This window comes from Arthrobacter sp. U41, from assembly GCF_001750145.1.
Classification (GTDB): Bacteria; Actinomycetota; Actinomycetes; order Actinomycetales; family Micrococcaceae; genus Arthrobacter.
On the sequence record NZ_CP015732.1, the window covers coordinates 2,568,767 to 2,683,420 of the forward strand.

At 68.3% G+C, this 114,654-nt stretch carries 98 protein-coding genes, 3 tRNA genes, 2 pseudogenes and 2 riboswitches (2 of these 105 only partly in view); of the genes and pseudogenes, 76 read left to right on the forward strand and 27 right to left on the reverse strand.

Going from position 1 to position 114,654, the window contains the following annotated elements; genetic code table 11:
- The 9 genes and pseudogenes from ASPU41_RS11685 to arsA all read left to right on the forward strand — a co-directional run.
- On the forward strand, nt 1–2,477 hold the 3' portion of the coding sequence (locus ASPU41_RS11685) for a transglutaminase-like domain-containing protein (protein ID WP_083266481.1). Its footprint begins 76 nt before the window's first position; only the last 2,477 of its 2,553 coding nucleotides appear in the window; the start codon falls outside the window, past its left edge; the stop codon is at nt 2,475–2,477.
- Complete coding sequence (locus ASPU41_RS11690) at nt 2,474–3,952, forward strand: RDD family protein (protein ID WP_069951059.1); 1,479 nt, start codon at nt 2,474–2,476, stop codon at nt 3,950–3,952. The genes ASPU41_RS11685 and ASPU41_RS11690 overlap by 4 nt, the downstream gene beginning before the upstream one ends.
- A complete protein-coding gene (locus ASPU41_RS11695; RefSeq protein WP_069951060.1) occupies nt 3,949–4,905 on the forward strand; it encodes a PP2C family protein-serine/threonine phosphatase in 957 nt (318 codons plus the stop codon). Before ASPU41_RS11690 ends, ASPU41_RS11695 begins: the two co-directional genes overlap by 4 nt.
- Nucleotides 4,892–6,670: an FHA domain-containing protein gene (locus ASPU41_RS23045; protein ID WP_069951061.1), complete on the forward strand. Its 1,779-nt coding sequence runs from the start codon at nt 4,892–4,894 to the stop codon at nt 6,668–6,670. The genes ASPU41_RS11695 and ASPU41_RS23045 overlap by 14 nt, the downstream gene beginning before the upstream one ends.
- Nucleotides 6,667–8,301 (forward strand): serine/threonine-protein kinase, encoded by a 1,635-nt coding sequence (locus ASPU41_RS11705; protein ID WP_069951062.1) that lies wholly within the window; start codon nt 6,667–6,669, stop codon nt 8,299–8,301. Before ASPU41_RS23045 ends, ASPU41_RS11705 begins: the two co-directional genes overlap by 4 nt.
- A 32-nt stretch (nt 8,302–8,333) precedes the next feature.
- Nucleotides 8,334–9,014 (forward strand): annotated as a pseudogene (locus ASPU41_RS11710) (hypothetical protein); the annotation flags it as partial.
- A gap of 80 nt (nt 9,015–9,094) precedes the next feature.
- A complete protein-coding gene (locus ASPU41_RS11715) occupies nt 9,095–13,540 on the forward strand; it encodes an FtsK/SpoIIIE domain-containing protein (protein WP_069951063.1) in 4,446 nt (1,481 codons plus the stop codon).
- 110 nt (nt 13,541–13,650) lie between these two features.
- Nucleotides 13,651–14,043, forward strand: coding sequence for an arsenite efflux transporter metallochaperone ArsD (gene arsD, locus ASPU41_RS11720; protein WP_069951064.1), 393 nt, complete (start codon nt 13,651–13,653; stop codon nt 14,041–14,043).
- Between the two features lie 9 nt (nt 14,044–14,052).
- Entirely contained in the window at nt 14,053–16,221 is a 2,169-nt protein-coding gene (gene arsA, locus ASPU41_RS11725; protein ID WP_157356987.1) for an arsenical pump-driving ATPase, read from the forward strand.
- Here arsA and ASPU41_RS22070 read toward each other — a convergent pair.
- Together ASPU41_RS22070 and ASPU41_RS11735 are read right to left on the reverse strand one after the other, a co-directional pair.
- On the reverse strand, nt 16,106–16,456 hold the full coding sequence (locus ASPU41_RS22070; RefSeq protein WP_083266483.1) for an ArsR/SmtB family transcription factor: 351 nt from the start codon (nt 16,454–16,456) through the stop codon (nt 16,106–16,108). The two genes, arsA and ASPU41_RS22070, sit on opposite strands and share 116 nt — an antisense overlap.
- A 62-nt stretch (nt 16,457–16,518) precedes the next feature.
- Nucleotides 16,519–17,259 carry an aquaporin gene (locus tag ASPU41_RS11735; protein WP_069951066.1) on the reverse strand — a complete coding sequence of 247 codons (741 nt, stop codon included), beginning with the start codon at nt 17,257–17,259 and terminating at the stop codon, nt 16,519–16,521.
- Nucleotides 17,260–17,304: 45 nt separating this feature from the next.
- Between ASPU41_RS11735 and ASPU41_RS11740 the strand changes: the two genes are divergently transcribed.
- The 13 genes from ASPU41_RS11740 to ASPU41_RS11800 all read left to right on the forward strand — a co-directional run bounded on the left by ASPU41_RS11740 (nt 17,305) and on the right by ASPU41_RS11800 (nt 28,813).
- On the forward strand, nt 17,305–17,979 hold the full coding sequence (locus tag ASPU41_RS11740; RefSeq protein ID WP_069952657.1) for an arsenate reductase/protein-tyrosine-phosphatase family protein: 675 nt from the start codon (nt 17,305–17,307) through the stop codon (nt 17,977–17,979).
- A 143-nt stretch (nt 17,980–18,122) separates the two neighbouring features.
- Nucleotides 18,123–18,545: an arsenate reductase ArsC gene (locus ASPU41_RS11745; RefSeq protein WP_069951067.1), complete on the forward strand. Its 423-nt coding sequence runs from the start codon at nt 18,123–18,125 to the stop codon at nt 18,543–18,545.
- Nucleotides 18,546–18,555: 10 nt separating this feature from the next.
- The gene (trxB, locus tag ASPU41_RS11750; protein ID WP_069951068.1) at nt 18,556–19,548 is read left to right on the forward strand and encodes a thioredoxin-disulfide reductase; all 993 of its coding nucleotides are present in this window, start codon (nt 18,556–18,558) and stop codon (nt 19,546–19,548) included.
- Between the two features lie 66 nt (nt 19,549–19,614).
- The gene (locus tag ASPU41_RS11755) at nt 19,615–21,000 is read left to right on the forward strand and encodes an FAD-dependent oxidoreductase (protein ID WP_069951069.1); all 1,386 of its coding nucleotides are present in this window, start codon (nt 19,615–19,617) and stop codon (nt 20,998–21,000) included.
- Between the two features lie 46 nt (nt 21,001–21,046).
- Nucleotides 21,047–21,724 (forward strand): arsenate reductase ArsC, encoded by a 678-nt coding sequence (locus tag ASPU41_RS11760; RefSeq protein ID WP_069951070.1) that lies wholly within the window; start codon nt 21,047–21,049, stop codon nt 21,722–21,724.
- The gene (locus tag ASPU41_RS11765; RefSeq protein ID WP_069951071.1) at nt 21,721–22,143 is read left to right on the forward strand and encodes an arsenate-mycothiol transferase ArsC; all 423 of its coding nucleotides are present in this window, start codon (nt 21,721–21,723) and stop codon (nt 22,141–22,143) included. The genes ASPU41_RS11760 and ASPU41_RS11765 overlap by 4 nt, the downstream gene beginning before the upstream one ends.
- Before the next feature lie 8 nt (nt 22,144–22,151).
- Complete coding sequence (locus tag ASPU41_RS11770) at nt 22,152–23,363, forward strand: MFS transporter (protein WP_331712776.1); 1,212 nt, start codon at nt 22,152–22,154, stop codon at nt 23,361–23,363.
- Complete coding sequence (locus ASPU41_RS11775; protein ID WP_231941059.1) at nt 23,360–23,758, forward strand: zinc-binding dehydrogenase; 399 nt, start codon at nt 23,360–23,362, stop codon at nt 23,756–23,758. The genes ASPU41_RS11770 and ASPU41_RS11775 overlap by 4 nt, the downstream gene beginning before the upstream one ends.
- A 76-nt stretch (nt 23,759–23,834) precedes the next feature.
- Nucleotides 23,835–26,135 carry an NAD-dependent DNA ligase LigA gene (ligA, locus tag ASPU41_RS11780; RefSeq protein WP_069951072.1) on the forward strand — a complete coding sequence of 767 codons (2,301 nt, stop codon included), beginning with the start codon at nt 23,835–23,837 and terminating at the stop codon, nt 26,133–26,135.
- Entirely contained in the window at nt 26,132–26,968 is an 837-nt protein-coding gene (locus tag ASPU41_RS11785; RefSeq protein ID WP_197515644.1) for an inositol monophosphatase family protein, read from the forward strand. Before ligA ends, ASPU41_RS11785 begins: the two co-directional genes overlap by 4 nt.
- Nucleotides 26,969–27,073: 105 nt before the next feature.
- Nucleotides 27,074–27,577, forward strand: a complete 504-nt coding sequence (locus ASPU41_RS11790) for a GNAT family N-acetyltransferase (RefSeq protein WP_069951073.1) — start codon at nt 27,074–27,076, stop codon at nt 27,575–27,577.
- 108 nt (nt 27,578–27,685) lie between these two features.
- Nucleotides 27,686–28,207, forward strand: coding sequence for a hypothetical protein (locus ASPU41_RS11795; protein WP_069951074.1), 522 nt, complete (start codon nt 27,686–27,688; stop codon nt 28,205–28,207).
- 210 nt (nt 28,208–28,417) lie between these two features.
- Entirely contained in the window at nt 28,418–28,813 is a 396-nt protein-coding gene (locus ASPU41_RS11800; protein WP_069951075.1) for a RidA family protein, read from the forward strand.
- 80 nt (nt 28,814–28,893) lie between these two features.
- On the opposite strand, the gene ASPU41_RS11805 is transcribed toward ASPU41_RS11800, so the two are convergent.
- On the reverse strand, nt 28,894–29,565 hold the full coding sequence (locus ASPU41_RS11805) for a response regulator (protein ID WP_069951076.1): 672 nt from the start codon (nt 29,563–29,565) through the stop codon (nt 28,894–28,896).
- Nucleotides 29,558–31,274, reverse strand: a pseudogene (locus ASPU41_RS11810) (ATP-binding protein). Before ASPU41_RS11810 ends, ASPU41_RS11805 begins: the two are co-directional and overlap by 8 nt.
- A 202-nt stretch (nt 31,275–31,476) precedes the next feature.
- On the opposite strand from ASPU41_RS11810, the gene ASPU41_RS11815 reads away from it, so the two are divergent.
- The 5 genes from ASPU41_RS11815 to ASPU41_RS11835 all read left to right on the forward strand — a co-directional run bounded on the left by ASPU41_RS11815 (nt 31,477) and on the right by ASPU41_RS11835 (nt 37,306).
- On the forward strand, nt 31,477–32,952 hold the full coding sequence (locus ASPU41_RS11815) for a CitMHS family transporter (protein ID WP_069951077.1): 1,476 nt from the start codon (nt 31,477–31,479) through the stop codon (nt 32,950–32,952).
- 164 nt (nt 32,953–33,116) lie between these two features.
- Nucleotides 33,117–33,413, forward strand: a complete 297-nt coding sequence (gene gatC / locus ASPU41_RS11820) for an Asp-tRNA(Asn)/Glu-tRNA(Gln) amidotransferase subunit GatC (protein WP_056432749.1) — start codon at nt 33,117–33,119, stop codon at nt 33,411–33,413.
- A 4-nt stretch (nt 33,414–33,417) separates the two neighbouring features.
- A complete protein-coding gene (gatA, locus tag ASPU41_RS11825; protein WP_069951078.1) occupies nt 33,418–34,986 on the forward strand; it encodes an Asp-tRNA(Asn)/Glu-tRNA(Gln) amidotransferase subunit GatA in 1,569 nt (522 codons plus the stop codon).
- The gene (gatB, locus tag ASPU41_RS11830) at nt 34,986–36,491 is read left to right on the forward strand and encodes an Asp-tRNA(Asn)/Glu-tRNA(Gln) amidotransferase subunit GatB (protein WP_069951079.1); all 1,506 of its coding nucleotides are present in this window, start codon (nt 34,986–34,988) and stop codon (nt 36,489–36,491) included. Before gatA ends, gatB begins: the two co-directional genes overlap by 1 nt.
- Nucleotides 36,492–36,661: 170 nt before the next feature.
- Complete coding sequence (locus tag ASPU41_RS11835) at nt 36,662–37,306, forward strand: hypothetical protein (RefSeq protein ID WP_069951080.1); 645 nt, start codon at nt 36,662–36,664, stop codon at nt 37,304–37,306.
- On the opposite strand, the gene ASPU41_RS11840 is transcribed toward ASPU41_RS11835, so the two are convergent.
- Nucleotides 37,303–38,217, reverse strand: coding sequence for a LysR family transcriptional regulator (locus ASPU41_RS11840; protein ID WP_069951081.1), 915 nt, complete (start codon nt 38,215–38,217; stop codon nt 37,303–37,305). The two genes, ASPU41_RS11835 and ASPU41_RS11840, sit on opposite strands and share 4 nt — an antisense overlap.
- Nucleotides 38,218–38,376: 159 nt before the next feature.
- On the opposite strand from ASPU41_RS11840, the gene tdh reads away from it, so the two are divergent.
- The 4 genes from tdh (at nt 38,377) to hutI (ending at nt 43,090) form a co-directional block, all read left to right on the forward strand.
- Entirely contained in the window at nt 38,377–39,423 is a 1,047-nt protein-coding gene (gene tdh, locus ASPU41_RS11845; RefSeq protein ID WP_069951082.1) for an L-threonine 3-dehydrogenase, read from the forward strand.
- 49 nt (nt 39,424–39,472) lie between these two features.
- Nucleotides 39,473–40,681 carry a glycine C-acetyltransferase gene (locus ASPU41_RS11850; RefSeq protein ID WP_069951083.1) on the forward strand — a complete coding sequence of 403 codons (1,209 nt, stop codon included), beginning with the start codon at nt 39,473–39,475 and terminating at the stop codon, nt 40,679–40,681.
- 70 nt (nt 40,682–40,751) lie between these two features.
- A complete protein-coding gene (locus ASPU41_RS11855) occupies nt 40,752–41,870 on the forward strand; it encodes an NAD(P)/FAD-dependent oxidoreductase (RefSeq protein WP_069951084.1) in 1,119 nt (372 codons plus the stop codon).
- A gap of 11 nt (nt 41,871–41,881) precedes the next feature.
- Nucleotides 41,882–43,090, forward strand: a complete 1,209-nt coding sequence (gene hutI, locus ASPU41_RS11860) for an imidazolonepropionase (RefSeq protein ID WP_069951085.1) — start codon at nt 41,882–41,884, stop codon at nt 43,088–43,090.
- A gap of 3 nt (nt 43,091–43,093) precedes the next feature.
- On the opposite strand, the gene ASPU41_RS11865 is transcribed toward hutI, so the two are convergent.
- Nucleotides 43,094–43,774, reverse strand: a complete 681-nt coding sequence (locus ASPU41_RS11865; RefSeq protein ID WP_069951086.1) for a histidine phosphatase family protein — start codon at nt 43,772–43,774, stop codon at nt 43,094–43,096.
- Nucleotides 43,775–43,839: 65 nt separating this feature from the next.
- Between ASPU41_RS11865 and ASPU41_RS11870 the strand changes: the two genes are divergently transcribed.
- Nucleotides 43,840–44,613 (forward strand): CPBP family intramembrane glutamic endopeptidase, encoded by a 774-nt coding sequence (locus ASPU41_RS11870; RefSeq protein WP_069951087.1) that lies wholly within the window; start codon nt 43,840–43,842, stop codon nt 44,611–44,613.
- Between the two features lie 160 nt (nt 44,614–44,773).
- Here ASPU41_RS11870 and ASPU41_RS11875 read toward each other — a convergent pair whose 3' ends face one another.
- Nucleotides 44,774–45,412: a VOC family protein gene (locus ASPU41_RS11875; protein WP_069951088.1), complete on the reverse strand. Its 639-nt coding sequence runs from the start codon at nt 45,410–45,412 to the stop codon at nt 44,774–44,776.
- Between the two features lie 214 nt (nt 45,413–45,626).
- Nucleotides 45,627–45,742, forward strand: a riboswitch (SAM riboswitch).
- 63 nt (nt 45,743–45,805) lie between these two features.
- On the opposite strand from ASPU41_RS11875, the gene ASPU41_RS11880 reads away from it, so the two are divergent.
- From ASPU41_RS11880 to ASPU41_RS11890, 3 genes are all read left to right on the forward strand, one after another.
- A complete protein-coding gene (locus ASPU41_RS11880) occupies nt 45,806–47,122 on the forward strand; it encodes a bifunctional o-acetylhomoserine/o-acetylserine sulfhydrylase (protein ID WP_069951089.1) in 1,317 nt (438 codons plus the stop codon).
- Between the two features lie 127 nt (nt 47,123–47,249).
- Nucleotides 47,250–47,365, forward strand: a riboswitch (SAM riboswitch).
- Nucleotides 47,366–47,376: 11 nt separating this feature from the next.
- Complete coding sequence (gene metX, locus ASPU41_RS11885) at nt 47,377–48,555, forward strand: homoserine O-acetyltransferase MetX (protein WP_083266485.1); 1,179 nt, start codon at nt 47,377–47,379, stop codon at nt 48,553–48,555.
- Between the two features lie 180 nt (nt 48,556–48,735).
- Nucleotides 48,736–50,115 carry an MFS transporter gene (locus tag ASPU41_RS11890; protein ID WP_069951090.1) on the forward strand — a complete coding sequence of 460 codons (1,380 nt, stop codon included), beginning with the start codon at nt 48,736–48,738 and terminating at the stop codon, nt 50,113–50,115.
- A gap of 159 nt (nt 50,116–50,274) precedes the next feature.
- Here ASPU41_RS11890 and ASPU41_RS11895 read toward each other — a convergent pair whose 3' ends face one another.
- Nucleotides 50,275–51,207, reverse strand: coding sequence for a LysR family transcriptional regulator (locus tag ASPU41_RS11895; protein WP_231941060.1), 933 nt, complete (start codon nt 51,205–51,207; stop codon nt 50,275–50,277).
- 140 nt (nt 51,208–51,347) lie between these two features.
- Between ASPU41_RS11895 and mmsB the strand changes: the two genes are divergently transcribed.
- On the forward strand, nt 51,348–52,262 hold the full coding sequence (gene mmsB / locus ASPU41_RS11900) for a 3-hydroxyisobutyrate dehydrogenase (protein ID WP_069951091.1): 915 nt from the start codon (nt 51,348–51,350) through the stop codon (nt 52,260–52,262).
- Between the two features lie 66 nt (nt 52,263–52,328).
- Nucleotides 52,329–53,813, forward strand: a complete 1,485-nt coding sequence (locus ASPU41_RS11905; protein WP_069951092.1) for a CoA-acylating methylmalonate-semialdehyde dehydrogenase — start codon at nt 52,329–52,331, stop codon at nt 53,811–53,813.
- A gap of 101 nt (nt 53,814–53,914) precedes the next feature.
- Here ASPU41_RS11905 and ASPU41_RS11910 read toward each other — a convergent pair whose 3' ends face one another.
- Nucleotides 53,915–54,508 (reverse strand): hypothetical protein, encoded by a 594-nt coding sequence (locus ASPU41_RS11910; RefSeq protein ID WP_069951093.1) that lies wholly within the window; start codon nt 54,506–54,508, stop codon nt 53,915–53,917.
- Between the two features lie 107 nt (nt 54,509–54,615).
- Nucleotides 54,616–55,491, reverse strand: coding sequence for an SGNH/GDSL hydrolase family protein (locus ASPU41_RS11915; RefSeq protein WP_069951094.1), 876 nt, complete (start codon nt 55,489–55,491; stop codon nt 54,616–54,618).
- Nucleotides 55,492–55,561: 70 nt separating this feature from the next.
- Between ASPU41_RS11915 and ASPU41_RS11920 the strand changes: the two genes are divergently transcribed.
- On the forward strand, nt 55,562–56,212 hold the full coding sequence (locus ASPU41_RS11920) for an alpha/beta hydrolase (RefSeq protein ID WP_069951095.1): 651 nt from the start codon (nt 55,562–55,564) through the stop codon (nt 56,210–56,212).
- Between the two features lie 45 nt (nt 56,213–56,257).
- Here ASPU41_RS11920 and ASPU41_RS11925 read toward each other — a convergent pair whose 3' ends face one another.
- Complete coding sequence (locus tag ASPU41_RS11925) at nt 56,258–56,494, reverse strand: RNA-binding S4 domain-containing protein (protein WP_024366167.1); 237 nt, start codon at nt 56,492–56,494, stop codon at nt 56,258–56,260.
- Between the two features lie 33 nt (nt 56,495–56,527).
- Between ASPU41_RS11925 and ASPU41_RS11930 the strand changes: the two genes are divergently transcribed.
- The 3 genes from ASPU41_RS11930 to ASPU41_RS11940 all read left to right on the forward strand — a co-directional run bounded on the left by ASPU41_RS11930 (nt 56,528) and on the right by ASPU41_RS11940 (nt 60,135).
- Nucleotides 56,528–57,502: a DMT family transporter gene (locus ASPU41_RS11930; protein ID WP_069951096.1), complete on the forward strand. Its 975-nt coding sequence runs from the start codon at nt 56,528–56,530 to the stop codon at nt 57,500–57,502.
- Nucleotides 57,503–57,742: 240 nt separating this feature from the next.
- Nucleotides 57,743–59,128, forward strand: a complete 1,386-nt coding sequence (locus ASPU41_RS11935) for a glycine--tRNA ligase (RefSeq protein WP_069951097.1) — start codon at nt 57,743–57,745, stop codon at nt 59,126–59,128.
- A 2-nt stretch (nt 59,129–59,130) separates the two neighbouring features.
- Nucleotides 59,131–60,135 carry a GNAT family N-acetyltransferase gene (locus tag ASPU41_RS11940; RefSeq protein WP_069951098.1) on the forward strand — a complete coding sequence of 335 codons (1,005 nt, stop codon included), beginning with the start codon at nt 59,131–59,133 and terminating at the stop codon, nt 60,133–60,135.
- A 73-nt stretch (nt 60,136–60,208) separates the two neighbouring features.
- Here the strand turns inward: ASPU41_RS11940 and ASPU41_RS11945 are convergent, their stop codons facing one another.
- From ASPU41_RS11945 to ASPU41_RS11960, 4 genes are all read right to left on the reverse strand, one after another.
- A complete protein-coding gene (locus ASPU41_RS11945; protein ID WP_231941061.1) occupies nt 60,209–61,657 on the reverse strand; it encodes a short-chain fatty acid transporter in 1,449 nt (482 codons plus the stop codon).
- A 73-nt stretch (nt 61,658–61,730) separates the two neighbouring features.
- Nucleotides 61,731–62,552: a lysophospholipid acyltransferase family protein gene (locus tag ASPU41_RS11950; RefSeq protein WP_069952662.1), complete on the reverse strand. Its 822-nt coding sequence runs from the start codon at nt 62,550–62,552 to the stop codon at nt 61,731–61,733.
- A gap of 1 nt (nt 62,553) precedes the next feature.
- The gene (locus ASPU41_RS11955; RefSeq protein ID WP_069951100.1) at nt 62,554–63,396 is read right to left on the reverse strand and encodes a DUF1295 domain-containing protein; all 843 of its coding nucleotides are present in this window, start codon (nt 63,394–63,396) and stop codon (nt 62,554–62,556) included.
- Complete coding sequence (locus ASPU41_RS11960; protein ID WP_069952663.1) at nt 63,396–64,148, reverse strand: alpha/beta hydrolase; 753 nt, start codon at nt 64,146–64,148, stop codon at nt 63,396–63,398. Before ASPU41_RS11960 ends, ASPU41_RS11955 begins: the two co-directional genes overlap by 1 nt.
- Before the next feature lie 410 nt (nt 64,149–64,558).
- Here ASPU41_RS11960 and ASPU41_RS11965 point away from each other — a divergent pair, with 410 nt between their 5' ends.
- The 7 genes from ASPU41_RS11965 to ASPU41_RS11995 all read left to right on the forward strand — a co-directional run bounded on the left by ASPU41_RS11965 (nt 64,559) and on the right by ASPU41_RS11995 (nt 72,433).
- On the forward strand, nt 64,559–65,932 hold the full coding sequence (locus ASPU41_RS11965) for an FAD-binding oxidoreductase (protein WP_069951101.1): 1,374 nt from the start codon (nt 64,559–64,561) through the stop codon (nt 65,930–65,932).
- Nucleotides 65,933–66,073: 141 nt separating this feature from the next.
- Entirely contained in the window at nt 66,074–67,513 is a 1,440-nt protein-coding gene (locus ASPU41_RS11970; RefSeq protein WP_069951102.1) for a YibE/F family protein, read from the forward strand.
- A 64-nt stretch (nt 67,514–67,577) separates the two neighbouring features.
- Nucleotides 67,578–68,756, forward strand: coding sequence for a tRNA dihydrouridine synthase DusB (dusB, locus tag ASPU41_RS11975; protein ID WP_069951103.1), 1,179 nt, complete (start codon nt 67,578–67,580; stop codon nt 68,754–68,756).
- On the forward strand, nt 68,728–70,038 hold the full coding sequence (locus ASPU41_RS11980; RefSeq protein WP_069951104.1) for a deoxyguanosinetriphosphate triphosphohydrolase: 1,311 nt from the start codon (nt 68,728–68,730) through the stop codon (nt 70,036–70,038). The genes dusB and ASPU41_RS11980 overlap by 29 nt, the downstream gene beginning before the upstream one ends.
- A 73-nt stretch (nt 70,039–70,111) precedes the next feature.
- Nucleotides 70,112–72,073 (forward strand): DNA primase, encoded by a 1,962-nt coding sequence (gene dnaG, locus ASPU41_RS11985; protein ID WP_069951105.1) that lies wholly within the window; start codon nt 70,112–70,114, stop codon nt 72,071–72,073.
- 79 nt (nt 72,074–72,152) lie between these two features.
- Nucleotides 72,153–72,225, forward strand: a tRNA-Asn gene (locus tag ASPU41_RS11990).
- Nucleotides 72,226–72,360: 135 nt separating this feature from the next.
- Nucleotides 72,361–72,433 (forward strand) — tRNA-Asn (locus ASPU41_RS11995).
- A 74-nt stretch (nt 72,434–72,507) separates the two neighbouring features.
- Here the strand turns inward: ASPU41_RS11995 and ASPU41_RS12000 are convergent.
- On the reverse strand, nt 72,508–72,915 hold the full coding sequence (locus tag ASPU41_RS12000) for a hypothetical protein (RefSeq protein ID WP_069951106.1): 408 nt from the start codon (nt 72,913–72,915) through the stop codon (nt 72,508–72,510).
- Between the two features lie 177 nt (nt 72,916–73,092).
- Nucleotides 73,093–74,316, reverse strand: a complete 1,224-nt coding sequence (locus ASPU41_RS12005) for a multidrug effflux MFS transporter (protein WP_069951107.1) — start codon at nt 74,314–74,316, stop codon at nt 73,093–73,095.
- A 183-nt stretch (nt 74,317–74,499) separates the two neighbouring features.
- On the opposite strand from ASPU41_RS12005, the gene ASPU41_RS12010 reads away from it, so the two are divergent.
- The 6 genes from ASPU41_RS12010 to ASPU41_RS12035 all read left to right on the forward strand — a co-directional run bounded on the left by ASPU41_RS12010 (nt 74,500) and on the right by ASPU41_RS12035 (nt 79,889).
- On the forward strand, nt 74,500–75,393 hold the full coding sequence (locus tag ASPU41_RS12010) for a phage holin family protein (RefSeq protein ID WP_069951108.1): 894 nt from the start codon (nt 74,500–74,502) through the stop codon (nt 75,391–75,393).
- A gap of 55 nt (nt 75,394–75,448) precedes the next feature.
- The gene (locus tag ASPU41_RS12015; protein WP_069951109.1) at nt 75,449–76,084 is read left to right on the forward strand and encodes a CDP-alcohol phosphatidyltransferase family protein; all 636 of its coding nucleotides are present in this window, start codon (nt 75,449–75,451) and stop codon (nt 76,082–76,084) included.
- Nucleotides 76,084–76,989 carry a DMT family transporter gene (locus tag ASPU41_RS12020; RefSeq protein ID WP_069951110.1) on the forward strand — a complete coding sequence of 302 codons (906 nt, stop codon included), beginning with the start codon at nt 76,084–76,086 and terminating at the stop codon, nt 76,987–76,989. The genes ASPU41_RS12015 and ASPU41_RS12020 overlap by 1 nt, the downstream gene beginning before the upstream one ends.
- A 94-nt stretch (nt 76,990–77,083) precedes the next feature.
- Nucleotides 77,084–78,280 (forward strand): glycosyltransferase, encoded by a 1,197-nt coding sequence (locus ASPU41_RS12025; protein WP_069951111.1) that lies wholly within the window; start codon nt 77,084–77,086, stop codon nt 78,278–78,280.
- A gap of 80 nt (nt 78,281–78,360) precedes the next feature.
- Nucleotides 78,361–78,434: transfer RNA gene (locus ASPU41_RS12030), tRNA-Ile, on the forward strand.
- A 264-nt stretch (nt 78,435–78,698) separates the two neighbouring features.
- On the forward strand, nt 78,699–79,889 hold the full coding sequence (locus tag ASPU41_RS12035) for an acyl-CoA dehydrogenase family protein (protein WP_069951112.1): 1,191 nt from the start codon (nt 78,699–78,701) through the stop codon (nt 79,887–79,889).
- A gap of 96 nt (nt 79,890–79,985) precedes the next feature.
- Here the strand turns inward: ASPU41_RS12035 and ASPU41_RS12040 are convergent, their stop codons facing one another.
- Nucleotides 79,986–80,537: a M23 family metallopeptidase gene (locus ASPU41_RS12040; RefSeq protein ID WP_069951113.1), complete on the reverse strand. Its 552-nt coding sequence runs from the start codon at nt 80,535–80,537 to the stop codon at nt 79,986–79,988.
- A 550-nt stretch (nt 80,538–81,087) separates the two neighbouring features.
- Here ASPU41_RS12040 and rpsB point away from each other — a divergent pair.
- From rpsB to ASPU41_RS12070, 6 genes are all read left to right on the forward strand, one after another.
- Nucleotides 81,088–81,987 carry a 30S ribosomal protein S2 gene (rpsB, locus tag ASPU41_RS12045; protein ID WP_069951114.1) on the forward strand — a complete coding sequence of 300 codons (900 nt, stop codon included), beginning with the start codon at nt 81,088–81,090 and terminating at the stop codon, nt 81,985–81,987.
- Nucleotides 81,988–82,147: 160 nt separating this feature from the next.
- Complete coding sequence (gene tsf / locus ASPU41_RS12050) at nt 82,148–82,984, forward strand: translation elongation factor Ts (protein ID WP_069951115.1); 837 nt, start codon at nt 82,148–82,150, stop codon at nt 82,982–82,984.
- A gap of 185 nt (nt 82,985–83,169) precedes the next feature.
- Nucleotides 83,170–83,907, forward strand: coding sequence for a UMP kinase (gene pyrH / locus ASPU41_RS12055; RefSeq protein ID WP_069951116.1), 738 nt, complete (start codon nt 83,170–83,172; stop codon nt 83,905–83,907).
- Nucleotides 83,908–84,029: 122 nt separating this feature from the next.
- A complete protein-coding gene (gene frr / locus ASPU41_RS12060; RefSeq protein ID WP_069951117.1) occupies nt 84,030–84,587 on the forward strand; it encodes a ribosome recycling factor in 558 nt (185 codons plus the stop codon).
- On the forward strand, nt 84,587–85,507 hold the full coding sequence (locus ASPU41_RS12065; protein WP_069951118.1) for a phosphatidate cytidylyltransferase: 921 nt from the start codon (nt 84,587–84,589) through the stop codon (nt 85,505–85,507). The genes frr and ASPU41_RS12065 overlap by 1 nt, the downstream gene beginning before the upstream one ends.
- Before the next feature lie 78 nt (nt 85,508–85,585).
- On the forward strand, nt 85,586–86,164 hold the full coding sequence (locus ASPU41_RS12070) for a DivIVA domain-containing protein (RefSeq protein ID WP_069951119.1): 579 nt from the start codon (nt 85,586–85,588) through the stop codon (nt 86,162–86,164).
- Between the two features lie 6 nt (nt 86,165–86,170).
- Here ASPU41_RS12070 and ASPU41_RS12075 read toward each other — a convergent pair whose 3' ends face one another.
- Genes ASPU41_RS12075 through ASPU41_RS12090 form a run of 4 tightly spaced genes read right to left on the reverse strand, consistent with a single transcriptional unit; the run spans nt 86,171 to nt 90,006 of the window.
- Complete coding sequence (locus ASPU41_RS12075; RefSeq protein ID WP_069951120.1) at nt 86,171–87,637, reverse strand: sodium/solute symporter; 1,467 nt, start codon at nt 87,635–87,637, stop codon at nt 86,171–86,173.
- A gap of 7 nt (nt 87,638–87,644) precedes the next feature.
- Complete coding sequence (locus ASPU41_RS12080) at nt 87,645–88,037, reverse strand: hypothetical protein (protein ID WP_069951121.1); 393 nt, start codon at nt 88,035–88,037, stop codon at nt 87,645–87,647.
- Nucleotides 88,034–88,753 (reverse strand): LytR/AlgR family response regulator transcription factor, encoded by a 720-nt coding sequence (locus ASPU41_RS12085; protein WP_069951122.1) that lies wholly within the window; start codon nt 88,751–88,753, stop codon nt 88,034–88,036. Before ASPU41_RS12085 ends, ASPU41_RS12080 begins: the two co-directional genes overlap by 4 nt.
- A 35-nt stretch (nt 88,754–88,788) precedes the next feature.
- Nucleotides 88,789–90,006: a sensor histidine kinase gene (locus ASPU41_RS12090; protein ID WP_069951123.1), complete on the reverse strand. Its 1,218-nt coding sequence runs from the start codon at nt 90,004–90,006 to the stop codon at nt 88,789–88,791.
- 229 nt (nt 90,007–90,235) lie between these two features.
- Between ASPU41_RS12090 and ASPU41_RS12095 the strand changes: the two genes are divergently transcribed.
- Nucleotides 90,236–90,616: a DUF485 domain-containing protein gene (locus ASPU41_RS12095; protein WP_069951124.1), complete on the forward strand. Its 381-nt coding sequence runs from the start codon at nt 90,236–90,238 to the stop codon at nt 90,614–90,616.
- Entirely contained in the window at nt 90,613–92,229 is a 1,617-nt protein-coding gene (locus tag ASPU41_RS12100) for a solute symporter family protein (RefSeq protein WP_197515645.1), read from the forward strand. The genes ASPU41_RS12095 and ASPU41_RS12100 overlap by 4 nt, the downstream gene beginning before the upstream one ends.
- A 93-nt stretch (nt 92,230–92,322) precedes the next feature.
- On the opposite strand, the gene ASPU41_RS12105 is transcribed toward ASPU41_RS12100, so the two are convergent.
- Entirely contained in the window at nt 92,323–92,796 is a 474-nt protein-coding gene (locus ASPU41_RS12105; RefSeq protein WP_069951126.1) for an Lrp/AsnC family transcriptional regulator, read from the reverse strand.
- A gap of 195 nt (nt 92,797–92,991) precedes the next feature.
- On the opposite strand from ASPU41_RS12105, the gene pdhA reads away from it, so the two are divergent.
- Genes pdhA through ASPU41_RS12120 form a run of 3 tightly spaced genes read left to right on the forward strand, consistent with a single transcriptional unit; the run spans nt 92,992 to nt 96,649 of the window.
- The gene (gene pdhA / locus ASPU41_RS12110; protein ID WP_069951127.1) at nt 92,992–94,170 is read left to right on the forward strand and encodes a pyruvate dehydrogenase (acetyl-transferring) E1 component subunit alpha; all 1,179 of its coding nucleotides are present in this window, start codon (nt 92,992–92,994) and stop codon (nt 94,168–94,170) included.
- Nucleotides 94,170–95,180: an alpha-ketoacid dehydrogenase subunit beta gene (locus ASPU41_RS12115; protein WP_069951128.1), complete on the forward strand. Its 1,011-nt coding sequence runs from the start codon at nt 94,170–94,172 to the stop codon at nt 95,178–95,180. The genes pdhA and ASPU41_RS12115 overlap by 1 nt, the downstream gene beginning before the upstream one ends.
- A complete protein-coding gene (locus tag ASPU41_RS12120; RefSeq protein ID WP_069951129.1) occupies nt 95,177–96,649 on the forward strand; it encodes a dihydrolipoamide acetyltransferase family protein in 1,473 nt (490 codons plus the stop codon). The genes ASPU41_RS12115 and ASPU41_RS12120 overlap by 4 nt, the downstream gene beginning before the upstream one ends.
- A 337-nt stretch (nt 96,650–96,986) precedes the next feature.
- On the opposite strand, the gene ASPU41_RS12125 is transcribed toward ASPU41_RS12120, so the two are convergent.
- Nucleotides 96,987–97,628, reverse strand: coding sequence for an SACE_7040 family transcriptional regulator (locus ASPU41_RS12125; protein WP_069952664.1), 642 nt, complete (start codon nt 97,626–97,628; stop codon nt 96,987–96,989).
- A gap of 199 nt (nt 97,629–97,827) precedes the next feature.
- Between ASPU41_RS12125 and ASPU41_RS12130 the strand changes: the two genes are divergently transcribed.
- The 7 genes from ASPU41_RS12130 (at nt 97,828) to ASPU41_RS12160 (ending at nt 105,949) form a co-directional block, all read left to right on the forward strand.
- On the forward strand, nt 97,828–99,435 hold the full coding sequence (locus ASPU41_RS12130; RefSeq protein WP_069951130.1) for a carboxyl transferase domain-containing protein: 1,608 nt from the start codon (nt 97,828–97,830) through the stop codon (nt 99,433–99,435).
- 7 nt (nt 99,436–99,442) lie between these two features.
- Nucleotides 99,443–101,680, forward strand: coding sequence for an acetyl/propionyl/methylcrotonyl-CoA carboxylase subunit alpha (locus tag ASPU41_RS12135; protein ID WP_069951131.1), 2,238 nt, complete (start codon nt 99,443–99,445; stop codon nt 101,678–101,680).
- A gap of 62 nt (nt 101,681–101,742) precedes the next feature.
- Entirely contained in the window at nt 101,743–102,906 is a 1,164-nt protein-coding gene (locus ASPU41_RS12140; protein ID WP_069951132.1) for an acyl-CoA dehydrogenase family protein, read from the forward strand.
- Nucleotides 102,907–102,945: 39 nt separating this feature from the next.
- Nucleotides 102,946–103,779, forward strand: coding sequence for a CoA transferase subunit A (locus ASPU41_RS12145; protein ID WP_069951133.1), 834 nt, complete (start codon nt 102,946–102,948; stop codon nt 103,777–103,779).
- A gap of 3 nt (nt 103,780–103,782) precedes the next feature.
- On the forward strand, nt 103,783–104,544 hold the full coding sequence (locus ASPU41_RS12150) for a CoA transferase subunit B (protein ID WP_069951134.1): 762 nt from the start codon (nt 103,783–103,785) through the stop codon (nt 104,542–104,544).
- Nucleotides 104,541–105,119, forward strand: a complete 579-nt coding sequence (locus tag ASPU41_RS12155) for a MaoC family dehydratase (protein ID WP_231941063.1) — start codon at nt 104,541–104,543, stop codon at nt 105,117–105,119. Before ASPU41_RS12150 ends, ASPU41_RS12155 begins: the two co-directional genes overlap by 4 nt.
- Complete coding sequence (locus ASPU41_RS12160) at nt 105,116–105,949, forward strand: HpcH/HpaI aldolase/citrate lyase family protein (RefSeq protein ID WP_069951135.1); 834 nt, start codon at nt 105,116–105,118, stop codon at nt 105,947–105,949. The genes ASPU41_RS12155 and ASPU41_RS12160 overlap by 4 nt, the downstream gene beginning before the upstream one ends.
- A gap of 469 nt (nt 105,950–106,418) precedes the next feature.
- Here ASPU41_RS12160 and ASPU41_RS12165 read toward each other — a convergent pair whose 3' ends face one another.
- Both ASPU41_RS12165 and ASPU41_RS12170 read right to left on the reverse strand, forming a co-directional pair.
- Complete coding sequence (locus tag ASPU41_RS12165) at nt 106,419–107,141, reverse strand: response regulator (RefSeq protein WP_069951136.1); 723 nt, start codon at nt 107,139–107,141, stop codon at nt 106,419–106,421.
- A complete protein-coding gene (locus ASPU41_RS12170; protein ID WP_069951137.1) occupies nt 107,138–108,718 on the reverse strand; it encodes an ATP-binding protein in 1,581 nt (526 codons plus the stop codon). Before ASPU41_RS12170 ends, ASPU41_RS12165 begins: the two co-directional genes overlap by 4 nt.
- A 173-nt stretch (nt 108,719–108,891) precedes the next feature.
- Between ASPU41_RS12170 and ASPU41_RS12175 the strand changes: the two genes are divergently transcribed.
- Genes ASPU41_RS12175 through ASPU41_RS12185 form a run of 3 tightly spaced genes read left to right on the forward strand, consistent with a single transcriptional unit; the run spans nt 108,892 to nt 111,972 of the window.
- Nucleotides 108,892–109,923: a Bug family tripartite tricarboxylate transporter substrate binding protein gene (locus ASPU41_RS12175; protein WP_069951138.1), complete on the forward strand. Its 1,032-nt coding sequence runs from the start codon at nt 108,892–108,894 to the stop codon at nt 109,921–109,923.
- 2 nt (nt 109,924–109,925) lie between these two features.
- Nucleotides 109,926–110,447, forward strand: a complete 522-nt coding sequence (locus tag ASPU41_RS12180; RefSeq protein ID WP_069951139.1) for a tripartite tricarboxylate transporter TctB family protein — start codon at nt 109,926–109,928, stop codon at nt 110,445–110,447.
- Nucleotides 110,440–111,972, forward strand: a complete 1,533-nt coding sequence (locus ASPU41_RS12185) for a tripartite tricarboxylate transporter permease (protein WP_069951140.1) — start codon at nt 110,440–110,442, stop codon at nt 111,970–111,972. The genes ASPU41_RS12180 and ASPU41_RS12185 overlap by 8 nt, the downstream gene beginning before the upstream one ends.
- 123 nt (nt 111,973–112,095) lie before the next feature.
- Here ASPU41_RS12185 and ASPU41_RS12190 read toward each other — a convergent pair whose 3' ends face one another.
- Nucleotides 112,096–113,589, reverse strand: coding sequence for a lipase maturation factor family protein (locus tag ASPU41_RS12190; protein WP_069952666.1), 1,494 nt, complete (start codon nt 113,587–113,589; stop codon nt 112,096–112,098).
- A gap of 209 nt (nt 113,590–113,798) precedes the next feature.
- Between ASPU41_RS12190 and dxr the strand changes: the two genes are divergently transcribed.
- On the forward strand, nt 113,799–114,654 hold the 5' portion of the coding sequence (gene dxr / locus ASPU41_RS12195; RefSeq protein WP_069951141.1) for a 1-deoxy-D-xylulose-5-phosphate reductoisomerase. The gene runs 329 nt beyond the window's last position; the window shows 856 of its 1,185 coding nt (coding positions 1–856); its start codon is at nt 113,799–113,801; its stop codon lies beyond the right edge, outside the window.

Consider the following 114,654-nt stretch of genomic DNA (forward strand, 5'->3'; position numbering starts at 1 on the left):
CCTGGCATGTCGCGCTCGACGCCGGTGCCCTCACCGTCCTGCTCGGCCTCGGTGTGCTCGGTTTCAGCCTCAGCTTCGGCGGGGACCCGTACTACCTGGTCGCCGGCTTCGGCGGCGTCCTGCTGGGCCTGGCCCTGGCCGCGGCCAACGTGCACTTCCGCCTGGGCCTGCTGATCACCGCCGCCCTGACCCTGGGCGTCTACCTCGTCTTCGGCACCGCCCTCGCGGTCCCGGAGGCCTCCATCGCCGGCGTCCTGCCCACGCTGGACTCGCTGCGCACCCTGCTGCTCGGCGTCGTGTTCGCCTGGAAGGACATGCTCACCGTCGGTGTGCCGGTCGGCACCGCCGGCGGCACCCTGATCGTGCCGTTCCTCAGCTCGCTCCTCACCGCGCTGGCGGCCGGGCTGCTGATCTGGCGGCTGAAAAGCCCGTACTGGCCGCTGCTGCCGGTGCTGGTGCTGTTCGTCACCGGCATCGCCTTCAGCACGAGCTCAGGTTTCCTCACGGTCGAACGCGGCATCTCGCTCACGGTGGTCGCGATCGCCTGGGCCACCTTCCGCCGGGACGCGCTCCGCCGCAGCGACACCCGCAAGGTCTCCGTCAACCGGCCGGAAACGGACGAGGCCGCAGCCCGCGCCGCCGGACTGCGCCGGCTGGGCACCGCCGCTGCGGTGATCGCCGTCGCCGTCGGGATCACCGCCGTCGCATCCCCGCTGGTCACCGCCAGTGACGACCGGCGCGTCCTGCGCAACACGATCGTCCCGCCGTTCGATCCGAAGGACTACGTCACACCGCTGGCGAGCTTCCGCAACTTCGTCAAGGACAAAAAGGACGACAACCTCTTCGTCGTCAAAGGACTGCCCAGGGACGCCCGGGTGCGGCTCGCCGCGCTCGATTCGTTCAACGGCACCAACTACAACATGGACCCGAACGGCTCCGGCAGCTTCAGCAAAGTGGGGGACGCCAAATCCATCAACACCCTCGCGGACTCCACCGGGATCGTGCCGACCACCAACTACGCCCTGGACATCACCATCGAGGACTACCAGGGCTACTTCCTGCCCGGCGGCAGCAAAACCACCGGGATCAGTTTCGCCCGTGACGGCTCCGGGGCCGCGTCCGGCCTGTACTTCAACGCCGGCACGGACACGGCCGTGACCACCCGGGGGCTGGCCAAGGGCGACGCCTACCGGGTCCAGGTCGCCGACCCCGCCACCCTGGAACACGGGCAGCTGACGCAATACGACTTTGCCCGGATGTCCCTGCCGGCCCCCGCCGAGGTGCCGCCCGTCGTCGGCTCCCAGGCCAACGACCTCGCCGCGGACGCCCCCACCGCCATTGACCGGGTGCGCCAGATCGAGGCGCACTTCCAGAAGAAGGGCGCCTTCAGCAACGGCCTGATCGCCGACGGCCAGTTGCCCAGCGTTTCCGGCCACGGCGCCAACCGCATCCGCAGCCTGCTCACCGCCAAGCAGATGCTCGGCGACGACGAACAGTACGCCGTCTCGATGGCACTGATGCTGCGGCACCTTGGCATCCCCTCCCGGGTGGTGATGGGGTTCTACCCGGACCCCAAGAGCCCGGAAAACGGCGCCGGCGAAGTGATAATCACCGGCAAGGACGTCCATGCCTGGGTCGAAGTCGCCTTCGACCGGGTGGGCTGGGTGTCCTTCGACCCCACCCCGCCGAAGGACAATGTGCCGATCCCGCCGGATCCGGAGAACAAGTCCAAACCCAAGCCGCAGGTGCTGCAGCCCCCGCCGCCGCCGCAGGAGCCCGCGGACCTCCCGCCGGACTCCTCACCGGATGCGCTGGACGCCGACGAGAAGAAGAACAACCCCTGGCTGTTCTGGGGCCCCCTCCTCGCGGCGGTCGGCCTCGCGCTCGTCCCGATCGGGATCCTGGCGCTGCCGCTGCTGCTGATCGCACTGCTCAAGTCCCGGCGCCGCAAGGCACGCTTCAACGACGGCCACCCGGCGCAGCGCGTCGGCGGCGGCTGGAACGAAGTCGTCAGCCTCGCGACCGACCTCGGCGCCGGCGTGGACCAGCGCGCCACCCGGCGCGAATCCGCCGTCGTGCTCGCCGACGCCTTCCCGGCCAGCCGGGGAACCACAACACTGCTGGCCCACCGTGCCGACGCCGCGATCTTCGGTGCCGGCCAGCCGAGCGAGGACGAGGTCCGGCAGTACTGGGAGACCGTGGACGGCTCGCTCAAGGAGATGACCGGGACGCTCGGGTACTGGGGACGCCAGCGCGCCCGGTTCTCGCCGCGCTCGCTGCTGGCCGACGGCCGGGCCGCGCTGAAACTGCGGAGCCTCACGCCAGGGCTGTCCGGCAGGAAGCGCGCCGTGCCCGCCGTTACGGGCCAACCCGCAGGTACAGTGGAGTCCGGCCCGGCAGCAGAGGACTTTGTTGCTGCTGCCGATGCCGCAGCCGACACCAGCCAGACCGCCAGGAAGAACCGCAACGAGCCATGACCGACGACGCCGAGCACTGCCCGCGCTGCCAGCAGCCGCTCCGCCCGGGGGCCGCCTTCTGTACCTCCTGCGGCACGCCGCTGAGCAACCGGTCCGCGCGGAACACCCGCAACCTGCGGGAGGATCCGCAGGCCGGCCTGATCCCCGGTAGTATCCCCGTAACGCAGGGCCCGGGTTCGGGCCGCGGACAAGGGGGAGGTCCTGCCATGCCGAACAAGCTTGAACTGGTTCCCGCTGCTGCCGGAAAACGGCTGGGGGCCGCAGTGCTGGACTGGCTGCCGCCGGTGACCATCCTGACGGTCCTGCTGGCGGTCGGGTTCGCCGGCATCACCCGCACCCAGAGCGGGGGCTTCATCGTGTACGGCACCTCGTCCCTGCTGCTCTTCGGCGGCATCGGCGCGGGCCTGACCGTAATCTACGCGGTGGTCCTCGCCTCGCTCGAGGCCCGGTCCGGTGTCACCCTCGGCAACCGCCTGATGGGCCTGCGCAGCACGGATGCCGACGGTTACGCCCCGGGCGGTGGCGCGGTGTTCCTCCGCGGCCTCATCACCGGCGCCGGAGTGCTGCTGGCCGTGGTCGCCGCCGCCGCAGTTGTGGTCTTCCAGTGGTTCGGCGTCGCCCTGCTGGTGCTCGGGCCGCTCCAGTTCCTCGGCGCGGCCTGGGCCGTCCTCGTGGTGCTCTCCAGCACCTGGGACCGCAACGGCCAACTCCGGGGCTGGCACGACACCGCCGCCAAAACCCTCGTCTTCGATGTCAAGGCCGGGCGCAATCCGATCACGACCGGCGGCATCCGGGGCCCCTACAGCTTCGCGCCGATGGACCTCCCCCCGGTCCGGCAGGTCGCCTCACCGCTGGCAGGCGCCCCGGCCGCCGCATCGTCAACTGCCGTGCCCAACCCCAACCAGTGGCAGCCGCCCGGGGTGCTGCGGCCCGCCCCTGCCGCCGTGCAGGAGCCGGCGATGGTGCCCCGGCCCGCCGCGGAGCTGCCGGCAGGGGTGCAGCAGCCAACCGGCCTGCCGCCGGTGGCCAAAACGGCGTCATTCGCGCCGTCGGTGCAGAGCATAACCTTCCCGCCGGAGAACCACCCGGACGACGACCACGACCGCACCCAGGTCCGCGGCGACACACATGCCCCGGTCACCGTGGCCATGCTCCGGATCCGGCTGGACGACGGCCGCGACGTCGAACTGGACCGCTCCGTGCTGATCGGCAGGAACCCCGCCGGGCACCCCGGCGAGGACTCCGTCCAGCTCATCCCGGTTGCCGATCCCGGCCGTTCCATTTCCAAGACCCACCTCCATCTCCTTGCCGGAAACGGGGGAGTCTGGGTGACGGACCGCAACTCCACCAACGGCAGCGCCGTCACCACCCCCGACGCCATCCGCACCGCCCTCGCGGCGGGGGAGCCCACCCACGTCCGCCCAGGCTCCACCGTGCACTTCGGTGACCGCTCCTTCTACCTAGGACAGGCATGAATCCCCAGCCGGCCGCCGTTCCGCCCTCACCCGGTTCCGACACTTCCCCGGGCGGTGCCTCCAGCCTGCGGCTCAACTGCGGCTACGGCACCGACCGCGGCCTGCGCCGCGAAATGAACGAGGATTCCTTCATCGCCTCCGACCCCGTCTTCGCAGTCGCGGACGGCATGGGCGGGCATGAGGCCGGCGAGATCGCCAGCGGCATTTGCGTGCGCACGCTCGCCCGGATCCCGCAGCTGGCGAGCGGGGAGCGTGACGCCACCGCCGGCGTCGTGCAGGAGTACCTGCTGCTGGCCGACGAGAGCATCCGAGAGGCCACCGGCTCCCGTGCCGGGACCACACTTTCCGGCGTTGTGGTGGTGGAGCAGATGGGCGTCCCGTACTGGCTGGTCCTCAATATCGGCGACTCCCGGACCTACCGGCTGAGCCAGGGCAAGCTCAAGCAGGTCAGCGTCGACCACTCCGAGGTCCAGGAACTTGTCGACGCCGGGCAGATCACCCCCGCGGAGGCCGCCGTGCACCCGCGCCGGCACGTCGTCACCCGTGCGCTGGGCACCGGCGACGAGACGGAGGCCGACTACTGGCTGCTGCCCATCGAGGAAGGAGACCGGATCCTGGTCTGCTCCGACGGTCTCAACGGCGAACTCGAAGATAACCAGATCTCCAATATCCTGCGCTCCGAGGCGGACCCTCAGAGGGCCGTGGACGAACTCATCCAGGCGGCCCTGCGCAGCGGCGGCCGGGACAACGTCACCTGCATCGTGCTGGACGCCACCAATGTCGCCAGCGACGACGGCTCCGCCCAGACAACGCCGCGCAGTGCCGCCGCCGCGGAGGACGAGGACACCCTGCCCCGGACGGATGCCCTCGACCTCGCCCCCGACGGCGAACTGGTTTCCGGGGAACCGGCCGCTGCACCGGCCGAGGGCAAGGACCCGAATGATGGCAGGTAACAACGACGCTGCGGCGCGCTACACGCCCGGCAGCTGGCTCGGTGTGGTGCGCTCCGGAACCGTGGTCCTGCTGCGCCCGGACAGCCCGGCCGGCCTTGTTGAATCGGTGTGGGAACTGCTCGGTACCAGTCCGCAGGTGCACGAAGTGCTCGACGCCGTAACCTCGGCCTCGGGCGGTTCGCTGGCCCGGCTGCCGTGGTTCGCGATCGTGGACAGCCGCAGCGCCGTGCAGTTCTTCCTGCGCGGCGGGATCGACCTGACGGTGGACCTGCCCTCCGGCCCGGTGGAACTGAGCGGCCGCGACGTGACCACCTGGACGGAGCGGCGCTTCGCCGCGGCGGCCGGATTCAGCCTGACCGTCCCCGGTGCCGACGCCACCGGCGCGTCGGGCGCCGGGCTGGACCTTCCGCTGACTGACGGTGTGGTCCTGCTCCGGGGCCTGCGGGTCAATTTTGCCGGCGCGGCCGCACCGGAGGTGGTCTCCCCGGCTGTCACGGCGGCAACAGCCGTGCCCGCACCACTTCCCGAAACAGCCTTCCCCGCAACAGCCCTTCCGGCGGAAGTTCCCGCCGACGCGGACGCCGCGGCGGCGGACGAAGTGCTGGCCGCAGCGGAAGCGGACATCGCCGCCGAACTGCGCGAGCACGGCGCCTCCGCGGAGACCGTGCTGGAGTTCCCCGGCGAGGACCTGGAGTTCGACGGAACCCTGCACGAGGAACCGGCACCGGAGCCGGCCGAGCAGGAGCCGACGGGCAGCTACGACCACCTCTGGGAACAGACCGTGATGCGGAACATCGAAGACGCCGCGGTCCGTGAGGACCCCGATGCCGACGCCGAACCCGCCCTCGAATCCGCCGCCCCCGAATCCGCCGCCCTCGAATCCGCCGCCCCCGAATCCGCCGCCCCCGAATCCGCCGCCCCCGAATCCGCCCTCGAATCCGCCGCCCCCGAATCCGCGTCCGCCGCGGAACCGCCGGCGGCACCGCGCACTGCGGTCCCCGCCGGACTGATCGACTCCGTGCCCTGGCTCACCGGCACCGGCACCGGCACCGGCAGCGGCCGCCCGCCGTCGGCCGGGTCTTCCGGGCAGCCGCAGCCGCCCGCGGCACCGCTGCCTCCGGCTGCCCCGCAGGCGCCGGACCGGCAGGTCCCGGCCGCGCAGCCCGACGCGCAGCCCGACGCGCAGCCCGACGCGGATGCCGACCACGACGGCCAGACGGTCATGAAGAGCGATCTGGCGGGGTCCGCCCAGCGGCCCGCCAGCGCCCAGCGCCCGTCCACAGGACCGGGCACGGAACCGGCCACCGGGCCCATGGTGCTGGCCCGGGTCTGCCCGCAGGGACACGCCAACCCGTCCACCTACTCGCACTGCGGCCGCTGCGGAGAGCCGCTGCCCGGCGACGGCGTCCAGGTCCGCCGGCCCCGGCTGGGCCGGATGCGCGTGTCCACCGGCGGGCTGATCGACCTGGACCAGTCGCTCATTGTGGGACGCCAGCCCTCGGTGTCGCGTGTCCAGGGCGCCGTGATGCCCAAGCTGGTCCAGGTGGCCAGCCCCAGCGGGGACATCTCCCGCTCGCACGTGGAGGTCCGGCTCGAGGGCTGGCACGTGATGCTGTGCGACCTCAAGGCAACCAACGGCACCGTGCTGGTCCGCGAAGGCCAGTCCCCGCGCCGCCTGGCCCGGGGCGAGATGGCCATCCTGCTCGACGGCGACATCGCGGAAGTCGGCGACGGCATCTCGCTGCGCTTTGAGGAGATCCCGTGAGCTCAAAACGGCCCGTAGCCCCGCCGCCACTCATTCCGGGCTTCACCTACATCAGCCTGCTCGGCTCCGGCGGCTTCTCCGACGTCTACCTCTACGAGCAGGACCGGCCGCGCCGCAAGGTGGCCGTCAAGGTGCTGCTCTCGGACCTCAAAACCGAGGGCGCCCGCCGCCGCTTCGAGTCCGAAGCGAACCTGATGGCGCAGCTGTCCTCCCACCCCTATATCGTGACGATCTTCGAAGCCGAGGTCACCGACTCCGGGCACTCCTACCTGGCCATGGAGTACTGCTCCCGCCCCAGCCTCGACGTCCGCTACCGGCGGCAGCGCTTCAGCGTGGACGAGGTCCTCGCCGTCGGCATCCAGGTGGCCTCCGCCGTCGAGACCGCCCACCGGGCCGGAATCGCCCACCGTGACATCAAACCCGCCAACATCCTGGTCACGGACTACAACAGGCCGGCCCTGACCGACTTCGGCATCTCCGGAACCCTCGCCGGGGACCAGGACGAGGACGCGGGCATGTCCATCCCGTGGTCCCCGCCCGAACAGTTCACCGGCCACCACATCGACGGCGTCCTGGTCGACGTCTGGGCACTCGGCGCCACGCTCTACACCCTGCTGGCCGGCCGGTCCCCGTTCGTGCTGCCGGGCGCCGACAACTCCCAGCGCGAACTGATCTCACGCATCACCAGCCTCCCGGTGCCGAAACTGGGCCGCGCCGACGTGCCGGAATCCCTCGAACTGGCCCTCTCCACTGCGATGGCCAAGGCCGCCGCCTCCCGCTACTCCTCGGCCCATGCCTTCGGCCTGGCCCTGCAGCGGATCCAGGCCGAACTGAACCTCTCCGTGACGCCGTTCGAGGTCCTGGAAGAGCCGCGCGCGGAGGAAAACCACTCCGACGACGGCTTCGAGGAAACCCGCGTCCGCAGCGTTGCCGCAATCGACCCGGACGCCACCGGCAACGCCCCCACCTTCCCGTCGCGGGTTGCCGGCGCGGACACCGGCGTCACGGCCGACAACGCCACCACCTTCAACAACGCGACCATCCAGCGCCGGCCGGCACTGCCCGGTTTCGACGCGCCCGGCACCTCCAACACTGCCGGCGGCCCCGCAGCCCCCGATGACGACCTGGCCGCCACGGTCAACCGCTCCAGCGCGGCGGATCAGGCAAGCGGCCGGGACGGTGCGGGGGAGTACCCGGCCGGGCACGGCCGCCGGAACCTGCTGCTCTCGGTCGTCGGCGGCACCGTGGTGGTGACCGCCGTCGTCCTCGGCATCGTGGCGGGCACCACCCGGCCCGAGCCGGCGCCCAAAGCCACCGACCAGATCAGCAGGCCTCCCGCGGACGCCCTGGACAACGGCACCGTCCCGGACGTCACCGGGCTGGCCGGGACGGCCGGACCGGCCGGGAAAATCAGCTTCAGCTGGACCAACCCGCAGCCCAAACCGGGGGACAGCTACAAGTGGCGGGTCCACACGCTGCAGGGCGGCGGGCAGTACCAGGCCGCCGCAGAGCCGAGGGCAGAAATGGCGGCGAACCCCGCCGAGCCCAGCTGCATCCAGGTGATGATCGTCCGCAGCGACGGGGCCTCCTCACCGCTGGGTCCGGACTCCATCGCGTGCGTCAGCAAATAGCAGCACCAACGGCTTCCAGGAAGGCACGGATTATGGGGGATCTGGCAATAGATTTCTGCGGCGAGTGGCACGAGCCCTCGGACGGGGATATCTTCAGCATCGGCCGCGAAGGCGACCTCGAGGTGGACGACAACCCGTACCTGCACCGGCAGTTCCTGCAGATCGCGCGCTATGACGGCATCTGGTGGCTCAGCAACGTCGGCAGCATGCTCTCCGCGACCATCGCCGATGCCTCCGGCGGGATGCAGGCCTGGCTCTCGCCGGGGGCCCGCATCCCGCTGGTCTTCAGCCACACCAACGTCATCTTCACCGCCGGGCCCACCACCTACGAGTTCGCCGTGCACCTCCGGACCCCGGCGTTCCGGCAGGAATCCCGCGGTCAGGACAGCGGCGGGGACACCACGATCGGCCCGGTGATCTTCACCGACTCGCAGAAAGCCCTGATCGTGGCCCTCGCCGAACCCATGCTGCGCCGCGACGGGACCGGCTTCAGCGCTATCCCCTCCTCGGCCGACGCCGCCAGGACCCTGGGCTGGGCGCTGACGCGGTTCAACCGGAAGCTGGACAACGTGTGCGACAAACTGGACAAAGTCGGCGTCTCCGGCCTGCGCGGCGGCGGCGGCAAACTCGCCACCAACCGCCGCGCACGGCTCGTGGAACACGCCGTCACCTCGCACCTCGTGACCACCGCTGACCTGCACCTGCTGGACAGGCACGCCGCCGACAAGCACGCCGCCGACAAGCACGCCGCTGTAAAGCACCAAACCGAAAACCTGAACGGAGTCGACGAAGCGTGAGAATCCGACTGACGCTGCGCCGCGACCCGGCCGACGCCAAAGACCTCGCCGTCACGGTGGATGGGCTCGCCACCGTGGCGGACATCGCCACCCAGCTCTGGGCGGCCGACCCGGCACGGCGGGGGACCCCGCCGCCGTCGAACCTGTCCCTCAACATCGAGGAAGCCTTCGCCGCCGGCGGCATGAAGGGCAGCATCCTGGACCGCAAGGACAACCTGCTCGAATCCGGGCTGCGGCCGGGCTCCATCGTCTCCCTGACGCAGCTGAGCGAGCAGTTCGGGACGCCCGGGGCGAACCGGGGACCCGCCGCGGCGACGCTGCGGGTGCTGTCCGGGCCCGACGTCGGCCGCGAATTTTCGCTGCCCTCCGGCACCAGCTACATCGGCCGGGACCGCGACGTCGACATCCGACTCACCGACCCGCTCACCTCCAAACGGCATGCCCGGATCACGGTGGGCGAGACGGTCGAGATCGTTGACACCAACTCGGCCAACGGCCTGCTCATGGACGGGCTGCCGGTCACCCGCGCCACGCTGAGCTCCTCGGACACCGTGGCGCTGGGCGACACGACTGTTTCCGTGGTGTCCCTCGGCGCCGGGCACGGTTCCGCGCCGAGCTCCCCGCTGATCGACTTCAACCGCTCGCCGCGCGTGGTGCCGCGCTTTGAGCAGCAGAAACGGATGCTCCCGGCCGGGCCCAAGCGCCAGGAGCACCACGCCTTCCCCTACATCATGCTGCTCGCGCCGCTGATGATGGGCGGCATCCTGTTCGCCGTCACCCAGAACGTGCTTTCGGTCGTGTTCATGCTGATGATGCCGCTGTTCATCGTGGGCCACTACGTGGACCAGAAGCTGCAGGCCAAGCGTGAGCGCAAGGAACAGCTCAAACAGTTCCGCGAATCCATGGCCGTGTTCCGCACCGACATCACCCGGCTGCAGAACGTGGAACGCTCGGTCCGGCTGCAGGAGGCACCCTCCGTCAGCGACACGGTCGACTCGATCTACAAGCTCGGCCCGCTGCTCTGGACCCACCGGCCCGAGCACTCCGGCTTCCTGGGCCTGCGCTTCGGCCTGGGCACCGCGCCGTCGCGGATCCAGTTCGAGGAGCCCAACAGCAACGACACCGAAGCCGGATACATGGCTGAAATCCAGGAGTGCCTGGCGCAGTTCCGCGACATCGAGGGTGTGCCGATCGTCTCGCAGTTGCGCTCCGCCGGCTCCTTCGGCCTCGCCGGCTCCCGCGGCCTCGTCGACGACGTGGCCCGCGGGATGGTCCTGCAGCTCGTCGGGCTGCACTCACCGGCGGAAGTTGTCCTGACCGCCATCACCTCGGCGCAGTCGAAGGAACGCTGGGAATGGCTGCAGTGGCTTCCGCACGTCGGCTCCGGCCACAGCCCGCTGGGCGGCGACCACCTGGCCGCCGGCCCCGCGGGCGGCTCGGCCCTGCTCTCCCGGCTGGAAGACCTGATTGACCAGCGCGAGGCTGCCTCGCAGGGCCAGCGGCCGGCGCTGCGCCCCGGCGTCGACCCGCTCGCCCCGGATCTCCCGGAACCGCTGCTGCCCACCGTGCTGGTGGTCGTCGAGGATGACGCCCCGGTGGACCGCGGCCGGCTGACCCGCGTCCTCGAGCGGGGCCCGGACTCCGGAGTGCACGTCATGTGGGTGGCCACCTCGGTCCAGCAGCTTCCGGCCGCGTGCCGGGACTTCATGGCCGTCGACGGCGACCACGGCACCACCACCGGGCAGGTCCGGCTGGGCCGTCACACCTTCCCGGTGAGCTGCGAAAGCCTCGACGCCGGACTCGCCGCCCAGCTGGCCCGGATGCTCTCACCGGTCATCGACGTCGGCAAGCCGCTGGAGGACGAATCCGACCTGCCGCGCGCCGTCTCCTACGCGACCCTGATCGGCAAGGACTTCCTGGACAACCCGGCGGCCGTGGCTGAACGCTGGACCGAGAACAACTCGGTCCGGGCCTCCGCCGTGCCCAACCGCAAGGACAACGGCACGCTGCGGGCCCTGGTCGGATCCAAGGGCATCGAACCGCTCTACCTCGACCTGAAGGACGAGGGCCCGCACGCCCTCGTCGGCGGCACCACCGGCGCCGGCAAGTCTGAATTCCTGCAGTCCTGGGTGATGGGCATGGCCGCCGCCTACAGCCCGGACCGGGTGAGCTTCCTGTTTGTGGACTACAAGGGCGGCGCCGCGTTCGCGGACTGCCTGCACCTGCCGCACACCGTGGGCCTGGTCACCGATCTGTCCCCGCACCTCGTCCGCCGGGCGCTGACCTCGCTGCGGGCCGAGCTGCACCACCGGGAACGGCTGCTGAACCGGAAGAAGGCCAAGGACCTGCTGGAGCTCCAGCGCGAAGCCGATCCGGAAGCGCCCCCCTACCTGATCATCATCGTGGACGAGTTCGCGGCCCTCGCCACCGAAGTCCCGGAGTTCGTCGACGGCGTCGTGGACGTCGCCGCCCGCGGACGTTCCCTGGGACTGCACCTGATCCTGGCCACGCAGCGCCCGGCCGGGGTGATCAAGGAAAGCCTGCGCGCCAACACCAACCTGCGGGTGGCACTGCGGATGGCCGATGTGGACGACGCGATCGATATCCTTGGCGTGCCGACAGCGGCCTACTTCGACCCCTCCATCCCCGGGCGCGGCGCCGCCAAGACCGGCCCCGGCAGGATCCAGGGCTTCCAGACCGGCTACGCCGGCGGCTGGACCACGGAGAAGCCCCAGCGCCCGCAGATCGAGATCGTCGAGATGGCCTTCGGCTCCGGCCCGGCCTGGGCTGCCCCGGCCCCGGAGACCCCGGTGAAGGAGGAGGCAGCCGGTCCCAACGACATCGCCAGGATGACGGCCAACATCATCAGGGCCGCCGATGTGCTCTCCATCGAGCCGCCGCGCAAACCCTGGCTCGATGAGCTCGCAACGAGCTACGACTTCTCCCGGCTGCCGAACCCCCGCACCGACGAGCGGCTGCTGCTGGGCGTGGCGGACGACCCGGCGCACCAGGACCAGCCCACCGTGTTCTACGAGCCGGACCGGGACGGCAACATGGCCATCTACGGCACCGGCGGCTCCGGCAAGTCCGCGGCCCTGCGCGGCATCGCCATCGCCGCCGCGGTCACGCCCCGCGGCGGGCCGGTCAACGTCTTTGGCATCGACTGCGGCTCCTCGGGGCTCAAGATGCTCGATGAGCTCCCGCACGTCGGGGAGATCATCAACGGCGACGACGTCGAACGCGTCGGCCGGCTGCTGCGCTGGCTCCGGGACCTTGCCGACGACCGGGCCGCCCGCTATTCCGAGGTCCGCGCGTCGACCATCGTGGAGTACCGCAAACTCTCGAACCAGCCGGAAGAAAAGCGGATCTTCGTGCTGGTGGACGGCATGTCGGCCTTCCGCGAGGCGTACGAATACAGCAAGCTCTCGGCGCTGTGGGACATCTTCCTGCAGCTCGCCACGGACGGCCGCCCGCTGGGCATCCACCTCGTGGTCAGCGGGGACCGGCCCAACTCGGTGCCGGCGTCGCTGCTGGCCTCGATCCAGCGCCGGCTGGTGCTGCGGCTCTCCTCGGAGGACGACTATCTGTCCATGGACGTGCCCAAGGACGTCCTGGGCCAGGCCTCGCCCCCGGGCCGCGGCCTGCTGGGCAACCTCGAGGTTCAGCTTGCGGTGCTCGGCGGCAACTCCAACCTGGCCGTGCAGGCCCGCGAGGTGCACAAGCTCAGCGAGGCCATGCTGCGCCAGGGCGTGGAACACGCCCCGCAGATCGAACGCCTCCCGGACCAGATCGACCTCGATATCCTGCCCGCCGGCAGCCCGGACCTCCCGGTGATCGGCGTCGACGACGAGACACTCCAGCCGGCCGAGATCCTGGCCAAGGGCCCGCTGCTGCTGGCAGGACCTCCGGGCTCCGGCCGCACCGTGGCCCTGGTGACCCTGGCCTACGCGCTGCGCCGCTCCAACCCCGGCGTCGAACTGATTTACATCGGTTCCCGGCGCTCCACGGCGGCGGCCCTGAAACTCTGGGACCGCTCCGTGGTCGGGGCCGAGAACGTCGAGGAGACCATCGATGAGCTGGTGGACTACTCCACGGGCACGCCCGGCAAGCTTGCGATCTTCATCGAGGGTCTGACCGACTTCACCGACACCGCTGCGGAGTCCGGGATCGAACGGCTTGTCACCGCGTCGATCAAGGCCGAACAGTGGGTGGTGGGTGAATCCGAGACGTCCACCTGGTCCTCGGCCTGGTCCCTCGCGCAGCCGTTCAAGTCCGGCCGCCGGGGCCTGCTGCTCAACCCTGGCGACATCGAGGGCGACAGCCTGCTCAGCACGTCGCTGGGCCGGATCAGCACGGACTTCATCCCGGGACGCGGTTACATCGTGGGCCGCGGCAAGGTCCGCAAGATCCAGATCGCGCTACCTCCGGAGAAGCGGAACTAAGCGGGGCGGGAGCTTAGCGGGACGGGTTTCCTGCGTCACTCCCGCCGCCCCTACTGTGCATCGAAGATTGTCGATACACTGGAGGGGAACCGCAACCAAAGGAGAACCACATGCCTGCTATCCGAATCTACGAATCCGCCCTCTGCTGTGACACCGGTGTTTGCGGCCCCGACGTGGACCAGTCCCTGGTCGAGGTGACTGCGGATGTGCGTTACCTCCAGGGCCTCGGGGCCGACATTGCCCGCCACAACCTCGCCAGCGAGCCGACCGCTTTCGCGCAGGACGAGACGGTCCGCGGATTCATGCACCTGGTCGGATCAAAGGGCCTTCCGCTTACCATCGTCGACGGCGTTACGGTCGCCACCGGCACCTACCCGAGCAGGGGGCAGCTGCTGGGGTTCGCCGGACTGGGCCAAGCCACCGTTGAACCACAGTCCCGCCCGGAACTGGGCCTGAGTGAAAAGTCCGGCGGCTGCTGCGGCGGCTCAACGAGCTGCTGCTAGGACCCCGGCGTGAAGTTTCTCCAAAACGCCCCCCGGTTCCTGTTCTTCACCGGCAAGGGCGGGGTGGGCAAGACCTCCGTGGCGTGTGCCACCGCGCTCACCCTGGCGAGGGCCGGGAAGCGGGTCCTGCTGGTCAGCACCGACCCCGCGTCCAATGTCGGCCAGGTCTTCGGCCTGACCATCGGGAACACCGTCACGGCCATCCCGGATGTTCCGGGTCTCCTTGCGCTGGAGATTGACCCGGAGCAGGCGGCCGAGGCCTACCGGGAGCGGATCATCGGACCCGTCCGCGGACTCCTGCCCGAGACTGAACTGGCCGGCATCGCCGAGAGCCTCTCGGGGTCCTGCACCACGGAGATCGCCTCATTCGACGAGTTCACCAACCTGCTCACCGACGACAGCTCCTACGGGGAGTACGACCACGTCGTCTTTGATACCGCCCCGACAGGCCACACGATCCGCCTGCTGCAGCTGCCTGGCTCATGGACCGATTTCCTGGCGGCCGGCAAGGGGGACCCGTCCTGCCTGGGCCCCATGTCAGGACTGGAGAAGCACAAACAGGTGTACGCCCAGGCGGTCCAGGCCCTCACCGACCCGGCAAGGACCCGTCTTGTCCTGGTCAGCCGTGCGCAGACTTCGTCACTGAGCGAGATTGAGCGGACTTACCTCGAACTCAACCAGATCGGCATCGGCGGCGGTTACGTCGTCATCAACGGCGTCCTGCCCGAAGCCGCCGGGGACGAGGAGCTGGCGCAGGCCCTGCGCGCCAGGGAGTCTTCGGCCATCGCCGCCATTCCCGGCGCGGTGGCCGGCCTTCCCCGCGATGTCCTGGATCTGAAGCCGGGAAACATGGTCGGCATTCCGGCGCTTGAGTCCCTGTTCTCGGCCACTTCCGGCGCCGGGATCACTGAGGACGCCGCGATGGTCCCCGAGGTTGAGGACGCCCCGCTGGCTGCGCTGGTGAACGAGGTGGAGCTCGACGGCCACGGCCTCGTGATGTGCATGGGCAAGGGCGGGGTCGGGAAGACCACCGTTGCTGCGGCCATCGCGGTCGCCCTGGCCAAACGCGGGCATGCGGTCCACCTCACCACGACGGATCCGGCAGCGCACCTCACCGAAACACTCGATGCGGCCATCCCCGGCCTGACGGTGTCCCGCATCGATCCGGAAGCAGCCATTGAGGAATACCGGCGCCATGTGATGGAGACCAAGGGCCGGAACCTGGACGATGACGGACGAGCGGCCCTCGCCGAGGACCTCATGTCCCCGTGCACCGACGAGGTGGCTGTGTTCCGGCAGTTCTCCAAGGTGGTGCAGGAATCCCGCCGGCACTTCGTGGTGATCGACACGGCACCGACCGGCCACACCCTGCTGCTCCTGGACGCCACGGGCTCGTACCACCGGGAGATCGCCCGCCAGGTCGGCGACACCCTGGGCTTCGTGACGCCGCTGATGCGGCTGCAGGATCCGGCGCAGACCAAGGTTGTCCTCGTCACGCTGGCCGAAACAACACCGGTGCTCGAAGCCGAAGAGTTGAAGAGCGACCTGGAACGGGCCGGGATTCACCCGTGGGCCTGGGTCATCAACAACTCGATCGCCGCCGCACACCCGCAGACGCCGTTCCTGCGGGCCCGTGCCGCGGGCGAAATCGAACAGATCACCAAGGTGCACACCCTGACGGACCGGGTCGCCCTGGTTCCGCTGCTGGCCGAGGAGCCCGTCGGAGAAGAGCGGTTGTCGGCCCTGACCGCGCTCAGCTCCCTGCCCGCCGTCCGGCTAGCCGTCCAGGCGCCCGGCCAGCAGTGCTTCGATGTCCCTGGCGGTGGCGTCCAGCTTGGCGATCGTGTCCCGTTGGATCGCCCGCAGGTACTCGGCATCCGACTCGCCGTCCTGCACCCAATTCTCATCACCCGGAGAGTCCATCACCTGCCGCGTGTTGGCGGCGGCGGCCTCAACGTTCTCCAGCATGGCACGCAGCCGGTCCTCGGAGGTGGGAGCTTCGGTGTGCATGGTGTGGCTCCTTGGTTGCGGTCCTGTTGTGACGGCGGGGCTTTACTCTGGCTTAGAGGGAGGCCAGGAGGCCGGCTGTCTGCTCGATGGCGCCGGGGACGAGGGAATAGTACGCCCAGGTGCCGCGCTTTTCGCGGTGCAGCAGGCCGGCGTCGACCAGGATCTTGAGGTGGTGGGACACGGTGGGCTGCCCCAGGTCCAGCGGTTCGGTGAGGTCGCAGACGCAGGCCTCCCCGCCGTCGGCGCCCTTGACGATGGAGATCAGCCGCAGCCGGTTGGGATCGGCCAGCGCCTTGAAGACCAAGGCTTTCCGCTTCGCTTCCTCGGCGCCCAGGACAGGCATTCCTGCCGGGGCGCAGCAGGATTCATCCGTGGCCGGCTCGAGTGTGGGCAGCGAGTTCATGTACCCATTATGCCCCGATATTGACCATCATCAATGTTTAAGCCGCGGGGCCCTGGCGGAGGCTACGAGCCGGCTGTTTCGGAACTGTGCGGGAGAACGACGTCGTCCGCGGCGCGGGCGGCGGCGGGGAACAGGACGAGGAGGAGGCCAAGGCCAACTGCCGCGCCGACCAGCTGCGCCAAAACGAAGCCGGGAACGGAGGCCGGTGCGATGCCGGCGAAGGTGTCGCTGAAGATGCGGCCGACCGTCACGGCCGGGTTCGCGAACGACGTCGAGGACGTGAACCAGTACGCGGCCCCGATGTAAGCGCCCACCGCCGGCGCGGCGAGGGCGCCGCGGGAGGTGGCGACCAGGGCGAATATCAGCAGGACGAGCCCTGCGGTTGCGACCACCTCACCGAGCAGATGGCCCGGAGTGGCGCGCTCCTTGGCGGAGATGGAGGTGCCCACCTCGAACATGGCGTTCGCGACCACGCTGCCGCCGACCGCGCCCGCGGTCTGGGCAACCACATAGGTGCCGAGCTCCGGCAGCGTCAGCCCGGTGCCGCTGCGTCGGCCCAGGACCCAGTCGGCCAGGGACACCGCGGGGTTGAAATGCGCGCCGCTGACGGGCCCGAGCACCAGGATCAGCACCGTCAGGCCCAACACCGTGGCGGTGCTGTTCTGCAGAAGCTGCAGGCCGATGTCACCGGGGGAGAGCTGCTGCGCGGCGATCCCGGAGCCGACGACGATGGTCACGAGCAAACTGGTGCCGAGCAGTTCAGCGACGGCGCGGCGCCACAGCGGCGGCTGGTTGGAAGTCATGGAAACAGCTTGACCGAAAGAATTAACTCAGTCAAAATTGAATCAATGAACATTGAGACAGTGGACGGTTTTCGGGCGCGGGTGGCCAAGCACTCGGCCCTCGCCGATCCCGCGCGGCTGCGCATCGTTGATCTGCTGACCCTCGGGGATTTCTCCCCAACGGAGCTGCAGGCCGAGCTGGGGATGCCGTCAAATCTGCTGTCCCACCATCTGCGCACATTGGAAGAGGCCGGGCTGGCAACCCGCCACCGCTCCGAGGCCGACAGGCGCCGGAGCTACATCCGGCTTGCTCCCGGCGCTCTCGACGGCCTGATTCCCGGGGCTGGCCGCGCGGCCCGCCGCGTCCTGTTCGTCTGCACGCGAAACAGCGCACGCTCCCAGCTGGCCGCCGCGCTCTGGCGGCAGGTCAGCGATATCCCGTCCGGGTCGGCGGGAACCCATCCCGCCGACCGCATTGCGCGGGGGGCCATCGAGGTTGCCCGCCGCCACGGTACGGACCTCGCCGACGTTCCTCCCCGCCGGCTGGACCTCGCGGCGGCGGAGGGGGACCTGATGGTGACCGTGTGCGATAACGCCCATGAGGAACTGGCCGGACTGGGCGGCGTGCACTGGTCGGTGCCGGATCCGCTGCGCCTGGGCACCGGGGAAGCCTTCGAGCAGGCCTTCAGTGACATCGCCCGCCGCATCAACGACCTCGCACCGCGGGTGCTCGCTGCCTGACCCGCCGATATCACAATATTGACAACCATCAATCTATTGCCCGATACTCTCTGTATCGATCATCATCAATGTCACCGGGCGTTGCAGAGCGGGCACACGACCTCAACCAGACGCATCACCTAACTGATTCCAGGAGAAACCCCGTGAGCACCGAAACCGCCAAGAAGCCCTCCGTCCTGTTCGTCTGCGTCCACAACGCCGGCCGCTCCCAGATGGCCGCTGCCTTCCTCACCACCCTGTCCAGGGGCGCCATCGAGGTCCGCTCCGCCGGTTCCCAGCCCGCCGCGAAGGTCAACCCGGCCGCCGTAGAGGCCATGGCCGAACTTGGCATCGACATGTCCGCCGAGATCCCCAAGATCCTCACCACCGAGGCCGTGAAGGAATCCGACGTCGTGATCACCATGGGCTGCGGCGACACCTGCCCGATCTTCCCCGGCAAGCGCTACGAGGACTGGGAACTCGAAGACCCGGCCGGCCAGGGCGTCGAGTCCGTCCGTCCGATCCGCGATGACATCAGGGCCCGCATCGAGGACCTGATCGCCTCCCTCGTCCCCGCCGCAAAGTAGGAGCGCAACCATGGGCGCTGACACCGGAAAAACTCAACAGCTGATCATCATCGGGTCCGGCCCCGCCGGCTACACCGCCGCGATCTACGCCGCCCGGGCCGGCCTGAAGCCGCTCGTCATCGCCGGGGCGGTCACCGCGGGTGGCGCCCTGATGAACACCACCGAGGTGGAAAACTTCCCCGGATTCCCCGCAGGCGTCCAGGGCCCGGAGCTGATGGACGGCCTCCAGCAGCAGGCCGAGAAATTCGGCGCGCAGGTGGTGTTCGACGACGTCACCGACGTGACGCTGACCGGCCACCTCAAGCGTGTGGTCACGGCCGCCGGCGAGACGCACGAAGCTCCCGCGGTCATCCTCGCCACCGGCTCCGCCTACAAGGAGCTCGGCCTGCCCGAGGAGAAGAAGTTCAGCGGCCACGGGCTTTCCTGGTGTGCGACCTGCGACGGGTTCTTCTTCCGCGACCAGGACATCATCGTCGTCGGCGGCGGCGATTCGGCCATGGAGGAAGCGACCTTCCTGACCCGCTTCGGGAAAACCGTCACCGTGGTGGTCCGCAAGGGCGAGCTCCGCGCCTCCCGGATCATGGCGCAGCGGGCCAAGGACAACCCCAAGATCAGCTTCGCGTGGAACTCCGCCGTTACCGCCATCCACGGCGACGCCAAGGTCACCGGCGTCACCCTGACCGACACGCGCACCGGCGAAACCCGGGAACACGGCGCCACCGGCATCTTCGTCGCGATCGGCCACGTGCCGCGCACCGAACTGCTGCACGGCCAGGTGAACCTGGACGCCGAGGGCTACATCAAGGTCGACTCGCCCACCACGGTCACCAACCTCTCCGGTGTCTTCGCGTGCGGGGACGCCGTGGACCACCGCTACCGCCAGGCCATCACCGCCGCAGGCACGGGCTGCGCCGCCGCGCTCGACGCCGAACGCTACCTCGCCGCACTCGAGGACGCCGACAGCATCGCCACCGCCCTCGTCGAGGAACCAACCCACTCCTGACCCGTGCGGACAGAGGAGACACGCCCCTTAGAAACCGCCACACCACCGGATGAAACAGAGGACACCATGGCTGTAACCACCACGCTTCCCGTAGCTGTCATCGGAGCGGGCCCCGTCGGCCTCGCCGCCGCAGCGCACCTGCTCGAACGCGGCATCGAGCCGCTGATCCTGGAGGCAGGCCCTGCCGCGGCCGCGGCAATCGAACAGTGGCGCCACATCCGGCTCTTCTCCCCGTGGCAGTACAACACCGACGCCGCCGCGGTCCGCGCGCTCGCCGCCACCGGCTGGGAATCCCCGGAGCCGACGGCGCTGCCCATCGGCGGCGAACTCATCGACCGGTACCTCACACCCCTGGCTGCCCTCCCGGCGATCGCGTCCCGCCTGCACACCGGCGCCCGCGTCATCGCCGTCACCCGGTTGGGCATGGACAAGACCCACAGCCGCCACCGCAACACCACACCCTTCGTGGTCCGGGTCGAACACGCCGACGGCGAAGTCCGCGACCACCAGGCCGCCGGTGTCATCGACGCGTCAGGCACCTGGTCCACCCGCAACCCGCTCGGAACCTCCGGGCTTCCCGCCCTTGGCGAAGCCGCCGCAGCCGACAGGATTTCCTCGCCGCTGCCGGACGTCCTGGGCCGGGACCGCGAGACGTTCGAGGGCCGCACGGCGCTTGTGGTCGGCGCCGGCCACTCGGCTGCCAACACCCTGATCAACCTTTCCGAGCTCGCGGATCAGGTGCCCGGGACGAGGATCGTGTGGGCGATCCGCGGCGCCTCCGCTGCCAAGGTCTACGGCGGCGGCGACGCCGACGGGCTGGCCGCCCGCGGACAGCTGGGCAGCCGGCTCCGCAGCCTCGTCGAGTCCGGCGCCGTGGAACTGCACACCGGCTTCGGGATCGCCGCCCTCGCCGCGGCCGCCGGCGCCGTCACCGTGACCTCCACGGACGGCCGCACCCTCGAAGCCGACGTTGTGGTCCCGGCCACCGGCTTCCGCCCCGACCTGGACATCCTCCGGGAACTCCGGCTCGAACTGGACCCCGGCGTCGAGGCCCCGCGTGAGCTCGGGCCGCTGATCGACCCGGAATTCCACTCCTGCGGCACCGTCGAACCACACGGAGCCGGGATGCTGGCCCACCCGGAGCAGGACTTCTACATCGTCGGCATGAAGTCCTACGGCCGGGCCCCGACCTTCCTGCTCGCCACCGGCTACGAGCAGGTCCGCTCCGTCGCGGCCGCGCTGGCCGGAGACCGTGAAGCCGCCGACACCGTCCAGCTCGAACTCCCCGAAACCGGCGTCTGCTCCTCCGACATCGGCACCAGCTGCGACGTCCCCGCGGCCGCAACCGCAGCGTTTGTGGCCGAAACCTCCGGCGGCTGCTGCGGAGCGCCCGAACCGGTCCTTGTCGGGTTCCCCACCGGCCTGGCCCACGGCCGCTCCGGCGGGAACTGAGCCCGTTCCCTGCTTTTTCTTCGACTGAACACACTGGAGAGCTGACATGACTGACCACCCCGAACACGGCCTGGGACTACAGGACAACACCGAACTACTGCACCGGATCAGCGCCCGCCTGGCAGACCGCTTTGCCGGCGTGTTCGCCGCCGAGACGGTCGAACGCTACGTCTTCGAGTCCTACACCGCCCTGGCCCGGACCGCGAAAATCAGCACGTACCTGCCCTCCACCACCGAGCACTTCGCCAACGACCGACTCGCTGCGCTGGCCAAATCCAAGGGCGCCGTCGCCTCCGAGGTCCCCGAAGTGCTGTTCGTCTGCGTGCAGAACGCAGGCCGGTCCCAGATGGCCGCGGCACTGCTCACCGTCGAGGCCAAGGGCAGGATCCGAGTCCGGTCCGCCGGCTCGCTGCCAGCCGCCGAACTGGACCCCGCCGTCGTCGCGGCGATGTCCGAAATGGGCCTGGACCTGACCAAGGACTATCCCAAGCCGCTCACCGACGACGTCGTACGCGCCGCCGACGTGGTGATCACGATGGGCTGCGGCGACTCCTGCCCGATCTACCCCGGCAAACGCTACGAGGACTGGGAACTTGCAGACCCGGCCGGCCTGCCCGTTGCTGCCGTGCGGATCATCCGCGACGAGCTCCACGACCGGGTCAAGGCACTGGCAGCATCACTACTAAGCACCCCCGGCTCAGACAAGAAAGAATCAAACCCATGACCGAGACCACGAAAAAGCCCAGCGTCCTGTTCGTCTGCAGCAAGAACGGCGGGAAGTCCCAGCTCGCCGCCGGACTCATGAACCAGCTCGCAAACGGGACGGTCACGGTGCACTCCGCCGGGACGAAACCCGGTACATCGCTGAACCCCCAGTCCGTGGACTCGCTGGCGGAACTCGGCATCGACATCACCGGCGAACACCCCAAACCCGTCACCGACGACGTGCTGAACGCAGCCGACGTCGTGGTCGTCCTGGGCAACGAGGCCAAAGTCGAAGCCCCGGAGGGCAAGCGGCTCGAGATCTGGAACACGGACGAGCCCTCCGAACGCGGCATCGAAGGGATGGAACGTATGCGCCTGGTCCGGGATGACATCAAGGCCCGGGTCCGGAAGCTGTACGCGGAGCTCACCGGGAGCTGACCTTGCCCGTGCCCGTCCCCACCCGGATCCTCGCCGCAGAGGGTGCACCGCGCGGCGGCCTCGCCGCGCTGTGCATCACCCAGACGACCGGGTGGGGCGTGCTCTATTACGCGTTGATCACGGCGGTCCGCCCGATCAGCGCCGACACCGGCTGGGACCCGGCCCTCGTGACCGGAGCCTTTTCCGCCGGACTGCTGGTGTCCGCAGCGGCCGGAATCTCCGTCGGCAGGATCCTCGATCGGACCGGGCCGCGCACGCTGATGATCGGCGGATCCCTTGTCGGAGTGCTGGCCCTGGTCATGGTGGCGCTGGCACCGAACCTGCCCCTGTTCTTTGCGGCCTGGCTGCTGGCCGGCACCGCGCAGGCCGCCGTGCTGTACCAGCCCGCCTTCACGGTGATCAGCCGCTGGTACGGAGCCGCCCGCGTCCGGCCCCTGACCGTCCTCACCCTCGTCGCCGGGTTCGCGTCCACCATCTTCGCCCCCGTCACCGCCGCTTTGACCTTCGCGTTCGGCTGGAGAGGCGCCTTCCTCATCCTCGCCGGTGTCATGGGACTCATCACCGTGCCGCTGCACGCCCGCTACCTCAACCGGAGCTGGGCCCCGGCCGTCCCCGGCACCCGGGTGGCTGACGGCCCCGCGATGACGCGTGAGGTCCGGCGGAGCCCGGAATTCCTCGCCCTGCAGGCGCTTATGGTCCTCCTTTGTCTCGGCCTGTACACCGTGACGCTGAACATCATCCCGCTGCTCGTGGAGAAGGGAGCCGACTATGCCACCGCCGCGCTCGGGCTCGGGCTTGTCGGCGCCGGACAGGTCGGCGGCCGGCTGCTGTTCGCCGCCATACCGTCCGGTGCCCGGCTACCGGTCATCACCGCAACGGCAGCCTTGGCCCTCCTTTTGCTGGCAGCCCTGCCCGGCCGGGTCCCGGTCTTGGCCGCGGCGGGAATGCTCGCCGGTGCCGTCCGCGGGTGCCAGACCCTGCTGCAGGCCACGATTGTCGGGGATCGCTGGGGAACCCGGAACCTGGGCACCCTGCAGGGAGTCTTCGCGGCCCCGCTGACAGCCGTCACCGCCATCGCCCCGGCCGCAGGCCCCCTGCTGGCAGCCTGGCTCGGCGGCTACACGGCGATGGCCTACGCCATGGCGGCATCGGCTGCCGCGGCCGCCATTCTCGCCGCCGCCATGGGCCTGCGGGAGAACCGGCCGCCCGCGAAACGGTGAGCACAGCGGCCACTGATGCCGGCCTCACCTCCTACCACGCCATCGTGGCCGTCGGCGGTGCCAAGGCCGGCATGAAGGCCGGCGTGATCGGACTCGGCGGACTCGGATACATCGGCGCCCGCGTGGCCGTACTGGCCGGCGCTGAGGTGTACGGCGCCGAGGTCAATCCCGAGGCGCGGAAGCTCGCCGGCGAGATCGGGCTGAGCGGCGTCGCCGACTCGATCGAGGCGTTCAAGGACAAGGACCTGGACCTCATCGTCGACTACGCCGGCTTCGGCACCACCACCTCCGCTGCCACCGAGACGCTCGCCGAGTTCGGCACCCTCGTGCAGGTCGGCATGGGCCGCCTCGAAGCCACGATCAACACCTGCCCCCGTCCCGGCCGTGTGTGCTGAGACCCTGCCGTTTGGGCGGCAGCGCGCCCGGTAATTCCGACCGGACAATGTCGGTCATCTAGGGCAGGATAGGTCTGTGAGCACAGGGAATACTGCAGCAGAAGCCGAAACAACCCCCTCCGGGGCCGTGCGCGAAGAGTACGAGTTCCTGGTCGAGGAGGTCCGGAAGCACCGCTTCGCGTACTACCAGGAGGACGCGCCGATCATTTCGGACGCCGAGTTCGACGAACTCTACCGGCGGCTGGAAACCATCGAGGCCATGCATCCGGAGCTGGTGGCCAACGATTCCCCGACCCAGGAAGTCGGCGGCGAAGTGTCCGCCGCCTTCGCCGCCGTCGAACATCTGCAGCGCATGTACAGTCTCGAGGACGTCTTTTCCCTCGAGGAGCTGGAGGCCTGGATCGCCAAGGCCGAAGCCAACATCGCCAAACTCGGCAACGGGACACCGGCCTGGCTCACCGAACTCAAGATCGACGGCCTCGCCGTCAACCTGCTCTACCGCGACGGCGTGCTGATCCGGGCCGCCACCCGCGGCGACGGCACCACGGGGGAGGACATCACCCACAACGTCCTCACCATCAAGGAGATCCCGCAGCAGCTCAGCGGGGCCGGCTTCCCGGCGGAGATGGAAGTCCGCGGCGAGGTCTTCATCCCGTCCAAGGCCTTCGCCGAATTCAACGCGGCGCTGATCGAGGCCGGCAAGGCGCCGCTGGCCAACCCCCGCAACGCCGCCGCCGGCTCGCTGCGCCAGAAGGACCCCGCGGAAACCGCCAAGCGCCCGCTGCGGATGTATGTGCACGGCATCGGCGCCCGCGAAGGACTCGACACGCTCAGCCAGTCGGACACCTACCGGCAGCTCGCCGCGTGGGGGCTGCCCACCAGCCCGTACTTCGAGGTCCTGCCCGGGCTCAAGAACGTGCTGGAATTCATCACCCGCTACGGCGACAAACGCCACAGCCTCAGCCACGAAATCGACGGCATCGTCGTCAAGATCGACGACTTCGCCACCCAGCGCGCGCTCGGCTACACCAGCCGGGTTCCGCGCTGGGCCGTCGCCTACAAATACCCGCCCGAGGAAGTCCACACCAAACTGCTGGACATCGCGGTCAACGTCGGCCGCACCGGCCGCGTCACCCCGTACGGCGTGATGGAGCCCGTCAAGGTCGCGGGATCCACCGTGGAGATGGCCACCCTGCACAACCAGGAGGTCGTGAAGGCCAAAGGCGTCAAGATCGGCGACATCGTGGTGCTGCGCAAGGCCGGGGACGTCATCCCGGAAATTGTGGGGCCGGTCCTGGCCCTCCGCGAGCAGCAGGACCCTCCGGTCCGGGACTTTGTGATGCCCACCGAATGCCCGGCCTGCGGCACCCCGCTGGCGCCGGCCAAGGAGGGGGACGTGGATATCCGCTGCCCCAACTCCCGCTCCTGCCCGGCGCAGCTGCGCGAACGGGTGTTCCACCTCGCCGGCCGCGGGGCCTTCGACATCGAGGCTCTCGGCTGGGAAGCCGCGATCGCACTGACCCAGCCGGCCGAGCCGGAAACGCCGCCGCTGACCACCGAGGCAAACCTGTTCCGGCTCAAGCCCGAAGACCTGGCCGACGTTCGCATCCGGCGGGAAAAGCGGTCCAAGGGCATCGCGACCGGCGAGTTTGAGCTGGTGCCGTACTTCTACAGCAAGGGCACCGCGAAGACGCCGTCCAAGCCCACCGCCACCACGGAGAAGCTGTTCCGCGAGCTCGAGAAGGCCAAGACCCAGCCGCTCTGGCGAGTCCTGGTGGCGCTGTCAATCCGGCACGTCGGCCCGCGGGCCTCCCGGGCCCTCGCGACGGCGTTCGGCAGCATGGACGCCATCCGGCAGGCCTCCGAAGAGGAGCTCGCCCACGTCGACGGCGTCGGCCCGGTGATCGCGGCCGCCCTGACCGAATGGTTCACCGAGGACTGGCACCGCGAGATCGCGGACACCTGGGCGGCCGACGGCGTGCGGATGAAGGACGACCGCGACGAGTCCATGCCCCGGACCCTGGAAGGACTGACCATTGTGGTGACCGGCAGCCTGGAGGGCTTCAGCCGGGACGAGGCCAAGGAAGCCATCCTGGTCCGCGGCGGCAAGGCCTCGGGCTCGGTCTCGAAGAAGACCGACTACGTCGTCGCCGGCGAAAACGCGGGCACCAAGCTGGACAAGGCCGAACAGCTCGGCGTGCCGGTCCTGGATGAGGACGGCTTCCGCGCACTGCTGGCCAACGGCACCGCCGACGGTGCCCCGGCCGCCTCAGCGGGAGGTCCCGTCCGGCCAGGGGACGCCGAAGACCGGGACGACGCCGGCGACGGCGCGCGTGAGGATGCCGAAGAGGACCACCAGGAAGTTGTGACCGAATGAGCACCAACGCCCCTGACCTGACCGCCGGACTCCCGGCCGCGCTGCTGGAACTCGCCCGGCGGGCAGCAGCGGCCGGTGCTGCCGTCCTGGCCGGCCGGAACGCCGCCGAGCTGGACGTCAGCAACAAGGGCGACTCCGGGGACTGGGTCACAGCCTTCGACCTCGCAGCGGAAACCGCCGTCCGGGATGTTATCACCGCGGCGAGGCCGTTCGACATCATCACCGGAGAGGAAGGCGGCACCGTCCTCCCGGCGACGCCCAGCGGCTACCGCTGGTCCATCGACCCGCTCGACGGGACCACCAACTTCATCCGCAACATCGTCTACTACGGCACCTCCGTGGCCGTAGCGGATCCCGACGGCGTCTGGCTGGCCGGCGTCGTCAACGCCCCCGCCCTGCGCCGGACCTACTACGCGCTCCGCGGGCAGGGGGCATGGCTCGAGGAAGCGGGCCGGCTGACGCCGCTGACCGGACCGGTCGCGGGCCGCACCGGCCAGATCCTCGCCACCGGCTTCAGCTACGACCCGGCCGTCCGGGCCGAACAGGCCGCCGGGCTGGGCAGCATCATGGACGGCTTCGCCGACGTCCGCCGCCTCGGCTCCGCGGCCCTGGACCTCTGCCTCGTGGCGGACGGCACCCACGACGCCTACGGCGAACGCGGCCTCAACGAACACGACTTCGCCGCCGGCGCACTGATCGCCGAAGAAGCCGGCTGCTGGGTCCGCCGTCCGCGGCTGACCAGCCCGCTGGCCGGCGGCCCCTCCGACGACGAACGCCTCGCCGCCTGGACCTGCGCCGGGACGCTGGAGCTCTCGGGCAAATTCCCGCTGTGAAAGCGGCCGTGGACGCCGCGCCAGTCTGGGCGCCGTTCTGATAGTTCAGTCACGGAAACGGCCGTTCCGCGGCCCCGCCGGCGCGCCCGCCCGTAGCATGGACAGGTGCATCCCCAGATCATCATTCGCCCCGCCGTTCCGGCCGACTACGACGCCGTCGCGCGCATCACCCGGGACGCCTACCTGGCCGCCGGCTACTTTGAGAGCGCCGACCACCCCTACATGCGGCAGATCCAGGACGTGGCCCGCCGGGCCGCGAAGGCCACCATCTGGGTGGCCGAACGCGCGGGCCGCGTCGTCGGCTCCGTGACCCTGGCCGTCGCCGGCGAACCCTACGCGGACATCGCCCGCAGCGACGAGCTGGAATTCCGGATGCTGGTGGTGGACCCGGCCGTCCAGCGCAGCGGCGCCGGCAAGGCCATGGTGCACGCCATCCTTGACCATGCCCGGTCGCTGCCCGGGATCCATGCCGTGGCGTTGACCACGGGACTGACCTGGGAAAGCGCCCACGGACTCTATCTCAAAACCGGATTCCAGCGGGCCCCCGAGCGCGACTGGGTGGTGCCGGACACCGACATCAAACTGCTGGTTTACCGCCAGGAGCTGTAGCCCCCGGAGGGCAGCCACCGGGGCTGCAGGAACGCGGGGCCTCCGCGTCCGTGCGGTAGGGTTTGGGACAATCGATCCGCGCTCAGGCACAGGCAACCTGGAGGAACCATGGCACCGCACATCCCCGGCTCAATCGACGACAAGCTCCTCGGTCTGTACCTCTCGGACCACCTGACCGGCGCCACCGCCGGCGTCTCCCGGATCCAGCGCATGGCCGGGGCATTCGCGGACACCCCGGTGTCCGCCGACCTGGCCCGGGTCAGCGCGGAAATCACCCGGGAACGGGACCAGCTCGTAACCCTGCTCCGCGACCTGGGCGTGCGCCAGCGCCCGCACCGCCAGGCCGCCGCCTGGCTGGCCGAGCACGCCGGCCGGCTGAAACTGAACGGGCGCATCGTGAGCCGGTCCCCGATGACCATGGTGCTGGAAGCCGAGCTGATGCGTGCCGCGATCCTGGGCAAACTCGGCGGCTGGCAGACCCTGGAGGAGCTTGCCCCCGAGCTCGGGCTCGACCCGGCCACCTTCACGGCCCTCGGCGCCGATGCCCGCTCCCAGATCGAGGCCATGAGCCGCGTCCACGAGCACGCCCGCAGCAACGCCTTCCGCAAGCGCGGGGACATCACCACCTAGCCCCAACAGACAACGCGGGGTCATTTACGGCCCATCCGGGGTGACCGGATGGGCCGTAAATGACCCCGCGTTGTCTGTTGGGTGGGGCAGAGTGGCAGCCGGGATGACGGAGCGGCAGCCGGGGGCCGACACATTCCCGCCGGTTTACCCGCGGCGGCGCACGCCGACCTAAAGTGGTGCCGACTCCACCCCACTGCGAAAGGCACCTCCATGCGCAAAACGTTCGGCACCGGTTCCGTCTGGGAACAGAAGGTCGGCTACTCCCGGGCCGTCCAGGTCGACAACACGCTCTACATCTCCGCGACCGCCGCCAGCGGCGAGGACGGCGTCGTCGGTGCGGACTTCTACGCCCAGACCCGCTACATCCTGGACAAGCTCGGCACCGTGCTCGCCGACGCCGACGCCGACGCCGGCTTCGGATACGAGGACGTGGTGCAGTCCAAGCTGTACCTGACGGACATCAGCCAGTGGGAGGAGGCCGGACGCGCCCACGGCGAAATCTTCGGCGAGATCCGCCCCAGCCTGGCCCTGGTGCACGTGCTCCCGTTCCTGGATCCCAAGATGCTGGTGGAAATCGAACTCGTGGCCCAGAAAAGCGCCGGCTAACCACAACGCGGGGTCACCTCCGGCCCATCCGGGCTCCCGGATGGGCGGTAGGTGACCCCGCGTTGCTTGGAGGAGGGGGGTCAGGCGGTTGCGGCCGGCGGGAGGCCGTAGCGGTGCTCGGGCCTCCCGGTGGTGCCGTAGCGCAGCTGGATATCGACGGCCCCGTCGTCGGCGAGCGCCGAGAGGTACCGCTGGGCGGTGGCCCGGGAAACGCCCACCCGGGCGGCCACCTCGGCCGCCGAATACTGCTCGCCCGGTTTCAGGGACTCCAGTACGGCGGCCTCGGTGGCGGACCGCGGCCTGGCCGAGGCAATGACGTCCCCCGGGATGAGCGCGCGTTTGGCCCGCTCCACCGTGTCCTGGCTGACGTTTCCCGGCTGGGCCAGGATCCGCCGGTAGCGCGCATAGGAGCGCAGCAGCTGGGACAGCGATTCGGCCGTGAACGGCTTCAGCAGATAGCCCAGCGCCCCCCGCCGGAAGGCCAGCCGGAGCGAGGCAGTGTCCGAGGCGGCGCTGAGGATCATGGTGTCCACGTCCAGCTGGCGCAGCAGGTCCAGGCCGGAAGCGTCCGGCAGGTAGACATCCAGCAGCACCAGGTCAGGGCGCAGGCTGTGGATGGCCTGCAGCGCCAGCGACGCCGACCCGGCCGGGGGCAGCGCCAGAAATCCTGCCACCGAGTCCACATAGGCCGCATGCAGCTTGGCGACGTGGAAATCGTCATCCACAATCAACACCCTGAAGTACTCAGACATCGTTGTCCCTTTCGTTTGGCTGTGTCGTCCCCGGCAGGGTCGCCATAAACACCGCGCCGGGGCCGCCGGGGGAGCCCGGGTCCAGCACGCGGACGTCCCCGCCGCGGCGGCGCGCCAGCTGGCGGGCCAGCGCCAGGCCCAGGCCCTGGCCTGCGCCCGCCCGGGCCGGGCGTTCCGAGGTCGTGAATCCTTCCGCGAAGACCGCGTCGGCGTCGGGTCCGCCCGCCCCGGCGGCAGGCAGGCCATCGCCGGAGTCCCCGACGACGATATGCAGCGTGCCCCGATCCGTTCCGGTGCCGGGACCGTCGAGCACCTCCACCTCGACCCAGCGGTCCGCGGCCGAGCCTGCGACGGCGGCGTTCACCGCGTTGTCGATCAGGTTGCCCAGGACCGTGGTGACGTCCTGCGGCTCGGTGACCTGGCCGCGGACCAGGGTTTCCGGGCCGAGGCGCAGCGTCACGCCGCGCTCGTCCGCCTCGACGCCCTTGGCACCGAGGAAGGCCTGCAGGTAGGGGTCCTGGAGCAGCTCCGCCTGGTCCACCGGGAACGTCAGCGGTCCGGTGGCGGCCAGCCTGGCCAGGTAGTCGCGGGCCTGCTCGTGCTGGCCGATGCTCATAAAGCCCGCGATGGTGTGGAGCTGGTTGGCGAACTCGTGCCGCTGGGCCCGGAGCGCCGCGGACATCGTCCCCACGGCGTCGAGCTGCCGGGTCAGCTGCTGGAGTTCGGTCCGGTCCCGCAGCATGACCACCCAGCCCAGGTCCTCCCGGCCGTGCAGGGCCTTGCGTGCGCTTGCCACCAGGACCCGGCCGCCGGCGACAAGTTCCACCGCGTCGCCCTCCGCGGCGTCGGCCCGGGTCAGGGCGGGCAGCTGCGCCGGCACCGGGGCGTCGGCCCACGGTGTTCCGGTGAGGTCGGGCTGTCCGAGCAGTCGCCGGGCGGCGGCGTTGAAGACGCTGATCCTGCCGTCGGCGGCGACCGACGCCGATCACGCCGTCGTCGACGCCCTGCAGGACCGCCACCTGGTCGTGGACCAGGGTGCTGATTTCCTCCGGTTCCAGCCCCAGCGTCAGCCGCTGGAGCCGGCGCCGGAGCAGGAAGGAGGCCAGGACGCCGACCACCAGGGCGCCGGCGGCGGTCAGGGCGATCGGGACGACGTCCCGGGCCAGGCTCTGGCCGATGGTTTCGGTGGAGTAGCCCACACTGACCTCGCCCACCACGGTGCCCGAGTCCGGGGCGTACACCGGGACCTTCGCCCCGGCGGAGGGGCCCAGGGTTCCCGTGTTCCGGGTGGTGACTTCCTTGCCGGCCAGCGCCTCGGACGGGTCGGTGCTGACCCGTTCGCCGAGCCGCTCGGCGTCGGGGTGTGCCAGGCGCAGGCCGGTTTCGTCGGTGATGACCACGAACAGGGCGCCGGTGCGGGTGCGGGCGCCCTCGGCGGCGGCCATCAGCGGCCCGCCCAGCAGTTCGGCGGCCGGGGGAGTGCCGGGCCGGGCGCTGATCTGCTGCACTTCCGCCCGCACCTCCGGGTCCGAGGCCACGGTCCGGGCCAGCGTCAGCGCCTGGTTCTCCGCCTCGCGACCCAGCCGCTCGTAGGTGAGCCAGACGTGGACGGCGCTCGTCAGGAGCACCACCAGCGCCACGACTCCCAGCTGGAGCAGCAGGGTCTGGGTGGAGAAGCGCAGGGGAGTCCGGCGGGATGTTCCCTTCATCGCGGTCCTCCCTTTGTTCCGGTCAAGTGCGGCGGGCCTTCCTGAGGGCCCGCCAGGGCGTGTGAGCAAAATGAGCAAAATGCTTCCAATAAGCAGTATGCCAATCAAATGAGGCAAAGGCCCAGCCGTGACGGGCGCCACTCTAACGTCTGTTGTACGCATCACACCGGGGTGGTGCGATTCAATGAAGAAGGAGCCGGCCGTGCTGGTATTACTAGGATTCGCCATGATTGCGGTGTTCATGGTGCTGATCATGACGAAGAAGCTGACGCCGGTTCTGGCGCTCATTATCGTCCCCACCGTCTTCGGACTCTTCGCCGGCGCCGGTCTGGGCATCGGCGACATGGTGCTCGACTCGATGAAGTCCATGACGTCCACCGCCGCGCTGCTGATGTTCGCCATCATCTACTTCGGCCTGATGATCGACGTCGGGCTCTTCGACCCGCTGGTCCGGTTCATCCTGCGCAAGCTCGGCAACGACCCCGCCAAGGTGGTGCTCGGCACCGCGGTCCTCGCCGCCGCGGTCTCCCTGGACGGTGACGGCTCCACCACCTTCATCCTGACCACCGCGGCCATGCTGCCGGTCTACCTCCGCCTGAAGATGAGCCCGGTGGTCCTGACCTGTGTCGCCGGCCTGGCCAACGGCACCATGAACATCCTGCCCTGGGGCGGGCCCACCGCCCGCGCCGCCTCCGCCCTCAACCTCAGCGTCTCGGACGTGTTCGTCCCGATGATCCCGTCGCTGATCGCCGGCCTGGTGGTCGTGTTCGTCTTCGCCTGGCTGCTGGGCCTGCAGGAGCGCAACCGGCTCCGCGCCACCGCCCCGGAAATCTGGGATTCTGCTGACACGTTCGACGGCGGCACCTCCCCTGCCGGCAGCGGCACCGGCCGCTTCGGTTCCGGCCGCACGGGATCCGGCCCTGCCGGGGGAGCTGCCGCCGCCGGCAGCCCGTCCGCCGGAGGCTCGTCCGTGGCCGTCCTGGAACGCCCCGAAGGCCTCGTGGACGAGCACGATTCGGCCATGGCGGACACTGCGCTGGACCCCAACCGCGCCACGCTGCGGCCCAAGCTGCAGTGGTTCAACCTGGGCCTGACCGTGGCCATCATGGCCCTGCTGGTTGCCGACCTCGTGCCGCTGCCCTTCGTCTTTATGGTGGGTTCCGCCATCGCCCTGCTGGTCAACTTCCCGAAGGTCAAGGACCAGGGCGCCCAGCTTGTGGCGCACGCACCCTCGATCGTCGCCGTGGTCAGCATGGTCATGGCCGCCGCGGTCCTCACCGGCGTCCTGAACGGCACCGGCATGGTCAAGGCCATGTCCGAATGGCTCGTGGCGATCATCCCCGCGGACATGGGCCCGTTCATGGCCGTCATCACCGGCGTGCTGAGCATCCCGATGACGTTCTTCATGAGCAACGACGCCTTCTACTTCGGTGTCCTCCCGGTGCTCAGCGAAACCGCCGCCCACTACGGCATCAGCGCCGCGGACATGGCACGCGCCTCCATCACCGGCCAGCCCTTCCACCTGCAGAGCCCCCTGGTCCCGGCGATCCTGCTCCTGGTCTCGCTCGCCAAGGTGGACCTGGGTGACCACCACAAAAAGGTCCTCTGGCGCACCGCCGTCGTGTCCCTGGTCATGCTCGCCGTCGGGGTGCTCACCGGAGCCATCGGCATCGGCTGACCAGCCCCACCACCACCACCAACGCGGGGTCAGCTACGGCCCATTCCGGACCTCCGGATGGGCCGTAGCTGACCCCGCGTTGGTTGGGGATCCGGCGGACGGCGGCGGCATGCGAACCCACGTAGACTGGGACGGAAAATAATCCGAACCTGCAGGGGAGATCCATGGCTGCGATCAACCGCGACGACGTCGCGCATCTCGCGCGTCTCGCGCACATCGAGATGAGTGCTGAAGAGCTGGACCGGATGGCCGGGGAACTCGCCGTCATCGTCGATTCAGTGAAATCCGTCAGTGAAGCCGCCGGTGATGACGTCCCGGCCACGTCCCATCCGATCCCGCTGACGAATGTGTTCCGTGAGGACGTCGTGGGCCACACTTTCACCGCCGAGCAGGCACTCTCCGGCGCCCCGGACGCGTACGAAGGCCGCTTCAAGGTCCCGGCAATCCTGGATGAGGGCTAAGAACATGACTGAGAACAACGAACTGATCCGCTCCTCCGCCGCAGCGCTCGCCGGCAAGCTGGCCGCCCGCGAAGTTTCCGCCGTCGAGGTCACCCAGGCGCACCTGGACCGCATCGCCGCCGTCGATGGCAAGGTCCACGCCTTCCTGCACGTCAACACGGACGAGGCGCTCGCCGTCGCCGCCGAGGTGGACGCGATCCGCGCCGCCGGCGGCGCCGCTGCCGAGGAGCTCCATGCCCTCGCCGGTGTGCCGATCGCCGTCAAGGACCTGATCGTCACGGTCGGCCAGCCCACCACGGCCGGCTCGAAGATCCTCGAAGGCTGGCACAGCCCGTACGACGCCACCGTGGTCAAGCGCCTGCGCGCCGCGAAGATGCCGATCCTGGGCAAGACCAACCTGGACGAGTTCGCGATGGGCTCCTCCACCGAGCACTCCGCCTTCGGCCCCACCCACAACCCCTGGGACCTGGACCGGATCCCCGGCGGTTCCGGCGGAGGCTCCGCAGCCGCCGTCGCGGCCTTCGAAGCCCCGCTGGCCCTCGGCACCGACACCGGCGGCTCGATCCGCCAGCCCGGCGCCGTCACCGGCACGGTCGGCGTCAAGCCCACCTACGGCGGGGTCTCCCGCTACGGCGCCATCGCCATGGCCTCCTCGCTGGACCAGATCGGCCCGGTCTCCCGCACCGTGCTGGACTCCGCCCTGCTGCACCAGGTCATCGGCGGGCACGATCCGCACGACTCCACCTCGCTGCCGGACCCGCTGGAGGACCTGGTGGCCGCCGCGTCGACCGGCAACGTGCGCGGCATGAGGATCGGCATCATCAAGGAACTCCACGGCGAGGGCTACCAGGCCGGCGTCGAGAACCGCTTCAACGAATCCCTCGAGCTGCTCAGGGGCGCCGGCGCGGAAATCGTCGAGGTCTCCTGCCCCAACTTCAAGTACGCCCTGGGCGCCTACTACCTGATCATGCCCTCCGAGGCCTCCTCCAACCTGGCCAAGTTCGACGGCGTCCGGTACGGCCTGCGCGTGCTGCCCGAGGACGGCCCGATGACCATTGAACGCGTCATGGGCGCCACCCGCGCCGCCGGCTTCGGCGACGAGGTCAAGCGCCGCATCATCCTGGGCACCTACGCGCTGAGCGCCGGCTACTACGACGCCTACTACGGCTCGGCCCAGAAGGTGCGCACCCTGATCCAGCGCGACTTCGACGCCGCGTTCGCCAAGGCCGACGTGCTGATCTCCCCGACGGCGCCCACCACGGCGTTCAAGCTCGGCGAGAAGCTCAACGACCCGCTGGCGATGTACCTCAACGACGTCGCCACGATTCCCGCCAACATGGCCGGCGTCCCGGGCCTGTCGCTGCCCGGCGGCCTGGCCGACGAGGACGGACTGCCGGTCGGCGTTCAGCTGCTGGCCCCGGCCCGCCAGGACGCCCGGCTGTACCGCGTCGGTGCGGTGCTGGAATCCCTGCTTGAGGCGCAGTGGGGCGGCCCGCTGCTGGACCGCGCCCCTTCGCTGACGGCCGACCCTGCCCTGAATGACGCCGTCGCGAGCCACGGAGGTTCCCACTAATGTCTGACGCAACCCTCAGCTTCGAAGAGGCGATGGAGAAGTACGATCCCGTCCTGGGCTTCGAAGTCCACGTCGAGCTCAACACCAAGACCAAGATGTTCTCCTCCGCCCCGAACGTTTTCGGCGACGAGCCCAACACCAACGTCAACGAGGTGGACCTCGGGATGCCCGGCGTGCTGCCCGTGGTGAACCGGACCGCGATCGAGTCCTCGATCAAGATCGGCCTGGCGCTCAACTGCAAAATCGCCGAGAAATGCCGCTTCGCCCGGAAGAACTACTTCTACCCGGACACCCCGAAGAACTTCCAGACCTCGCAGTACGATGAGCCGATCGCGTATGACGGCTACCTGGACATCGAGCTCTCCGACGGCACCATGTTCCGCGTCGAAATCGAACGCGCGCACATGGAGGAGGACGCCGGCAAGCTGACCCACATGGGCGGCGCCACCGGCCGCATCCAGGGCGCGGACTACTCCCTCGTGGACTACAACCGCTCCGGTGTGCCGCTCGTCGAGATCGTCACCAAGCCGATCGAGGGCGCCGGCAGCCGCGCGCCCGAGCTGGCCAAGGCCTACGTCGCCGCGGTCCGCGAGATCGTCAAGAACCTCGGCGTCTCCGACGCCAAGATGGAACGCGGCAACGTCCGCTGCGACGCCAACGTCTCGCTCCGGCCGCACGGCCGCGAACGCTTCGGCATCCGCTCCGAGACGAAAAACGTCAACTCGCTGCGCGCCGTCGAGCACGCCGTGCACTACGAGATCCGGCGGCACGCCGCCGTGCTGGAGTCCGGCGAGCCGGTCATCCAGGAGACCCGCCACTGGCATGAGGACACCCGCTCCACGACCTCGGGCCGGCCGAAGTCCGACGCCGACGACTACCGCTACTTCCCGGAACCGGACCTGGTGCCGATCGTTGCCTCGCGCGAATGGGTAGAGGAACTCCGGGCCACGCTGCCCGAGCCGCCCGCCGCCCGCCGCAAGCGCCTGCAGGCCGACTGGGGCTACTCCGACCTGGAGTTCCGCGACGTCGTCAACGCCGGCGTGATGGACGAGATTGAGGAAACCATCGCCGCCGGCGCCACCGCCACGGTGGCCCGCAAGTGGTGGATGGGCGAGATCGTCGGACGCGCCAAGATCGCCGACGTCGATCCCGGCCAGCTCGGCGTCGCCCCGGCGACCATCGTGGAACTGAACCGGATGGTCGAGGACGGCAAGATCAACAACAAGATGGCCACCGAGGTCCTCGACGGCGTGCTCGCCGGCGAAGGCACCCCGGCGGAAATCGTGGCCAAGCGCGGCCTCGCCGTGGTCTCCGATGACGGCCCCCTGCTCGAAGCCATCGACGCGGCCCTCGCCGCGCAGCCCGGCGTCGCGGACAAGATCCGCGGCGGCAAACTCCAGGCCATCGGTGCGATCGTCGGCGGCGTGATGAAGGCGACCCGCGGACAGGCCGACGCCGGCCGCGTCCGCGAGCTGATCCTGGAGCGCCTCGGCGTCGAAGGCTAAGTCGAACGCTAAGCCCCACCCCGGCAAGCTCGCATTGTTGTTTGTTCGATCAGGACGACAACAACTGCGAGCTTGCCGGGTTAAGGGGGGCATGTTCAGCCGGCCGTTCCGGCCCTATGCTGGTGCCCGAGGCTCCGATGACAGGCCGGTGCACGGGGAAGGGCGAACCAATGGCGACTCCACACCGCACCGGACTGCGCAACGTTGTCCTGGCGGGCAGCATCGTCCTCACCCTCACCGGGGCCGGAGCGGCCGCGGTCTGGGCCGGCACCGCACAGTCCGCGACCCCGATAGCCGGCCCCACGACGTTGGCGACGCAGCCACCCGGTAATCCGCCCGGAGAAGGGCAGGCCCGGAAGAAAGACCGTGCCGTGCCACTGCATGGCGAGAGCGTGGTCAAGAAGGGCGACGGCGGATTCGAGACGCGGTTGACGCAGCAGGGCGCCATCGATGCCGTCAGCGGTTCGTCCATCACCGTCAAGAGCGAGGACGGCTTCAGCCAGGTCTACGCCATCAACGCCGTAACAAAAATTAGGATTCTACCCCCGCCTGCTGCAGACGGCACCACGCCGAGAGAGAGCGCGGGCAAGCGGCTCAAGCCCTCTGCCGCCACCGCCGCGGACCTCAAGACCGGGGACCAGGTGCGGATCACCGGCGTCAAGGAAGGGTCCGGCGTCACTGCCGGGCACATAGTTGCCGGAGCCCCGGGCGCCCAGGGGCCCGGCAGGGGATGGGGCAAGGGAATGGGCAACGGATTGGGCAAACAGCTCGGAAACGGGCACTGGAAGGACAAAGCCGCGGGGCCCAACCCCTAGCGCCGGTCACCGGCCAAGTCGGTCATGATCGTCTGCAGCGCCTCGCAGACGATCATGACCGATCTGCGTTTAAGGTTCTCCGGACGGGCCAGGACGTCGATCCGGCGCCGGGTGCTGATGCCCTCGAGCGGCCGCAGCACAATCCCCGGGTTCAGCACCGGCCGCGCGGTGTACCGGGGCAGCAGCCCGATCACGCTGCCGGTCGCCACCAGCGCCGCCACCGTGGAGTAGTCGTTGATCCGGTGCACGATGTTCAGCTCCCTGCTGGAGACGGCCGCGACGGCGGAGAGCACGTCCGCGGGAGAGTAGCCGGTGCGGCTGGTCACCCAGGGTTCGCCGACGACGTCGTCGGCCGTCACTGCCCGCTGGCCCGCCAGCCGGTGTCCGGCCGGCAGCGCGACATCCAGCGGCTCGTGCGCGAGCGGGATCACGGCGACACGCTCCTGGGGCCAGCGCGGGCTGTGGTCCATCCGGTGCGCGAGGACCAGGTCATACCGGGCCGTCAGCGCCGGGAAGTCCTGCTGGGCCACGTCCTCGTCGGAGAGCAGGATCCGCGGCTGCCCCGGCCCGGCCAGCAGCCGGGCGAGCGGGGCGAACAGGGCCTGCCCTGCGCTGTGGAAACCGCTGAGCGTCACCGGCGCCACCGTGGAGCCGTGGTAGGCGCCGATCGCGGTTCTCGCGTCCGCCATGGCACTGACGACGGCGGCCCCGCCGTCCGCGAGCACCTGCCCGGCCTCGGTCAGGACCAAGTTCCGGCCCTCCTTGCGGGTCAGCGGCACCTCCACGGATTTCTGCAGCGCGGCCAGCTGCTGCGAGACCGCCGAGGGCGTGACGAGCAGGGTTTCGGCGACGGCCTTGACGCTGCCGAGGGCCCCGAGTTCGCGGAGCATTTCCAGCTGGTGGATTTCCATGCCGCCAGTCTAAGCGCAAGGTAACGCTAAATCGTCGATTGAGAAAAATCCGGTTGTGCTAACGCTTTGCAGGGGCTCTAATGGGGTGAGTTGTCCCACAGGAGCTGCCCAGGCAGCGGATCTCAGTGTGTCCGATGAACGGCACAGTTAGGAAGGCCCATGAAGGCTCTCTACAAGGCCGGTGCCCGCGCGGGATTCGAACTCGTGGACCGCCCCGAACCGGAAACCGGCCCGGGCGACGTCAAGATCCGCGTGATGACGACCGGGATCTGCGGCACGGACCTGCACATCCAGTCCTGGGACGCCTGGGCGCAGGGCATCATCAACGCCCCGCTGATCGCCGGCCACGAGTTCTATGGCGAGGTCGTGGAGACCGGGGAGGACGTCCTGGACGTCAAGGCCGGGGACCGCGTCTCCGGCGAGGGGCACATCGTCTGCGGCATCTGCCGCAACTGCCGCGCCGGCCGCAAGCAGATGTGCATCCACACCGTCAGCGTCGGGGTCCAGCGCGACGGCGCGTTCGCCGAGTACGTCGTGATTCCCGAGACGAACGTGTGGGTGCACCAGGATCCCTCGGTGACGCCGGAACTCGGCGCCATCTTCGACCCGTTCGGCAACGCGGTCCACACCGCGCTGAGCTTCCCCCTCGTCGGGGAGGACGTGCTGATCACCGGCGCCGGGCCCATCGGACTGATGGCGATCGCCGTCGCCCGCCACGCCGGGGCCCGCAAGATCGCGATCACGGACGTGTCCGCCCCGCGGCTGGAGCTGGCCCGGACGCTCGGCGTCGACCTGGCGATCGACGTCTCGAAGATGCGCGTCAAGGACGCCCAGCGCGAACTTGGCATGCGCGAGGGATTCGACATCGGCATGGAAATGTCGGGACACCCCACGGCACTGCCTGAGATGATCGAGAACATGAACCACGGCGGCCGGATCGCGATGCTGGGACTGCCCAGCCAGTCCATTGACATCGACTGGGGCAAAGTGGTCACGCACATGCTCACCCTGAAGGGCATCTATGGCCGCGAAATGTTCGAGACCTGGTACGCCATGAGCGCCATGCTCTCCTCCAACCCGGTACTGCACGCCAACATCTCCGCCGTCGTCACGGACACCCTTCCGGCCACCGACTGGGAAAAGGGCTTCGAGATCGCCCGGGCCGGCGTGGGCGGCAAGGTCGTCCTCGACTGGACCTGCTTCTAACCGCCACCGATTCGGCCCACCGACCCCCACCAGCTGAGGAGCGCAACCCATGTATTCAGCCATCAAGGACCAGTTGCAGCACGAACTGGACGAGATCCGCGGCGCCGGCCTGTTCAAAACGGAGCGGCACATCGACTCGCCCCAGGCCAGCCACATCAAGGCCGGCCAGATCGGCGAGGGAAGCGCCGAGGTGCTGAACTTCTGCGCCAACAACTACCTGGGCCTCGCGGACCACCCGGAGATCATCGCCGCCGCCAAGTCGGCCATGGACGAACGCGGCTTTGGCATGGCCAGCGTCCGGTTCATCTGCGGCACCCAGGACCTGCACCTGGCCCTCGAGGAACGCGTCTCCAGGTTCCTCGGCACCGAGGACACCATCCTGTTCTCCAGCTGTTTCGACGCCAACGGCGGCGTGTTCGAATCGCTCTTCGGCCCGGAAGACGCCGTCATCTCCGACGCGCTGAACCACGCCTCCATCATCGACGGCATCCGGCTCTGCAAGGCCCAGCGCTTCCGCTACGCCAACCAGGACATGGCTGACCTTGAATCGAAGCTGATCGAGGCCACCACGCAGGAGAACCCCGCCCGCCGCAAGATCATCGTCACCGACGGGGTCTTCTCGATGGACGGTTTCCTCGCCCCGCTGGAAGCGATCTGTGATCTGGCGGAAAAATACGATGCCATGGTCATGGTGGACGACTCCCATGCCGTCGGCTTTATGGGCGCCAGCGGGGCGGGCACCCCGGAGCACGCCGGGGTCTCGGAGCGCGTGGATATCTACACCGGCACCTTCGGCAAGGCCCTGGGCGGGGCCTCCGGCGGCTACGTCTCCGGCCGCCGCGAAGTCGTCGCCATGCTCCGCCAGAAGGCCCGCCCGTACCTGTTCTCCAACTCGCTGGCCCCGGCCATCGTCGCGGCGACACTCACGGCCCTGGACCTCGTGGAGAACTCCGGCGAACTGCGCAGCAGGCTCTTCACCAACGCCGGGCTGTTCCGGAGCCGGATGACCGAGGAGGGCTTCGAGCTGCTCCCGGGCGAGCACGCGATCGTCCCGGTCATGTTCGGCGATGCCGTGATGGCCGCCAAGGTGGCGGATGCCATGCTGCACAACGGCGTCTTCGTCACCGCGTTCAGCTACCCGGTGGTGCCCAGGGGCGCCGCGCGGATCCGCGTCCAGCTCTCCGCGGCGCACAGCGCCGAGGACGTGGAGGCGTGTGTGCAGGCCTTCGTGCGCAGCCGGGCAGCCGTCGGGGGCTAAGCAGGGCCGGATCCGAGGTTGCGGTGCCACAAACGGCGCAGCAACCGTTTCCGTCTGCAAGGATGGGACCATGTCAGCTAATTACGATGTCGTGATTGTCGGCGGCGGTGTCGCCGGCCTGTCCCTTGCCTCAGCCCTCGCCGGGAAGTGCAGCGTCGCCCTGGTGGAGGCCGAGCAGTCCCTGGCCTACCACGCCTCGGCGCGCTCGGCCCGGCAACTGATTCCCAGCTACGGCCCTCCCGTGGTCCAGGAGCTCACCCTCCGGACCCTCGAACTGATCGCCGCCCAGGACGCCGCCCGGGCGGAACACGTGCTCTCACCGCGCAGCTTCATGCTGGTCGGCGACGAGGCCGCCGTCCGGGACAAGGCCAGCGGCCAGATGAAGCCGATCAGCCACGCCGAGGCCGTGGAGCTCTGCCCGGCGCTGCGCCCGGATGCCTTCACCGCCGCCGGCCTGGACACCGGTTCCTTCGCCTGCGACGCGCCCCTGCTGCTCGAGGACCACCGCCGCCGCGCCGAAGCCGGCGGCGTGGATATCATCACCGGCGCCCGCGTCCACTCGGCCCAGCGCCTCGGCTCCGGCTGGGAACTCGGCGCCGGGCAGGAAGGCTTCCAGTCCGCCGTCGTGGTCAACGCCGCCGGCGCCTGGGCCGACGAGCTGGCCGTGCTTAGCGGCGTCGAGAAGGTCCAGTTGCAGCCGTACCGGCGCACCGCGGCGATTGTCGACGTCGACCATCCCCTCCCGGAGAGCAGCCCCATGGTGGCCGCAGCGGACGAGTCGTTCTACTTCCGGCGCGACGGCCAGCAGGTCCTCATCTCGCCCTCCGAGTCCGTGCCGAGCGGACCCGAGGACGCGCAGCCGCACCCGGACGACATCGAGGCACTCGTCGCCCGGCTCAACGCTGTCACCACCCTGGGCATCCGCGGCGTCCGCCAGTCCTGGACCGGGCTGCGGACCGAAGCCGCCGACGGCGTCCCGGTGGTGGGATTCGACGCCGAGGCCCGCGGATTCTTCTGGCTCGCCGGCCAGGGCGGTTACGGCTTCCAGACCTCCTCCGGCATCGCCGAACTGGCTGCCGGACTCATCCTCGCCGGCCAGGGAGCCGCCAATGCCGCTCCACCGGCGGCCGGTCCGGCATCCCGGACAGCGGAGACGCTGGCGGCGACGCGCTGGTCCATCCGGCGCTGAAGAATGGACCCATGAGCACCCTGATCACCAACATCGCCGAGCTGATGACCCAGGACCGGGAACACCGCGTCCTGAAAAACGCGGCGGTGCTGGTCGAGGGTGAACGGATCGCCTGGCTCGGGCCGGCGGCGGACGCGCCGGCCGCCGACGAGTCGGTCGATGCCGGCGGCCGCGCCCTGCTCCCGGGCTGGGTCGATTCCCACACCCACCTCATCTTCGCCGGCGACCGGACCGCCGAGTTCGAGGCCCGGATGGCGGGGCAGAGCTACAGCGCGGGCGGGATCGCCGTGACGACCGGCGCCACCCGGGCCACGGGTGACTTCGACCTCACCCGGCTCGCCATGGGCCGGGTGGCGGAGGCCGTGTCGCAGGGCACCACCTACCTCGAGACCAAGACCGGCTACGGCCTGGACGTCGAAAACGAAGCCCGCAGCGCCCGGATCGCCTCCACGGTGGTTGACGAGGTCACCTACCTCGGCGCCCACCTGGTGCCTGCGGGGATCGAGGCCGAGCAGTACACGGACCTGGTCTGCGGTCCCATGCTCGCCGCCGTGCGGCCGTTCGTGCGCTGGGCCGATGTTTTCTGCGAGCGGGGCGCCTTCACCGAGGAGCAGTCCCGCCGCGTGCTCCAGGCCTGCCGGGATGCCGGGCTGGGCCTGCGCGTGCACGGCAACCAGCTCGGTGAAGGACCCGGAGTCCGGCTGGCGGTGGAATTCGGTGCGGCCAGCGTGGACCACGTGAATTACCTCTCGGCCGCCGACGTCGGTGCCCTCGCGGCCAGCTGGTCCGGCTGGGACGCGGAGTCCGGCACCGGGCGCGGCACCGTGGCCACGTGCCTGCCGGCCTGCGATCTGTCCACCCGCCAGCCGCTGGCACCGGGCCGGGAACTGCTCGACGCCGGCGTGCAGGTGGCGCTGGCCTCCAACTGCAACCCAGGCACCTCCTACACCAGCTCGATGGCGTTCTGCGTCACCACCGCCGTGCTCCAGATGCGCCTCAGCGTCCACGAGGCCGTGCGCGCCGCGACCTACGGCGGCGCCCTGGCCCTGGGCCGGGAGTCCGGGAAGGACGCCGACGGCGAACGCGCCGTCGGCTCGATCGCCGTCGGCCACCGCGCGGACCTGCACCTGCTGAACGCGCCCTCGGCCACCCACCTGGCCTACCGGCCCGGCATCCCGCTCACCCACGCCGTCTGGCGCGCGGGCGTCCGCGCCCGCTGACGGTCAGAAGAACATCGGCGGGGCGTCCAGCACCGTCTCATCGACCCGCCGGTCCTCCCACTGGCTGAACGGCTTGTCCAGCTCGTACTTGCCGTCCAGGGTGCGGTACAGGGTGCGGACCTCGGCGTTGTCCGGGTTGTTCAGGGACTCGAAGTACTCCACGGACCAGTGGAACCAGCGCATGCAGAACAGCCGCATGGTGAGCCCGTGGGTGACAAACAGGGCGTTCGGGGCGTAGCTCGGTTTGGACCAGTGGCGGTGCAGGGTCTCCATGAAGGAGGAGATCCGGTCATAGACATCGGAGCCGGACTCACCTTCGCGGAAGCGGTAGAAGAAGTGGCCGTAGGCGTTGCGGAGTTCCTTCTGGTCCTCGATCTCACCGGCGATCTGGAAGTTGGCCCAGTCCTGCTCCCGGAGCCGCGGCTCCTCGATCACCCGCTCGATCAGCGGGCCGAGGTTGAGCGCCTCAAGCGTCTGGTAGGCACGCAGGTACGGGGAGACATACACACAGACCTGGCGGCCGTCCAGCAGCCGCCGAACCTGCTCGCCGGCGGCCCGCGCCTGCTCCATGCCGAGGTCGGTGAGCGGGATCCGGTAATCGGGCACCCGGTTATAGATCGAGGTGTCGGCGTTGGCGGCGGACTGGCCGTGCCGGATCATGATGATTTTCCCGGGCGCACTCATAAACCCCAAGCATAGGCGGCAACGCCTGTAAGGCAGGGCAAGACAAGACCGGGCAAGATAGGAACATGCTGGTTCCCTCCCGCCGCCGCTTGCGGATAGAAATCTGGATCGTCCTGGGCCTGTCCCTGGGGCAGTCCGCCGTGTATTCGGTCGTTCAGTTGCTGGACAAGATGACCCGGGCGCCGCTGGCGGAGGGGACCTCCACCCTGAACCGTTCGCAAAGCAGCCGCGAATACTTCGACCTCACCTACCAGCTGCTGGATATCGTTTTCGCCCTGGTGCCGGTGGTCCTGGTGATCTATTTCCTGACCGAACACCGGGCGTCCGGAAGCAGCGGCCACGGCGTCAGCGCGTTCCGGAAACTGGGATTCAATTTTGCCCGCCCCGGCAGGGACCTGCTGCAGGGGTTCGGCCTGGCGGCTCTGATCGGCATCCCGTCGCTGGGCCTCTATGCCGCAGGCCGTGCGCTCGGCATCACGACGGCGATTATCCCCAGTGCGCTGGACGCCTACTGGTGGACAGTGCCGGTGCTGGTGCTCTCCGCGATCCGGCACGGGATTGTCGAGGAGGTGATCGTGGTGGGCTACCTGCTGGACCGGCTCGGCAAGTTCGGCTGGAGCCTGCCGCTGGCGATCTTCGCCAGTTCGATGCTGCGCGGCAGCTACCACCTCTACCAGGGCTTCGGGCCGTTCATCGGTAACGCCGTCATGGGCGTTATCTTCGCGCTGGCCTACACCAAAACCCGGCGGGTGATGCCGCTGGTGATCGCCCACTCGGTGCTGGACATCGTGGCCTTCGTGGGCTTCAGCCTCTTCGGCAAGGCCATCGGCCTGGGCTGAATGTGCACAACGCAACGCGGGGTCACTTCGCGCCCATCCGGAGGCTCCGGATGGGCGCGAAGTGACCCCGCGTCGCCTGTATTAGAAGATTTCGGCCGCCATCGGTGGGTGACGTCGTTGGCACCCGCTGATGGCGGCCGAAGTGTGGGGCGGTGGAGTGCTAGATCGTGACGGCGCCGGAGGCCGTCTCGAACGTGACGGAGAGGATACCGGGTGTCCCGCGGGGAGCGAGCCAGTTCACGGCCACGTCTTCGAGCGGCTTTTCGACCGGAACACCGAGCCATTCGGTGACCCGCTCGGCCGAGCCGGCGATCGTGAGGGCGGACATCTTGACGTTGCTCTCGTAGGCCTTCGACGGGTGGAGTTCCGGATCGCCTTCCCACTTGAGCATGTACGGGACCTGGGGATCGGCGATGAGCCCGAGGATGCCGATCTGCTTCCAGACCAGTTCGCGGCCGTCGGGGAACTTGCGGTTGCCGCTGACGGCGGACCGGCCAAGGCGTTCCTCAAACGGGGCCAGGTCGTCCACTTCGACGCACCAGCCCATCCAGCCGCCGCCTGCTTCGGAGCGTGCACGGACGGCCTGGCCGAAGGGTGCCTTGTCCGAGGCCGGGTGGTTCAGGACCTCCACGACCTCGAGGTATTTGTGTCCCGCGAGCGGGATAATCATGTTGCGGGTCCCGAATCTGGGGTGTACTCCGCCCTTCACGGCTTCGACGCCGAGGGCAGACGCAATTCGTTCGGTGGTGGCAGCGAGGCCATCTTGTTCACAGGCGTAAGAGACGTGATCCATGCGCATGCCTTCATCTTGGCACTTTGTGATGGGGCTCTCAGCTTAGGTGCCCCTTACCGTGGTGGGATCTCCGATGTCACGGCCCCGGGACCAGCATCGTTCCTTGTCAACGGCAGTCAACGGGGGACGGCAGGGGCCCCATCGCCCCCGCCGGCCGCCCCACTTCATCTTCGTCACAAAGCTATCCACAGCCATGAACCGGTTCCTAGACTGGGGGCAAGGTCATGAGTGCCAGCACACAGCCCCGGCTTGCTGGCCGGCAACCCTCGTATCGCGGTGGGGTGCCCCGGGTGAGGACCTGGCCGTCCGGCACCCGCCGGAAGGCAAGCGCGGCGCCAGCGCCGGCCCGGGCCAACGAGCCCCGGGTTGCCTGTGCCCGGTATCTCGAGGAGTGTCCCGATGTCCAATGCCTGGTCCTTCGAAACCCGCCAGATCCATGCCGGCCAGGAGCCGGACAGCGCCACCGGCGCCCGCTCGCTGCCGATCTACCAGACGACGTCGTTCGTCTTCCCCAGCGCCGAGAGCGCCGCCAACCGCTTCGCCCTGGCCGAACTGGCTCCCATCTACACCCGGATCGGCAACCCCACCCAGGACGCGGTGGAGCAGCGCGTGGCCAGCCTGGAAGGCGGGCTCGCGGCACTGCTGCTGAGCTCCGGCCAGGCCGCGGAAACCTTCGCGATCCTCAACGTCGCCGAGGCCGGCGACCACGTGGTGGCCAGCCCCAGCCTCTACGGCGGCACCTACAACCTGCTGGCGCATACGCTGAAGAAGTTCGGCATCTCCGTCACCTTCGTGGCGGACCCCGACAACCTGGCACAGTGGCGTGAGGCCGTGCAGCCCAACACCAAGCTGTTCTTCGGCGAGGTCGTCTCGAACCCCCGCCAGGACGTGCTGGACATCGAGGGCATCTCGGCGGTGGCGCACGAGGCCGGGGTCCCGCTGATCGTGGACAACACCCTCTCCACCCCGTACCTGATCCGGCCGATCGAGTGGGGTGCGGACATCGTGGTGCACTCGGCCACGAAGTACCTCGGCGGCCACGGGGCCGCAATCGCGGGTGTGATCGTGGACTCCGGCAACTTCGATTTCGGCAAGGACCCGGCGCGCTTCCCCGGTTTCAACACCCCCGACCCCACCTACAACGGCCTGGTCTACGCCCGGGACCTTGGCGCGGACGGGGCCCTCGGCGCCAACCTCGCCTACATCCTCAAGGCCCGCGTCCAGCTCCTGCGCGACCTCGGATCGGCGGTGTCCCCGTTCAACGCCTTCCTCATCGCCCAGGGCATCGAGACGCTGAGCCTGCGCATGGAGCGGCATGTCGCGAACGCCATCAAGGTCGCCGGATGGCTCGAGGCCAGGGACGACGTCGCATCCGTCGCCTACGCCGGGCTGCCCTCCAGCCCCTGGTACGAGCGCGGACGCAAGTACGGTCCCCAGGGGACCGGCGCCGTCGTTTCCTTCAACATCGCCGGGGGAGCCGAGGCCGGAAAGCGCTTCGTCGACGCCCTTGAACTGCACTCGCACGTGGCGAACATCGGCGACGTGCGCTCCCTCGTCATCCACCCGGCGTCGACCACCCACAGCCAGTTGACGGCCGAACAGCAGACCGTGGCCGGCGTGAACCCCGGCCTCGTGCGGCTCTCCGTGGGCCTGGAGCACATCGATGACATCCTCGCCGACCTTGACGCCGGATTCCGCGCGGCCAAAACCGCCTGAGCGAGCTCCCGGCACCCGGCATCCCCGCCCTTGTGGCGCGGGTGCCGGGACAGGCGTTTAACGCGGGGAGTCATACGGGCGTCACAATCTTCGCCACCTGGCCGCCGCATTTCGTAGACTCAGTAAAGGTCATGAGTGCCAGCGACAGCCCCGGCTTGCTGGCCGGCAACCCTCCTTTTGCGGCGGGGTGCCCCGGGTGAAGACCTGGCCTGCCGGTCAGCTGACGGTGGGCAAGCGCGAAGTTAGGTCCTCATATGACAATTGCCGCCACCCGCCAGGGTGTACCCGTAAGCAAGACCTCCCACACCCATGCCCCCGTCGCGGATGAAGCTGCCCCGGACGGCGCCGTGCCGGATGGAACCGTCCGGTACCTCCGGATCGGCGACCTGGAGCTCGAATCCGGCGCCCGGCTGCCGGACGTCACCCTCGGCTACGAGACCTGGGGGACCCTTAATGCGGACCGCTCCAACGCGGTGCTGATTGAACACGCCCTGACGGGGGACACCCATGTCACGCGGGGCGCCAGCGAGGAGCCCGGCTGGTGGGAGCAGCTCGCCGGCCCCGGCGCGCCGGTGGACACGGACAAGTATTTTGTGGTTTCGATCAACATCCTGGGCGGCTGCTACGGCTCCACCGGACCCTCGACCACGGCACCCGACGGAAAGCCCTGGGGCTCACGGTTCCCGCTCGTCACCCTGCGGGACACGACCGAAGCCGAAGCCAGGCTGGCGGACGCCCTGGGCATCCGCCGCTGGTTCGCCGTGCTTGGCGGTTCTCTGGGCGGGGCGCGTGCGCTGGAGTGGGCGGTCAGCTACCCGGAGCGGGTCCAGCGCTGCGCCGTGATTTCGGTCGGGGCCAGCAGCACCGCCGAACAGATTGCCTTCGCGCAGGCCCAGACCCTTGCCATCCGGCAGGATCCCAACTTCAAGGGCGGGGATTACTATGGCGGTCCGGAACCGGAAGCGGGTCTGGCCCTGGCCCGGCGGATAGCGCACATCACCTACCGCTCGGCCGCAGAGCTGGACGGGCGGTTCGGCCGGAACGCCCAGGACTCCGAGGCTCCGCTGGAAGCCGGATCCCTCGCCGGGCGCGGGCGCTACCAGGTGGAGAGCTACCTCGACCACCAGGGCAACAAACTGGTCCGCCGCTTCGATGCGAACAGCTACATCGCCATCACCGAAGCACTGATGAGCCATGACATCAGCCGGGGCCGCGGCCTCCTCCCGGAGGCCCTCGCCCCGGCCACGGCGGAGTTCCTGGTGGCGGCCGTCGACTCGGACCGGCTGTACTTCCCGGCCCAGTCCCACGCGCTCGCCGACGCCCTGCCGGGGGAAGTGGCAGTGCACACCATCGAGGCGCCGATCGGACACGACGGCTTCCTGACCGAGATCGGCCAGCTCAACAACCAGCTCCGGCAGCACTTCTTCGGCTAGCCCTTCGAGCTAAAACCGCCCCCGGTGTGCATTTTTGCAGATGGGCTCTGCACTAATGGCGGTTGAGGCCCCGGGCCTGAGCGTCCATACTCATTGAGAATGACGCCGCGTGTCGCAAATCACAGGCGTCCATTGCCCAGAGGTCCATAGGGTGTCGACGGAGACACCGAAGGAGTCGAAATGAGTACGCAAAACGCCGCCAGGCGCCCCGAAGAAGAAGACGTCAAGTCTTCAGGCCTGAAGAAGGTAGTAACGGCCTCGATGGCCGGCACCGTTGTCGAATGGTATGAGTTCTTCCTCTACGCCTCCGCAGCCACCCTGGTCTTCGGCAAGTTGTTCTTCCCGAACTCCGGCACCGAACTGGACGGCATTATTGCCGCCTTCGTCACCTACGCAGTCGGCTTCGTTGCCCGCCCGATCGGTGGCATCGTCTTCGGGCACTTCGGTGACAAGTTCGGCCGCAAGCAGCTCCTCCAGCTCAGCATCATCCTCGTGGGTGTCTCCACCTTCGCGATGGGCTGCCTCCCGACCTTCCAGCAGATCGGCTACTGGGCACCGGCCCTGCTGGTCTTCCTGCGCTTCGTCCAGGGCTTCGCCGTCGGCGGCGAATGGGGCGGCGCCGTCCTCCTCGTGGCCGAGCACAGCCCCAGCAAGTCCCGCGGCTTCTGGTCCTCCTGGCCGCAGTCCGCGGTCCCGATGGGCAACCTGCTCGCCACCGGCGTGCTGTTCGCGCTCTCCTCACTGCTTTCCGCGGCCGAATTCCTCAGTTGGGGCTGGCGTGTAGCCTTCTGGCTCTCCGCCGTGATCGTCATCGTCGGCTACTACATCCGCACCAAGGTCCAGGACGCCCCGATCTTCCTGGAGGCCCGCAAGGAAGTCACCGTCGAGAACAAGGGCTACGGCGTCGCCGAAGTCTTCCGCCGCTACCCGCGCGGCGTCTTCACCGCCATGGGCCTGCGCTTCGCGGAGAACATCCTCTACTATCTGGTGGTCACGTTCTCCATCACGTACCTGAAGATCGTGGTCCAGACGGATACCTCGCGCATCCTGCTCCTGCTGCTCGTGGCGCACTTCATCCACTTCTGCGCGGTTCCGATGGTCGGCAAGCTCTCCGACGCCTACGGCCGCAAGCCCGTCTACATGGCCGGCGCCATCCTTGGCGGCACCTGGGGCTTCTTCGCCTTCCCGATGATGGACACCAAGAACGACCTCATCATCCTCGCGGCCATCACCATCGGCCTGCTCTTCCACGCCCTGATGTACGCCGGCCAGCCGGCCATCATGGCTGAGATGTTCCCGACCCGGATGCGTTACTCGGGCGTCTCGCTCGGCTACCAGGTGACCTCCATTGTGGCTGGTTCGCTGGCTCCGATCATCGCCACGGCGCTGCTGAGCCAGTTCAAGTCCTCCACCCCGGTGGCCATCTACCTGCTCGGTGCCTGTCTTGTGACCGTCTTCGCGGTCGTTATGCTCAAGGAAACCCGCGGTATCTCCCTGCACGACGTCGACGCCGCGGATGCCCAGGGCACCGCGGACCTCCTCGCCGCCGCCAAGAAGTAAAGCAAGAAGGAACCCTCACAAAGTCGCTGCCAGGAGCAGCGACGAAGCGACAGCAACAGCCCGGGTCCCGCAGTGCGGGGCCAGGGCTGTTGCCGTTGAAGCGTCTCAGCCTGCCTGTACGGCCAAGCCCCTCTGGACAGCTCAGCGCGCCATGACGGCTCAGCCGGCCAGATCCGCCTGGCGGGCGGAAATCTCCGTCCGGATCGCCCCGAGCACCGCCTGCACCGCGGCCGAACGCAACGATTCAGCGCGTGCCACCGCCCAGATCGGGAGCTGCCGCTGGAAGTCGTCCGGCAGCACGGCGACGAAGCCGGGGTCGCCGACCACCAGGAAGTTGGGCAGCAGGCCGATTCCTGCACCCCGGCGGACCGCCTCCAGCTGGGCAAAGATGCTGGTGGCCTGGAAGCTGGAGCGCGGGACGGGAAGCTGGGTGGAGCGGTGGCCGAGTTCGGCGACCTGCAGCGCCGACTCCACATACGAGACAAAGCCGTGCTGCCGGACGTCGTCGAGCGTCACCGGCAGCCCACGTTCGCCGACGTACTGCGGACTGGCATACAGCCGGAGAAAATAGTTGGACAGAAAGATGGTCTGCGCATTGCTGACGTTTTCCAGATTTCCGACCACCACTTCGAGATCCACCCCGGAGCGGTTCTGGCTGACCTTGCGCGTGGCGCTGAGCATTTCAACGTTCAGCAACGGATGGGCCCGCTGCAGCCGGACGAGTGCCGGCGCAACGAACTCGGCGCCGAAGCCGTCGGGTGTGCTGATCCTGACCAGGCCCGAAATCACGTCCTCGGACCGGGCGATCCGGTTCGTGAGCGCACCGAGGGTCCCCTCGATGGCTTCGGCGGCAGCCACAGCCTCGCTGCCAAGGTCCGTCAGTTCCCAACCGTGCGGGCTCCGCTCCAGGGTGCGCCCGCCCAGCTGTTTGTCCAGCGCCAGGATCCGGCGGGAGATGGTGGTGTGGGTGGTGCCGAGGGCTTCGGCGACGGCGTTGAACCTGCCGAGCCGGGCCACCGTCAGCAGGATGAGCAGGTCATCCGGACTGGGAAGCCGCCGTAAGTCCATGATGACCCCTCCGAATCCGAGCATGTGCATCCATGCACATGCCATCTGTAGTTTTTTGCCTTGATTGCACTGTAACAGGGTGTGATGCTTGACACGGAACGTCCGGTGATTGGCCGGGCCATTCGAACAACCAAAGCACGACGCAAAGCAAAGGAGCTTATGCCATGGCAGTAATCGCTTGGATCGGACTGGGGAACATGGGCGGGTCCATGTCTGTGAACCTCGCCAAGGCCGGCCACGAGGTACGCGGCTTCGACCTCAACGCCGAGGCCCTTGCCGCCGCAGAGGCAGGCGGCGTAAAGCCGGCGGGCAGCATCGCCGACGCCGTCAACGGAGCCGACGTCGTCTTCACCATGCTCCCCAAGGGCGAGCATGCCCGCGCTGTCTACCTGGGCGAGGACGGGGTCCTGGCCCACGCGGACACCCGGACCCTGCTGGTGGACTCCTCCACGATCGACATCGCCTCCGCCCAGGCCCTGCACGACGCCGCGGCTGCCGCCGGCTTCCGCTTCGTCGATGCCCCGGTCTCGGGCGGCATGAGCGGCGCGAAGGCGGCCACCCTGACCTTCATGATCGGCGGCGAAGCCGGGGCCGTGGCCGAGGCCACCGAATACATCAAACCGATGGCCGCCAACATCATCCCCACCGGGGGTCCCACCACCGGCCAGGCGGCGAAAATCTGCAACAACCTCATGCTCTTCATCAACCTGGCCTCCACGGCGGAAGGCGCCGTGCTGGCGGACCGGCTCGGACTGGACAAGCAGGTCTTCTGGGACATCGCGTCCGTCTCCTCCGGCGACAGCTGGGCGCTGCGCACCTGGTACCCGGTCGCCGGCGTGGTCCCCACCGCGGCCTCCAACAACGACTTCGCCCCGACCTTCACCACCGAGCTGGCCAACAAGGACATCGGGCTCGCCATCAGCGCGGCACGGGACACCGGTACCCCGCTGGAAATCGGCGAGCACGTCCAGCAGCTCTTCCAGCGCCTCATCGACTCCGGCAAGGCCGGCATGGACTGCTCCGCGATCGTCAAGCTGGTCGACGGCACCCTCGACACCGGCTCGGCAGACGCCCAGTAACCGTCCTCCCCGCATAACTCCCGCACCCAGCGGCCCCGAACAGCTCCCCACGAAAGAGACCCACCCATGGAACGCATTCCGCACTTCATCAACGGCGCCCTGATTTCCGACGCCGAGCGCTACGGCCCCGTCTTCAACCCCGCCACCGGCGAGCAGGAAAAAGAGGTCGCCCTGGCCTCCGCCGACCGCGTCGAGGAGGCCATCCGTGCCGCCAAGGCCGCCCTGCCCGGCTGGCGCGCCACCAGCCTCGCCAAGCGCACCAACATTTTCTTCAAGGTCCGTGAACTGCTTATGCAGCGCCGCCCCGAACTGGCCGCCCTGCTGACCAGCGAACACGGCAAGGTCCTCTCAGACGCCGAGGGCGAGATCACCCGCGGCCTGGAGAACATCGAATTCGCCACCGGACTGTCCCACGCGCTGAAGGGTGAGCGCTCCGAGCAGGTGGCCGGCGGCGTCGACGTCCACTCCGTGCGTCAGCCGGTCGGTGTCGTCGCCTGCATCACGCCGTTCAACTTCCCGGCCATGGTGCCGTTGTGGATGATCGGCAGCGCCCTGGCCTGCGGCAACACCGTGCTGCTCAAGCCCAGCGAAAAGGACCCGTCCTCGGCCCTCTTCATCGCGCAGGTCTTCGCCGAGGCCGGCTTGCCCGCCGGTGTCCTCAACGTCGTCCACGGCGACAAGGAAGCCGTCGACGTGCTCCTCGAAAACCCGGACGTCAAGGCCATCAGCTTCGTCGGCTCCACGCCGATCGCCCAGTCCATCTACCGGCGCGCCGCGGACCACGGCAAGCGCGTGCAGGCCTTGGGCGGCGCCAAGAACCACATGGTGGTCCTGCCGGATGCGGACCTGGACATGGCAGCCGACGCGGCGGTCTCCGCGGCCTACGGCTCCGCCGGCGAGCGCTGCATGGCCGTCAGCGTCCTGGTCGCCGTCGGGAACATCGCCGATGAGCTGGTCAACGCGATCACCACCCGGATGCGCACGCTGACGATCGGCCCCGGCACCGACCCGTCCTCCCAGATGGGCCCGCTCATCACCGCCGAGCACCGCGCCAAGGTCGCCTCCTACGTCGCCGGCGCCGCCAACGAGGGCGCCACCGTGGTGGTGGACGGCCGGGAGCAGAAGTTCGATTCCAACGGCTTCTTCATCGGCGTCAGCCTGGTGGACCACGTCAAGCCCGGCATGAAGGTCTACGACGACGAGATCTTCGGCCCGGTCCTCTCCGTGGTCCGCGTCGAGACCTACGCCGACGCCGTCAAGCTGGTCAATGACAACGAGTTCGGCAACGGTGTGGCAATCTTCACCCGCGACGGCGGCGCCGCGCGGCAGTTCGAGTTCGACGTCGAGGCCGGCATGGTGGGCGTCAACGTGCCGATCCCGGTGCCGGTGGGAACGTTCTCCTTCGGCGGCTGGAAGAACTCACTCTTCGGCGACACCCACATGTACGGCCCGGAGAGCATCCGCTTCTACACCCGCGGCAAGGTCGTCACCACCCGCTGGCCGGATCCGTCCACCTCGGTGATCGACCTCGGCTTCCCCCAGGTCGACTGACCGCCCCCGCACCAAAACAAAACAACGCGGGGTCACATCGCGCCCATCCGGTACCGGATCTTGGGCGCGAAGTGACCCCGCGTTTGTTTGTTGAGGGGGTTTTAGCCCTTCATGATCTCCGCACGCTGGGCCATGTAGTCCTCCATGGAGAGCTCGCCCTCGCTGTAGCGCTGGTCCAGTTCCGCGAGCTTGCGGGCCCGGAAGCCCTGCGGGGCCGACGGCGGCGGGGGCACCGCCGGGCCCGACGGCTGCCGGGAGCCGGACTGCGGGGCGTTGGGCTGTCCGCCGTTGAACTGCTGCGCGTCCGGCTGCCGGAACGGCTGGGGCTGATTGCCGGGGTAGCCCGGGCTGTCCTCGTACGGGACCGGGGGCTGGTAGCCCTGCTGGCCGGGGTAGGGCTGGCCGGGGTACGGCTGGTCTGCCGGCGGCGCGGGCTGCTGCGGGGCGCCGAGCTGGCCGAAAGCCCCGTAGTAGTCGCGCTGGGTGAAACCGTCACGCGGCTGCTTGCTCTGCTGGCCCGGGTACTGCCCCGCACCGCCTCCGGGAGTGTCTCCGGGGAACTGCCCGAACTGGTCCGGGAAGCCGCCGGGCATGCCCTGGTTCCGGTTCCGGCCGCGCACCGACTTCTTGTAGTAGCGCATCGCCATCGGGATCAGGAATGACAAAACGATGATCCAAAAAAACAGACTGTTCACGGTACCGGGCCTCTCAGGAAGTGTTCTTCCAGCTTAACGCCCGCACCCGGCCCGCCGTGCCCCCGGTGCCCGGGGGGGCCGGGGGCGTGTGCCCGGGCGGCGCCGGTTCAGGAGCGCACAGGCTCCTCGGCGCCGGGTGGCCCCTCGCCCGAACCGAGCGGCATCCCGGGGCCGAAGACCGGGCCCGGGAGGGGACGCTTGGCCGTGACACCGTCGCCGGAGGAACGGTTCCGGAGCCGGCGGACCACCCACGGCACGAAGTGTTCGCGCGCCCAGACCAGGTCTCCGGACCGTGCCTGCCGCCAGCTGCGCTGGGGCAGGGGCTTGGGGGAGAGCGGTTCCAGGGTGTGGTCGACGTTGAGGGAATCCAGCACCATGGCCGCGATCGTGTGGTGGCCCAGCGGCGAGAAGTGCAGGCGGTCCGCATCCCACATCTGCGGATCGCTGAGCTGCCGCAGCGACCACATGTCCGCAATAACGGCGTCGTGGCGGGCCGCGATGGTGCGGAGGTTCTCGTTGAAGATGGCCACCTTGCTGCGCACCCGGCCCAGCACGGAGGAGCCGGTGTCCGGACCGTTGAACAGGACCACCGTGGCGCCCGCCAGGCTCAGGATCTGCACCACCGAATCCAGCTTCTCGGCCAGGGCATCGGGATCCCCGCCAGGGCGGATCAAATCGTTCCCGCCGGCGGACAGCGTCACAAGATCGGGCCGGAGGGACAGGCAGTGGGCCAGCTGCTGGTCCACGATCTGCTGCAGAAGGCGGCCCCGGACAGCGAGGTTGGCATAGGCAAAGTCCTCGTGGCCGCGGCTGAGCTCCTCGGCCACCCGGTCCGCCCAGCCCCGGTGCCCCCCTGGACTCGCAGGCTCGGGATCACCGATGCCTTCCGTAAAGGAGTCCCCCATGGCCGCATAGCGGGTCCAGGGGTGGGTGACGGCGCGGTCAGGTGCATTCTCCATGGCTTCGGTTTCACTCACCTTCATATCGTGCACTCTTCGTGCAAAGCTACGCCACCGTAAGTTGTTACCTTCGGGTAACTGTAAGAATGGAGCCATGACTCATGCCCCTGCCTTCCCCGCCCCCGTTGTCCTGTGGTCCAAGCCCGAGGAGGAGCGCGCCGGCAAGCCGCTCCTGGTCCTGCTGCACGGCTACGGCGCCAACGAACAGGACCTCCTGAGCCTGGCGGACCTGCTGCCGAAGGAATTCGCGGTGGCCTCGGTGCGCGCCCCGCTGGTCTCCGATGCGGGGTTTACCTGGTTCCCGCTGACCGCGTCGGTGGAGTACTCCCTCGAGGCCGTCACGGACGCCGCCGCCTATGTGGAGGACTGGCTCGACTCGGTCCGGCCGAACCACCCGTCCGTGACACTGCTGGGCTTTTCGATGGGGATGGCCCTGGCCACCACCCTGCTGCGGCGGCGGCCCGCGGACTACGCCGCCGTCGTCGGGCTGTCAGGTTTTGCCGTGGACCACGGCGGGGACCCCAGCTTCCGCGACGCCGAACTGGACGGGACGGTGCCGATGTTCTGGGGCCGCGACCAGCAGGACCCGGTGATCACGCCCGACAAGATCGAGTTCACCATGGGCTGGGTGCGCAAGCATGTGAAGCTCACCAAGGTCCTCTACACGGGGATGTGGCACGGCATCAACCAGCAGGAAATCGGGCACGTGTCCGAGTTCCTCACCCATGGGGTGCTGAACAAGTAGGATCACGGCGCCGGGCGGCACTCCGCCCGGCGACCGGCGGGGAGGCTAGGCTCCGGCGGGGGTGCTGATCCGCACGGTCCGGCCGTTCACGGTGACGGTGTCGCCGTGGTGGAGCTGGCGGCCGCGGCGCTCGTCGATCTCGCCGTTGACCTTCACGAGCCCGCCCTTGATCAGTTCCGCTGCCTCCACACCGTCCTCGACCAGGCTGGCAAGCTTCAACAGCTGGCCGAGCCGGATCATGTCGTCGCGGATGGGGATCTCTTCAATTTCCGGGTTGCTCATACAAGCAATGATGCCTGACGTAAGGTGACAGCAATGACGCACACGCCCCGGCTACCGTTCCTCGCCGGGCTGCCGCTCGCGGTGGCAGCGGGGCTGCTCATGCCCATCCAGGGCAGGATCAACGGCGCCCTGGGGGCGGCGCTCGAGGACGGAATCGCCGCCGCTGTGGTGAGTTTCACCACCGGCCTGGTGGTGATGATCGCGATATCGCTGGCACTGCCGAAAGGCCGCGCCGGCCTGGCGCGGATCCTGCCGGCCGTCCGGGAGCGCCAGTTCCCGCCCTATTACGTCCTGGCCGGCTGCATCGGCGGGTTCTTCGTGTTCGCACAGTCCTTCACCGTCGGTCTGCTGGGGGTCGCCCTGTTCACCGTCGCGACCGTGACCGGGCAGACCATCAGCGGGCTGCTCGTGGACCGGCTGGGGATCGGGCCGGCCGGAAAGAGATCCGTCACCGGCATCCGGGTGCTCGGCAGCATCCTGACCGTCGCCGCCGTCGCCTGGGCCGTGTCGCCGCGCTTCTCCGGGGCCGGTTCGGGGCCGGGGGAGCTGCTGGTTCCGCTGCTCCTCCCGGTCCTGGCCGGTTTCCTGATGAGCTTCCAACAGGCCATGAACGGCACCGCCGCGGTGCACTACGGCACGCCCATCGCCGCAACCCTGATGAACTTCATCGCCGGCGCGGTCGTGCTCTGGGCCGCGTGGCTGGTCAAGATCGCCGTCGCTGGACCGGGCAGCCCGCTGCCTGCGGAGTGGTGGTTCTACCTTGGCGGGCCGCTGGGTTGTGTTTTTATCGGTGTCGGAGCCCTGCTGGTCCGCAGCCTGGGCGTGCTGGTGACGGGGCTGGGCATGATCGCGGGCCAGCTGCTCGGCTCCCTGGGACTGGACGTCGCATTCCCGGCCCCCGGCACCGTGGTGGCATTGCCCACCGTGCTCGGAACCCTGCTGACCCTTGCCGCGATCGTGCTCGCGAGCCTGCCCTGGCCCAGGGGCGCCCTGGAGCGGGGACGCTGACGCAGGCCCGCCTGCGGCCGGCGGCACCGTGAACTGGCGGCGCCCGGAGCCGACAGGCCGGTAGGCTAGGAGGCGCAGCTTCCCGCACCGCCAACATCGAGCCACTGCTGTTTGTTGTGTGCGTGCTGTTTTTCGTGTTTACGTCTTGCGTTTTAGCAGTGCCCCGTCCGGCAACCAGCCGGGGTTCCGGGGCTGAAACCGCGGACCGCACCCAGCGGCCCTGTAGAAAGTGGAGTTCCCATGGCAGCAAAATCCGTCCTCGACCAGATCATTTCCCTCGCCAAGCGCCGGGGTTTCGTATTTCAGGCCGGTGAAATCTATGGTGGCTCGCGTTCTGCCTGGGACTACGGGCCCCTGGGCGCCGAGCTCAAGGAAAACATCAAGCGCCAGTGGTGGCAGTCCGTGGTCCGCGGCCGTGAGGATGTCGTCGGCCTGGATTCCTCCGTCATCCTGCCCCGCCAGGTCTGGGAAGCGTCCGGCCACGTCGACGTGTTCTCCGACCCGCTGGTCGAGTGCCTGTCCTGCCACAAGCGCTACCGCGCCGACCACCTCGAGGAAGAGTACGAGGAGAAAAAGGGCCGTCCCGCCGAGAACGGCCTGAAGGACATCGCCTGCGCCAACTGCGGCACCCGCGGCGAATGGACCGAACCCCAGGAGTTCTCCGGCCTGCTCAAGACCTACCTCGGCCCGGTGGCCAATGAGGAGGGCCTGCACTACCTTCGCCCGGAGACGGCCCAGGGCATCTTCGTCAACTTCAGCAACGTGCTCACCACCTCCCGCAAGAAGCCCCCGTTCGGCATCGGCCAGATCGGCAAGTCCTTCCGCAACGAGATCACCCCGGGCAACTTCATTTTCCGCACCCGCGAGTTCGAGCAGATGGAGATGGAATTCTTCGTCGAGCCCGGCACCGACGAGCAGTGGCACCAGTACTGGATGAAGGAGCGGATGTCCTGGTACACCGGCCTCGGCATCCGGGAAGACAACCTCCGCTTCTTTGAGCACCCGCTGGAGAAGCTCAGCCACTACTCCAAGGGCACCACGGACATCGAATACCGTTTCGGTTTCCACGGCTCCGAGTGGGGCGAGCTCGAGGGCATCGCCAACCGCACCGACTTCGACCTCTCCACGCACTCCAAGGCCTCCGGCCAGGACCTGAGCTACTTCAACCAGGCCACCAACGAGCGCTACATCCCGTATGTGATTGAACCGGCGGCCGGCCTCACCCGTTCCTTTATGGCGTTTATGATCGACGCCTACACCGAGGACGAGGCGCCCAACGCCAAGGGCGGCGTCGACATCCGCACCGTGCTCAAGCTCGATCCGCGCCTGGCCCCGGTCAAGGCCGCCGTGCTGCCGCTGAGCCGCAACGAGGACCTGTCCCCGAAGGCCAGGGACCTCGCGGCGCAGCTGCGCAAGAACTGGAACATCGAGTTCGACGACGCCGGCGCCATCGGCCGCCGCTACCGCCGCCAGGACGAAATCGGCACCCCGTTCTGCATCACCGTGGACTTCGAAACCCTGGACGACCAGGCCGTCACGATCCGCGAACGCGACACCATGAGCCAGGAACGCGTCTCCCTGGACAAGGTGGAGGGCTACCTGGCCGCACGGCTGATCGGCGCCTGATCGTGGCGATCGCATACCGTGAATGGCGCGACGGGGATGACCTCGCACTGCTCGAAATCTGGGGCGGACCGGAAACCGAGCAGGCCCGCCAGTTCCGCGGCACCCTGGCACCCTCGGGCAACGCGCCCTGGCGCCGCTGCATCGTGGCCGAGGATGTCGTCGACGGCGTGGCCATCCCGGTTGCGGCCGGCGTGGTCCACGAGGCCTCGCTGCACCCGGAACGGCTGTGGGCCTACATCGAGGTCGACCGGCTCCACCGCCGCACCGGCGTCGGCTCCACGCTGCTGACCATGCTGCGGCACGAAGCCGCGCAGTCGCCGTCGGGCGTTTCCCGGCTCCGGACCAAGGTGGAGCCGGGCACCCCCGGCGCGGCCTTCGCCGAGGCGGCGGGCCTGGCCCCGATCCAGCGTTCCCGGCTTGTCGTCGTCGAACCGGGGGCGCTCAGGCTCCCCGTCTTCGGCGACGGTTCGGAGGCTGCCGCCTCCGAGCAGATCGAGGACCTTGCGACCGGCTCGGTGGAGCTCAGCGACGTCGTGGGCCGGTACTACACGGCCGTTCACGGCTGGGACAGCCCGGGCGAGCTCAGCATCGCCACGGTCCAGCGGCTGTTTTTGGACGAACTCAGCGGAGCCCACGGCGCGATCGTGCTCCGGGCCCCCAAGGCCAGCGCCTTCGGCCACGGGGTGCCGGCCAGCAGGAAGGGCCCGCTCCAGGCCTTCGCCATCAGCTACGCGGAACTTGCCCCGGCAGTGGACGCCGCGGGCAGGGGAACGGCCGGCTCCGGCCAGCCCACCGACGTGTTCCTGGGCCACGAGCCCAAGCTCCCGGCGGATGAGGCGCAGGCCGCTGTCCGGGACCTGCTGGCGCTGGTTGCGTTCCAGCACCCGGTGGTGCTGGAACTGGACGACTCGATGGTGGCGCTGCGCGCCGTCGTGGAGCCCCTGCTGGAGAGCGGCAAAGCCCGCCTTCAGGGCGCCGAAACCCTGGTCGTCGCCGACCCGGCCTAGGCCAAAACGCAGCTGACCCGCAGTAGTTCACTACTGCGGGTCAGTTGCGTTTAAGGCTGCGTACGGTTGAGGGCTATTTGCCCGGCGGCATGACCGGCGGAACAAAATCGAACGTCATTCCGAGGAGCCAGACGAGCAGCAGCACCACCGGCAGGTGGAAGACGAACTGCAGGAACGTGAAGCCGACCAGGTCCCGGGCCCGCAGCCTGAGCACCGCCAGCAGCGGCAGCATAAAGAACGGGTTGATCAGGTTCGGCAGGGCTTCGGCGATGTTGTAGATCTGCACCGTCCAGCCGAGGTTCATCTGCACATCGGTGGCCGACTGCATCACATACGGCGCCTCGACCAGCCACTTGCCGCCGCCCGAGGGGACCAGCAGGCCCAGCAGGGCGGTGTACAGCGCAATCACGACGGCGAACCCGCCGCCGCTGCCGATCTGCGTGAAGAACTCGGCCAGATGAGCGGAGATGGTCATCCCGCCGTGGCCGGTGGCTTTGGTCAGGATCGCGGCCATCGCGGCGTACAGCGGGAACTGGACCAGGATGCCCGCCGTCGCCGGCACGGCCTTGGTGACGGCCTGCAGGAACTTCCGCGGCGTGCCGTGCAGCACCAGGCCCAGGATCAGGAAGACCAGCAGATAACCGTTGAGGCTGCTCACCACGGTCAGGAAGGGCTTGGTCAGGAACTGCGAGACCAGCCAGCCGAGCGTCAGGATACCGGCCAGGATGGGCAGGATCATGCTGTATTCGAGCCATTCGCCCGGGCGCGAGCGCGGCTCCGATTCGCTCGGTTCGTCGTCAAGGTCGACACCGAGATCCTCCGCTGTGCGGATGGCCCCGCCCTGGGGCGCCGAGAAGTGCGCGATCACCGTGGTGAGCGCCATCAGGATGGCCAGGGTGAGCAGTGACTGCCAGGTGAAGATCGTGGTTCCGAAGTCCAGGATGCCGGTGATCTTCAGCAGGGCCGGCGGCAGCGAGGCCGCGGTGGCCTGCAGCTGCGCCGCCGAGGAGGACAGGCCCAGCGCCCAGACGGCACCGAGGCCCATGAACGCTGCGGCGCCGAGCGCGCGGTAGTCCACGGTCAGGTCCTTGCGGCGGGCGATGGCGCGGGCCAGCAGGCCGCCGAAGATGAGGCTGAGGCCCCAGTTGAGGAAGGACACCGACATGGACATCAGCGCCACGAAGCTCACCGCGGTGCGTGCGGTCGCCGGGATGAGGGCCAGCCGGTTGATCAGCTTGGCCACGGGCGGGGAGGTGGCCACGACGTAGCCGGTCAGCACCACCATGGCCATCTGCAGGGTGAAAGCGGTCAGGTCCCAGAACCCGTTGCCGAAGGAATCGGCGATCGACTGGGGCGAAGCGCCGATGGCCAGGGCCGCCACAGCGATGATCATGACGCCGGCCAGGGCGAAGATGTAGGCGTCCGGGAACCATTTCTCGGTCCACGCCGCCATCCGTTGGGCTATGCGGGCGAGACCGCGTTCCTCGCCGATTCCGCTTTTCGTCAGGACTGTGTTTGCCACAGAGGAGTACCTCTCCATTGAGTGCGATTTTGTACCCGATGGAGTTTAGTGACGACCGTCGCGGAAACCGGGCTTATCGGCGCCGGCCGCCTGCGCGCCGCGGGCCCTCGGCCTCATCCAGCTGCTGCCGTTCCTCCTCGGTGGGTGCCCCGCCGCCCAGCTCCGCCGGCATCCACCACGCGCCCGGTCCCGGCTCCAGGGGGAAGTCCGCGATGCAGGCGTCGATCCCGGCCTGAAGGGTCCCGCGCAGCGCTTCGGTGGCCCGCCGGGCATCCTCGGAGGGTCCAACCAGCACCGGTCCGCCGACGTGGATCCGGACCGGGGCGCGCCAGGCGCGGGCCGGGGAGAATCCGTGCCGGCGGGTCATCAGCCGGTGGGAACCCCAGATGGAGACGGGGATTACGGGCACGCCGGCCTCGGCTGCCATCCGCACGGCACCGGTCCTGCATTCGCGCACCCGGAAACTGCGGCTGACGCCGGCCTCCGGCAGGATCGCGATGTATTCGCCCTCGCGGAGTTTCTGCACGGCCGCGTCATAGGCGTGGGAGCCGGTCTCATACCCCACCACGACGTGCCCGGCGGCGCTGACCGCGGGCCCGGCAAACCAGTGATCGGCCGCCCCCTGGGTGACCAAAAATCGCATCTGGACCCTGGTGTGCCGCCACAGCAGCAGTTCGGCGAAGGCGAAGTCGAGGTAGCCGAAATGCGTGATCGCGACGACGGCGCCCCCGCCCGACGCACGGCGGGACGGGCTGTGCGGGGCATCTATGAGGGGCGGCGGAAGGTGCTCCTGGCCGGTGACGATGACCCGGATCTGGAACAGCCGGCACAGCGCCAGTCCGGTGCGGACAATCACGCGATAGAAGCGGTCATTGTGCCGGGGCTGCCAGGGCATGTCAGCGCCCGCCCGGCTGCTGTCCGCCCGCCCGTCCGGCGCCACGCGGCCGGCGGGGCGGCAGCGGCAGGAAACCCGAGGTGGATTCCACGTACTCCCGGTAACCGGGGCGGGCGGACATGGCCTTTTCGGTCAGCGGTTTGCCGGACTTCCCGGCGAGCAGCCAGATCATCAGGGCGGGGGAGAGGACGGTCAGGACCCCGGGCCAGGACTCTGCGGCGACGAGGAAGAGCCCGGTCCAGACGGCGGCGTCGCCGAAGTAGTTCGGGTGGCGGGTGTAGCGCCAGAGCCCGGTGTTGAGCACGGTGCCGCGTCGGGCAGGATCGGCCTTGAACTGCTCCAGCTGCCAGTCGCCGACCGTCTCGAAGACGAAGCCCACGACCCAGAGCAGCACACCCAGCCAGGCCAGCCAGCCCAGGCTTCCGGTGCTGAACATCCCCACCTGGACGGTGAGCGAGACGAAGAACAGGATCACGCCCTGGGGCAGGTAGACCTTGCGCAGTGCATAGATGTTGCGGGAGCCGGGGGCGGAGGAGAGCAGGTCCACGTAGCGCGGATCCTCGTGGCCGCCGCGGGCCCGGACGCCGATGTGGAGGGCGAGCCGGATGCCCCAGACCGCCACGAGCGCCAGCATCAGCAGACGGCGGCCGTCGCCGCCGTGTCCGGCCGATAGCAGCCAGGAAATCGCGGCCACGACGACGAATCCGAGGCCCCAGACGGTGTCGATGACCGAGTGGCGGCTCTGGCGGACGGCAACGGCGAAGGTCAGGGCCAGCAGCAGCACCAGGCCCGCCGCCACCGAGGGGAGGCTGGCCAGGAAGGCGCCGGTCGGGAACTCCGGCATCACAGCACCACCGGCAGGCTGGCGCCGGAGGCGGGAAGGAGGCTGCGGAAGCTTTCCGGGCTGCCCCGCAGATCACGTCCCGCGCTGCCGGCGAAGGAATCGAGGATAAAGCCTGTGGCCAGCGAGTTCCACAGCCCCACCCGGCGGAACATGAAGTGTCCGGCGCCCTTGAGGGCGACGTAGTCCACGGACCCCGCGACGCCGTCGGCCCGGCGGGCGTAGGCGAGCGAGTCCGCGGGACTGGTCCAGCGGTCCTCGGTGCCGTGGACAATCAGGATCCGCCGGCCAGCCACGGGCTCCACCGGGGTTCGGGCATCGAGCCAGGGCGCGAGCGCGACGACGGCCTGCACCTCCGGGTGGTCCGCGACGCAGAGTGCGGTCAGGCCGCCCATCGAGTGGCCGAGGAGAAAAATGGGGACGCCGGGGTGTTCGCGGCTGATGTGGGAGAGCGCCCAGCGGGCGTCCTGAACGGGGGACATGTCCGTTCCGTTCCAGCCACGGTAGCGGTTCCGGAGCGTCCAGACGGCCAGCCCGTGGGACCCGCCGCCGCTTCGGAGGGCGCGGGCGAACGGCAGCATCCGCGCGGGACTCAGGTGCCCGCCGCGGACGGATTCGTAGCTTTTGGACCGCCCGCCGTGCAGGACCAGGGCCACTCCGCGGGTTTCCCCGCTGGCCCGGACGATGCTCAGCACGGCCCGGGCCGCCGCGCCGGGACCTTCCGTGCCAGCGTCGCGGTCGTCTATCTTCCGTATGGCCACGCCGTCTCCTCGATCTTGTCTGTCCATTCCAACCATAGGGCGCTGTGCCCGCAGTTCAAGGCCCGCAACTCAGGGTCTGCGGCTGATCCGCTGTCCTGCTGGCCGGCGGGGCTTCCCCCGGTTCCCGGGACATGCCCACTGACCATTCGGAGCGGCGCCGCCCAAGGATGGGATGGCGGATTGCCGCGGCCGCGGGTTCCCTGCCGCGGCTGCTCGGCCCGGGCCCCGCGGCTGCGCGGCCCGGGGCCCGGGCAGGAACCGGATGCTCTTGACGGAGCAGGGCCGGAAGAGTAGGCCTGTGCTGGTAAATCTCCGGACTCCTGCCGGCTGGGAGCACGGGCCACCGTCCGGATCGGGTCTCATGACACATTTTCCCCGATACAGAAAATGAGACGGTACACAAAATGAACGGAAACAGTTTTGACAGCCTGCGCGGGCAGGTCCGCGGGCGGGTCATCACCCCGGACGACGAAGACTACGACGCCGCGCGTGCAGTTTACAACGGGATGATCGACAAAAAACCGGCCGCCGTGGTCCGGGTATCCCAGGTGGCCGATGTCATTGCCAGCGTCAACTTCGCCCGGGACAACTCCCTGGACCTGGCCATCCGCGGGGGAGGGCACAGCGCCCCGGGCTTTGGCACCTGGGATGACGCGCTGGTCATCGACTTCGTCAACACCACCGGCGTCCGGGTCGATCCGGCACATAACACGGCGAGGGCCGAAGCGGGCGCAACGTGGGCTGACTTCAACCACGCCACGCACGCCTTCGGGCTCGCGACCCCCGGCGGAATCGTTGGTACGACCGGAGTCGCAGGGCTCACCCTCGGCGGGGGCATCGGTTATCTGAGCCGCAAATACGGGCTCAGCTGCGACAATCTCCTCTCGGCCGACGTCGTAACGGCAGAGGGGAAGTTCCTGACGGCCAGTGAAAGTGAAAACAACGATCTCTTCTGGGCGCTGCGCGGCGGCGGGGGGAACTTCGGCGTTGTGACCTCGCTGGAATACCGGCTGCATCCCGTGGACATGGTCCACGCCGGCATCGTCGTCTACCCCCTGGAGCATGCTGAAACGGTGGCAAAGTTCTATCGGGACCACTTGCCGTCCTTGCCCGAAGAGCTGGGAGCCTTCCTGGGCTTCGCCCTCGGGCCCCCGGTGCCGTTCCTGCCCGGGGAGTGGCACGGGAAGCCGGTGTGCGTGGTGGTGGGGATGTGGACCGGCGACCCGGCCGAGGGATCCGCCCGCTGGCAGCCGTTCCTCGGCGTCGCGCCGGTGGCCGGATCCATGGTGGGGCCGATGCCCTACCCGGCCCTGAACCAGGCCTTCGACGCCCTGCTGCCCAAGGGGCTGCAAGGATACTGGAAAACGGCTTTCCTGACGGATCTTAATGACGGTGCCATCAACGCCCACCTCCAATACGGGAGCCGAGTTCCCAGCGTGGAGACCGCCGTGCACATTCACCCACTCGATGGTGCAGTGCAGCGGGTGGCAGTCACGGACACGGCGTTCCCGCACCGGACGGTCAAGTTCGCACCGGTGATCGCGGGAATGTGGAGTGATCCCGCGGACAACGAAGCAAACATCGCCTGGGTACGGGAGTTCGCAGCCGCCCTGCGCCCCTACTCGGCGCCGGGTAGCTACATCAATTTCATGGACGGCGATGATCTGCCCGGAGTCGCGGAGAGCTACGGGCCGAACTACAAGCGCCTGCGGGAGGTCAAAGCCAAGTACGATCCGCAGAACCTCTTCCACGTCAACCAGAACATCACCCCTGCCTGACCGCACCGGGTGATCAGGGCGGGCGCCGGAGGACACCGCCGCCCGCCCCGACGTCGTGCGTCATATCTGCACCCGCCGCCTGCCCGGTCATAACGGCGCCGCGAAACGCCGTAAAGTCTTCGGCATGAGGTTGAACTGCTGATGGGCGCCGGACATTCACACACCCCGCAAGGACACACGGCACCGACGCCCCAGGCGCTCGCCGCGCGGAAGAAAGCCAACCTCATCCTGGCCGCCATCCTGATCCCGCTGACGCTGTTGACGCTCGTGGCGATGGCGCTGCTGTGGCCCTCGGGCAGCAAAGAGGGGATCACCCTGGCCAGCCCTTACGCGGCCGCGCCGGGAGTCACGTTCGACACCGGGAAGATCCAGCGCGTTGTCACCGGCAGCTGCATGGACGCCGTCGCGCCGGAACAGACCGGTCCGGGCGCGGCACCGCAACAGGGGTCCGAATGCACGTTCGCGTTCACCGACCCGGACAAGGGCGGCAACCCCGTCAAGGTGGTCATCAACCCCGACGTCGCCAAATCCCACGGCGTGAAGGCCGGCGACAACATCCGCTACCTGAACCTCTCCAAGGCCCAGAGCGTCGAAGCCCAGGGCACACCCGCCTATATCTTCGTGGACTTTGTCCGGACCCTGCCGATCATCTTCCTGGCGGTGCTCTACGCCGTCGTCGTGATCGCGGTGGCGCGCTGGCGCGGGCTGCGGGCGCTGATCGGACTCGTCGGGGCATACGGCGTGCTGGTGTCCTTTATGCTTCCGGGACTGGTGGAGGGCAAGCCGCCGCTGCTGCTGGCGCTGGTGGGCTCCACGGTGATCATGATCGGCGTGCTGTACTTCGCCCACGGCTTCTCCGCCCGGACCTCGACGGCGCTGCTCGGCACCATGTTCGGCCTGGCCATAACCGCGCTGCTGGCGGCCTGGGCCACCGACGCCGCCAACCTCGCCGGGGTCGGCAGCCACGATTCCGCCACCCTCGCGAACATCTCGGGCAACATCTCCATCTCCGGCATCATCCTGTGCGGCCTCATCATCTCCGGGCTGGGTGTCCTGAACGACGTCACCATCACCCAGTCCTCGGCCGTGTGGGAACTCTGGGAACTGGCCCCCGGGACGTCCGCCCGCCAGCTCTTCACTTCCGCCATGCGGATCGGCCGGGACCACATCGCCTCCACCGTCTACACCATTGCGTTCGCCTATGCCGGGGCCGCCCTGCCGGTGCTGATCCTGGTGATGCTCTACGAGCGGCCGCTGGGCGACGCACTGACCAGTGCCGAGCTGTCCGAGGAAGTGATCCGCACGCTCGTGGGCTCCGTCGGCCTGGTCCTGGCGATCCCGGTCACCACGCTGATCGCCGTCCTGGTGGTCAAAGCAACAGGAATGAAGGCCGCCGGCGCCGGGAACGCCGTCCGCCGGCCCGGTGCCGCGGCACCGGTCAGCGCCCCGGTCAGTGCCCCGGCCGGCACTATCCCGGACGACGCCGGCCGGGAGCCGGAGGGCGATGCCGTCGACCCCGCCGGTGCCTTCGACAAGGCGCCGGCAGGGCGGCGGGGGCGCCGGGCCGCCGCACGGGACTGACGTCGGGTTTCCACATAGCAGGCGCCGGTCGGGCCGATTTGCCCGGCTTTGAGACAATGAACGGGTGACTGTTGTAGCTACCCCTCCCGCCCCCAAGCTGGAACTCCCGCCCCTGAAGCTAGGCCCCCTCACGGTGGACACCCCCGTGATCCTCGCTCCGATGGCGGGCATTACCAACTCCGCGTTCCGCAGGCTCTGCCGTGAATACGGCGGCGGACTGTACGTCGCGGAGATGGTCACCTCCCGCGCCCTCGTGGAGCGCACTCCGGAATCGCTGCGCATCATTGCCCACGACGACGACGAAAAGGTCCGGTCCGTCCAGCTTTACGGCGTGGACCCCGTCACCGTCGGCCAGGCCGTCCGGATGCTCGTCGAGGAAGACCGCGCGGACCACATCGATCTTAACTTCGGCTGCCCCGTGCCCAAGGTGACCCGGCGGGGCGGCGGGTCCGCCCTGCCCTGGAAGATCGACCTGTTCACCTCGATCGTCCGGACCGCGGTCAAGGAAGCCTCCAAGGGCAACATCCCGCTGACCATCAAGATGCGCAAGGGCATTGACGAGGACCACCTCACCTACCTCGACGCCGGCCGGATCGCCCGCGATTCCGGGGTCGCCGCCGTTGCCCTCCATGGCCGCACCACGGCGCAGTTCTATTCCGGCCAGGCCGACTGGTCCGCGATTGCGCGGCTGCGCGAGGCCCTGCCGGACGTCCCGGTCCTCGGCAACGGCGACATCTGGTCCGCCGAAGACGCCATCCGCATGGTCCGGGAGACCGGAGTCGACGGTGTTGTGGTGGGCCGCGGCTGCCAGGGGCGCCCGTGGCTGTTCGGCGACCTCATGGCAGCCTTCGAAGGCAGCCAGGAGCGGCACACGCCGGACCTGCGAAAGGTCGCAGAGAGCGTCTACCGCCACGCCGAGCTGATGGTCGAGACCTTCGGCGACGAGGGCAAGGCGCTGCGTGAAATCCGCAAGCACATGGCCTGGTACTTCAAGGGCTACGTGGTCGGCGGCGAGCTGCGGACCAAACTGGCGATGGTGACCAGCCTGGAAGTGCTCCGCGGGACCCTGGACCAGCTGGACCTGGATTCGCCGTACCCCGGAGGGGACGCCGAAGGCCCCCGCGGCCGTGCGGGCTCGCCAAAGAAGGTGGCCCTGCCCAAGGACTGGCTGCTGGACCGCAACATGGACGCCGAGCAGTCACGCGAGATCTGCCATGCGGAACTGGACGTGTCCGGTGGCTGAAACCAGGACCACCGCCCCGGTGCTGGACGGCTATGTGGCCCGCGACACCGCCCGCTGGGTGGAGGAGCCGCCCAAGTCCACGTACCGCTCCGACTTCGAACGCGACCGTGCAAGGGTGCTGCACTCCTCGGCCCTGCGCCGGCTCGGGGCCAAGACCCAGGTCGTGGCCCCCGACACCGACGACTTCGTCCGCACCCGCCTCACCCACAGCCTCGAGGTGGCCCAGGTGGGCCGCGAGCTCGGCCGCGCCCTGGGCTGCGACCCCGACGTCGTGGACACCGCCTGCCTCAGCCATGACCTTGGCCACCCGCCGTTTGGCCACAACGGCGAATCGGCCCTGAACGAGGTCGCCCACGCAATCGGCGGCTTCGAAGGCAACGCCCAGACCCTGCGGCTGCTGACCCGGCTGGAGCCCAAGGTCCTTGCCCCCGACGGGCGCCCCGCCGGGCTCAACCTCACCCGCGCCAGCCTCGACGCCGCCGCGAAGTACCCGTGGTCGGCCGAGAACGCCCCCATCATCCACGGTGAGCGGACCAGCAAGTTCGGCGCCTACGAGGACGACCTGCCGATCTTCGGCTGGATCCGCGAGGACGCCCCGGACCGGCGCTCCTGCCTCGAAGCGCAGGTCATGGACCTCGCCGACGACATCTCCTACTCCGTGCACGACGTCGAGGACGCAATCGTCGCCGGGCACTTCCAGCTGCGCTGGATGGACAACCCGGACCACCGCGCCCGCGTTGTCGGCTATGCCAGGCAGTGGTACCTGCCGCGCAACGACCCCGCCGCGATTGACGCCGCCCTCGCCCGGCTGGAAGCCACCAGCGTGTGGGTCCGCGAGGCCGACGGCAGCCGCAAATCGATGGCAGCGCTCAAGGACATGACCAGCCAGCTGATCGGCCGGTTCTGCCAGAGTGCACTGGCGTCCACCCGCGCGGTCTACGGCCCGGAGAACCTGACCCGCTACAACGCGGAGCTGATCGTGCCGGACGAAACCGTGATGGAAATCGCCGTGATGAAGGGCCTGGCCACCACCTTCGTGATGACCACCGAGCACCGGCGGCCCATCTACGAGCGCCAGCGGGAGGTCCTCCACGCCCTCGTCACCGCCCTCAGCGCCACCGGGGACCGCCATCTGGAGCCGATGTTCGCAGCCGACTGGCGCGACGCGGCGGACGACGGCGCGCGGCTGCGTGTCGTGATCGACCAGGTCGCGTCCCTGACCGACGGCTCCGCGCTGGCCATGTACGAGCGGCTCGTGGGCAGCCTCCCGTCGCTGTGGTGACAGGCCCCGTGACGTTGCCCGCAGTGTCCGGCTTTGCGCTCTTCCTGTCGGGGCGCGGTACTAGGATGGCACTGTGGCAGGCCTGATCAAACGCGAAGACATCGACGAAGTACGCCAGCGCACGGACATCAAGGAAGTTGTCGACGGCTACGTAACGCTCAAGGTCGCCGGACTGGGCTCCTACAAAGGTCTCTGCCCCTTCCATGACGAACGTTCGCCCTCATTCACCGTCCGTCCCCAGGTGGGCCGTTACCACTGCTTCGGATGCGGCGAGGACGGCGACGTCATCTCCTTCGTGCAGAAACTGGACCACACGACGTTCCATGAGGCCGTGGAAAAACTGGCCTCCCGGATCGGCTTCGAGCTCCGGTACGAGGACGGCGGCTCCGGCCCGAACCGCGAGGAGGTCGGCCGGCGGCAGCGTCTGCTCGACGCCCACAAGGTCGCGGACGAGTTCTTCCGTGCCCAGCTGCTGACCCCGGGAGCCACCGAAGGCCGCAACTTCCTGCATGACCGCGGCTTCGACCGTGCCGCAGCCGACCAGTTCGGCGTCGGGTACGCCCCGCAGGGCTGGGACTCGCTGCTCAAGCACCTTCGCGGGAAGGGCTACACCGACCCCGAACTGAAGCTCACGGGGATGTTCTCCGAAGGCGGCCGGGGGATTTACGACCGTTTCCGCGGCCGGCTGATCTGGCCAATCCGCGACATTGCCGGGGAAACCATCGGGTTCGGTGCCCGCAAGCTCTACGAGGACGACCAGGGCCCCAAATACCTGAACACCCCCGAGACCACGCTGTACAAGAAGTCGCAGGTCCTCTACGGGATCGACCTCGCTAAGCGCAACATCGCCAAGGACCGCCAGATCGTCGTCGTGGAGGGCTACACCGATGTGATGGCCTGCCACCTCGCCGGGATCACGACGGCGGTCGCCACCTGCGGCACGGCGTTCGGGACCGAGCACATCAAGATCGCCCGCCGGCTGCTTTCCGACGACGGCAGCGGCGGCGAAGTCATCTTCACCTTCGACGGCGACGCCGCCGGCCAGAAAGCGGCCCTGCGGGCCTTCGAGGAGGACCAGCGCTTCGTGGCGCAGACCTATGTTGCCGTGGAGCCCAACGGGGCGGACCCCTGTGAGCTGCGTCAGTCCAAGGGAGACGCCGCCGTGCGGGACCTGATCGGCACCCGGCGCCCGCTGTTTGAATTCGCCATCCGCGCCGCGCTGAAACGCCACAATCTGGACACGGTTGAGGGCAGGATCGCCGCCCTGCGGGAATCCGCCCCGGTCGTCGCGCAGATCCGCGACGCCGCGATTCGTCCCGGCTACGTCCGGGAGCTGTCCGGTTGGCTGGGCATGCCGGTCGAGGAAGTCAGCCGCGCGGTCGGTGCCGCGGCCAAGCGGGCGGCCCAGCCGCAGGCGGGCGGGTCCGGCACCGGCCAGTACCAGGCGCAGGGCAACGGCCCCGGCCGCGGCACGGGCCCAGGATACGTTTCAGTGACCGGCGGGGGATCGGCCCCGGGGGTGGCGCCCCTGCCGCCGTCGGCCGCGCTGCAGTCCTTCAACCGCCCGGACCCGCGCGACCCCGTGGCCGCGATGGAACGGCAGGCCCTGGAGGTCGCCCTGCAGCAGCCGGTGATGCTGGAAGGGGAGACCTGGCAGCGTTTCTCCGATGCGAGGTTCTCGACGCCGGCCTACCTGGCCATCCACGAGGCCATCCGGGCCACCGGGCTGGCGTTCGCGGGTGATCCGGTGCGCTGGGTGGAACAGCTGCTGCAGGAGGTTCCCGAGCCGCTTCGCCCGCTTGTATCGGAGCTTGCCGTGGTGCCGCTGCCGGCCAGCACCGCCGACGGCGCGCTGCGCTACTGCCGGGACATCCTCGCACGGCTGTTCGAACTGCAGATCACCCGGGTCAAGGCTGAAAAGATGGGACAGCTGCAGCGCCTGGACGCTTCCGCCGTCCCGGAGGAGTTCCAGCGGCTGAACCGCGAGCTGATGCAGTTGGAGATGGAGCGGCGTTCGCTGCGATCAGAGGCCTGAGTGTTCCGGGCCCGGCAGTCCCGCCCGGGGGCAATTTCACTTCCCGGCCGGGTGTTTGCTAGGCTTGTATCCGCTTCATTCCTCCTTAGCTCAATTGGCAGAGCATTCGACTGTTAATCGAAGGGTTGCTGGTTCAAGTCCAGCAGGAGGAGCGCGCAGTCCCCGTCCCGGGTCACCGGGACGGGGACTTTTTTGTACCCGGAGGGGGTATCGTGCGGATTCGAGGGGAGGGCGGCGGGCCGATTTCCTAAGCGGGAAAACCTTTGCTAATGTCATACCTGCTTCATTCCTCCTTAGCTCAATTGGCAGAGCATTCGACTGTTAATCGAAGGGTTGCTGGTTCAAGTCCAGCAGGAGGAGCGGACGGGTCCCGCGGCCGGTGATAAACCGGCTGCGGGACCTTTTTTGTGTCCTCTTACGGCGGCTCTTGGGGGTTAGACGAAGTACATCTCCACCTGCAGGAACCGCTCGGCCTCCGCCACGGCTCCCTGGAAGGCCTCGAGTTCGGTGGGGGACTTCCGCGGTTCGCGCGGGTGCCACTCGTGCGGGGCAGAGTGGATCTGGGTGAAGCCAGCGCCGGGCGGGGCGTAGAAGATGCCGAAGCGCTGCACGGGCCATTCGGGGGAGGACTCGGGTGCAACCAGGAGCGCCGAATCGGAGGCCGGGTTGTACCACTGGGCGATCGGGCGCCGGCGGTCCTCGGTAAACAGGCCGGCCGCGAAGAGAGCCGCCGACTGCTGGCTGGCCTGGCTGCACAAACGATCCCACCACAGTGGCAGGATTCCGGTGTCGCACCGCTGCCACGTGGCCGGTAGGGGCGGATGATCCTGCCAGTGGGGCACATCTACAACTTTATCGCCCGGGCTCGGACGGGAACAGGGCCGAAGGCCAGCACCGCGGTCGTTCCCCCGGGACATGCCCCGCGCCGGGCCTGGCGCATGGACATCGTGCGCATATGCCCACTCCTGCACGCTAGGACTGGGCATGTCCCGCGGGCTGGGGCATGCGGGAAGGGCGGGCTACTCGATCGACGGGACGGTGCGGGGCCTGACGACCAGCCAGAGGGCGGCCGCGGCGAGGAATATACACGCGGCCTGGACGGCGCCCATCGGGGTGGCGGAACTGACACCGAACCAGCCCACCACCGGGGAGATGAGGCCAGCCATCAGGAACGTTGCGGCACCGAGCAAAGAGGCGGCGGTGCCGGCCTGCGCGCCGTGTTTGGCCAGCGCCAGCACCTGGACGCAGGGGAACGTGAAGCCGGCGCCGAGGATATAGAACCACAGCGGCACCAGCACGCCCCACAACCCGAAGTCCAGCCGGTCGAAAATCACGATCAGCATGGCCATGAGGAACATCCACGCCGTGGAGCAAGCCAGGATCCACTGCGGCGGGACCCTCCGGACGAGCCTCGAGCTGGTCTGCACGCCCGCGACGATGCCCAGCGAATTCACTCCGAAGAGCAGGCCGTACTGCTGCGGGCTGAAGCCGTAGACGTTCTGGAACAGGAACGGAGACGCGGAAAGGTAGGTGAACAGCCCGGCGAAGTTCATCCCGCCCACCAGCAGCAGGCCAACGAAGACCCGGTCCGCGAACAGGACACCGTAGCGCTGGCGGGCGGTCATCCCGGATTTCCCGCGAACGTCCCGGGGCAGCGTCTCGCGCACCACGAACACCGCGGCGATGAGGACACACAGGCCGTAGCCGGCCAGGAAAACGAAGATCCCCGGCCAAGGCATGAACAGCAGCAACTGCGAACCGATCACCGGGGCGAGGATCGGCGCCAGGCCGTTCACCAACGCCATCCGGGAGAACATCCGCACCATGGCGAAGCCGCTGAACAGATCCCGCACCATCGCCATGGCCACCACGCCGCCTCCCGCCGCGCCGATGCCCATCAGCACCCGGAAGAAGCCCAGCATCGAGATGTCAGTCGACAGTGCAGCCCCCAGGGAGGCGAGGATGTGCACCCCCGTCGCCAGGATCAGCGGCATCCGCCGGCCGAACTTGTCACTGAGCGGGCCCACCACCAACTGGCCCAGGGCAAAGCCAATCGTGGTGCCGGTCAGCGTCAGCTGCACGGCCGCCTCCGAGACACCCAGGCTTTCTTCCAGCGCCGGGAAAGCAGGAAGGTACAGGTCCACGGTGAAGGGCCCCAGGGCGGTCAGCGCGCCCAGCATCAGGATGTAAAGGAGCTTCCTGCGACGGGTCAACGAATCGCCGGGATTGGTGGGTGTAGTCACAGAGGTCAATCCTAGGGCTCACGACAGCAGCCCGGGCGTGCGGCGAGGGGCGCGCCACAGCCCGCTGCCGCGCCCCGGCGCGAAGCCTGAATGGTAGTTTTGACACCGGAGTGTGCGTGAAGCTGCGCAGACAGGCAATCCCGCGGAAGCGGAATCACAGACGTAACCAGTTAGGCGGGACCGATGAGCGGACGTCACAGCGGCGGGACAAGCGGGGGGCTGCGTATTTCCGCGCTCCCCAGGACTCTGAAACTGATCTTTAAACTGGCTCCGCGGCAGCTCAACGACGAGATTGCCCTCGCCAAGGTCGAGATCAAACGCAAAGGCATCCAGGTCGGCGTTGCCGCCGCCTTTCTCGCCGTCGCGCTGGTCTTTGTTTCCTTCCTGGTCATCGGCCTCATCGTGGCCGCCATCATGGGCCTCGCCACGATCATGCCTGCCTGGCTCGCGGCCCTGCTGGTCTGCGGGGTCTTCCTGCTGATTGCTGTGATCGTGGGCCTGCTGGGCGTCGGCAAGTTCAAGAAGGCCATGCCGCTGGTTCCGGAAGATACCCTCCGCGGCCTCAAGTATGACCTCGGCATCGCCAAGGAAGGCTCCGCCTTCGACCCCGCCGTGCTGGATCCTGACTCAGAGCAGTACAAGGCAGCCAAGGCCGCCAAAGCCGAGGCCGCCGCCAAGGCCAAGGCCGAGAAGGAAGCCAAGAAGGCCGCCGAGCCGGACTACGGCCCGCCGCCCACCGAAGCGGAACTGCGACGCCGGCTGGACCAGCGCCGCACCCACCTCACCGGTGTCCGTGATGAACTCAACGAGGAACTGGACGTCAAGACCCAGGCGCAACTCCTGCTGGCAGCAGCCCAGGTGAAACTGCACGACGGCAAGGAACAGCTCAGCGGCAAGGTCGCAGGGTTACGGTCCGCGGCCGTGCGTAGCGCAAACCGGCCGGCGACGTCGGCCGGGCCGGCTGCGGGCAGCGCCGGCGTGGCAGGCCAGCTGGGCCAGCGCTGGAAACCGCTCGTCGCGCTGACCGCCTCAGCCGCCGCGCTCGTGTTCCTGCTGCGCAAACTGATCAAGGGCTAGGCAGCCCGCTGAACTGCGACGGCCGAACGTTGCCGGCCACGGAAAGGGGGACTGGATGAAGTTCATTGGCGCTGGTTCCCGCCCTGGTCAGGCCCAGATCCACCACGACCGGGTCGTCACTGTCCCGAACGTCCTGACCGTGGTGCGGTTCCTCGGTGTCCCACTTTTCATCTGGCTCGTGCTCGGGCGGCAGGATTACGGCTACGCCGCACTCGTCCTGGCCATTATGGGCAGCACTGACTGGGTGGACGGCTACGTTGCCCGCCGGTACGACCAGATGTCCAACCTCGGGAGGGTCATGGACCCCATCGCGGACCGGATGTCGCTGATCGCGGTTGCCGTGACCCTTGTGATCGCCGGTGTCGTGGAGTGGTGGTACCTCGCGGCGCTGCTCATCCCGGACGCCATCCTGCTGGCCCTGTCGCTCTACTACTTCCACGGCCACCCCGACCTGCCGGTCAGCAAAGTCGGCAAGATCCGGACTGCGCTGCTGCTGGTCGGCACCCCGCTGCTCGTGCTCTCGAAGCTCCCCGTCCCCGGCACCGAGGTTTACTTCGTGGCAGCCTGGATCTTCCTCGGACTCGGGCTCGTGGGACATTGGATCGCCGGCTACAACTACTTCTGGGCCATCATCCGCAAGGGCCAAAAGCTCAAGGACACCAAACCCGACGTCGACGGCGGCGCCCGCTGATGGTGTGGATCGCGGTACTGCTTGCTGTCCTGGGCGCGTTCTGTCTCGCGTTCGGCGCCCAGCGCCAAGGCAGCGCGGTCAAGGCCGACACCGGCGGACTCGCGCTCAGCACCCACGGCATGCTCCGGCTGATCCGAAGCCCCCGCTGGGTGTTCGGTCTGATGCTGCTGGTCGTGGGCATGGCGATGAACGCCGTCGCCCTGGTCATGGCGCCGCTCACCGTCGTCCAGCCGATCGGGGCAATCGCCCTCGTCATCACGACGATCGTCAACACCAAGGACCAGGGGCTGAGCATCAACCGGGCCACGGTGGTGGCCATTTCCGCATGCGTGACCGGTTCGGCCCTCTTTGTGCTGCTGGCCGTCAACGTCACCCAGGAGAACCACCAGGTCCACTCCTCCGACGAGCTGACCATTGTGCTGCTGCTGGCCTTGGCTGTCGGACTGTTCGGAACGCTCGCCCTGATGTTCAGGCACCGGATGAGCGCCTTTATCTATATCCTTGGTGCGGGAATCCTGTTCGGCTTTGTCGCCGTCCTGACCCGTATCATCGGCAAGCACCTGCTCGATCCGAACGGCCAGGGCCTAATGAATGTGCCGTGGTATTCGGTGGTCGCACTCGTGGCCGCCGGCGGCCTCGGCTCGTGGTTCGTCCAAAACGCATACTCCGGTGGCCCGCCTGACCTCGTGATTGCCGGGCTGACGGTGATCGACCCGATCGTCGGCATCGCCATCGGCATCACGATCCTCGGCGAGCTGCGCCCCGATGTCCACGCCGTGACCGCGATTGCGATGGGTGCGGCCGGATCGCTTGCTATCGTGGGAGTGATCGCTTTGTCCAGGCACCATCCCGAAGTCACCAGGCGCAAGAAGGACGCGCGGAAGGCAGCGGGCCGGGTGTCCTAGGGCAAACCAGACCTCAGCAGTAGGCCCGGCACGCCTGCGCCGACGGCCACCACCGTCTCAGCTGCCCGCACCGTGACCACCAGGAGCTCTCCACGTGACCATGCCCGACAACCAGCACCCGCTGACCATTCTGATCGCCGCGGACACCTACCCGCCCCACGTCAACGGCGCTGCCATGTTCAGCTACCGCCTGGCCAAGGGCATGACGGCGCGCGGACATGATGTCCATGTCCTGGCCTGCCGCCCGGATAAGGGAAAGAGCTACAGCGAGTTCAGCGACGAAGGCACGGTCCACCGGATCCGCTCGCACTCAGTTCCCACGCATGAATACTTCCGGATCACCTTCCCCTGGGAGATCAAGAAGGAAATCAGCCTGCTGTTCGACCGCATCAAGCCCGACGTCGTGCACATCCAGAGCCACTACATGATCGGCGAGCACGTGCTCTACGAGGCCGTCAAGCGCGGCATCCGGATCGTGGCGACCAACCACTTCATGCCGGAAAACCTGAACCCCTTCCTGCCGTTCCCGCAGTGGTTCAAGGACATCGTGGGACGTATTTCCTGGAAGGACATGGGCAAGGTCATGGGCCAGGCCGACGTCGTGACCACCCCCACGCCGCTGGCGGCCGAGGCGATGCACCAGCACGCCTTCCTCCGCAAGGTCCTGCCCCTCTCCAACGGCATCGACTCCGCGGCCTACGAACTTAAGCCCGGCGAGGAGCTCGAGCGGCACCCGAGCCCCACCCTGCTGTTCGTCGGCCGGCTCGCCGAGGAAAAGCACATCGATGTCCTGATCGACGCCGTCGCCAAGACGCCCAGGGAGCTGGACGTCCACCTGGAAATCGTCGGCGGCGGCGAAGTGCGCCCGGCCCTCGAGGACCAGGTTGCCCGGCTCGGTCTGCAGGACCGGGTCAAGTTCCTTGGCCTGGCCAGCGACGCCGACCTCCGCACGGCCTATCTGGCGGCCGACCTGTTCTGCATGCCCGGAACGGCCGAGCTGCAGTCCCTCGTGACGCTCGAAGCGATGTCCGCATCCACGCCGGTGCTGCTTGCCGACGCCATGGCGCTGCCGCACCTGGTGCGCGACGGCGAAAACGGCTACTTGTTCACGCCCAATGACAGCGACGACCTCGCCGCCAAGATCGTCCGCGTGCTCTCGCTCCCCGCGGACGAACTCGCGGCGATGGGAAAGGCGAGCCGGGGCATCGTGGAGAACCACAGCCTCGAACGCACGCTGCAGGCCTTCGAGGATCTCTACCGCGGCGCGAGCTACGACGACCTCGTCGTCTGAATCGGGCCACTACTATTGTTAGAGTGATTTTCGCCCGGAAATCAATCGTCCCCGCGAGGGGTGACGGTTTCCGGGCGCACGGGGCTATAGCTCAGCTGGTTAGAGCGCGGGACTCATAATCCTAAGGTCCTCGGTTCAAGTCCGAGTAGCCCTACAATCTCTGCGGAACCCCGACCGGGATCCGGAGCCACGGGAGCCGCGGCTGATGTTTCGACGTCAGCCCGGCTCTTTTGTGTTATCCGGTGCGGCGCCTGTTTCCCCGGTCCAGCCCGGGAACGGCCCCCCACCGGATCCTCCAGCGTCAGCTCCATCACTTGCGGGCCACCCCTGAATTGCGATAAGTTACCGGTGAGTAACATTCTGCCGGTGCGCCGTCCGCGTCCCACCGGCCGCTGCTGATCACACGTGAAGGAACACCATGTCCAAAGCTGACATCGACATCAACAACCTCCCGTACGCCGACGGCGACTTCTTTGCCTTCGAGCAGCTGCTCAGCCGCAAGGAGCAGGACCGGCTTGCGGAGGTCCGCGAGTTCCTGGCCCGTGAGGTCAAGCCGATCGCCGTCGACTGCTGGAACCGCGCCGAATTCCCGATGGACCTGATTCCGAAGCTGGCCGAAATCGACCTCGTCAGCCCGGTCAGGAGGCAGGGCTACACCAACCTCTTCGCCGGAATCCTGCACGCCGAGCTAACGCGCGCGGACACCTCCATCGCAACCTTTATCGGCGTCCACGACGGACTCTTCACCGGCTCCATCGAAGCACTCGCCTCCGCGGAACAGCAGGAAGCCTGGCTGCCGGACATCTACTCGCTCAAGAAAATCGGCGCCTTCGGCCTCACCGAGCCGCTTGGCGGGTCCGACGTCGCCGGCGGCACCCGCACGACAGCCCGCCGGGAGGGGAACAGCTGGATCCTCAACGGCGCCAAGCGCTGGATCGGCAACGCCACGTTCTCCGACTGGGTCGTCATCTACGCCCGTGACCTCGCCGACAACCAGGTCAAGGGCTTCCTCGTCGACACCAAGACCGAGGGCTACAGCGCCACCAAGATCGAGAACAAGATTTCGCTGCGCACGGTGCAGAACGCGGACATCACACTGGACAACGTCGTGGTGCCGGAGTTCTTCAAGCTCGCCAACGCCAACAGCTTCCGCGACACGAACAAGGTCCTCAAGGTCACCCGCCTGGCCGTCGCCTGGCAGGCAGTCGGCCAGCAGCTGGCGGCCTTCGACGTCGCCCGCCGCTACGCCGTGGAGCGCAGCCAGTTCGGGCGCCCGATCGCCTCCTTCCAGCTGGTGCAGCACCAGCTCGTGCAGATCCTTGGCAATGCGGTCAGTTCGATGGGCATGATGGTCCGGCTCTCCCAGCTCGAGGATCTGGGTCAGGCCAAGGATGAGCAGTCCGCCCTGGCCAAGGCCTTCACCACGGCCCGCATGCGCGAGAGCGTTGCCCTGGGCCGCGGCATCCTCGGCGGCAACGGGATCGTGACGGACTACGAGATGGCCAAGGTCTTCTCGGACGCCGAAGCCATCTACTCCTACGAGGGCACCCACGAGATCAACACCCTCGTCACCGGCCGGGCGATCACGGGCATCTCCGCGATCGTCTAGGAACGGCCCCCGCGGCGCACGGCGGCCCCAAGACGCCCGCGTCCGGCGGTCCGCAGCACGGCCCGCGGCCCTTCAGCCTGCTTTGCCCCCGCATCCCTATCCGGGCGCGGGGTCTTTGGGCGGAAGCAGGATGGAGGGCCGCAGGTCCGTCACGAAGGCCATCGGATTGAGGTAGGCCTCTCCGCGGCGGACGCCCCAGTGGATGCAGGGTTCCGGTCCGCAGTGTCCGGGCAGGATCCACCCCAGGACATCCCCTTCCTCGACGGCGGCGCCCGCGCCAAGAACGCTGCGCACCGCCTCGAAGCTGCTCCGCAAGCCGTTGCCGTGATCAACGGTGATGACCGGGCGGTCCACCACAACTCCGACAAAGCTCACAGTGCCGGCCGCCGGCGAAGTGACCGGGGCTGCGTCGTACGCCGCCCGGAGGTCGACGCCGCGGTGGCCGCTGAGCCACGGCCTGGCCGGCGGATCAAAGCCGCGCACCACGGCAGGCCTGGGATTCAGCGGCCAGCTCCAGGAGTCGGCCACCGACGGTCCGGGACCACTGCCAGGACCACGCATAAGGCTGGGGCCTGCGGAGGCCGTTACAGGGGCGAGTGCCAGGAGCAGCGCGGCAGCAAGCGCGGAAATGGACGCCGGAGTCTTCATGGACTCAGCCTGCCGCGGCGGCCGGACCGGCGTAATGACCCTTCCGGGCTATGTGGAAAAGAAGTGGAACGATCCCGGGCTGGCGGCGCCGGGAAGGAGGCGCCGGTAAAGAACGGCAAGGACCCTGCGAAGCGGCCCGCGCGGACGCCGGAAAGGGGCCCGAAATGCCGCCCGGAAGACCCGTGGCGGTCCCTCCGGCAGCCCCCGCAAACCGTCCAATCCGGCACCGGCCCTGTAGTACACTTGGTGGAGCAGTTTGCTGTGCCCTCACGCTTGATCAAGGTACTTGTCCAAGCCGGCACGCCTCATTCTGGGGTGCGGGGGAGCAGTGGCTGACTACGCGTATCCAGCCCTCCTCATTTCGAAGCTTGAACACTTCAGAGTGCAGAGGACTGTGCTTCTTTCGGTCCGGGCCTGTGGTCCGGAGAAGAAGCGCAGCGGATGCCAGGAGCACCGCCCGCCTGGGTGTTGCTAATCAACCGTCAACTATTGGCAGGGTAAGACAGCCCGTGGGCTGTCTCATGAATGACCTGCCGGAAGGAGCGCCGGCATGCCCGTCGTAACTATGCGCCAGCTGCTTGACAGCGGCGTCCACTTTGGACACCAGACCCGCCGTTGGAACCCGAAGATGAAGCGTTTCATCTTCACGGAGCGCAACGGCATCTACATCATTGACCTGCAGCAGTCGCTGTCCTACATCGACCGCGCCTACGAGTTCGTGAAGGCCACCGTTGCACACGGCGGCACCGTTCTCTTCGTCGGCACCAAGAAGCAGGCCCAGGAATCCATCGCCGAGCAGGCCACCCGCGTTGGCCAGCCCTACGTCAACCAGCGTTGGCTCGGCGGTATGCTGACCAACTTCCAGACGGTCTCCAAGCGCATCCAGCGCATGAAGGAACTCGAAGAGATCGACTTCGACGACGTCGCCGGTTCCGCTTACACCAAGAAGGAGCTGCTGCTCCTTCGCCGCGAACTCACCAAGCTGCAGACCAACCTTGGTGGTATCCGCAACCTGACCAAGGCGCCGTCCGCGCTGTGGATCGTTGACACCAAGAAGGAACACCTTGCTGTCGACGAAGCCCAGAAGCTGAACATCCCGGTTGTGGCCATCCTGGACACCAACTGCGATCCGGACGAAGTCGACTTCCCGATCCCGGGTAACGACGACGCCATCCGCTCCGTCAACCTGCTGACCCGCGTTGTTGCCGACGCCGTTGCTGAGGGCCTCATCGCCCGCCACCAGCGCACCACCGGCACCACGGAAGCTCCGGAAGAGCCGCTGGCCGAGTGGGAGCGCGAGCTCCTCGAAGGCAGCAAGACCGAAGAGGCCGCTGCCGCTCCGGCAGAAGCCGCTCCGGCCGCTGACGAAGCGCCCGCCGCTGCAGAGGAAGCTCCGGCAGCTGCCGAGGCTACCCCGGCCGCTGACGACGCCGCCGGCGAAGCCAAGTAGTCAGACACACAAGGTCTGCTTTTCTCAGCTGACAAATAAATCCGGATCTCCCCGCACGATTAACGCATTGTAGGGGAACTGACAGGATGGCCGCTCACCGGGTGAGCTGCCGTCCTGTCAGTCCGTACACCACATAAAATTTCTAGACAGAGGGGTTCACATGGCGAACTACACTGCCGCTGATATCAAGGCTCTGCGCGAGCGCACGGGCGCCGGCATGATGGATGTCAAGAAGGCTCTTGACGAAGCCAACGGTGACGCCGAAAAGGCCATCGAAATCATCCGCATCAAGGGCCTCAAGGGCGCCACCAAGCGCGAAGGCCGCTCCACCGCTGAAGGCCTGGTTGCTGCCAAGGTCGACGGCGGCGTTGGCGTGATGATTGAAGTCAACTGCGAGACCGACTTCGTCGCGAAGGCTGACAAGTTCATCCAGCTCGCCGACAAGGTCCTGGCCGTTGCAGTCGAGTCCGGCGCTGCCGATCTCGAGACCCTGCTGGCCACCGAGGTCGACGGCAAGCCGCTGTCCGAGGTTGTTATCGAAGAGGGCGCCGTTCTGGGCGAGAAGGTTGTTGTCCGCCGCCTCTCCCGCATCGAGGGCGCAACCGTAGACGCTTACCTGCACAAGACCTCCAAGGATCTCCCGGCCCAGGTCGGCGTCCTGTTCGCTGTTGACGGCGAAGGCGAAGCAGCTGCCACCGCAGCCCACGACGTCGCCGTCCACATCGCCGCGATGTCCCCGAACTACCTCTCCCGCGAGGATGTTCCGGCCGACCTCGTCGAGTCCGAACGCCGCATCGCCGAGGAAACCGCCAAGGCTGAAGGCAAGCCCGAGGCTGCCATGACCAAGATTGTGGAAGGCCGTGTCACGGGCTTCTACAAGGGCGAGGTCCTCCTCGACCAGGCATTCGCCAAGGATGCCAAGAAGTCTGTCGCGCAGGTCCTCACCGAGGCCGGCGTCAAGGGCACCACATTCGCGCGTTTCCGCGTCGGTTCCTAGTCAGGCACCAGTCAGAGAGTAGTCAGACACGCTGAAGGGGTGGTCACTGCGGTGGCCGCCCCTTTTGCATGCACGCAGGGCATGCCCCGGGACACCCTCCCGGGGCGGACCCGGGTCCGGGCGGAATGACGCCTTTGGTCCCCGGCACGATAACCTAGCTCAGAGTTCACCAACGGGAAGGCACCATGGAAACCGTCACCACTTCAGCCCAGCCAAAGAAGAGCCGGCGCCGAGTTCTCTTGAAGCTCTCAGGCGAGGTCTTCGGCGGCGGGAAGCTGGGCGTCGACCCTGACACCGTCCGCGGCGTGGCCAAACAGATCGCCGCAGCAGTCCCCGACGTCGAAGTCGCGATCGTCGTCGGCGGCGGAAACTTCTTCCGCGGCGCCGAACTGTCGCAGAGCGGCATGGACCGTTCCCGCGCAGACTACATGGGCATGCTCGGCACGGTCATGAACTGCCTGGCCCTCCAGGACTTCCTGGAACAGGCCGGCGTCGAAACCCGGGTCCAGAGTGCCATCACCATGGGCCAGGTCGCAGAGGCGTACATTCCGCGCCGCGCCATCCGCCATATGGAAAAGGGCCGCGTCGTCATCTTCGGCGCCGGCGCCGGACTGCCGTACTTCTCCACCGACACCGTGGCCGCCCAGCGCGCCATGGAGGTCCACGCCGACGTTGTCCTGATGGCCAAGAGCGGGGTCGACGGCGTTTACACCGCCGACCCGAAACTGGATCCCACCGCCGAGAAGCTGCACCACCTCAGCTACGACGAGGCCCTGCGACGTGACATCCGCGTGATGGACCAGACCGCCATGACCATGTGCAAGGACAACAACCTCACCATGGTGGTGTTCGGGATGGAAGGCGAAGGCAACGTCACCAGGGCCATCCTGGGCGAGGACCTGGGCACCGTCGTCACCCCCTAGCAGCGGCTAGGATGTTTTCAGGACAGTTCCGCACCCCGGATCCGGGCTAAGCAGGCGGAATTCAACCATGACCGTGCAGCACCCCGCCAAGGGCGGGTGGCACCAATTTCTGAGGAGAGATCGTGATCGAAGAAACCTTGCTCGAAGCCGGGGACAAGATGGACAAGGCGGTTGAAGTAGCCAAGGAAGACTTCGCCTCAATCCGGACCGGCCGCGCCACCCCGGGCCTGTACAACAAGGTCCTGGTGGACTACTACGGTTCCCCGACACCGCTGCAGCAGTTGGCCTCCTTCGCCGTTCCGGACGCCCGCACCATCCTCATCACACCCTTCGACAAGACCGCGCTGCGCGACATCGAACGCGCCCTCAGCGACTCCGAGGTGGGAGCTAACCCCTCCAACGACGGCAACGTCATCAGGATCACCATCCCTGACCTCACGCAGGAGCGCCGCAAGGAATACGTCAAAATCGTCAAAGCCAAGGGCGAAGACGCCAAGGTGTCCATCCGCAACATCCGCCGCAAGGCCAAGGAAACCCTGGACAAACTGGTGAAGGACGGCGAGGCAGGCGAGGACGAGGGCAGCCGTGGCGAAAAGGAACTGGACGCCATGACCAAGGCCCACGTCGACGGGATCGACGAGCTGCTCAAGCGCAAGGAAGCCGAGCTGCTCGAGGTCTGATGACGCAGGAACAGGGGGACCCCGGAGCCGACGTCCGGGTGCGGGGGAAGCAACGGAGGAACCCGACGCCCAGGGCCGGCAGGAATCTTCCCGCGGCGACTGCCGTGGGTCTGGGCCTGCTCACCTTCGTCCTCGGCGGGCTGCTGCTCTTTCCGCTGGGGTTCGTGCTGATCGTCACCGCCTTCGCGGTCTTCGGTGTCTGGGAAGTCTTCCGGGCACTGGAAACCACGGGCACGAGACTGCCGATCATTCCGGTGATGACCGGCACGGTTGCGATGCCGGCCGCCGCCTACTTCGGAGGCCTCGAAAGCCTGCTGTTCGCAATCATGATCAGCAGCGTCGCGGCGCTGATTTGGCGGTCCCTGGAGGGCGCGGCCGGATCCGCGCGAAGCATTTACGCCGGTGTCTTCACCCTGGCCTGGATTCCGTTCCTGATCAGCTTCGCGGTGCTGCCGCTGCACACCGTGGTGGGCCAGACACCGGTCGGGCTGTGGCCCGACGGCGTGATTCCCCCGGGAGCGTGGCAGATTGCCACCCTCCTGCTGCTGGTGGTCGCCAACGACACCTTCGGGTACATCGTCGGAGCCTCGCTCGGCAAGCACCCGATGGCGCCGAAGATCAGCCCCAAAAAGAGCTGGGAAGGCTTCGCCGGCTCCATTGCCGGAGCCACGGTGGTCGGAGTGCTGGCCGCCATCTTCCTGCTGGAGAAGCCCTGGTGGGTGGGGGCGGCGCTGGCCGTGGGCATGGTCGCAGCAGCCACCGCCGGGGACCTCTCCGAATCCATGGTGAAGCGCGAACTCGGGATCAAGGACATGAGCAGCATCCTGCCCGGCCACGGCGGGGTCATGGACCGGCTGGATTCGATCGTCTTCGCCTCCCCGGTGGCGTTCATTCTCTACTCGCTCTTTGCCGGCGTCTGAGGCGGCTTCCCACCCTCCGGCATCTAGAATGGTGCCGGACAAACCAGCCGAACGGCATTGAAGGAAACAAAAGTTACAGTGGACATTCAACGGCAGATTCCTGCGTCTTTTGACCGCGTCGAGCGGACCCGGTACGGCTACAACGCCAAGCAAGTCGACGAGTTCATGCAACGTGCACGGGTGTCGTTCGAGTCCCCCCAGTCCGCCGCCCGGCCGGTCAAGAGCGCGGACGTGCGGGCCGTGTCCTTTGATCCGGTCAAGGGCGGCTATGCCGCGGCCGGCGTGGATGCGGCGCTGGACCGCCTGGAAGACGCCCTCGCCCGGCGGGAACGTGACGAACTTGTCGCTGAAGGCGGCGAGGAAGCCTGGCTCCGCGAAATCGGCCGGCTCGCCGGCGTGTTGCGCGGGCGGCTGCACCGCCCCGACGGCCAGCGCTTCCGACGCCCCTCCAAAGCCAAGGCACGCAGCTACAACACCACGGATGTGGATGACCTCTGCTATGAGTTGATCGGCTACCTCGAAGAGGACAAACCGCTGAGCGTGGACAACGTCCGCCGCGCCGTCTTCCGTCCAGCCGTCGGCAGGGACGGCTACGACGAAAGCCAGGTGGACGCCTTCCTGGACCGCGTCGTCGAACTCATGGCCGCCATCGACTGACCGGCGCTAACGCTCGGTGACCAGCGGCCGTTCGGGCGTGTGCAGCCGCGTCATGAGCCGCGTGATGGTCCGCGGGACCCGGTTCCTGGTGGCCCGGGAAACCAGGACCATCACGGCAAACGCTGCCGGCACCGTCCACGCCGCGGGCTGCGCCAGCCACGACGGCGGGCCGCCGGCACCCAGCACCGCTCCGGCCGCCATCGCCCCGCCGCACAGCACCGCCCCTGTCGCCATGCCGGCGATCGCCCCGGCGTCGGTCAGCCCGCGCCACCAGATGCCCAGCAAAAGCACCGGGCAGATGGTTGATGCGGTAAAAGCAAAAACCATCCCCACGCTGCCTGCCAGCGCGAGCGAACCGGTCATGGACGCGAGCCCCAGCGGAACCACCGCGGAGATCACGGCCGCCCACCGGAAGCCGCGCACACTGCCGCCGAAGAGGTCCTGGCTGATCACCCCGGCGAGCGAGACCACCAGCCCTGAGGTTGTGGACAGAAAGGCGGCGAACGCCCCGGCCACCACCAGGGCGGACAGCAGGTCACCGGCGGTCCCGCCAATCAGCTGCCCCGGAAGCAGCAGCACCAGCGCATCGGCCTGCGCGCTCTGCGCCAGGTCCGGCGCGAACATCCGGCCGATCAGCCCGTAGGCGGTCGGGAACAGGTAGAAGACCGACAGCAGGCCCAGCACAATCAGGGTGGTCCGACGGGCCGACTGCCCGTCCGGGTTCGTGTAGAACCGCACCAGCACGTGCGGCAGCCCCAGCGTGCCGAACAGCAGGGCCACCAGCAGCGAGATGTTCTGGTACAGCCCGGCCGGAGCCACTGCCGTGGGGTTCACCGACGCCTCCGCCACGGCGGGGGTCCCGGCGTCCGCCAGCGAGAAGGCGATAAACAGGATCGGCACGGCCAGCGCCGTCAGCTTCAGCCAGTACTGGAACGCCTGGACAAAGGTAATGGAACGCATCCCTCCGGCCACCACGGTGACACAGACGACGGCGACCACCGCCACCTGCCCCACCCACGCCGGCAGCCCGGTGGTGATCCGGATCGCCAGCGCCGCGCCGTGGAGTTGCGGGACGATGTAGAGCCAGCCGACCATCACGACCACAACGCTCGTGACGCTGCGGACCACCCGGGAGTCGAGCCGCGCTTCGGTGAAATCGGGAATGGTGTAGGCGCCGGAGCGGCGGAGCGGAGCGGCGACGAAAAGCAGCAGCATCAGGTAGCCGGCGGTGTACCCCACCGGAAACCACAGGGCGTCGGTGCCGGAGAGCAGGATGAGCCCGGCGACGCCGAGGAAGCTGGCGGCGGAAAGGTATTCACCGCCGATCGCGGAGGCGTTCCACCACGGCCGGACCGTCCGCGAGGCCACGTAGAAATCCCCGGTGGTGCGCGAGATCCGGAGCCCGTAAAAACCGATGACGGCGGTGGCCACCGAGACGGCGGCGAATGCGGCGATACCGACGACCGGGTTCACGCGTGCCTCACTTGTCCCCGACGAGGTCCCGGTAGCGGGCCTCATTCCGGGCCGCCGTCCGGATGAAGAGCCAGGCGCTGAGCCCGACCACCGGATAGATCCCGATGCCCAGCAGCACCCAGTCGAAGGGCAGGCCCACAATGGTCGACTCCGCCAGCCCGGGGACCAGTCCCAGCATCAGCGGGAACGCAGCGAGGATCAGCAGGAACCCCGCGGCCACGACAACCCCCAGCCGCAGCTGCGTGCGGATCAGGGAGCGGACAAACACCTGTCCGGCGTCGGATTCCTCCGCGGCGTCGCGCGAGTCGGCGGCGGACCGCGCGGACGGCAGGGCCGTGGTGCCCGGCGTGATGCTGCCCGGGGTGATGCTGCGCGGTGCGGTGACGCGGACCCGGGTCATGCCTGCGGCCGGATCCGGGTCGCCTCAAGCTTTTCCCGGACCGACGGCAGGTGGCGCCGGCTGATGGGCAGTTCCGCCCCGGCTACGGTGACGCTGGGCCGGGCGGCCGCCAGCTTCATGTGGCTGACGTGGTTGAGCGCAATCAGGTAGGAGCGGTGGATCCGGATGAAACCGGCTTCGGCCCACTGCTGTTCCAGATCGGCCAGCGGGACACGGATGAGGTAGCTGGCATCGGCGGTGTGCAGCCGGGCGTAGTCGCCCTGGGCCTGGACGTAGGTGACGTCGTCGCGGCGGATCATCTTCGTGGTTCCGCCCAGGTCCACGGTGATCATTTCCGGCCGCGGGGCGCCGTCCTTGAGCAGCTCGCTGATCCGGCCGATGGACTTCGCCAGACGTTCAGCGCGGACGGGTTTCAGCAGGTAGTCCACGGCGGCCAGTTCGAAGGCTTCCAGGGCGCAGTCCTCGTCGGCGGTGACGAAGACGACCGCGGGCGGCTTGCTGCTGCGCGCGATGACGCGGGCGATGTCCAGGCCGGAGAGGGCAGGCATGTGGATGTCCAGGAAGACGGCGTCGACGTCCTCGACCTCAAGGGCGCGCAGGGCCTCGGCCCCGGAGGAGGCCCGGTGGATGGTGCCGATCCGGTCATCCCGGCCGAGCAGGAAAGCCAGTTCCTCAACAGCGGGCAGCTCGTCGTCGGCGACGAGGACGTTAATCATGGTCCAAGACTAGCGCCGGAGGCGTTTGTCCCCTATCAGGCATCGTGGCGGGGCTGCGACTTGGGGACACGCATCGTGATCAGGGTGCCTTCCCCGGGGGCGGTCTCAATCACGAGCCCGTTCTCATCGCCGTAGACCTGCCGCAGCCGGGCGTCCACGTTCCGCAGCCCCACATGGTCGCCGTCGCTGTGCCCCGCGAGGACAGCCCGCAACTGTTCCGGATCCATCCCCACGCCGTCGTCCTCAATGGTCACCTCGGCGAACGCGCCGGAGTCGTTGGCAGTGATGGAGATGTGGCCGGGACCTTCCTTGGCCTCCAGGCCATGCCGGACCGCGTTTTCCACCAGCGGCTGCAGGCTCAGGAACGGGATCACGGTACTGAGCACCTCGGGGGCGATCCGCAGGCTCACCTGCACGCGGTCGCCGAAGCGGGCCCTTTCCAGCAGGAGGTAGCGGTCGATGCAGCGCAGTTCCTCGGCGAGGGTGGTGAAGTCGCCGTGGCGGCGGAAGGAGTAGCGGGTGAAGTCGGCGAACTCCACCACCAGCTCACGGGCCCGGACCGGGTCCGTGTTGATGAAGGAGGCGATCGCGTTCAGTGAGTTGTAGATGAAATGCGGACTGATCTGGGCCCGCAGCGCGCGCACCTCGGCCTCCATGAGCAGCGTGCGGGACGCGTCCAGTTCGGCCAGCTCCACCTGCGTGGCGACCCAGTCGGCCACCTCGCTGGTGGCCCGGACCAACCCGGCGCCGGCGGCCGGGGCGAAGGCGGCGACGACGCCCACCACCCGGGTTCCGGTCCTGATCGGGGCGATCACCGCGGCGCGTTCCACCGCGGGGTGGGCCGCCACGGCGCCCCTGCCCTGCGCGGTTTCCTGCACCTCGCCGGCCGGAATGACGGCGGTGTGGCCGCCGTCGAGCACCCCTGCGGCCAGTTCCATCAGGAACGGCTTGAGCTCCTCGCCGGCTCCGTCCCAGGCGAGCACGCCGGTGGTGTCGGTGATCGCCAGTGCGTCGCAGCCCAGCAGGGTGCGCAACTGCCGGCTGGCCTTGGCGGCCCCGGAAGGATTCAGGCCCGTCCGCAGATGCTGGCCGGCGCGGGAGGCCGCGTGGAGCGTCTTGTAGGTGGCCCGTTCCGCGTCCGTGCCGAGCTCCCGGAAGGAGCGGAGCACCTTGAGCCCGACGGCGACGATAACGGCGATCGCCATCGCGATCACGGCGACGGCGGCGGCGATGAAAAGGGGAGAGTCGGGCATGGGCCCAGCGTATCGCGGCACCTGCCGGGTCGGGGTCGAAGGGGCGCCGGACTGTGCTTTGGGCACCGTTGAGCGCAGCATCCCGACCGCTGAGCGACGCAGGGTACGGCGATGCTGGAATGTAGGCCGCATCACGCGAGAGAGTGATTGCAGTCACATTGGCGAAAGGGCTGTTCGGAGCAGGCCGGAGGAGCCGGTGTGGACTCAAAAGTCTCAATGAGGAGGAACGATGGGTCACGAAGCCCAAGAAACGGACGCTACGGCGGCCGTGGACTTCAAGGAAGTCCAGTCGAGTAAGCGGTTCCAGGAGCTGCGCAAACGTCACCGCAGCTTTGTTTTTCCGATGGCCATTGCATTCCTGCTCTGGTACTTCGCGTATGTTCTGCTGGCCGACTACGCGGTGGAGTTCATGTCCATCAAGGTCTGGGGCAACATCAACGTAGGCCTGATCATGGGACTGGCCCAGTTCGTGACCACGTTCGCCATCACCGGCTGGTACGTCAGCTACTCGAACCGGAAGCTTGACCCGATCGCAGCGGAAATCCGCCACGAAATCGAAGGCCACGAATTCGACAAGCATGGCAACCAGATCAGCGGGGTACAGAAATGATGTTTATGGTTCCCGCAGTCAACGTTGCGGATCTCAAGGAAACCACCCTGCTGAACATGGGCATCTTCGGCCTGTTCGTAGCGATCACCATGATCATCGTGATCAAGGCCAGCCGCAACAACAAGACGGCCGCTGACTACTACGCCGCCGGACGGTCCTTCACCGGCCCGCAGAACGGTACCGCCATCGCCGGCGACTACCTCTCGGCAGCCTCGTTCCTCGGCATCACCGGCGCCATCGCGATCAACGGCTACGACGGCTTTATGTACTCCATCGGCTTCCTGGTGGCCTGGCTCGTCGCCCTGCTGCTCGTCGCCGAACTGCTGCGCAACACCGGCAAGTTCACGATGGCCGACGTCCTCTCGTTCCGGCTCAAGCAGCGCCCCGTGCGCATCGCGGCGGCCATCTCCACCCTGGTAGTCTGCTTCTTCTACCTCCTGGCCCAGATGGCCGGAGCCGGCACCCTGATCTCCCTGCTCCTTGGCATCAGCGACTGGGGCGGACAGGCGCTGGTCATCATCGTCGTTGGCGCCCTGATGATCATGTATGTACTGATCGGCGGGATGAAGGGCACCACCTGGGTCCAGATCATCAAGGCCGTGCTGCTGATTGCGGGAGCAGCGGTGATGACCTTCTGGGTCCTCGCCATCTACGGCTTCAACCTTTCCGATCTGCTGGGCGGCGCGGTGGAAGCCTCGGGCAACCCGAATATCCTGAACCCGGGCCTGCAGTACGGCAAGTCCGAAGTCTCCAAGATCGACTTCATGTCCCTTGGCCTGGCCCTCGTGCTCGGCACCGCGGCCCTGCCCCACGTTCTGATGCGCTTCTACACGGTTCCGACCGCCAAGGAAGCCCGCAAGTCCGTGGTCTGGTCCATCTGGCTGATCGGCCTGTTCTACCTGTTCACCCTGGTCCTGGGCTTCGGTGCTGCGGCGCTGGTTGGCGCTGAAACGATCAAGGGTGCCCCGGGCGGCGTCAACTCCGCCGCACCGCTGCTGGCGTTCCACCTCGGTGGCCCGCTGCTGCTCGGCTTCATCTCGGCGGTGGCCTTCGCCACCATCCTGGCAGTCGTCGCCGGCCTCACGATCACCGCGGCGGCATCGTTCGCCCACGACATCTACGCCAGCGTTATTGCCAAGGGCAAAGCCGACGCTGACACCGAGGTCAAGGTGGCGCGGCGCACCGTGGTCGTCATCGGCCTGCTGGCCATCGCCGGCGGCATCTTCGCCAACGGACAGAACGTCGCGTTCCTGGTGGCGCTCGCCTTCGCGGTCGCGGCTTCGGCCAACCTGCCCACCATCGTGTACTCGCTGTTCTGGCGCAAGTTCACGACCCAGGGCGCCATCTGGAGCATGTACGGCGGGCTGGGCTCGGCGATCATCCTGATCGCGCTGTCCCCGGTGGTCTCGGGTGCCAAGACGTCCATGATCCCGGGCGCCAACTTCGCGATCTTCCCGCTCAGCAACCCGGGCATCGTCTCCATCCCGCTGGCGTTCCTGCTGGGCTACCTCGGCTCGATCCTGGACAAGAGGCTCGAAGACACCACCAAGCAGGCCGAAATGGAAGTCCGCTCCCTGACGGGTGTGGGCGCCGAAAAGGCCACTGACCACTAAGCACCAACCGCCGGCGGTTACCGCCGGCTGAGACACAGAGGAGCCCCCGTGCAGCCGCACGGGGGCTCCTCTGTGTCTCAGCCCAAAGGGCCGTCAGCCTTCGGCGGAACCGCGTTCCAGCAGCGGCTGGATCCGGAACGGAATCATCTCGCTCATGGCCAGGGCCGTGTCCGTCCGGTCCACGCCGCCGCAGGCCAGGATCTTGCCGTTGATCCGGAACAGGTCCTCGGCGTCGAGCGCGACGACCCGGAGCAGCAGGTCCGCCGAGCCGGTCAGGCCGTAGCCCTCCAGGATCTCCGGGATATCGGCCAGTTCCACCGCCAGCGTGCCGAGCTTTTGCTGCTGGACGTGAACCGAGATGAAGGCCATCAGCGGGTAGCCCAGCGAGGCGGGATTGATGCGGCGCTCAAAGGACAGGAAGACGTGTTTCTTCTCCAGCTGGGCCATGCGGGCCTGCACGGTATTCCGCGACAAACCCAGCTTCTGGGCCAGCGCAACCACCGTCCGGCGGGGGTCCCGGGCCATGGCCGAAAGCAGGCGGGTGTCAGTGCCATCCAGGGGTTGCATAATGCGCAAGATTAGCACGGTGCGGCGGATTCGGGCAGTGCAGAATGCTCAACTTATCCGCAGGTGGTTGTACCCAATGGGCATTGTGAGTAGGGTCACAACTATCCGGGGCAACGGCGCCCGGGCGGCCGGGGTGCACCGGGATCACGAGTCCTGCGAGTTCCGGTCAGACGACGTCAGAAGGTGCGTACAACTGTGTTTACCGACGACGCGGGCAAGGGCGGCATTGCCGCAGGCGGCCCCGGCAACAGTGCAGAATCAAACAGGCGGACGGGCGGGGACCTCGTCCAACTCATCACCCCCGGGGGTGAACGTGTAAGCCATCCCGAGTTCGACCCCTGGGTCCGGGACGTCAACGACGAGCAACTGGGCGCGCTTTACGAGGACATGGTGGTTATCCGCCGCATCGATGCCGAGGCCACCGCCCTGCAGCGCCAGGGTGAACTCGCCCTCTGGCCCCCGCTGCTGGGCCAGGAGGCCTCCCAGATCGGTTCGGCGAGGGCCCTCCGTGACGACGATTTCGTCTTCCCCAGCTACCGCGACAACGGGGTGGCCTACTGCCGCGGAGTCCGGCCGGAGGCCATCGTCAAAGCCTGGCGGGGGAACGCCCTGGCCGGCTGGGACCCCTTCACGGTCAACGTCGCAACCCAGCAAATCATCATCGGCGCCCAGACGCTGCACGCCACCGGCTATGCGATGGGCATCCAGAACGACGGTGCCGATTCGGTAGCCGTGGCCTACTTCGGCGACGGCGCCACAAGCGAGGGCGACGTCAACGAGGCCCTGGTGTTCGCTGCCAGCTTCCAGGCCCCGGTGGTCTTCATCTGCCAGAACAACCACTGGGCGATTTCCGAGCCCGTCCGGCTCCAGTCCCACATCCAGATCGCTGACCGTGCGGCGGGCTTCGGCATCCCCAGCATGCGGGTGGACGGCAACGACGTCCTGGCCGTGATGGCAGCGACCCGCATCGCCACCAACCGGGCACGCCATGGCGGCGGCCCGACCTTCATCGAGGCCGTCACGTACCGCATGGGTCCGCACACGACGGCGGATGATCCCACCCGCTACCGCGACGCGAACGAACTCGAGGACTGGGCCGCCAAGGACCCGATCGCGCGGCTTAAGTCACTGCTGGAACGCAAGGGACTCCTCACCGAGGCACTCGAAACCGCCGTCGCCGCCAAAGCGGATGCAGTCGCCAAGGCGCTGCGGGCCGGCACCATCAACATGCCCGAGCCGCAGCCGCTGGACATCTTCAAGCACGTCTACAGCACGCCGCATGCCCCGCTGGAGCGCCAGCAGGACCACTATTCCCGTTACCTGGCCTCCTTCGGCGATCCCGCGGAAGCCGCTTCTGAAGAAGGTGCACGCTGATGACACAGATGACCTTTGCCCGAGCAATCAATGCGGGCCTGCGCAAGTCCCTGGAGAACGATCCCAAGGTGATCCTGATGGGGGAGGACATCGGCGCCCTCGGCGGCGTCTTCCGCGTCACCGACGGCCTGCAGAAGGACTTCGGCAAGCACCGCGTCGTGGACACCCCGCTGGCCGAGTCCGGAATTATGGGGACCGCCGTCGGCCTCGCCTACCGGGGTTACCGCCCCGTGGTGGAGATCCAGTTCGACGGCTTTATCTACCCGGCATTCGACCAGATCGTCAGCCAGGTCGCCAAGATGCACTACCGCACCCAGGGTGCGGTCAAGATGCCCATCACGATCCGCGTGCCGTTTGGCGGCGGCATCGGCTCCCCGGAACACCACTCCGAATCACCCGAGGCCTACTTCACCCACACCTCGGGTCTGCGCGTCGTCAGCGTCTCCAACCCGCAGGACGCCCATACGATGATCCAGCAGGCCATCGCCTCGGATGATCCCGTGCTCTACTTCGAACCCAAGCGCCGCTACCACGACAAGGGAGAGGTGGACGAGTCGCTGGACCTCGGCGCCGCCCTGTCGCTGGAGAGGGCCCGCGTCGTCACCGAGGGCAAGGACGTGACGCTTCTGGCGTACGGCCCGCTCGTGAAGACCGCCAAGGACGCCGCGCTCGCGGCCGCTGACGAGGGCATTTCGATCGAGGTCATCGACCTTCGCTCGCTCGCCCCGCTGGACTTCGCGACCCTTGAGGCCTCGGTCCGCAAGACGGGCCGGCTGGTGATCACGCATGAAGCCTCCCAGACGGGCGGCCTCGGCGCCGAGGTTGCCGCCAGCATCACCGAACGCTGCTTCTACCACCTCGAGGCAGCCCCGGTCCGGGTCACCGGCTTCGACGTCCCGTACCCGTACTCCAAGGTGGAAATGCACCACCTCCCGAGCCTGGACCGGATCCTGGACGGCGTCGACCGCGCCCTCGGCCGCCCCAACTCCCTGAGCGGGCTGGAAGGATGAGCGCCACCATGATCAAGGAATTCAGGCTGCCGGACCTCGGCGAAGGTCTGACTGAATCGGAAATCGTCGCGTGGAAGGTCGCGGTGGGGGACACCGTCGCGCTCAACCAGATCATCGCCGAGGTGGAAACCGCCAAGGCCGTCGTCGAGCTTCCCTCCCCGTTCGCCGGGGTGGTCGCGGCCCTGCACGAACAGCCCGGCTCCGTGGTGGAGGTCGGAAAGCCGATCGTTTCCTTCGAAGTGGAGGGCGACGACGGCGGCTCGGGTTCCGCTGACGGGTCCGGCTCCGGCGCGGAAGAGGCGGCCGCCAAGCGGGAACCGAACCTCGTCGGTTATGGCGCCGTCCTGGAGAGCTCCGGCCGACCGGCCCGCCGTGCCCGCAGCTTCGCCGCTCCGGTGGCTGCCGCGACGGCGGCTGGCACCGCATCGGCCCCCGTGGCTGAGCGCACTGAAGCCGCGCCGGCGGCGCCGGCAAGGACGACTGTGGCCGGGCCGCTCGCCGGTGAGTCATTCACTCGTGAGCCCCTCACCGCAGAGCCCCTTACCACCGAGCGCTCGCCGACGTCGGCGGAGCGCCCGCGGTCCACGCCGCCGGTGCGCAAGCTGGCCAAGGATCTCGGCGTCGACCTGGCATTGGTCACCGGCACCGGGGAGTTCGGGCTCATTACCAGGGAGGACGTCCGCAACTTCGTCGGCGGGGGAGACCTTCCGGTGGCGTCCCGGGATCTTGCGGCAGTGTCCTCGCCTGCGCCCGCTCCGGCGCAGGGTGAGCGGGAGATCCGGACGCCGATCAAGGGGGTGCGGAAGTTCACCGCCGCCGCCATGGTCTCCAGTGCCTTCACCGCACCGCATGTCACGGAATTCCTGACCATCGACGTCACCCCGACCATGGAGCTGCTGGCCCGGCTCAAGGCCAGCCGGGCATTTGCAGGGTACAAGCTCACGCCGCTGACCATCGTCGCCAAGGCCGTGCTCATCGCGCTGAAGAACCACCCCACCCTCAACACCCGTTGGGATGATGCCACGCAGGAGATCGTCCAGTACAACTACGTGAACCTGGGCATCGCGGCCGCCACGCCGCGCGGGCTGACCGTGCCGAACATCAAGGACGCCGACCGGATGTCCCTGCTGGAGCTCTCCACGGCGCTGACGGAACTGACGGATACGGCGCGCGCCGGCAAGACCAGCCCGGCCGAGCTCTCCGGGGGCACCATCTCCATTACCAACATCGGTGTCTTCGGCATCGATGCGGGCACGCCCATCCTCAACCCCGGCGAGGCGGCCATTCTTGCCCTGGGTGCGGTGCGGAAGATGCCGTGGGAGTACCAGGACGAGGTGGCGCTGCGTCAGGTCATGACGCTTAGCCTCTCCTTCGACCACCGCCTGGTCGACGGCGAGCAGGGCTCACGCTTCCTGCAGGACCTCGGCGCCATTCTGTCCGACCCCGGCATGGCCCTCGCCATGGTCTAGGAGCCCTGGGCTCACGGCTGCCGGCTGCACCCTACCCAGGGAGCGGCCGGCAGCTTTGTTCCGTGCGGGGTTGTGTGCTCCGCGGGGCTGCTCCGGGCGAGTTGTTCCGTGGTGTCTGCCGGTGGTTGTCCCGGTGGGGTTCTCCGTCCGGGGGCACTTTGGGCGCGAAATTGGACCTTAGCGGCTTAACTCACGGCGTGTCCGCGCCAAAGTGCCCCCGGACCGTAAACCGGCGACGCTGCTGATGAGGCGCGCGAGCCTCAGCCGGTATCCCAGCGTGCCCCGGGTGCTCCGGGTGCGCCGCGCGCCCCGACGACGGGTCGCTGGGTGCGGGGAGCTAGCCGAGCGGAGACACGGGGGCCGTCAGCGCCGCGAGGGCCATGCTCTGCAGCAGCGGCCTGGCCCGTTTGACCGCAATCCGCCGCCCATGGCTGCGCACCGAGTGCGGGGTGGAGTTGATCAGGCCGAAGGTGGCGTGCGCGCGCATCCGCAGTTCGGCGGCCTCGGTGTCGGGGTGCAGCCCGGCCAGGACCTCGACCCAGAGCTCCACGTAGTTCCGCTGCAGCGCGCGGACCTCGGCCTGGTCGTCGTCGGCGAGGTTGCTGAAGTCCTGGTCCTGCACCCGGATGACGTCGGGATTGCTGAGCGCGAAGTCCACGTGGAACTCGACCAGCCGCTGCAGGGCCACGGCGGCGCCGTCGGAATCGGCAATCACCCGCCGGCCGCCGTCGAGCAGCTCCTGGCTGACGCTGAGCAGCAGCGCTCCCAGGACGGCCTGCTTGCCGGAGAAATGCCGGTAGACCGCCGGGCCGCTGACACCCGCGGCGGCGCCGAGGTCCTCAAGGGAGACGCGGTTGAACCCGTCGGCCGCGAACAGTGCGGCCGCCGCGGACAGCAGCGCCTGCCGGCGGTTCTCTTTGGCCTGGCTGCGCTGGGTCGAGGGAGGCTGGGTCCCTGAAGGCTGGGCGGCGGCAGCCAGCGTTGAGGTCCGGCTCGTCTCGTTGGGCTCGGTCACCGGCACATCCTCATCTCAAATATCCAGCTGCTCGCAGGGCCCCGTGGTGGACATCACAGTTAATAGAGACTAACCTAAATCTCAGTTATGCGGTACTAACCGAAGTGGCTGGAACGGGCGCATTGCAGGCCCCCGGCATGAAGGTCGAGAACGGAAGCAGTCAATGGAGACAATCGCCAGCCTGGTGGACGCCACGAGCGCCGCCTTCGCCGCGAACCGCGAGGCCCAGCTGGGGCTGGCCCGGGAGTTGAGGGAACGGCTCGCCGCGGCAGCCCTGGGCGGGCCGGAGAAGTCCCGGGAACGCCATGTGGCCCGCGGCAAGCTCCTGCCCCGCGAACGCATCGACCAGCTGCTGGATCAGGGCAGCCCGTTCCTGGAGATCGCGCCGCTCGCTGCGAACGGGATGTACAACGACGACTCACCGGGCGCCGGTGTCATTGCCGGGATCGGACTGGTCCACGGCCGCCAGGTCCTGGTCATCTCCAACGACGCCACGGTCAAGGGCGGCACCTATTACCCGATGACGGTGAAGAAGCACCTCCGGGCCCAGGAGATCGCCCTGGAGAACCGGCTGCCCTGCATCTACCTGGTGGACTCCGGCGGGGCGTTCCTGCCCAAGCAGGACGAGGTCTTCCCGGACAAGGAGCACTTCGGCCGGATCTTCTTCAACCAGGCCAAGATGTCCGCGGCCCGGATCCCGCAGATCGCCTCCGTGATGGGCTCCTGCACCGCCGGCGGCGCCTATGTCCCCGCGATGAGTGACGAGACCGTGATCGTCCGCAACCAGGGCACGATCTTCCTGGGCGGCCCGCCGCTGGTGAAGGCCGCGATCGGGGAGATCGTCACGGCCGAGGAACTCGGCGGCGGCGATGTGCACGCGAAGATCTCCGGCGTCACCGACCACCTGGCCGAGAACGATGAGCATGCCCTCCAGATCGTCCGCGACATCGTCTCCACGCTGCCGCGCCCGGCGGCCCCCGCCTGGGAGATCGACACCGTCGTCGAACCCCTGGCGGACCCGGCGGAGCTGTACGGCGCCGTCCCCACCGACGTCAACGCCCAGTACGACGTCCGCGGGGTCATCGCCCGGCTGGTGGACGGCAGCCGCTTCCACGAATTCAAGAAGAACTACGGCACCACCCTGGTCACCGGCTTCGCGAAACTGCACGGCCACCCGGTCGGAATCGTCGCGAACAACGGGGTGCTCTTCAGCGAATCCTCGCTCAAGGGGGCCCACTTCATCGAGCTCTGCGACCAGCGCGGCATCCCGCTGATTTTCCTGCAGAACCTCTCCGGCTTTATGGTCGGCAAGGACTACGAGCAGGGCGGCATCGCCAAAAACGGCGCCAAAATGGTCACCGCCGTCGCGACCGCCCGCGTGCCCAAACTGACCGTGGTGATCGGCGGGTCCTTCGGCGCCGGCAACTACTCCATGTGCGGGCGGGCCTACTCGCCGCGTTTCCTCTGGATGTGGCCGGCGTCCCGGATCTCGGTGATGGGCGGCAACCAGGCCTCCGGCGTGCTCGCCACCGTCAAACGCGACCAGTACGAGGCCCGCGGCGAGGAATGGTCCGCCGCGGACGAGGAAGCATTCAAGGCCCCGATCAAACAGCAGTACGAGGACCAGGGCAGCCCCTATTACTCCACCGCCCGCCTCTGGGATGACGGCGTGATCGACCCCGCGGACACCCGCACCGTCCTGGGACTGGCGCTCGACGTCGTCTCCCGCACCCCGCTGCCGGAGACCTCCTTCGGCCTGTTCCGGATGTGAGCCAGCAATGACCATTTCTTCCACACCCCAGCCAGCGCCCGTGACGTCCCGGGCCGCCACACCGCTCTTCGGCACCGTGCTCGTCGCCAACCGCGGCGAGATCGCCTGCCGCGTGATCCGCACCCTGCGCGCGCTGGGCATCCGCTCGGTCGCCGTTTATTCCGACGCCGACGCCGGCGCCCGGCACGTGCGCGAGGCCGACCTCGCCGTGCGGATCGGCCCGGCCGCCGCCGCGGAGAGCTACCTCAAAATCGAGGCCATCATCCAGGCCTGCCGCGACACCGGCGCCGACGCCGTGCACCCCGGCTACGGCTTCCTGAGTGAGAACGTTGACTTCGCCCGCGCCCTGGAAAAGGCGGAGATCACGTTCATCGGCCCCGGCGTCGAATCCCTCAACGTCATGGGCGACAAGATCCGCTCCAAGAACCACGTCACCGGCTACGGGGTCCCGGTGGTCCCGGGCATCGCCGAACCCGGCATGACGGACGCGCAGCTCATTGACGCAGCGGCCGGCGTCGGCTTCCCGCTGCTGATCAAGCCCTCCGCCGGCGGCGGCGGCAAAGGCATGCACATCGTCGAACGCCCCGAGGACCTGGCGGCGACCCTGATTACCGCCCGCCGGGTCGCGGCCAGCGCCTTTGGCGACGACACCCTGTTCCTGGAACGGCTTGTCCTGACCCCGCGCCACATCGAGGTCCAGGTCCTCGCGGACAATCACGGCAACGTGATCCACCTCGGGGAACGCGAATGCTCGCTGCAGCGCCGCCACCAGAAGGTCATCGAGGAAGCCCCCTCCCCGCTGCTGGAGTCGATGAACGACGGCGGCGCCACCCGGGCCCGGATCGGCGAGGCCGCGTGCAACGCCGCCCGCAGCGTCAACTACAGCGGCGCCGGCACCGTGGAATTCCTCGTCTCCGACGACGCCCCGGACGAGTTCTTCTTTATGGAGATGAACACCCGCCTGCAGGTCGAGCACCCGGTCACCGAGATGGTCACCGGGGTCGACCTGGTCGAATGGCAGGTCCGCATCGCCGCCGGAGAGGAACTGACCGTCCGCCAGGCCGACGTCGTGCTCAGCGGCCACTCCGTTGAGGCGCGGGTCTACGCCGAAGTCCCGGAGCGCAACTTCATGCCCTCCACCGGGCATGTCCTCCTGCTGGAGGAACTGCCCGGCCCCGCACCCCGGCCAAGCGCGCCCGAGCGGACCGAGGTCGTGGCCGGCCAGGGCCGCGTCCGGGTGGACTCGGCCCTGGTGGAGGGCCTCGAGATCTCGTCGAGCTATGACCCGATGATCTCCAAGGTCATTGCGTGGGGAGCGGACCGCACCGCAGCCCTGGACACCCTGGACGGAGCGCTCGCCGGGTACACCGCGCTGGGCGTGGACACCAACGTCGAATATTTGCGTCTGTTGATCAACGACGCCGATGTCCGCGCGGGCCGGCTGGACACCGGCCTGATCGAACGGAAGATGCCCGATTTCGGCTTCCGGCGTGTGGACGACTTTGAACTGGTGGCCGCCGCTGTGTATGCGCTGGCCATGGAGGAGCACAACACGGCCGCCGCTGACGGTCCCTGGCGGCGGCGGGACGGCTGGCGTCTGGGCGCGCAGGCCCCACGCCGGATCAGCCTGGGAACACCCGGCGGCGGCGTCGCCGCCGTGTCCGTTCACGGCAGCGCAACCTCGGCCGAAGTGACCGTGGCGGTCGGCGACGGACCGCAACGCCGGGCGTCCCTGCAGTTCCGCAGGCGCAACGACATGGTGCTGACCCTGGACGGTACGGCCCGGGACTACCGCCTTGCCCCGGTCTACACCGGACCTGTCACACCGACCTGGGACAACCCGACGCCCGGAGTGCCCACGCAACTCTTCCTCGGCAACGACGGCTGGTCCTGCAAGCTCGAGGTGCTCACCCGGGAGACCCGGCTGGCCCGGGTGCTGGCCGCCGTCGAACGCGAGGAGGGCGCAGCGGATCCGGCCGTGCGCTCGCCAATGCCCGGCACCGTGGTGTCAGTCTCCGTCAGCAACGGGGACGCCGTCGCCGCGGGGCAGGTGTTGCTCTCCGTGGAGGCCATGAAGATGGAACACCAGCTCGTGGCGCCGCTGGACGGGACCGTGCACATCAGTGTCAGCTCCGGCGACCTTGTCAAGGCTGAACAGGTCGTCGCGACCATCCACCCGCCGGCGCCGTCCAAAGCGGAGGACACCATCGAAGAGGCCGTCATCGCAATGGGCGCGGCGGACTAACCGGCCCGGCATCAGCACCACCATCACAGTTCTTCAACAGCAGTACCGACAAAGGAGTCCCCATGACTAGTTTTGAACTCAGCGAGGAATACCAGGACCTCAGCAACACCGTCCGCGAATTCGCCGACCTGGTGGTGGCCCCGGTCTCCGCAAAGCACGACGAGGAGCACAGCTTCCCCTACGAGGTTGTTTCCCAGATGGCGGACATGGGCCTGTTCGGCCTGCCCTTCCCGGAGGAATTCGGCGGCATGGGCGGCGACTACTTCGCCCTGGCCCTCGCCCTCGAACAGCTCGGCCGCGTGGACCAGTCGGTCGCCATCACCCTCGAGGCCGGCGTCTCCCTCGGCGCCATGCCGATCCACCGCTTCGGCAACGCCGCCCAAAAGGAGGAATGGCTGCCGCTGCTGGCCTCCGGCAAGGCGCTCGCCGGCTTCGGCCTGACCGAGCCGGAAGCCGGCTCGGACGCAGGGGGCACCAAGACCACCGCCAAGCTGGGCGGCGGGGAATGGGTCATCAACGGCAACAAGGAGTTCATCACCAACTCCGGCACCGATATCACCAGGCTCGTCACGGTCACCGCGGTGACCGGCCAGCAGGAACGCCCGGACGGCAGCATCAAGAAGGAAATCTCCACCATCCTGGTGCCCACCGACACCCCCGGCTTCAAGGCCGAGAAGGCCTACAACAAGGTCGGCTGGAACGCCTCGGACACCCACCCGCTGACGCTCAACAACGTCCACGTCCCCGAGGAAAACCTGCTTGGCGCCCAGGGCCGCGGCTATGCCAACTTCCTCTCCATCCTCGACGAGGGCCGGATCGCGATCGCCGCCCTGGCCGTCGGCGCGGCCCAGGGCTGTGTGGACGAGTCGGTGAAATATGCCAAGGAACGCAGCGCCTTCGGACAGAACATCGGCAAGTACCAGGCCATCGCGTTCAAGATCGCCCGGATGGAAGCACGGGCCCACACCGCCCGCCTGGCCTACTACGACGCGGCCGCCCGGATGCTCGCCGGCAAGCCGTTCAAGACGCAGGCGGCCATCGCTAAGATGGTCGCAGGCGAGGCAGCCATGGACAACGCGCGGGACGCCACCCAGGTGTTCGGCGGCTATGGCTTCATCAACGAATTCACCGTGGCACGGCACTACCGCGACTCCAAGATCCTTGAAGTCGGCGAGGGCACCACGGAGGTCCAGCTGATGCTGATCGCCCGCGAACTGGGGCTCTAGCCGGCCCGCTGGCCGCAACCGCCGAGAGAAGGATCAACGATGATTAACAAAGTTGTTGCCAGCGCCGCCGAGGCCGTCGCGGACATCCACGACGGCGCCTCGCTCGCCGTCGGCGGGTTCGGGCTCTGCGGCATTCCGGTGGCCCTGATCGATGCCCTGCACCAGAGCGGCGCCACAAACCTGGAGACCGTGAGCAACAACTGCGGCGTCGACGACTGGGGACTCGGAATCCTGCTCAGGGACGGCCGGATCCGCCGTACCATCAGCTCCTACGTGGGGGAGAACAAGGAATTCGCCCGGCAGTACCTCGCCGGCGAACTCGAGGTGGTCCTCACCCCGCAGGGCACGCTCGCCGAGAAGCTGCGCGCCGGCGGGGCCGGCATCCCTGCCTTCTTCACGCCGGCCGGCGTCGGCACCCAGGTCTCCGACGGCGGCCTGCCGCAGAAGTACGACGCCGACGGCAACATCGCGATCGCGTCCGCAGCGAAGGAAGTGCGCAGCTTCAACGGCGCCGACTACGTCCTCGAGGAGTCGCTGACCCCCGACTTCGGCCTCGTGCACGCCTGGAAGGGCGACCGCCACGGCAACCTCGTCTTCCACGCCACCGCGATGAACTTCAACCCGCTCTGCGCCATGGCCGGGAAGATCACCATCGCGGAGGTCGAGGAACTCGTGGAGCCGGGGGAGCTGGACCCCGAACACGTCCATATCCCCGGCATTTTCGTCCAGCGCGTGGTGCTCGCACCGGACGTCGAGAAGCGGATCGAGAAGCGGACGGTGGCCCTGGCTGCAGCGTCCGCCGCCCCCGCAGCGACCGAAACCTCCGCAGCCGCCGGCACCTCCGCCCCAGCCACCGACCAGTCAGGAGCCTAGGCCATGGAATCCAACAGCCTCCAGGGCGCCCCGCCCCGCCCCGAAGCGGTCCGCCACGAGTACCGGCCCGCCGCCGTCGAGCACCCCGCCGGGGTTGAAAGCAAGGGCTGGACGCGCAATGAACTGGCCGCCCGGGTGGCGAAGGAACTGCGCAACGGCCAGTACGTCAACCTCGGCATCGGCATGCCCACCCTGATCCCCAACTACATCCCCGCCGGGGTTGAGGTGGTCCTGCACTCCGAGAACGGCATCCTCGGCGTCGGACCCTACCCCGGGGAGGACGACGTCGATCCGGACCTGATCAACGCCGGCAAGGAAACCGTGACGGTCAACAAGGGCGCCGCATTCTTCGACTCCGCCACCTCCTTCGGCATGATCCGCGGCGGGCATGTGGACGTTGCCGTCCTCGGGGCGATGGAAGTGGCCCAGAACGGCGACCTGGCCAACTGGATGATCCCGGGCAAGATGGTCAAAGGCATGGGCGGCGCCATGGACCTGGTCTTCGGCGCCAAGAAGGTGATCGTGATGATGGAGCACGTGGACCGGAACGGCCGGCCCAAGATCGTGGATCAGTGCACGCTTCCGCTGACCGGCAGAGCCTGCGTGGACCGGATCATCACCGACCTCGCCGTGATCGACGTCGTGACTGAGGCAGGCACATCCCGGCTGGTGCTGCGTGAACTCGCCCCGAACGTGACGGTCGAGGACGTGGCCGCGGCCACCGGCGCCGAACTTTTCGAGGAAGACCAGGAACTGACCGTATGACGGCGAACCCGCAGGACATGGCTGAACCCCGCGCCCTTGAACCCCGCGTGATTGAACAGCGCGGGCTCTACTTCGATGAGCTCCAGCAGGACGTGGTCTACGCGCACCGGCCCGGCCGGACCGTGACCGAGGCGGACAACGTCCTCTTCACCACCATGACCATGAACACCCAGGCGCTGCACCTTGATGCTGCCTGGAGCGCTGAACAGCCGTTCGGCCAGCGCCTGGTGAACTCCATGTTCACCCTGGCCACCGTCGTGGGGCAGTCCGTTCCGCAGCTGACCCAGGGCACCATCATCGCCCAGCTGGGGCTCACCGACGTGTCCTTCCCGCACCCGATGTACCACGGCGACACCCTGTACACGGAGACTGTCGTGACCGGGAAACGGCCGTCCTCCTCCCGCCCCGGGCAGGGGATTGTGACCATGAAACACACCGGCCGGAACCAGCACGGCGAGGTGGTTGCCCTCGCCACCCGCAGCTGCCTGATGTGGACCCGGGAAGCACACTCCGAGGCCCGGCAGGCAAACACTGCCCGGAAAGAAACCGCGCAAAAGGGGAGAATAGACACATGAGTTTCCTGATGGGCCCCGCCCTGCTGTTTTGCCCCGCCGACCGCCCCGAGCGCTACCAAAAGGCGGCGGAGCGCTCCGACGCCGTGATCGTGGACCTCGAGGACGCCGTCGCGCCGGCGGACAAGCAGCGCGCCCGCGGCGCCATCCTCGCCCAGCTCGGCGCCACCGGCGACGTCCCCGAGCTGAACCCCAGCAGCACCATCATCCGGATCAACCCGGCCGGCACGGAGGAGCACGAAAAGGACCTGCACTGCCTCAAGCACACCCCGTACCGGCACATCATGCTGGCCAAGGCCGAAAGTGCCGTCCAGCTCAGGGAGCTTGAGGGCTACAGCGTGATCGCGCTGTGTGAGACTGCGCTGGGGATCGTCAATGCCGCCGAGATCGCGGCCGAACCCAACGTGGTCGGGCTGATGTGGGGCGCCGAGGACCTGATCGCCTCGCTCGGCGGCACCTCCAGCAGGACCGACGGCGGCGCCTACCGTGCGGTGGCTCTGCACGCCCGCTCCACCGTGCTGCTGGCCGCCCGCGCGTTCGGCAAGGAAGCCGTCGACTCGGTCTACGTCAACATCCCGGACCTCGAGGGCCTCGCCGTCGAAGCCCGCGACGCCGTCGCCTCGGGGTTCAGCTCCAAGGCCTGCATCCACCCGAACCAGGTGGCCGTGGTCCGGGGGGCGTACGCACCGTCCGAGTCCGAGGTCGCGGCCGCCACCCAGCTGCTGGCCGCCGCCGCCGCGGCAGGCTCGGGCGTGTTCCAGCACCAGGGCAAGATGATCGACGGCCCCATCCTCAAACACGCCGAATCCACCCTCCGCCGCGCGGCGCACTAGCCCGGGGCACAAGCCGCAGGGGCTCCGGGAGCGCTCGGCGGGGGCAGCTCCCCGTCCCTGAATGGCGTCGATTCGTCACAGATGGCCGGGTTGGCGGGTCCGATAGCGGCCGTTTGCGTCGAATGGGTGATCCGGTGGGCGTTGAGGCGGCTCGGCGGGCCTGAATGGCGTCGAGTCGTCACAGATGGCCGGGTTGACGGGTCCGATAGCGGCCATTTGCGTCGAATGGGTGATCCGGTGGGCTGGCCGTGCCGCGCGGCGTTCTGGTGCGGCTGGTGTGGCGGCAATGCCGGGCTCCGCGGGGGCTGAATCGCGTCGATTCGTCACAGACGGCCGGGTTGACGGGTCCTGTAGCGGCCATTTGCGTCGAATGGGTGCTAAACGGCGCGCAACCCGCTTCCCGGGCGTCCCGGCGCAGCGTCCACGACGAATGGGCATGCTCCCTGCTGCCAGTGCAGGCCGGACATGCTCAGCGCTTCCACAGGTACCGGTTCTCCGGCCGCCCGGCAGCACCGTAGCGGGGCGTGAGCCGGGCGAAACCGTGGATGACCAGATACTCGAGGTAGCGCCGCGCGCTGACCCGCGAGAGTCCGAGCCGAAGGGCCATCCCGGCCGCCGAGACGTCCTCCGGAGTCGACTTGAGCGCGTCAATGACGGCATCCAGCGTGGGCCGGGACAGCCCCTTCGGCAGCCTGGCCGGGGCCTCCGCCAGAGATCCGGCCACGGGATCCGCTGCTGTGGCCCGGCGGGACGGCGCCACAAGCCGGTCGATGCTGTCCTGGTCCAGCGGCCCGGCAGCCCCGCCCGCGGCAAGCTCGCGGCGAAGGAACAGGTATTCGTCGAGCCGTTCGTTCAGGGCCTGGGACGTAAAGGGCTTCACCAGATAGTTCAGCACCCCGCCGGCCATGGCGCCGCGGACCGTGTCCAGCTCCCTTGACGCCGTGATGACCAGGACGTCCAGGGCCTGCTGGCGGCCGCGGAGCTGCTGGAGCACGTCCAGCCCGGACATGTCCGGCAGATGGATGTCCAGCAGGACAAGTTCCGGCTGCAGCTCCGCCGCCAGGTCGAGGCCCTGCTGCCCGGTATGGGCCAGGCTGACGACGTCGAAGCCGCCGCGGGCCAGCAGGAATCCGTGGTGGATCCCGGCTACTGCCACGTCATCGTCAATGATGAGGGTGCGTATGGCGCTCATTGGTTTTGTAGTTCCGCCTCTTTTGTCCTGAGTACTACGGTGAAGCAGGCACCGCCCAGCGCGGAGGCCGAAAGCGAGGCCCAGCCGCCCCGACGGCGGGCCACGCGCTGGACCAGAGCCAGCCCGAAGCCGCGGCTGTTGATCCCCTCGGCCTGCTTGGTGGTGACGCCGGCTTCGAAGACGGCGGCCCGTTCCGGCTCGGGGACACCCGGCCCGTCGTCCTCGACCGTGATGGTGCGTTCGCCGTCGGGAGCCTCATCCAGCCGGACGGCGACGGTGCTGTCGTAGCCGGCGGCGTCCACCGCGTTGTCGATCAGGTTCCCCAGGACGGTGATGACGTCGCCGGTGCCATCGGGGGTGCACACGGAATCCGGGCTCACCAGGATCTCGACGCCGCGCTCGGCGCAGACCGTGGACTTGGCAATGAGCAGGGCCCGGACGTCGTGGTCGGTGATTCCCGCGGCCAGGGGGCGGTTGACGAAGGCGGCGTCGCTGTGGCTTCGGCCCAGGTATTCCACCGCCTTCCCCTGCTCGCCCAGCTCCAGCAGGCCCGAGATCACGTGCAGCTTGTTGGCGAATTCGTGGGCCTGGGCCCGCAGCGCCTGCGTCACGTCCAGGGCACCGTCGCGGTCGCGGAGGACCGCATGGAGCTCGGTACGGTCGCGAAGAATGAGGACCTTGCCCACCTCCCGGCCGTCCACCGTGGCAGCGTTGACCTTGCCCAGCAGGATCCGCTCGCCGGAGAGCACCAGTGACTCCGTGGCCGATCCTTCGGTCAGCATGCGCCGGATCCCGGGTTCCAGGCAGTCGCTGGCCGGTCTTCCGGTGATCTCCTCGTCCACGCCCAGCAGCCGGCGGGCCTCGTCGTTGACGAGTGCGACCTTTCCTTCGGCGTCGACGGCGACGAGCCCCTCGCCGAGGCCGTGCAGCATCGCGTCGCGGGTCTCGAGCAGGGCCGCGATATCCTCCGGTTCCAGCTTGTAGATCCGCCGCCAGACGAGCTTTGAAATGTACATCGCCCCCAGCGAGCCCAGCAGTGCTGCCCCCAGGAGCCAGCCGAACAACTGCGGCAAGTCCTCGTAGAGGTCCTGGGCCAGGGTGCTTTCCAGCACACCCACCGAGGCCGAGCCGATCACGGTACCGGCACCGTCGAAAATGGGGACCTTGACGCGCCAGGATTCACCCAGGGTCCCTGTCTGGGTGCCGACGTAGATTTCGCCGGAGAGCGGCACCGATGGATCGGTGGAGACGGGCCTGCCGATTTCCGCCGGATTCGGGTGGGACTGGCGGACACCGTTGCGGTCCGTCACCACCACATAGGTGACATTCGAGGCCTGCCGGATGACTTCGGCGATGGGCTGGATGGTCTGGGCCGGTTGTGGGGTCCCAAAGGCATTCACCACCGACGGCAGCCGTGCCACACTTTCGGCCACCCCGATCAGCCGGCCCTTGTACGCGTCCCTGAGCTGCTGCTCCTGCATCCGGATGGTCACGGCCCCCACCGCCGTCAGGACGGCCAGCACGATGCCAAGCTGCAGCGCGACCAGCTGGAAGCGTAAGGGAATCCTGTGAACCATGTCACAAGTTTCCCATCCCGGCTGCCGTTCCGCGGCCGGAATCCCGGCTCCGGGCCGTGACCAATATGACCATTACTACCTCTACGGCCAAATTCTGGCCCCGGCGCCGGGCCGCTCCTATTCTCGGGGAAGTGATTCCGATGACGTGCATCACATTTATGCAAGGAGAAACCATGACTTCCCACTCAACTTTCAGGCTGACCACCTTCACCCGCCGCGGCGCCCTCGTGGCCGGGGCGGCCGGCGTCGTACTCGCCATGTCGGCGTGTGCGGGCGGCGCAAGCAGCACAGCGGCGGGCACGAGCGCAGCCGCGGACCCGATCAAGAAGCTGAGCATCATTGTTCCGGCCAACCCGGGCGGCGGCTGGGACCAAACCGGACGTGCGATGCAGGAGGTCCTGCAGTCCGACAAACTGGTCACCTCCGCCCAGGTCAGCAACATCGGCGGCGGCGGCGGTACCAACGGCCTGGCCAAGCTGGCCACCGAAAAGGACGCCAACACGCTGATGGTGATGGGATACGTCATGGTGGGTGCGGTGGAAACCAACGCCGCCAAGACCCGGCTGGAGGACACCACCCCCATCGCGCGCCTGACCGAAGAGCCGCTGGTGCTGGTGGTCCCGGCGTCGTCCAAGTACCAGTCCGTCCAGGATCTTGTGGAAGACATCAAGGCCAACGGCAAGGGCGTTGCGATCACCGGCGGCTCAGCCGGCGGTGCGGACCACATCCTGGCCGGCCAGATCCTGAAGTCCCAGGGCGTTGAATCCGACAAGCTCAACTACATCGGCTACTCCGGCGGCGGCGAATCGATCGCGGCCCTGCTTGGCAACAAGGTCCAGGCCGGCATCTCCGGCGTGGGCGAGTACGCCGAGCAGGTCAAGGCCGGCAAGGTCCGGGCGCTCGCCGTCTCCGGCACCTCCGAAGCGCCGGCCCTGCCCGGCGTCAAGCCGCTGAAGGACCAGGGCATCGACGTCGTGCTGACCAACTGGCGCGGTGTGGTGGCACCGGGTTCCATCGACGACGCGCAGAAGGCGAAGCTGACCGAGGTTGTCACCAAGCTGCACGACTCCGAAGCCTGGAAGGCCACGCTGGCCAAGAACAACTGGGACGATGCCTTCCTCGCCGGGGACGGTTTCAAAACCTTCCTCACCGAGGACATCGCCAAGGTCAAGACCACGCTGACTGAGATCGGCCTGGTCAAGTAACAATGTCCGTCCAAGTCAGCACGCCCGCCAAGCGGCCCACGGGGGAGATCCTCTTCGCCCTGGTGTTCGTGAGCGTGGGCGCGGCCGGCATCCTGGCGGCGGGGTCGATCCCGATCCCGCCGTCGGAGACCGGCATCGGCCCGCGGGCCTTCCCCTACATCGTGTGCACCATGCTGGTGCTCCTGGGCGCGGGCATCGTCGCCCAGGTGTTCCGCGGCAAGGTGGGCCAGGCAGAAGAAAGCGAAGACCTCGACGCCACAGCCAAGACCGACTGGATCGCGCTGGCGAAACTCGTGGGTTTCGTGGTGCTCCACATCTTCCTGATCGAACCGGCCGGCTGGGCCGTTGCCGCAGCCGTGCTCTTCAGCGGCGCGGCGTGGACCCTCGAGGCCAAGCCCCTCTGGAAGGCGATCATCATTTCAGTCGTACTGGCGCTCGTGCTCCAGTACGTCTTCGGCGGGCTGCTGGGCGTGTCCCTGCCGCCGGGCCCACTGCTTGAGGGGGTGGCGTTCTTCAATGGATAGCTTCATGATGCTCCTTGAGGGCTTCTCCACAGCGCTGCAGCCGGTCTACCTGCTCTACGCCCTGGGCGGGGTCTTCGTCGGCACCGCCGTCGGCGTGCTTCCCGGTATCGGTCCGGCGATGACCGTCGCGCTGCTGATGCCCATCACCTATGCACTGGATCCCGCGGCCGCCCTGATTGTGTTCGCCGGCATCTACTACGGCGGGATGTACGGCGGCTCCACCACCTCGATCCTGCTCAACACCCCGGGCGAGTCGTCATCGATCGTCACCGCGCTCGAGGGCAACAAAATGGCCAAAGCGGGCCGGGGCGCAGCGGCGCTGGCGACGGCGGCGATCGGCTCGTTCGTCGCCGGCACCATCGCAACAGTGCTGCTGACCTTCCTGGCGCCGGTCGTCGCGGAACTTGCCGTGGGCCTGGGACCCGTGGACTACGTGGCCCTGATGATCGTGGCGTTCCTCACCGTCGGTGCCCTGCTGGGCGCCTCCGTGCTGCGCGGCCTCGCCTCGCTGGGCCTGGGGCTGTTCATCGGGATGATCGGCATCGATGACAGCACCGCGCAGCAGCGTTTCACCTTCGATAACCCCACGCTGGTGGACGGCGTTGACATGGTCCTCGTGGCCGTGGGGCTCTTCGCCCTCGGTGAAGCCCTGTACGTGGCGTCGAAGCTGCGGCACGGTCCGGTCGAGGTCATCCCGGTCAGCAAGGGCAAGAACGCCTGGCTGTCCAAGGAGGACTGGAAGCGGTCCTGGAAGCCCTGGCTGCGCGGCACCTTCATCGGGTTCCCCATCGGCACGGTGCCGGCGGGCGGCGCGGACGTCTCCACCTTCCTGTCCTATGCCGCTGAGCGGAAACTGGCCAAGGGCCCGAACCGGGCACAGTTCGGCAAGGGCGCCATCGAGGGCGTGGCCGGTCCGGAAGCGGCGAACAACGCCGCAGCCGCCGGCGTTCTGGTCCCGCTGCTGACGCTCGGGATTCCGACGACGGCGACCGCGGCGATGATGCTCACGGCGTTCCAGCGCTACCAGATCCAGCCCGGGCCCCTGCTCTTCGAGAACCAGGGCGCGCTGGTGTGGACCCTGATCGCCTCGCTGTATGTGGGCAACCTGATGCTGCTGGTGCTGAACCTGCCGCTGGTCGGCCTCTGGGTGAAGATCCTGCAGATCCCGCGGCCCTACCTGTACGCAGGCATCCTCGTCTTCGCGGCGCTGGGCGCCTTCTCGGTGAACTTCGCCGCGGCCGACGTCGGCATCCTGCTGGTGGTCGGGATCCTTGGCTACTTCATGCGCCGCTACGGCTATCCCGTGGCGCCCATGGTGGTGGCGATGATCCTCGGGCCGATGTTCGAAGTGCAGCTGCGGCGCTCGCTGCAGCTCTCCCAGAACGATCCAACGGCCCTGTTCTCTTCGCCGTTCGCGGTGGTTGTGTATGTCTCCATGGCCCTGATTTTCGTGGGCTCCCGGTGGCTCCGCCGCCGTCAGGCATCGCTGGAGGCTGCGCCTGTGAAGGACGAGTTGTCCGTCTAAACCTGTGAGTCCGGGCTTCGACCGCCCGTTAGGCGCAAATGGCCGGAATGGTGATCACCATTTCCGGCCATTTGCGTTTATCCGGATGCCCGGACCGGGCCAGGGGGCGCCGGGACGGGAATCTCAGTCCCCGGGCGGCAGGGACAGCGGCGGAATGGACTCGTGTAGCGGGATCCGGGTCCAGCGCTGGCCCGTGGCCCGGAATTCGGTCCGGGTCGTGAAGCGGTACAGGTAGCTGCGGGCCCGCACCCATCGTGGCCGGGCGCCGTCGAACGGGTCATGCCGCAACAGGCGCAGGGTGGGGCGGTCGGCCTCCAGTAGCTTGGCCAGGAAAGCGTAGAACCACTGTTCGTGCACGGTGCGCAGCGGCAGGAACCACATCAGCCAGTCCAGGCGCAGGTGGTACGGCGCCCACTGGCGCGGGATCCGGCGGACGTCGCCGGGCTTCCCGCGGAAACCGTATTCCTGCCAGTCCGCCGTGTCGTCGGGCTCCGTGTCCAGGGTCCCTTCCACCACGATTTCGATCCGCTGCTTCGTGACCGTGCCAAAGGCTCCATAGGTGTTCCCCAGCTGCCAGCGGTTGAAGGCAGCATTCATCAGCTGGTAGTGCGAGAACAGGTTCTCGACCGGGCGGTAGCTGAGCACCACGAGCAGCACGGTGGCGACCAGGACCACCACGAGCCACGCGACCGGTGCCTGGCTGCCGGCCGCCGTTGCCCCGGCCGCCGTGCCCGTACCCACGCCTGCGGCCGAGGCGTGCCAGTCCGGCGCGATCGCGGGGATCAAGGCATGCGCCACGGGGTCACTGACCGCGGCGAAGGCGAGCAGGATCGCCATCCAGTTGAGCCAGGCGAAGTTCCCCGTCGCCACCAGCCAGAGCTGCGTGAAGATGATGATCCCGGCGGCCGCACCGGCCAGCGGCTGCGGGGCGAAAAGGAAGAACGGAACCACCAGCTGGGCGAAATGGTTGCCGAGGACCTCCATCCGGTGCCAGAGCTTCGGCAGTAAATGCGCCTGCCGGCTGAGCGGCCCGGGCATCGGCTGGGTCTCGTGGTGGTAGTACAGGGCCGTCAGGTCACGCCATTCCCGGCCGCCGCGGATCTTGATCATGCCGGCGCCAAATTCAAGGCGGAACACCAGCCAGGCCAGCAGGATCAGGATGGTCCGCGGCGGGGGAGTCTGGTCCGAGCCAAGGAAAGCCACAATGAACCCGGCCTCAAGAAGCAGCATTTCCCAGCCGAAGCCATAGAACGTCTGCCCCACGTTGACGATGGACATGTACAGCAGCCACAGCGCCAGGAACGCCAGCATGGGAACCCACGGCGGGCCCAGCTGCGGCAGGCCCAGCACGATCGCGGCGGCAATCGCCATGCCGCCCCAGCAGACGGCCCGCAGCAGCCGGTCCGAGTAGCGCCAGCTGAACAGGGTGGGCCGGCGCGGGCGGCTGGAGCGTGCCAGGAACTCCGGCGCCGGCAGCAGCCCGCGCTCGCCGAGGAGGGCCGGAAACTGGTTGAGCGAGGACAGGAAAGCCACGAAGTAGATGGTGGCGATGCCGCGCTGCAGCACCTGCCGGGCGAACTCGTACTCCGGCGCGTCAAACCAGGCCGTCCACTCCACGATCCCCACGTTACGCCTGCGGTCCGCGGCGTCAACGGGCGGCGGCCCGCGTGGGTTCATGGCGGCCGTCCGGGGCCACTTATGGGCCTCAGCCGGGGACTTTCCGGCCACCAGGCGGCGTGTCCGCGGCCAAAGTGCCCCCGGACCGCGGGCAAGGGCTAAAGGACCGGCGGGGACATGCCCGCGGTGCGGTGCGGGATACTGGAATCATGCAGCCGCGCAAGATCGTCCTCCTCGGGTCCACCGGTTCCATCGGCGCGCAGGCGATTGACGTCGTCGACGGCGCCCCGCACCTTTTTGAGGTCGTGGCGCTCAGCGCGGGCGGCGGCAACCTCGAACTCCTGGCCCGGCAGGCCGTCCACACCCGGGCCCAGGCCATTGGCACTGCGTCCGGCGACCCCAAGGCCCTCCAGTCCCTGATCGACGACGCCGCCCGCGCCGCCGGCGTGTCCGGCTACCGTCCCGAGATCATCACCGGCCCGGACGCCTCCACCCGGATCGCGGAGACCGGGGCCGACGTGGTCCTCAACGGCATCACCGGCTCCATCGGCCTGGCGCCCACCCTGGCCGCGCTCAGATCCGGCGCCACCCTGGCCCTGGCCAACAAGGAATCCCTGATCGTCGGCGGCGCCCTGGTCAGGGCCGCGGCCCGGGAAGGCCAGATCGTCCCGGTTGACTCCGAACACTCCGCCATCGCCCAGTGCCTGCGCTCCGGCACCGCGGCCGAGGTGGACCGGCTGATCCTCACGGCCTCCGGCGGCCCGTTCCGCGGCATGACCCGGGACGAGCTGCGCGATGTCTCCCCGCTGGCCGCCCTCGCCCACCCGACCTGGGACATGGGCCTGATGGTCACCACCAACTCCGCCAGCCTGGTCAACAAAGGCCTGGAAGTGATCGAGGCGCACCTGCTCTTCGACATCCCGCTGGAGAGGATCGACGTCGTGGTCCACCCCCAGTCCGTGGTCCACTCGATGGTCCAGTTCGTCGACGGCTCCACGATCGCCCAGGCCTCCCCGCCGGACATGCGCCTGCCCATCGCCCTGGGCCTGGGCTGGCCGGACCGCG

Bases quoted from the DNA above. Each gene is read 5' to 3' on its own strand.
- ASPU41_RS11690 (WP_069951059.1), top strand. From the start codon at position 2,474: ATGACCGACGACGCCGAGCACTGCCCGCGCTGCCAGCAGCCGCTCCGC.
- ASPU41_RS11695 (WP_069951060.1), top strand. From the start codon at position 3,949: ATGAATCCCCAGCCGGCCGCCGTTCCGCCCTCACCCGGTTCCGACACT.
- ASPU41_RS23045 (WP_069951061.1), top strand. From the start codon at position 4,892: ATGATGGCAGGTAACAACGACGCTGCGGCGCGCTACACGCCCGGCAGC.
- arsD (WP_069951064.1), top strand. From the start codon at position 13,651: ATGCCTGCTATCCGAATCTACGAATCCGCCCTCTGCTGTGACACCGGT.
- ASPU41_RS22070 (WP_083266483.1), bottom strand. From the start codon at position 16,456: ATGAACTCGCTGCCCACACTCGAGCCGGCCACGGATGAATCCTGCTGC.
- ASPU41_RS11735 (WP_069951066.1), bottom strand. From the start codon at position 17,259: ATGACTTCCAACCAGCCGCCGCTGTGGCGCCGCGCCGTCGCTGAACTG.
- ASPU41_RS11740 (WP_069952657.1), top strand. From the start codon at position 17,305: ATGAACATTGAGACAGTGGACGGTTTTCGGGCGCGGGTGGCCAAGCAC.
- trxB (WP_069951068.1), top strand. From the start codon at position 18,556: ATGGGCGCTGACACCGGAAAAACTCAACAGCTGATCATCATCGGGTCC.
- ASPU41_RS11755 (WP_069951069.1), top strand. From the start codon at position 19,615: ATGGCTGTAACCACCACGCTTCCCGTAGCTGTCATCGGAGCGGGCCCC.
- ASPU41_RS11760 (WP_069951070.1), top strand. From the start codon at position 21,047: ATGACTGACCACCCCGAACACGGCCTGGGACTACAGGACAACACCGAA.
- ASPU41_RS11765 (WP_069951071.1), top strand. From the start codon at position 21,721: ATGACCGAGACCACGAAAAAGCCCAGCGTCCTGTTCGTCTGCAGCAAG.
- ASPU41_RS11785 (WP_197515644.1), top strand. From the start codon at position 26,132: ATGAGCACCAACGCCCCTGACCTGACCGCCGGACTCCCGGCCGCGCTG.
- ASPU41_RS11795 (WP_069951074.1), top strand. From the start codon at position 27,686: ATGGCACCGCACATCCCCGGCTCAATCGACGACAAGCTCCTCGGTCTG.
- ASPU41_RS11800 (WP_069951075.1), top strand. From the start codon at position 28,418: ATGCGCAAAACGTTCGGCACCGGTTCCGTCTGGGAACAGAAGGTCGGC.
- ASPU41_RS11805 (WP_069951076.1), bottom strand. From the start codon at position 29,565: ATGTCTGAGTACTTCAGGGTGTTGATTGTGGATGACGATTTCCACGTC.
- gatC (WP_056432749.1), top strand. From the start codon at position 33,117: ATGGCTGCGATCAACCGCGACGACGTCGCGCATCTCGCGCGTCTCGCG.
- gatA (WP_069951078.1), top strand. From the start codon at position 33,418: ATGACTGAGAACAACGAACTGATCCGCTCCTCCGCCGCAGCGCTCGCC.
- gatB (WP_069951079.1), top strand. From the start codon at position 34,986: ATGTCTGACGCAACCCTCAGCTTCGAAGAGGCGATGGAGAAGTACGAT.
- ASPU41_RS11835 (WP_069951080.1), top strand. From the start codon at position 36,662: ATGGCGACTCCACACCGCACCGGACTGCGCAACGTTGTCCTGGCGGGC.
- ASPU41_RS11840 (WP_069951081.1), bottom strand. From the start codon at position 38,217: ATGGAAATCCACCAGCTGGAAATGCTCCGCGAACTCGGGGCCCTCGGC.
- tdh (WP_069951082.1), top strand. From the start codon at position 38,377: ATGAAGGCTCTCTACAAGGCCGGTGCCCGCGCGGGATTCGAACTCGTG.
- ASPU41_RS11850 (WP_069951083.1), top strand. From the start codon at position 39,473: ATGTATTCAGCCATCAAGGACCAGTTGCAGCACGAACTGGACGAGATC.
- ASPU41_RS11855 (WP_069951084.1), top strand. From the start codon at position 40,752: ATGTCAGCTAATTACGATGTCGTGATTGTCGGCGGCGGTGTCGCCGGC.
- hutI (WP_069951085.1), top strand. From the start codon at position 41,882: ATGAGCACCCTGATCACCAACATCGCCGAGCTGATGACCCAGGACCGG.
- ASPU41_RS11865 (WP_069951086.1), bottom strand. From the start codon at position 43,774: ATGAGTGCGCCCGGGAAAATCATCATGATCCGGCACGGCCAGTCCGCC.
- ASPU41_RS11870 (WP_069951087.1), top strand. From the start codon at position 43,840: ATGCTGGTTCCCTCCCGCCGCCGCTTGCGGATAGAAATCTGGATCGTC.
- ASPU41_RS11875 (WP_069951088.1), bottom strand. From the start codon at position 45,412: ATGCGCATGGATCACGTCTCTTACGCCTGTGAACAAGATGGCCTCGCT.
- ASPU41_RS11880 (WP_069951089.1), top strand. From the start codon at position 45,806: ATGTCCAATGCCTGGTCCTTCGAAACCCGCCAGATCCATGCCGGCCAG.
- metX (WP_083266485.1), top strand. From the start codon at position 47,377: ATGACAATTGCCGCCACCCGCCAGGGTGTACCCGTAAGCAAGACCTCC.
- ASPU41_RS11890 (WP_069951090.1), top strand. From the start codon at position 48,736: ATGAGTACGCAAAACGCCGCCAGGCGCCCCGAAGAAGAAGACGTCAAG.
- ASPU41_RS11895 (WP_231941060.1), bottom strand. From the start codon at position 51,207: ATGCTCGGATTCGGAGGGGTCATCATGGACTTACGGCGGCTTCCCAGT.
- mmsB (WP_069951091.1), top strand. From the start codon at position 51,348: ATGGCAGTAATCGCTTGGATCGGACTGGGGAACATGGGCGGGTCCATG.
- ASPU41_RS11905 (WP_069951092.1), top strand. From the start codon at position 52,329: ATGGAACGCATTCCGCACTTCATCAACGGCGCCCTGATTTCCGACGCC.
- ASPU41_RS11915 (WP_069951094.1), bottom strand. From the start codon at position 55,491: ATGAAGGTGAGTGAAACCGAAGCCATGGAGAATGCACCTGACCGCGCC.
- ASPU41_RS11920 (WP_069951095.1), top strand. From the start codon at position 55,562: ATGACTCATGCCCCTGCCTTCCCCGCCCCCGTTGTCCTGTGGTCCAAG.
- ASPU41_RS11925 (WP_024366167.1), bottom strand. From the start codon at position 56,494: ATGAGCAACCCGGAAATTGAAGAGATCCCCATCCGCGACGACATGATC.
- ASPU41_RS11930 (WP_069951096.1), top strand. From the start codon at position 56,528: ATGACGCACACGCCCCGGCTACCGTTCCTCGCCGGGCTGCCGCTCGCG.
- ASPU41_RS11935 (WP_069951097.1), top strand. From the start codon at position 57,743: ATGGCAGCAAAATCCGTCCTCGACCAGATCATTTCCCTCGCCAAGCGC.
- ASPU41_RS11950 (WP_069952662.1), bottom strand. From the start codon at position 62,552: ATGCCCTGGCAGCCCCGGCACAATGACCGCTTCTATCGCGTGATTGTC.
- ASPU41_RS11955 (WP_069951100.1), bottom strand. From the start codon at position 63,396: ATGCCGGAGTTCCCGACCGGCGCCTTCCTGGCCAGCCTCCCCTCGGTG.
- ASPU41_RS11965 (WP_069951101.1), top strand. From the start codon at position 64,559: ATGAACGGAAACAGTTTTGACAGCCTGCGCGGGCAGGTCCGCGGGCGG.
- ASPU41_RS11970 (WP_069951102.1), top strand. From the start codon at position 66,074: ATGGGCGCCGGACATTCACACACCCCGCAAGGACACACGGCACCGACG.
- ASPU41_RS11980 (WP_069951104.1), top strand. From the start codon at position 68,728: ATGCGGAACTGGACGTGTCCGGTGGCTGAAACCAGGACCACCGCCCCG.
- ASPU41_RS12010 (WP_069951108.1), top strand. From the start codon at position 74,500: ATGAGCGGACGTCACAGCGGCGGGACAAGCGGGGGGCTGCGTATTTCC.
- ASPU41_RS12015 (WP_069951109.1), top strand. From the start codon at position 75,449: ATGAAGTTCATTGGCGCTGGTTCCCGCCCTGGTCAGGCCCAGATCCAC.
- ASPU41_RS12020 (WP_069951110.1), top strand. From the start codon at position 76,084: ATGGTGTGGATCGCGGTACTGCTTGCTGTCCTGGGCGCGTTCTGTCTC.
- ASPU41_RS12035 (WP_069951112.1), top strand. From the start codon at position 78,699: ATGTCCAAAGCTGACATCGACATCAACAACCTCCCGTACGCCGACGGC.
- ASPU41_RS12040 (WP_069951113.1), bottom strand. From the start codon at position 80,537: ATGAAGACTCCGGCGTCCATTTCCGCGCTTGCTGCCGCGCTGCTCCTG.
- rpsB (WP_069951114.1), top strand. From the start codon at position 81,088: ATGCCCGTCGTAACTATGCGCCAGCTGCTTGACAGCGGCGTCCACTTT.
- tsf (WP_069951115.1), top strand. From the start codon at position 82,148: ATGGCGAACTACACTGCCGCTGATATCAAGGCTCTGCGCGAGCGCACG.
- pyrH (WP_069951116.1), top strand. From the start codon at position 83,170: ATGGAAACCGTCACCACTTCAGCCCAGCCAAAGAAGAGCCGGCGCCGA.
- ASPU41_RS12065 (WP_069951118.1), top strand. From the start codon at position 84,587: ATGACGCAGGAACAGGGGGACCCCGGAGCCGACGTCCGGGTGCGGGGG.
- ASPU41_RS12080 (WP_069951121.1), bottom strand. From the start codon at position 88,037: ATGACCCGGGTCCGCGTCACCGCACCGCGCAGCATCACCCCGGGCAGC.
- ASPU41_RS12085 (WP_069951122.1), bottom strand. From the start codon at position 88,753: ATGATTAACGTCCTCGTCGCCGACGACGAGCTGCCCGCTGTTGAGGAA.
- ASPU41_RS12090 (WP_069951123.1), bottom strand. From the start codon at position 90,006: ATGCCCGACTCTCCCCTTTTCATCGCCGCCGCCGTCGCCGTGATCGCG.
- ASPU41_RS12095 (WP_069951124.1), top strand. From the start codon at position 90,236: ATGGGTCACGAAGCCCAAGAAACGGACGCTACGGCGGCCGTGGACTTC.
- ASPU41_RS12100 (WP_197515645.1), top strand. From the start codon at position 90,613: ATGATGTTTATGGTTCCCGCAGTCAACGTTGCGGATCTCAAGGAAACC.
- ASPU41_RS12105 (WP_069951126.1), bottom strand. From the start codon at position 92,796: ATGCAACCCCTGGATGGCACTGACACCCGCCTGCTTTCGGCCATGGCC.
- ASPU41_RS12115 (WP_069951128.1), top strand. From the start codon at position 94,170: ATGACACAGATGACCTTTGCCCGAGCAATCAATGCGGGCCTGCGCAAG.
- ASPU41_RS12120 (WP_069951129.1), top strand. From the start codon at position 95,177: ATGAGCGCCACCATGATCAAGGAATTCAGGCTGCCGGACCTCGGCGAA.
- ASPU41_RS12130 (WP_069951130.1), top strand. From the start codon at position 97,828: ATGGAGACAATCGCCAGCCTGGTGGACGCCACGAGCGCCGCCTTCGCC.
- ASPU41_RS12135 (WP_069951131.1), top strand. From the start codon at position 99,443: ATGACCATTTCTTCCACACCCCAGCCAGCGCCCGTGACGTCCCGGGCC.
- ASPU41_RS12140 (WP_069951132.1), top strand. From the start codon at position 101,743: ATGACTAGTTTTGAACTCAGCGAGGAATACCAGGACCTCAGCAACACC.
- ASPU41_RS12145 (WP_069951133.1), top strand. From the start codon at position 102,946: ATGATTAACAAAGTTGTTGCCAGCGCCGCCGAGGCCGTCGCGGACATC.
- ASPU41_RS12150 (WP_069951134.1), top strand. From the start codon at position 103,783: ATGGAATCCAACAGCCTCCAGGGCGCCCCGCCCCGCCCCGAAGCGGTC.
- ASPU41_RS12155 (WP_231941063.1), top strand. From the start codon at position 104,541: ATGACGGCGAACCCGCAGGACATGGCTGAACCCCGCGCCCTTGAACCC.
- ASPU41_RS12160 (WP_069951135.1), top strand. From the start codon at position 105,116: ATGAGTTTCCTGATGGGCCCCGCCCTGCTGTTTTGCCCCGCCGACCGC.
- ASPU41_RS12165 (WP_069951136.1), bottom strand. From the start codon at position 107,141: ATGAGCGCCATACGCACCCTCATCATTGACGATGACGTGGCAGTAGCC.
- ASPU41_RS12170 (WP_069951137.1), bottom strand. From the start codon at position 108,718: ATGGTTCACAGGATTCCCTTACGCTTCCAGCTGGTCGCGCTGCAGCTT.
- ASPU41_RS12175 (WP_069951138.1), top strand. From the start codon at position 108,892: ATGACTTCCCACTCAACTTTCAGGCTGACCACCTTCACCCGCCGCGGC.
- ASPU41_RS12180 (WP_069951139.1), top strand. From the start codon at position 109,926: ATGTCCGTCCAAGTCAGCACGCCCGCCAAGCGGCCCACGGGGGAGATC.
- ASPU41_RS12185 (WP_069951140.1), top strand. From the start codon at position 110,440: ATGGATAGCTTCATGATGCTCCTTGAGGGCTTCTCCACAGCGCTGCAG.